Here is a 114,109-nt window from a genome sequence, read left to right as displayed (position 1 = left end):
CACCGTCGACCGCGTCCTCAACGATCGCGGCAACGTGACGGAGAGCACCATCAGGGAGGTGCACGAAGCCATCAAGGACCTGGACCGCCAGCAGAGCCAGGTCCGGCTCGGGGGCCGCACCTTCATGGTCGACATCGTGATGCAGGCCCCGGAGCGGTTCTCCACCGCGGTGCGGGACGCACTCGAAGCCGAACTCCCCTCCCTGCATCCCGCCCTCGTACGCTCGCGCTTCCACTTCCGGGAGGCCTGCCCACCCGAGGAGCTGGCCGGAACCCTGGACAGGATCGCCAAGCGCGGCACGCAGGGTGTGATCCTCAAGGCCCCCGACGAGCCGGAGATCGCGGCCGCGGTCGGCCGGCTGGTCGCGGCCGGCATCCCCGTCGTCACCCTGGTGACCGACCTGCCGCACAGCCCGCGCCTGGCGTACGTCGGCATCGACAACCGCGCGGCCGGCGCCACCGCCGCCTACCTCCTCGGACAGTGGCTGGGCAGGCGGTCGGGCAATGTGCTCACCACCATCAGCCGGGGCTCCTTCCGCGGCGAGGAGGAACGCGAGATGGGCTTCCGCAGCGCCATGCGCCTCGCCGACCCCCGGCGATCCCTGGTGGAGGTCACCGACAGCGACGGCATCGACGCCACCCAGCACGATCTCGTCCTGGACGCGCTCGAACGGGACGAGGACATCATCGCCGTCTACTCCGCGGGCGGGGGCAACCTCGCCACCCTCGACGCCTTCGACGCGCTCGGGCGGGAGTGCGCGGTGTTCATCGCGCACGACCTGGACCACGACAACACCCGTCTGCTGCGCGAGCGCCGCCTGTCCGCGGTCCTCCACCACGACCTGCGCCAGGACATGCGACGTGCCTGCCAGATCGTCATGCGCGCCCACAAGGCCCTCCCCGACGACGGCCCCTCGCTGCCCTCGGCGATCCAGGTGGTCACGCCGTTCAACATGCCACCGGATGCTCCGACCGTGCCCATCGTCGACTGATCCCCCCGTCCCCCCCGGGATCCCAGGGGGGACGGGGGGACGGGGGGACGGGGGATGCGGGTCGGGGGCTGTGAAGGAGGGGGCTGTGGAGGAGGAGGACTGTGCAGGCGGGGGGGCTGTGCAGGCGGGGGGCTGTGCAGGCGGGGTGTTCAGACAGCCGGGGTGTTCAGCACGTACTCGCGCGAGGCGTGCACCTCGGCCCGCAGGGCGGCCAGGTCGACGTCGAGGACGCGTCCGTCCCACTTGCGGGGTTCGCCGTCGATGAGGACGGCGCTGATGTTGCGGGCGTCGGAGCCGAGCACGACGGTGCCGATCGGGTCGTTGAGCGGCATGTTGTTGAGGTCCTCGGCCTGGATGACCAGCAGGTCGGCCTTCTTGCCCGGGGTGAGCGAGCCGGTGACGGCGGCCAGGCCGTTGGTGCGGGCGCCCTGGAGGGTGGCGAAGTCGAGGACGTCGTGGGTGGTGATGCGGGAGGGCTGCTCGTCGGTGCCGTGGGCGGCGTTGACGGCGCGCATCCGCTGGATGGCGTGCAGGGCCCGCATCTGCGTGAACATGTCGCTCGCCAGGGCGACTTCGACGTCGATGCTCAGTCCGGGACGGATACCGACGGCGAGTGCCTCGTCGACGGCGGGGACGGCGGTCTCCAGACCGATCTGCGCGTCGGAGGTGGGGGCGAGCGCCACGGTGGTGCCCGTCTCCCCCATCGCCTTCCAGGCCTCGGAGGTCAGTCCGGTGCAGTGGATGAGCGTGACGTCGGGGCCGAGGACGCCGTCCTTGGCCCAGCGCAGCGCCGCCTCGGAGCCGGACGCGCCGAACACGGCGTCCACGCTCACCCCGATACCCAACTCTGCTGCGGCTCGCGCGAGTTCAGGACCGTAAGCGAGCGCCGGTCCGGCGATCTCGTCGGTGGCCAGGGCCGCCAGGCGCAGCGTCAGCAACTGGTCGTCGCTGCTGAAGTACCGGTCCTTGAGGCGCGCCAGGTCGCCGGGCCACTGGCGGTCCCACGCGCCGAAGTGCGGGCCCATGGAGGCGTGCACGCCGCGGATGCGGGTGTCGACGAGGGCCTCTACGGCGGCGTCGGAGTGCTCGCGGGTACGGGAGTTGTGGGAGAAGTCGAGCATCGTCGTGATGCCGCTGTCGATCGCGGTCAGGGCGGCCAGTCTGGTGCCGATGTACATGTCCTCGGGCCGGTAGACCGTCGCGTAGCCGGCCAGGGTGGCCGTGACGTACCCGCCGAGGTCGTCGACGTCCGGCATGATCCTGCGCAACTGGGTTTCCCAGGCGTGCCGGTGGGTGTCGACGAAGCCGGGGGCGAGGATCGTGCCGGCGGCGTCGACGACCACGGCGTCGCCCGCGTCGAGGTCGCGGCCGACGGCCTTGATCGTGTCGCCCTCGACGAGCAGGTCGCCGGCGACGACGCCGAGGTCGGGGTCCATGGTGACGACGGTCGCGCCGGTGAACAGGATGCGCCGCCGGTCGGCGGGCCGACGCCGGAGCTCTTCGAGGACGGCGGCGCCGGTGGTGTCGTTGACAGAACGCCCCGCGTCGTTCGCGAGGATCTGGTCGGGGGCTTCGGCGTTCCAGCCCACGGTGCCGGTGATTCCGGTAGTGCGGGCGGTTCCTGTGGTGCGGGCAGTACCTGTGGTGCGGGCAGTACCTGTGGTGCCGGTGGTATCGATGGTGCAGGGAGTGCCGAGAGTGCCGGTGGTGCAGGGAGTGCCGGTGGTGCTCATGCGCATGCTCCTCGATGGAGTCGCCGGTCGCCTCATCCGTGTCCCCCTGCGTGACATCAGCGCAGGTGCGGGTCCGAGGCGAGGGTTCGGTGGCTTCGGCAGCCACGACGGCTGCCCGACCACCAGGCTCGTCGTACGGCGAAGCCGGAACCAGGCCGCCTTGTCCCCAGGTGTCGGGCACCCACCTGTCGCTCGCCAGGCTGGGTGCGCGGCACCCAGGAAGACGGCGGCCTGGCCGGCACCGGTCGCCGGGGCGATCGTAGAGCCATGACCAGCAACGACACGCCCCGCGATCCTCACCCGTACGTCGGGATGTGGGTGACCGCGGACGGCTTCATCCGTCAGGAGCTGCTGCCGAACGGCCGCTACGACGAAGCCCGCGGCAGCCGCCGCAGCGCCTACACCGGCCGCTACACCGTCACCGGCGACCACCTCGACTACGTCGACGACACCGGCTTCACCGCCACCGGCGACGTCCGCGACGGCGTCCTCTTCCACGAGCACCTGGTCCTCCACCGCGAGGGCGACGAGCCCACCCGGCGGTGAGTCCGGGGGGCGGCCTTCCCGTGCCCGGCCGCGCGCTCGACGACCGCCTACCGGCCCTGGCGGTGAACGTGCTCCCCCGGGACCGCTGTACTCGACACGTCGGCGGGCGAGGGCGATGACGAGGAGTCGGACTCGACGCGCTGCCGCGGGCGGCCGATGGCCACGGCGCCGCGGAAGTCGTCCGTCGCGTCCGACGACATGGTCGACATGGTCGACATCGTGTCGAGCGACAGGTCGGGGACGGGCAGCAGGTGGGCGTCGACCCAGGTGTCCCCCGCGACCGCGTGGGCCCACGGGTCCTCGATGACGACGGCGCCGGGTACGGCGCCGTGGCAGAGCACCCAGTGCGGTACGTCGAAGCCCTGCATCCCGGCGAGCGAGATGAGGAGCAGCACGTGCTCCTGCCGGCCGATCGCGCTCCGGATCGCGGTCAGGGAGAGACGGTCCGGGTCGATCGGGACGCCGATCCGTCCGGCCTCCGTACGGGACGCGCGTTGGAGCAGGGCACGCCACTCCTGCTCGTTCTCCGGGTGGTGGTCGAGCAGGACGGGCCGGTCCGCGTCGAGGTGGACAGTAACGGGGGACGACGGCCACGCTCGGCGTACGGCGACGCCCAGTCCGACCGGCTCGCACGCCGGGAAGTTGGTCGCGTCGCGCCACAGCGTCAGTTCCGCCTGGCGGTCGAGTGTCTCCGGCGGCAGCGTCCCCGCGTGTGCCTGCGCGAGCAGGGCGGTGACGGCACCGCACGTGAAGTGCGTGGTCTGTCCGTAGTACGGGGGCTCGGAGACCGATGCGTCGTGCAGCCAGCGAACGTAACCGGTGTCTGGCCCTGCCGCGTGCTGCGTCGGCGTGAGCGGAGGACGCAGCGGGGTGAAGCCCGCGGCGGCGGCGTCCTCCGGACTCGCCGTCCATCCTTCCCACTTGACCTGCGCGAGCCCCCGGCGGCGCGCATGGGCGACGACGGCCCGGACGGCTGCCGGTACGTCGCCGACGGCGTCGACGATCTTCAGGTAGGCCGTGTCGGGGCGGGCGGTCACGAGCGCGGCGGCGATCCGGTCCGTGCCGTCGTCACCCGGAACGGCCACGATGTGGGGGGCGTGGGCGGAGCGGTCGACCGTGTGCCAGCGCTCCGGCACCTGGAGGTGTCCGAGCTTCCTCAGCGTGGTCGGCGCCGCCTCGGGCTCGAACGGGACGACGACGCTCCGCACAGGCGTCTCCTGCTGTTGCTGTTGCTGTTGCTGTTCCTGTTCGTGTTGCTGCTGAGGCGGCATTCCGGTGTTCCTGGTGTTCGGAGGGGCGAGGGATCAGGACGGGGCTTCGCCCGCAGGCCCTGGCTGCGCTGCGCTGCGCGGCCCCGGGGCCGGTGGTGCGCCGGGCGGCGCGGGCGCGGCGCCGTGCGGCGGCGTCATGCGCGGGACTGCCGGAGCACCCAGATGAAGTACGGGCCGCCGACCAGGGCGATCATGAGGCCCGCGGGCACCTGGGCGGGGGCGACGAGTGTGCGGCCGAGGGCGTCGGCCACACAGACCAGCAGTCCGCCGAGCAGCATCGAGACCGGGATCGCGCGGCCGTGCCGGGCGCCCACCAGCGACCGGGCGAGGTGCGGGGCGACAAGCCCCACGAACCCGACGACGCCCACGGCGATCACGCTGAGCGCGGCGAGCACCGCGGCGATCGTCAGTGCGGCGAAGCGTGCGCGTACCGGCCTGACGCCGACTGTGCGCGGGGTGTCCTCGTCGACGGCCAGCAGGTCGAGTTGGCCGCGCATGGCGAGCAGCACGGGGAGCGCGAGCGCCAGGGCCACCGCGACCGGTACGACGTCGGGCAGCGTGCGCCCGTAGGTCGTGCCGGACAGCCAGGTGAAGATCCGGGGCGTGTTGTACGGGTCGGCACGCAGCAGCAGGAAGGTGGTGACGGAGCTGAGGCCGTACCCGCAGCCGATGCCGATCAGTACGAACCGGTCGGGCAGGAAGCCGCCGCGCCAGGACAGCAGGGCGATCACCGCGAACGTGGCGAGCCCCGTCGCGACCGCGGCCGCGATGAGCAGCGGCCGTCCGCCGGACAGGCCCGACGTGACGACGCCCGCCGCACCCAGCCCCGCGCCCGCCGTGATGCCGAGTACACCCGGCTCGGCCAGCGGGTTGCGTACCGCGCTCTGCACGACGCATCCGGCCAGTCCCAGGGCCGCGCCGGCGAGAATCGCGGCGATGACGCGCGGGACCCGGTCGTCGAGCGCCTGACCGATCAGGTCGGGGGCGGCGCCCCGGGCCCAGAGCGCGAGGTCTCCCGTCCGCAGCCAGAGGCTGCCCGCCAGGACCGCCACGAGAGCCGCCCCGGCCAGGAGTGTCACCGCGCCGAGCACGACGAGGAGGAACGCGCGGCGCGACCGTACCGCGACCCGTGCGTGCGGTGGTTGCCGGAGCCCGCCCGTGTCGCGGAGGCGGAGCGCGAGCACCACGATCACGACGGAGCCGAGCAGCGCGGTCGGCACCCCGGTGGGAATGGAGGCGGCCCCGTCCGCGCCCTGCACCGCACGCAGCGACGCGTCCGCGAGCAGGATGAGCAGCGCGCCGAACAGCCCGGCCGCGGGCACCAGGAGGAGGTGCCGGCGCAGTGCCCGGACCCGTCCCGCGACCAGGCGTGCCAGGACGGGGGCGCCGAGGCCGACGAAGCCGATCGGGCCCGCGAGTGTCAGCGCCGTGCCGGTCAGGAGCACCGCGCAGATCACGGCGGCCACGCGGGTGCTCCGGATCGGCACGCCGAGGGTGGACGCGGCGTCGTCGCCGAGGCTCATCACGTCCAGCCTCCGGGACAGCGCCAGGGCGACACACAGCACCACGGCCACCAGGGGGAAGGCGCGGATCGACGCGTCGATGTTCAGTTGTGCGAGTGAACCGCTCCCCCAGGCGAAGAGCCCGGTCGTGTTCTGCTTGAACAGGATGAGGAGCATCGCGGTCGCCGCGTCCAGGGCCATCGCCGTCGCCGATCCGGCGAGGATGAGACGGGTGCCCGTGGTGCCCGCGGCCCGGCCTGCGAGAAGCAGCACGAGCGCCGCCGCCGCGAGGCCGCCGGCGAAGGCGACCGCGCCCGACGCCCAGAACGGGACGGAGAGACCGAAGGCCGCGACGAGCGAGAGCGTGAAGTAGGCCCCGGACGTGACCGCGAGGGTGTCGGGGGAGGCGAGTGCGTTGTGCGTGACGGACTGGAGCAGCGCGCCGGCGGAGCCGAGGGCGAAGCCCACCGCCACGCCCGCGAGCAGGCGCGGCAGGCGCGAGCCGGTGAGGATCTCGCCGACCGGTGCCCCGCCGGTGTTCTCCCGCTCCCCGGCGAGGTACCGCACCAGGTCGCCGAAGCCGACGCCCGACGTCCCCTGCGTCAGGTGCCACATGCCCACGAGGACGGTCACGACGAGAAGGAGCCCGAGGACGGCCACCCCGGTGGGAGCGCCGCCGTGTTCGGTGCGCGGCAGCGCTTCCCCTCGGGGCGCCGATGTCTGCGCTGTGCTCACTTCTTGTCGAGTACGTCGACGTAGGCGTCGATCGCCTGCGCGCAGGAGCGCGGACCGCCGGCGCCCCACACCCGCGCCGGGAACGCGTGCGCACGGCCTTCCTTCACGGCCGGCATGCTCTTCCAGAGCGGGTTCTTCTCCAGTGCGGCGACGTACCCGCCGGCCCCTTCGTCGTTGGCGTAGAAGAGATTGGCGTTGCCCACCGAGGTGAGTCCCTCGACGTCGGTCTGCGCGAGACCGTAGGAGGGATCGACGCCCCCGTCGCCGTGGGCCTTGTTGACGTCGTCGGTCCACACGGGGTTCATGCCGAGCTCCTCGCCTATCTCGGTGAACAGGGCGCCCTTGCTGTAGGGGCGGACGGTGAGGTTGCCGCCCTCCAGCCATCCGTCGAAGAACAGGAAGTCCTTCGTCGGCAGATCGGCGTCGGTGACCTGCTTCTTCGCCGTCGCGAGGTGCGCGTCGAACTCCTTGAGCACCTGGTCGGCGCGCTCGGTGCGCCCCGTCGCCTCCCCGATCATGCTGAACACCTCTCGCATGTTCCCGATCGGGTCCTTCGGGTTCGCCCCCCGCGTGGCCATCACGGGGACGCCCCGCTTCTCCAGCTTCACGAGCGTCTCGTCGTCGGCGTCGAACGCCTCCACGACGATGAGGTCGGGCTTCGCCGCGTAGAGGGTGTCGAGGTCGGGCTCCTCACGGGTACCGATGTCGGTCACCCCGCCGGGCAGCTTCTCGGCGCTGACCCAGGTGCTGTATCCCTTCGCGTCGGAGACCGCGGTGGGGGTGACGCACAGGGTCAGCGCGTCCTCGACCTGCTGCCATTCCAGGACCGCGATCCGTTGGGCGGGCTTGTCGAGCTTCACCTGCCGGCCGACACCGTCCTTGAAGGAGACGGGCTTCGTCGAGGTGGTCGTGGTGTCCTGGGCGCAGCTCTCCGAGGCGGGCGACGCGGCGGCACTGCTGCCGGCCGCGGCCTTGTCGACGTCGGTCGTGCCGCAGGCCGTTGCGGCGAGGGCGATGAGCCCCGCGGAGGCTGACGCCGCCAGGCGACGGGCACGGTTCATGAACGATCCTCTTTCTTGCGATGTGTTGCGATGCGATGGATGTGTTGTGACGCGTTGCCGCGGCGGATGTGCCGCTTCAGGGGGTGCCGCCCGAGCCGTCGGGCGGGGTGTCTCCCGAGCGGTCAGGGGGTGCCGCCCGAGCCGTCGGGCGGGATGTCTCTCGACCGGTCAGGGGTGCCGCCCTAGCGGTCAGGCGGGGTGTCGCCCGAGCGGGTCGATTCGGAGACGGCCCGAGCGCGGGTCGACCCCGACCTCGACGCGGATGTCGTAGACCTCGCCGATGTTCTGCGCGGTGAGGACGTCGGCCGGTCTGCCCGCCGCGTGCACGCGGCCGGAGCGCATCAGGACCAGCGTGTCCGCGACGCGGGACGCCTGGTCGAGGTCGTGCAGCACGATCCCGACCGCGACGCCGTGCTCCTCGACGAGATCGCGCACCAGGTCGAGCGTCTCGATCTGGTAGCGCAGGTCCAGATGGTTGGTCGGTTCGTCCAGCAGTACGACGCCGGTGTCCTGGGCCAGGCAGGCCGCGAGCCAGACTCGCTGCATCTCCCCGCCGGAGAGTTCCCCGACCGGCCGGCCGGCCATGTCCCGTACGCCGGTGACGCCCATGGCGTGGTCGACGGCGCTGCGGTCCTCGGCGGTCGGTCCGGCGAAGCCGCGCCGGTACGGGTGGCGTCCGAACGCGACGACCTCCGCGACCGTCAGCCCTTGGGGCGCGGGCCTCGACTGGGAGAACAGTGTGACCTCGCGGGCGAACCGACGGGCGCTGAGCAGGGCCGCGTCCCGCTCGTGCGGTCCGCCGGGGGCGCCGAGCGTCACCCGGCCGCCGTCCACCCGGTGCAGCCTCGAGAGAGCGCGCAGCAGCGTGGACTTCCCGCTGCCGTTCGGTCCCACCAGGGCGGTCGCGCGGCCGGGTTGCAGGGTCAGCGAGACGCCGTGGACGACCGGCGTGCCGCCGTACCGCAGGAGCAGGTCGTGCCCGTTGAGGGCGGCCACCGGCTCGGCGTGGCCGGTGGCCGGGTCGGTGGCGGTGGCGGTGGCGGGGTCGGACGAGGGGGGACCGGCGCGCCGGAAGGGGCTTGTGAACATGGGTGGGTCCGGACGCTCGGAGGGGCAGGGGCTGCGGCACCCTCCGCCCGCCTTGCGCCGGCCGGGCAGCGGACTCTCCCACGCACGGAAGGCTCCGCTCGCGGCGAGCAACAACTAAGGGTTGCCTAACTCCGAGAAGCGTATGTTCCGCTTGTCATGTCGGCAATCAGGAGTTCCGGACAGGCGATACGGGATTCCGGACACCCTCGGGGGCGCTGTCGGCGGCGTCGAAGAAGGCGCCCGGCGTGGTTCCCATGACGCGCCGGAAGGCGGCGATGAAGGTGCTGGGCTGCGTGTAGCCGAGCGTCTCGGAGACGGTCGCCACGTCGGCACCCTCGGAGAGGAGCGTCAGCGCCCGATGCGCGCGCAGCACCTGCCGCCACTGCGCGAAGGACAGGCCCGTCGCCCGGCGGAACGCGCGGGTGATCGTGCGGTCGCTGATCCCCAGCCACCGCGCCCAGTCCTCCAGCGAGCGGCAGTCGGCGGGATCGTCCAGCAGGGCCTCGGCGATCGCGTCGATCCGGGCGTCTCCGGGCAGCTGCAACGCGAGTTCGCGTTGCGACGGCTCGAGCACGTCGAACACGACCGACTCCGCCCGCGCCCTGGCCGCCGCGTCGAGATCCGTGCGGGACAGATGGGTCAGCAGCGACTCCAGCAACGGTGTCATCGCGATCGCCCTGGGCCCCTCGAAGGCGAACGGCGCGCGGTCGGGGGCGAAGAAGGCCTCGTAGAACTTCGCGCCCGCCGTCGCCCGGCCGCCGTGCACCACTCCGGCGGGCATCCACAGCCCGTGCCCCTCGGACACCGTGAAGACGCGGTCCTCCACCCGGGACGTCAGCGTCCCCCCGCGCACCCAGACGAGCTCGTGCAGGGGATGTGCGTGCGGCGTCCACTCCGTGGGGACGCGGGGGATCTGCAACCCGGCGATGATGGCGAAAGGGCCTGTCACCTGCTCCGGGAACGGCGCGACCCGGCGCACCACGGTGCCCGGCTCGCGCCGCCACATCCCGGGGCTCGCATCGCGACGGGACGATCGGACCATGCGCGGGAGTCTATCCGGGGCCCGCACCGGCCCCGGGAGGGGTGTGCCGACCGGGCTGCCCACGCCGTACCCGAAAGAGCCACCTCGAACCATGGCCCGGGAGGGAGGGAGGAGGGGAGGGCACGAGGGTGGGCAGGTGGGCGGGCAGGAGGGCGGGCGGGCCTCAGACCTGCAACTCGCGCTCGATGCCCCTGAGGGCGTGCCGCGCGAGGGCGAGGTTGGCCCGTTCCCGGTCGAGGGCGAGGTACAGGAAAAGAGATCCGGCGTTGTCGGCCATGGGCCTGATCAGGTGATACTGCTTGCCGAGAGTGATGAGGATGTCCTCGACGGTGTCGTCCATGCCCAGTGTCGCGAGCGCGCGCTTCTTGGCCCGCACGACGTCGGTGTTGCTGGCGGCGGCGATCTCCAGGTCGAGCCCGTGCCCTCCGCCGAGCATGCCGAGCGGCATTCCGCTCTCGTAGTCGACGAGGGCTACACCGATGGCGCCGTCGATGGCCATGGCTTCCTTGAGTGCGGTCTCGATGTTCATGCCTCAGCCCTTCGCGCCACACACGGTCGCCACCGATGACTGATCAGAACTCGTCAAAGTAGACGCCCTGTTGCTCATGTTGACCACTAAAATACTGTGATTCCATAAACTACTGTGCTTCTTGTCGCCTTGTGAAGACTTGATCGAAGGGGTGCGGGTGTCCGAGCTGCATGCTTCTCTGTCCCAATTGCGTGAAGGGCCAGGAGTCTCCGGCGTCGCCTTGGTCGACGCGGTCACCGGGCTGGTCTACGACCAGGTCGGTACCCCGCGGACCGACGGCGTCGAATGCAGCGAACTGGCCGATCTCGTCGGCACCGGACTGCATGCGGCCGGCGGCCAGGGCGAGCTGGAGAGCATCGTCGTCACCACGGCGAGCCACCACCTCGTCACACGAGTTCTTCCGGAACGGACGGACCCGCTTCTGCTGTGCGTCACACTCGATCGCGAGCGGGCCAACCTCGCCCTGGTGTCGCACCGGTTGAATGCCTTCACCACAGGAGCGTCCGCATGAGCGCGGGTTCCGCCGAGCCCCGCAACCTGTCGGCGTTCCTGACCCGCCTTCAGAGCGAGGCGTACACGGGCTCGGTGCTGGTGTCGGGCTCACCCGGCGGCACCATCCATGTACGGAAGGGCCTGGTCGTCGCCGTCGAGACGCCGGGGTCACCCTCCCCCGAACAGATGCTGCTCAAGTCCGGCCGGCTCGACGAAGCGTCCTGGACCGCTGCCGCCGCCGCATCCGCGGCGCAAGCGCCGTTCGACCCGTCGGCGGCCACGCCCGAGGACTCCCTCGCGCAAGAGCTGGTCCGTCGCGGCCTGGTGGGCGCCATAGAACTCCAGGTCCTCTGCACGGCAGCGTTGTTCGACGGCGCGTTCGCCCTGTCGGTGAACACTCCCGACACCTGGGAGAAGTCGGAGGCCAGGCCGATCGCTCTCACCGCCATCGCGACGGAACCCGCTCGTCTCGCCGCGGAAACGAGCCGCCGGATCGCCCAGCTGACCCGGATGTGGCGCACCCCCCGCGAGATCAGCCGGGCGAGGATCCGGCCGGGGAACACCGCTGTCGGAAGGATCCGCCCCCGGCACACCGCACTGCTGAAGGCCGTCAACGGCCGCCGCACGGCACGCGACATGGCCTTCGCCCTGGGGCGTGGGCTCTACCCGGTCATGGTCGATCTGGCGAGCCTGCACGCGCTCGGCCTCGTGGACCACGACACCGTCGCCGTGCCGGCCCGGCCGAGCACCGCACCACGCACACCTGAGGCGAAGAAACACATGCCCGCACAGCCGACCGCCACCGCACTGCCCAAGCGTGCCCCCGGCACACATCGTCCGCAGACCTCGAACACGCCTTGAACCGGCGCAAGCGGAGAAGATCCCGCCGACGGCTCCTCGCACTGGCCCGCTCGATGAGAACGATCCCGCGGACAGCGCCGACGCCCGCCCCACGGACGGCACCGGATCCCGCCCCGCTCCCCACGCGGCGGCGGGGAGCCTCGTCCCTTCTGCGCCCGCCGCCCGACCTCCGCGCGGACCAGCCCGGCATCGACGTCCTGCGCCGTGTCCGCAGTGAGCTGAGGAAACTCGACTGACCGACCGGCAGACCGCGCTCAGCCATCCCGTTCTCCGAGGAATTCAAGGAACCCATGCACGACACACGGACATCCGAACCCATCGTCAAGGTCCTGAACTCGCTGCGCAACCAGGTCACGGGCGTGAGTGAGAGCGTCGTCTCGACCGCGGACGGCCTACTGGTCGCCTCGGACACGGAGGCCGCCCAGCCCGAGTCCATCGCCGCTCTGGCGGCAGCCGCCCTCAGTCTCGGCAGGCGCATGGCGCAGGAGACCGACACCGGCGTACTCCGCGAGGTCGTCACCCGTTCCGCCGAGGGGCACGTGGTGCTGCTGGCTGTGGGCGACCGCGCCATCTTGACGATCATCGGCGACAGCGGCCTGGACTTCACCGCTCTGCACCGCGACGTGCCCGCGACGCTCGACCGACTGGCCAGGATCCTCGCCGAAGACGGCGCGGAGAACGCCACGGAGTAGCCGCCGGTCACGGGACGGCCTTCACCGAACCGGTCCGGACGCTGGGCAGGGACGCGCCACGCACCACGTCACCGCCCCGCGCCCGGGCCCCGGGCCGTCAGATCTCCTCCGGGCTGCCGGTCAGCACGACGCGGCCGGTGATGGACTGCGGGTTGATCAGGAGGTTGTAGATCGGGCACTTCTGCTCGACCGTCTCGTGCAGCTCACGGATGCGGTCCTTGTCCGCCGGCGAGGTGACGTGCACGGTGTAGCTGATGTTGTGCGGGTAGATCGGCACCTGCTCGAAGCCCGGCTGTCCGGCTCGCGGGTCCTGGTCGGCCTGGACCTCGACCTCCAGGGAGTCCAGCGGGATCCGCAGGTCGGCGGCCTGGATGAGGAAGATGTGGGTGAGGCAGCTGGACAGCACGCCGAGCTGGATCTCCGGGGAGGCGGGCCCGAGGTCGTAGCCGGCGAAGTCGAGCGGCGAGTCGCTGATGATCTGGTGCCGGCGGATGCTGATGCGTCGTACGCCGCTGCGTTCCTCGGCCGTGGTGCGGGCCCGCAACCGGTGCGGCTCGGTGAGCGGGGCGGTGCGCTGGGCCTCCCGTTTGGCGAGCAGGGCGGCCCGTTTGACCTCCAGGTACTCGCGCAGCCCCGGCTGCGGGTCGGGGGCGGTGCCGAGCAACGGCTGCTCCGGCTCTCCGGTGTCGGTACCGGTCGCTGCCGTGGTGTTCCTGCGCGCGGCTGTGGTGGTGGCCATGTCGATGACTCCTGTGGTTCAGGTTCAGGTTCCGGGGTGCGGGGTCGGGCGGTTCTCAGCCGTGCCGTGGCGGCCGTGGCAGGCCGAGGTGGTCGCGCAGGGTGGTGCCCGTGTAGTGGGTGCGGAAGAGGCCTCGGCGGCGCAGTTCGGGCACGACCAGCTCGGCGAAGTCGGTGAGGGTGCCGGGCAGATACGGGAAGACCACGTTGAAGCCGTCGGCGGCGCGGCCGTGGAACCACTCCTCGATGTGGTCGGCGATCTGCTGCGGGGTGCCCGTGATGGTCCGGTCGTCGTTCGCGAAGCGCCGGACGAGGTCGCGGATGGTGAGGTTGTCGCGGCGCGCCTCCGCGTAGATCTGCCGCTGGGCGGTGTGCGACTGGTTGGAGACCGGGAGGTCGGGCAGCGGACCGTCCAGGGGATGGGCGCTGAGGTCGAAACCGCCGAGCCAGTACGAGAGGTCGGCGAGGGCGACCTGCGGAGGCAGGAGCCGGGTGAGGCGGGCAAGCTTGTCGCGGGCCTCGGATTCGGTGGGGGCGGTGATGACGGACAGGGCGGGCAGCACCTTGAGATGGTCCGGGTCGCGGCCGTGGGCGGCGGCCCGTTCCTTGATGTCGGCGTAGAACTCCTGTGCCTGGGTCAGGTCCTTGATGCCGGAGAAGATCACCTCGGCGATCCGTGACGCCAGGTTCCTGCCCGCCTCGGAGGCGCCCGCCTGCACGATGACCGGGCGTCCCTGCGGAGGGCGGGCGATGTTGAGGGGTCCGGCGACCTTGAGGTGCTTGCCCTCGTGGTGGAGCGCGTGCAGCTTGGCCGGGTCGAAGTAGACGCCGCTCGTCTTGTCGTGGCGGAACGCGTCGTCCTCGAAGGAGTCCCACAGGCCCGCCACCACGTCGTAGAACTCCTCGGCGCGGTCGTAGCGGGTGGCGTGGTCGAGGTGGGCGTCCAGACCGAAGTTCCGCGCCTCGCCGTCGTTGAGGGAGGTGACGACGTTCCAGCCGGCCCGGCCGGCGGAGATGTGGTCGATCGAGGCGAAGGAACGGGCCACGTGGTAGGGCTCGTTGTAGCTGGTCGAGGCGGTGGCGATCAGACCGATCCGGGAGGTGCCGGCGGCCAGGGCGGCCAGCAGTGTGGTCGGTTCGAAGGAGTCGTTGACGACGCTGACCCTGCTGAGCACGTCCTGGCTCGCGAACGGCACGCCGACGAGGTCCGCGAGGAACACCGCGTCGAAGGTGGCGCGTTCGGCGATCCGGGCGAAGGAGAGCACCTCCCGGATGTTCACGCCCGCGTCGGCGGCGGTGTCCGGGTGGCGCCAGGCGGCCAGGTACTCCCCCGGCGGCTTGAGGAAGGCGTTCAGGTGGAGCTGGTCGGTGCGGCGAGAGCTCATCGTCCGGTCTCCTGGAGGTGTCGCGCGGAGACGGCCGGGCGCGGCAGGCCGAGGTTCTCGCGCAGGGTGGCGCCCTCGTACTCGGTGCGCAGCAGGCCGCGTCGCTGGAGCAGCGGCACGACGTGGTCCACGAAGTCCTCGGCCGGGCCGGGCAGATAGGGGAAGGAGATGTTGAAGCCGTCGGCGGCGCGCTCGTGGAACCAGGTCTCGATGTGGTCGGCGATCTGTTCGGGCGTTCCCGCGACGGCGGAGTCCACGGCGAAGCGCCGGGCCAGTTGACGGATCGTCAGCTCGTCGTCGTGGGCGAGCTTCAGGAGCAGGTCGCGCCGGGACTTGCTGCGGTTGCTGTCGGGGATGTCGGGCAGCGGGCCGTCCAACGGGTGGTCGCTCAGGTCGAGATCGCCGATGTTGTCCTGGACGAGACGGCGGGCGACGTCGTCGTGGATGAGGTCCTGGAGTTCGGCGAGCCGCCGCCGCGCGTCCGCCTCGGTGGCCGCGACGAGCGGGGTGAGGCCCGGCCAGACCAGGACGTGGGCCGGGTCTCGGCCGTGCCCGGCGGCGCGCGCCTTGATGTCCGCGTAGAACTCCTGGGCGGCGCCCAGCTCGTACTGCGTGGTGAACAGGACCTCCCCGTGCCGGGCGGCGAACTCCCGTCCCGTCGCCGAGGATCCCGCCTGGAAGACGACGGGATGGCCCTGCGGCGGCCGCGAGATGTTCAGCGGTCCCCGTACGGTGAAGTGCTCGCCCTCGTGGTGCGCGGGGCGCAGGCCAGCGGGGTCGTAGTAGCGGCCCGTCGCCTTGTCCCGGACCGGCGCGTCGTCGTCGAAGCTGTCCCAGAGCGCCTTGACGACCTGGACGAACTCGTCGGCGCGGCGGTAGCGCAGCTCGTGCTCGAGGTGGCTGTCACGGCCGAAGTTGGCCGCCTCCAGCGGGACGACGGAGGTGACGACGTTCCAGCCGGCGCGGCCGGACGAGATGTGGTCGAGGGAGGCGAACTTGCGGGCGATGTGGAACGGGTGGTTGTAGGTGGTGGTCGCCGTCGCCGCGAGGCCGATGTGGTCGGTGACCAGGGCCAGCGCGGCCAGCAGCGTGAGCGGCTCGAAGTGCTCGGCGCGTCCCGTACGGGACAGGGAGTCGAGCTGATGGCCCCGGACGGCGACGACGTCGGCGACGAACAGCGCGTCGAAGCGCCCGCGTTCGAGGGTGCGGGCGAGGTCGGCGTGGAAGGAGAAGTCCAGTTGGCCGTCGGGGCGCGCGTCCGGGTGGCGCCATCCGGCGATATGGCCGCCGGAGCCCTGCACCAGGGCCCCCAGGGTGAGTCGGCGTGCGGTCTCGGCGGTCTGTGCGGTCCGTTCGGTCTGTGCGGTCTGTGCGGTCTGTGCGGTCCGTGCGGTCTGTGCGGTCATGTGAGTCTCCCGGTCATGCGGGCAGTCGGGGTACGGCGGCCAACAGGCGTCGCGTGTACGGGTGTTGCGGGTCGGTCAGCAGGGAGTCGGCCGACCCCTGCTCGACGGCCAGGCCGTCCTTCATCACCAGCACGTCGGTACACAGATGCCGTACGACGCCGATGTCGTGCGAGACGAGCAACAGCGTCAGTCCGTACGCGTCGGCGAGGTCGTCGAGGAGGGCGAGGATCTGGGCGCGTACGGAGACGTCGAGGGCGCTCAGCGGTTCGTCGCCGACGAGGACCTTCGGCCCGGGGGCGAGCGCCCGGGCGATGGCGACGCGCTGCCGCTGCCCGCCGGAAAACTCGTGCGGGTGGCGACCGCGTACGGACGGGTCCAGGCCCACGGCGCGCAGCAGTTCGTCCACCCGGTCGTCGTGGTCGCCGGGCAGCCGCAGGCACTCCAGCGGCTCGGCGACGATGTCGCGCACGGTGGCGCGCGGGTCGAGCGAGCCCATGGGGTCCTGGAGGACGATCTGCACCTCGCGGCGGAACCAGGTCAGCCGGCGCGGCGCACCGGGCCGCACCTCGCGGTCCCGGTAGTGCACGGTGCCGGAGTCGGGCCGGTCCAGCGCGAGGAGCAGCCGGGCGAGCGTCGACTTCCCGGAGCCGGACTCCCCCACGACGCCGAGGCTTCTGCCTTCCGTCAGTTCCAGCGACACGTCCTGGACCGCGGGGCGCCGGAGGGCCGGTGCGAGCAGCGAGGCGCGCGGCAGCCGGAAGGCGCGGTTCAGGCCGGCCGCCCTGAGCAGCGATGTCATCGGGCGACCTCCGGGGTGTCCCAGCCCGTCGCCCGCGCGGCCTCCACGAGCCGCCGCGTGTACGGGTGCCGGGGAGTGCGTACGAGGGTGTCGGTGGGGCCTTCCTCGACGAGCCGGCCCTCCTTGAGGACGGCGGCGCGTGGGCAGAGCCGGGCGACCACGGCGAGGTCGTGGCTGATGAACAGCAGTGACGTGCCGTGCTGTTCGACGAGGTCGTCCAGCAGCCCGAGCATGTCGGCCTGGACGGTGACGTCGAGCGCGGTGGTGGGTTCGTCGGCGATCAGCAGCGCCGGGCGGGTCGCGAGCGCCATGGCCAGTCCGACGCGCTGCCGTTGGCCGCCGGAGAGCTGGTGCGGCCAGGCCCGGACGACGAGTTCGGGGTCGGGCAGGCCGACCCGGTCGGCGAGATCGACGGCGGCCGCCGCGGCCCGGCGCCGGTTCAGTCCGCGGTGCAGCCGCAAGGGCTCGGCGAGTTGCCGTCCGATGCGCATCAGGGGGTTGAGCGCGCTCATCGGCTCCTGGAAGGCCATCGCCATGCTTTCGCCGCGCAGCCGGGACAGCTCCCGGTCGCCGAGGCCGAGAATCTCCCGCCCGCCGAGACGGACGCTGCCGGTGGCCTCGGCGCCGTCCGGCAGCAGCCCCAGGACGGCGAGGGCGGTGAGCGACTTCCCGGAACCGGACTCGCCGATCAGCGCGAGCCGTTCGCCGGGAGCCACCGACAGGCTCACCTCGTCGACGACGGTCGTGCCGGCGATCCGCACGCTCAGGTCGGTGATCGTCAGCGGGCTCATGCCGCCTCCCGAACCCGCAGGCGGGCGTCGGTCGCCTCGCGCAGACCGTCGCCGAGCAGGTTGAAGCCGAGCACGGAGGCGGCCACGGCGAGGCCGGGCCAGACGGCGAGGAGCGGGCGCGCGGCGATGTAGGCCTGCTGCTCGTGCAGCATGCGCCCCCAGGAGACCGCGGGCGCCGGAGCGCCGAACCCGAGGAACGACAGCGCGGCCTCGGCGAGGACCGCCACGGACAGCACGAGCGAGAGCTGCACGATGAGCGTGGGCGCGATGTTCGGCAGCAGGTGCTTGCGGACGGTGCGCCAGGTTCCGGATCCGGCGGCCTGGGCGGCCAGGACGTAGTCGGTGCCCAGCACCCGTCCCGCCTCGGCGCGGGCGACCCTCGCCAGGTTGACGCCCGCGCCGACGCCGATCGCGACGACCACGGTCCAGGTGGAGCCGCCGTACACGGCGGTCAGGATCATCGCGATCAACAGGACGGGGAACGCGATCAGCACATCCGTGAGCTGGACCACGAGGGCACCGATCCAGCGCGGGACGAGGACCGCCGTGAGTGCCAGGGCGAGCCCGACGAGAGCCGCCACGGCCGCCGCGAGCAGCGCGGTCCGCAAGGTGCCGCGGGCACCGGCGAGCAGCTGGCTGAGTTCGTCGCGGCCCAGCTTGTCGGTGCCGAGGAGGTGACCGCCGGAAAACGGCAGCAGCCAGCCCTCCTGCGGCCGCACGAGCGTGGGATCGTACGGCGTCCGGACGAGGGAGACCAGCGCGGACAGCACGAGCAGACCGACGAGGACGGAGCCGACGAGGCCGCTGCGGTTCCCGAGCAGTGCCCGGACGGCGAGGGGGACCTTCAGCGAAGCCTTCACGCGGCGCTCCGGAGCCTCGGGTCGATCAGCCGGTGGACGAGGTCCACCAGGAACCCGATGACGAGCACCGCGCCGGTGAGCAGCAGGATCTCGCCCTGCACCTTGTCCAGGTCCCGGTTGCCGACGTCCGTGATCAGCATCTGGCCGACCCCGGGAAGCACGAAGACCTGTTCCACGACGACCGCGCCGGCGATCAGCGCGGCGATCTGCAGTCCGAGCACCGACACCACCGGCACGGCCGCGTTGCGCAGCCCGTGCCGTACCAGGGCGCCGGTGCGGGTGTGCCCCTTGGCCCGGGCGGTGCGCAGCCAGTCCTGGTGCAGGACGTCCAGGACGGCGGACCGCACGAAGCGCAGCAGTACGGCGCCCTCGGCGAGGGCCAGGGTCAGCCAGGGCAGGACGAGGCTGCGCAGCGCCTCCCCCGGCTCGTCCCAGCCGTCCACGGGGAACCCCTGCGCGGGCAGCCACCGCACCTGGACCGCGAACACCAGGACGAGCAGCAGTCCCACCCACAGCGTCGGCAGCGCGATGCCGAGCTGCCCGAGGGCGTTGACCGCGCTGCCGAGCCGTGAGTCCCGGCGCACGGCGGCGAGGATGCCCAGGGGCACGGCGAAGGCGAGGGCGAACACGACGGCCCCCGCGGTCAGCGGCCCGGTCACGGCGAGCTTCTCGGCGAGCTGCCCGGACACCGACGTGCCGTCGAGGACCGACCGCCCGAAGTCGCCGGTCACCACGTTGCCGGTCCAGCTCGCGTACTGCGCGACGAGCGGCCGGTCCAGTCCCAGGTCGTGGCGTACGGCCGCGACCTGGGCCGGTGTGGCCTTGATGCCGCCGATGGTCTGGGCGACATCGCCGGGCAGCAGCCGCAGCACCAGGAAGATCAGCACACTGGCCGCGAACAGGGACGCCAGCAGCAGTCCGGCCCGGCGCAGCAGATACAGGGTCACGCGGGCCTCACTTCTTCGCCACGGCGAGGTTCGCGAGGTCGTAGCGGTTGCTGGTGAAGCCGACCGGGACGCCGGTGACCCCGCTGCGGACGACGGTGAGGGTCTGGCTGACGAACAGCCAGTCGGCGGCGGCGTCCTCGGAGATCTTGCGGGCCGCCTGCTTCAGGAGGGCGTCCCGCTCGGAGTCGTCGGCGGCCGTCTGCGCGGCGGCGTACCACTTCTGGACGTCCGCGTCGTCGTAGCCGAAGTAGTAGGCGGGATTGGCGAAGTTGTACAGATCGCGTGCCTCGGCGTGGTCCACGATGCTGAGCTGGTAGGCGTGCTTGGTGTAGACGGTGTCGAGCCAGGTCTGGAACTCCACCTGTCGCACGGTGAGTTGGATGCCGACCTGCTTCAGCTGGGAGGCGAGGTAGTCGCCGATCTCGGTCGGGTAGATGTTGGGGATCTGCACGGTGAGCTTCAGACCGCCGCCGTGACCGGCCTGCCGCAGGAGCTTCTTCGCGCCTGCCGGGTCGTAGGCGTCGATCGAGGTCAGGTCCTCGTAGCCGGGGTCGGACCGCGGAACGGGGCCGCCCACCGGGTCGGCGGCGCCCCCGAGGGCCTTGATGAGGCCCTCGTTGTCGATGGCCCGGCGGATGGCTCGTCGCACCCGGACGTCCTTCGTGGGGCCCGAGGCGTTGTTCAGCGCGAGCGTGAACTTGTCGGTGGTGTCACCGCGCAGCACGGTGTACTCGCTCTTGTCGGAGAACGGCTGGAGGAGGTCCGCCTGCGCCCCCGTCTCGATGTCGGTCTGGCCCGTCCGCTGCGCGTTGTTGGCAGCGTTGTCGTCCTTGATGTAGTGGAAGACGACCTTGGCGACCTTGGCCTTCTTCCCCCAGTAGGCGTCGTCGCGCACGAAGGTGATGGTGGAGCCGCGCTTCCAGCCGCTCAGCCGGAACGGCCCGGTGCCGTTCTCCGCGCCCGCGAGCGTGGAGAAGTCGGTGCCCTTCTTGAAGACGATGCCCGCCCGCCCGGTCAGCCCCCAGGTGAAGCCCGTGTCGCGGTGCTTGAGCTTGACGGTGACGGTGTGGTCGTCGGCGGCGGACACGCTCTGCACCGAGGCGAGCGCGGCGGCGTCGGGGTTCTTCGAGCCCTCGGCGGTGACCTGCTGCAACGACCAGACGGCGTCGGCCGCGGTGACCTCGGCTCCGTCGTGGAACCTGGCGCCCTTCGCGAGCCGGAAGGTGTAGGTGAGTCCGTCGGACGACTCGTCGAACGAGGTCGCCAGGGCGGGCTTGACGGTGTTGTCCTCGTCGCGGGTCAACAGGCCCTGGTAGACGTTGTCGAGCAGGATCTGGTCGAGCGCCGCGCCCGCGGTCGAGGCGATGTCGAGGCTCGTCGGCTCCAGCACGAGGCGTACGTCGACGGTGGCGCCGGTGTCGATCGAGGCCGGCTCGGCGGCCTGGCCGGTCTGACCGGCGTTCGCGGGGTCGTCGGCGGAGCCGGTACCGCAGGCGGTCGCGGCCAGGACGACGAGTGCGGCGGTGGCGGCGAGCCGGACGGCGGTGCTGCGGCGCATGACGGATCGTGCTCCTTGGCTGTGGGCGGGACGTGGATCACGAAGGCTGTCGCTGGTGGGGGGCACGCGGAGGCTGTCGGTGCTCATCCGGCGGCCGCTCTCAGGCCGGTCTCGAGGTCGGCGATCAGATCGCCGACGCCTTCGAGGCCTACGGAGAGCCGCACCAGGCCCGGGGTCACACCGGCCGCCGCCTGCTGACCGGCGTCGAGCTGGGCGTGGGTGGTGGAGGCGGGATGGATGACCAGGCTGCGGACGTCGCCGATGTTCGCGAGATGGCTGAACAGCCGTACTCCCTCGACGAAGCGGCGGCCGGCCTCCAGTCCGTCCGTGAGCTCGAAGGCGAGGACCGCTCCGGCGCCGCGCGGCAGATACCGCTTGGCCGGGGTCGCCCAGGGACTGGACGGCAGACCCGCGTAGTGGACCCGGCCGACCTGCGGCTGTGCCTCCAGCCATGTGGCCAGGGTCTGGGCGTTCTCGACGTGCCGCTCGATGCGCAGGCTGAGCGTCTCCAGCCCCTGGAGAAGCAGAAAGCTGTTGAAGGGTGAGACGGCCGGTCCCAGATCCCGGACCAGCCGGGTGCGCAGGCGCAGCGCGTAGGCGAGACCGAGGCCGCCGAAGGAGTCCCAGAAGGACAGTCCGTCGTACGTCGGGTCGGGGCGGGTCAGGCCCGGCCACCGGTCGGGGTCCGCGCCGAAGTCGAAGCGGCCGCTGTCGACGACGACCCCGCCGATGCCGGTGCCGTGTCCGGCCAGGAACTTGGTGGTGGAGTGCACGACGATGTCGGCGCCGTGCTCGAAGGGGCGCAACAGGTAGGGCGTGAGCACGGTGTTGTCGACGACCAACGGGACACCGACCTCGTGGGCGATGCGGGCGACGGCCTCGATGTCGAGGACGTTGCCGCGCGGGTTGCCGATGCTCTCGCCGAAGAAGGCCCGGGTGGTCGGGCGTACGGCGGAGTACCAGGCGCCCAGGTCGTCGGGGTCGTCGACGAAGGTGACCTCGATGCCGAAGTCGGCGAACGTGTGCTCGAGAAGGGTGCGGGTGCCGCCGTAGAGGGAGGACGAGGCGACGATGTGGGGGCCGGCGGGGGTCCCCCCGCTCGGGCGCGGCCGAGCGGGAGGGAGGGCCAGGTTCAGCAGGGCCAGGGCTGTCGCGGCCTGTCCGCTGGCCACCGCCACGGCCGCCGAACCGCCTTCCAGAGCCGCGATGCGTTCCTCGGCCACGGCGGTGGTCGGATTCGACAGCCGGGTGTACGCGTGCGTGGTGAGGTCGGCGAGTGCGAAGGCCGCGGCGGCGTGCGCGGTGTCGCGGTAGACGTAGCCGACGGTCTGGTGGATCGGCACGGCGCGTGCGCCGGTGGTGGGGTCCGGTACGGCGCCCGCGTGGACCTGACGTGTCTCGAAGGCCCAGTCGCTCATCGGCCTGCCCTCTTCGCCAGGACGTCCGGCCACCAGCGTTCGGCGACCCGTGGATGTGAGCGGAGCCAGCCGACCACGGCGTTGGCCCCGAAGGCCGCCAGGAGCGGGTTGTCCGGGTCGTCGGTGACACCGCGGCTGCGTGCCGCCAGTTCCGGCGGCAGCCGGAGGGGCTTGACGACCGCGTCGAGGCGCGGGCCGAGGAAGAAGGGGATGGAGTAGCGGTCGACGCCCGACCGCGGGCTGACGACGCGGTGGCGCGTGGCCTTCAGATAGCCCTGGGTGGCGATCTCCAGCATCTCGCCGATGTTGAACACGAAGGCGTCCGGCACGGGTACGGCGTCGATCCAGCCGCCGTCGTCGCGCTGGACCTGGAGTCCGCCGACCTCGTCCTGCTGAAGCAGGGCGAGATAGCCGTAGTCCTTGTGCGCGCCCACTCCCTGGTCGGCGTCGGCCGTGGGGCGCGGCGGATAGTGCACGATCTTCACGTGCACGGCCGCCTCGTCGTCGAACCACTGGTCGAAGTAGCCCTCGTCCTGTCCCAGCGCGGCCGCCAGCGCCCGCAGCACCTCCCGGCTCACGCGCAGCGCCTCGGCCTGCCAGCGCAGCACGATGTCCCGCAACTCCGGCAGCGCGGACGGCCATTGGTTCGGCCCGACCAGGCGGAGGTAGTCGGGATCGTCCGGGCCGAGGTCCACCGCCGCGCGCTCCGGACCGATGTCGATCTGCTCGCGCCAGTCGGCGCTGCCGGCCGTGTACTCGGTTCCGGTGCGCGTGTAGCCGCGGAACTGGGGCGAGTTGAGGTTCTCGATCTCCAGCCGGCGCTCTTCCGGAAGCGCGAAGAAGGCGCGGGCCGCGTCCAGCGCCTCGTCCCGCACGGTCGGGGGAACGCCGTGTCCGGTGACGTAGAAGAACCCCACTTCGTGTGCGGCGGCGCGGAGTTCGGCGAGAAAGGCGTCGCGGTCGGTGCCGGGGTCCCGGAACCGGGAGATGTCGATGACGGGAAGGGCGGTGGGCTGTGCCATGGGATTCCTTCGCGGCGGCAGCGGACCCGGACGCGGCGGCGCACGTGACGACGGCCGTACGGCCACGGCCGCGCGGGTCGACGGCCTTACGGCAGGGGCCTGTTGGCGGCAGAGCTGTGCGGGCGCCGAGAGACGGGTCGGGGAAGGGAAGGACGAGATCGCGGGCCGTTACACGGCGGTCAACGACAGATCTGGTCGAACTGGTCGGCGCGGCGGCTCACCCAGAACGGGTCGAGCAGCACCGTGTGTGCCTGGCCAGTGGTCTCCATGGCCGGGATCAAAGCACACGCTCGCGGGTGCGTCCACCAAGCGTCCCGACGGGTGAGACGACGACCGGGACGACAGCCGGGACGACAGCCGGGACAGCGGCCTGGACTGCGACCGGGACGACGGCCGGACGAGGCGCGCCGAGGCGTCACCGCCCTCCCCGTCATGCTGGTGCGCTGTCACCATCTGTGGTTATCTGGCGTCATGACCGTGCTTGTGACCCGCCGCCACGTGGACTACGTGCGTGTCACCACCACGGGTTGTTCCACCGCGAGCTGACGCCCCGCCGCGGTATCCGATCCACCCTTCCCACCCTCGCACCGCACCGCCTTCCGCTCTGCCCGCTTCCGGTCCGGGCAGCGGCCGCGCGGTCGCTCCAGGCACCCCGCACGCCCCGCACAAGGGAGAACCATGAGCCAGCCGATCGACTCCGTCACCGCCGGCCACACCCCCGAGGACGAACCAACCGGCCCCGACACCTCGGCCTGGTCGTTCGAGACCAAGCAAATCCACGCCGGCGCCGCGCCGGATCCGACGACCGGGGCGCGGGCGGTGCCGATCTACCAGACGACCTCGTTCGTCTTCCGCGACACCCAGCACGCCGCCGACCTGTTCTCGCTGGCCGAGCCGGGCAACATCTACACCCGGATCCACAACCCGACCCAGGACGTCTTCGAGCAGCGGATCGCCGCGCTGGAAGGCGGGGTCGCCGCGGTGGCCCTGGCCTCCGGGCAGGCCGCGGAGACCCTCGCCATTCTGACGCTGGCGAGCGCGGGCGACCACATCGTCTCCAGCACGTCCCTGTACGGCGGCACCTACAACCTGTTCCGGCACACCCTGCCCAGGTTCGGCATCGAAGTGTCCTTCGTCGACGACCCGGACGACGCCGAAGCCTGGCGAGCGGCGATCCGGCCGAACACGAAGGCCCTGTTCGCCGAGACGCTCGGCAATCCGCGCGGCAACGTGCTCGACGTGCGGGCCGTGGCCGACGTGGCGCACGGGGCGGGTGTGCCGCTGATCGTGGACAACACCGTGCCGACCCCGTATCTGCTGCGGCCCCTCGAGCACGGCGCCGACATCGTCGTCCACTCCGCGACCAAGTTCCTCGGCGGCCACGGCACGACCATCGCCGGCGTGGTCGTCGACGGCGGCACCTTCGACTTCGGCGCGCACGCCGACCGCTTCCCCGACTTCAGCGAGCCGGACCCCAGTTACCACGGTCTGCGGTACTGGCCCGCGCTCGGGCCGGGCGCCTTCGCGATCAAGCTGCGCGTCCAGTTGCTCCGGGACATCGGCCCCGCCCTGTCCCCGCACTCCGCCTTCCTCCTCCTCCAGGGCGTGGAGACGCTCAGCCTGCGCATCGAACGGCACTCCGCCAACGCCCAGGCCCTGGCCGAGTGGCTGGAACAGCGCGACGAGGTCGCCGCCGTCCACTATCCGGGCCTGGAGTCCAACCGCTGGTACGAGGCGGGGCAGCGCTATCTGCCGCGCGGCGCGGGCGCGGTCCTGGCCTTCGAACTGCGGGACGGGGTCGAGGCCGGCAAGCGGTTCGTCGACGGCGTCGAACTGTTCAGCCATCTCGCCAACATCGGCGACGTACGCAGCCTCATCATCCATCCGGCGTCCACCACCCACAGCCAGCTGGACGAAGGCCAGTTGGCGGCGACCGGCACCTCCCCCGGTCTGGTCCGCCTGTCGGTCGGCATCGAGAACCTCGCCGACCTCAAGGCGGACCTGGAAGCCGGCTTCCGCGCCGCGAAGGGCGCGTCCTGAACGCCGTACCGACGACCTCCCAGGTCCCCCTCCCGCCGGCCTCCGGGGCCTGGCGGGAGGGGGACCCTGCGGGCCGCCGCCGATGGCAGGTGCGGGAGGGACCGCTGCCGTTGGAGGCGGGCGGTGAACTGCCCGGTGCGCGGCTGGCGTTCGAGACCTGGGGGCGGCTCGCGCCGGACCGCTCCAATGCCGTGCTGGTGCTCCACGCGCTCACCGGCGACAGCCATGTCGCCGGGCCCGCCGAACCCGGTCACCCCACCCCCGGCTGGTGGGACGGGCTCATCGGGCCGGGTCTGGCCCTGGACACGGAGCGCTGGTTCGTCGTCGCTCCCAATGTGCTGGGGGGCTGTCAGGGCAGCACCGGACCGTCGTCGACCCGTCCCGACGGACGGTACTGGGGCGGCGCCTTCCCCGCTCTGACACAGCGCGACCAGGTCGCCGCGGAAGCCGGTCTGGCCGACGCGCTCGGCATCGACCGGTGGGCCCTGGTGGTCGGCGGCTCCATGGGCGGGATGCGCGCCGTGGAGTGGGCCGTGTCGTATCCGGAGCGCACCGGAGCACTGTTCCTGCTCGCCACCACGGCGGCGGCGAGCGCGGAGCAGATCGCCTGGGCCGACATCCAGCTCCATGCCGTCCGCGACGACCCGCACTGGCGTGGCGGCGACTACCACGGCACGGGCCAGGGCCCGGACGCGGGGCTGGGTCTGGCCCGCCGCATCGCCCATGTCACCTACCGCAGCGAGCCGGAGCTGCAGGTCCGCTTCGGCCGCGCGCCGCAGGGTGCGGAGGACCCGTGGAACGGCGGCCGGTACCAGGTCGGGTCCTATCTCGACCACCACGCCGCCAAGCTGGTGCGCCGCTTCGACGCGGGCAGCTATGTCGTGCTGGCGGACGCCATGAACAGGCACGACATCGGCCGCGGCCGCGGCGGTACGCGCGCCGCCCTGCGCCGCGTGACCGCCAGGACGCTGGTCGCCGGAGTGAGCTCGGACCGCCTCTATCCCCTCGCCCAGCAGGCGGAGCTGGCCGCGGGGATCCCGGCGGCGGATCGGCTCCGGGTGATCGAATCCCCCTACGGCCACGACGGTTTCCTCGTCGAAGTGGAGCAGGTCGCCGCGCTCGTGCGCGAACTCATGGGCTAGCGCGGGCCGTTCGGGTTCATCGGCGCCGACCCTGTCCCGCGTCCGTCGCGGAGCGGCACGTCTTGCCCTTGACGCGTACGTCAGGGGTTAGCGTCTGCGCGCCGACAGCGGGACCGGTCCGGCTGTCACCGTCCGCGCGCTTGCCCTCGAACCCGTTCAGGAGCCCCGCCATGCCCGCTGCCCCGCCCGCCACGACCCGCGAGATCCTGCTGGCCGAGCTGCCCGGCGGACTGCCGGGTCCCGAGCACTTCACGATCACGCGGAAGCCGTTGCCCGTCCCCGGACCGGGACAGGTCGTCGTCCGCAACCGGTACTTCCTCGTCTTCCCGGGCCTGCGCACGCTGATCGGCGGCCAGGCCGACGGCGTACCGCTGCCCCGCATCCACGTCGGTGACGCGCTGTTCGGTCCCGCGGTCGGTGAGGTGGTCGCGGCGGCGCCCGGTGGTCCGCTGCGCCCGGGGGACACGGTCACGCATCTGCTCGGGTGGCGTGAGCACGCGCTGGTGGCGGCGGCCGACTGCGCTCCGCTGGGCGAGGCGCTGCCCGACCCGGTGGCCCATCTGTCGTCCGGGTCGGCCGCCTACGGAGCGCTGACCCGGCTCGCCGAAGTCCGCCCCGGCGACACCGTGTTCGTCACCGGCGCGGCGGGTGCCGTGGGAACGCTGGCGGGCCCCGTGGCACGGCTGCTGGGCGCGGGGCGGGTCATCGGGAGCACCCGGTCGCCCGACAAGGCCGAGCGGCTGCGGGCCGAACTGGGCTACGACGCGGTCGTGGTCCCCGGGCCTCGGCCGATCGACGAGCAACTGGCCTCGGCGGCGCCGGACGGCATCGACGTGCTGGTCGACAACGTCGGCGGTGACCAACTGGCCGCGGCGGTGCGGGCCGGGCGGCGGGGTGCCCGCTTCGCGCTGGTCGGCGCGCTGTCGGGACAGTTGTCGCCGCGCCGGGACGGGGGCAGCGCACCCGCGGAGATCGACACCTTCCGACTCGTCAACCAGGGCATCTCGCTGCGCGGTTACAGCGGCCAGGACCATCCCGAGGTGGCGAAGGAATGGACCGGGCGCTTCGGGGACTGGCTGCGCTCCGGCGAGATCGCCTTCCCGCAGGTACGGATCCCGGGCATGGATGACGCGCCGCGGGCGTTGCAGGAACTGTTCGAGGGGCGGCACTTCGGGACGGTCGTCGTGGAGTTGCCGCCGACGTGAGGCGTCGTCGCGCGCGGTCGCGGCGACCGGGACCGAGGGCGCGAGGTCGGACATGCGGATCGGAGACGCGGCGGCAGCCGCGGGGACCACCCCGCGGGCACTGCGGTTCTACGAGGAACGGGGCCTGCTGCCACCACCGCGGCGCACCGCCACCGGGCAACGGGACTACGGACCGGACGAGGTGGCGAGGGTCCGCGTCGTCCGGGAGCTGCTGGCGCTCGGGCTCACCGTCGAGGACCTGCGCAGTGTCGGCGACCGGATCGACCTGCTGGTGGAGAATCCTCGGCGGCGGTGCGGGCCCCCCGACTCCGACGTGCCCGGCTCCGGGGTGGTCGACCGCAGGCTCGCGGCCCTCGACGCCGAGATCGACCGCCTGAGCCGGCTGCGCGCGGGCCTGGCCCTGCGCTCGTACGAACAGCCATGACGACACGTCCCGCGAGGTGAACGCCTCCTCACCGGGGTCGATGACGGCGGAACCGGCTCACCCCGATGGTCCGGGGGGAGCCGGACGAGGTCTCGGGGCGAGCCGGGGTTCGGTGTGCGGACCCGGTCCGGGCGGGGAGCGGTGCGGGGGCGGCGGCCCGGTACGCGTCCCGGACCCGGCGGTCGCTGACGCGCAGGGCGAGGAGCGCCGCGCCCAGGCTCAGCGCGGCCAGGGTGAGGATGCCGACACGACAGGAAGCGGCGGCCGCCGTGCCGCCGCCGAGGCCAGCCGACAGGGTGCCGGCCAGGGCGACCCCGAAGGCGCCGGCCGTCTGCCGCTGCATGCTGAGAACCGTGGTGGCGTCGGCCGTCCGGTCGGGCGGGACGGTCACGAACGCGGCGTTCTGGCCGCTCATGAACACCGTGCCGACACAGCAGCCGAGCAGGTACATCGAGACACGGACCACCAGGGGGCCCGTGCCGTGGGAGAGAGTCGCCGCGGAGGTCAGGAAAGCCATGAAGGCCATGAGCAGCGCGGCGCCGGTGGCGCCCGCGGCCATGAGCCTGCGGGGGCCGATCCGCTCGTCCAGGCGGGACACGAGCTGGGAGGCGGTCAGCATCCCGAGCGCCTCCGGGAAGGTGGCCAGCCCCGAGCCGAGGGCGTCGTAGCCCAGGCCCGTCTGGAGGAACTGGGGGTACAGATAGAGCACGCCCATGAAGGCGGCGCCCGTCGGGAGAAGCACCAGCTGGGTGGTGCGGAACAACCGGTCCTCCATGACCCGCAGATCGATCATGGGGTGCCGGGCCCGCAGCTCCCACGGCACCATCGCCCCCAGCAGCACGATCCCGCCCACCAGCGGCACGAGGACGTCCGCGCTTCCCCAGCCCCGGCGCGGTGCCTCGGTGAGCGCGTACAGGACCGCCGCCAGTCCGCCGCCGGCCAGGACGAAGCCGAGGAGGTCGAAGCGGGGCGCGCCCGGTCCGGGGAAGTCGGGCAGGAAGTACGCGCCGAAGAGCAGGGCGAGCGCTCCGACGGGCAGGTTGACCAGGAAGACCCAGTGCCAGGAGACCGTGTCGACCAGCCAGCCGCCCAGGACCGGACCGAGGGCGGGGGCGACGGCCGTCGGCAGCATGACGTACTTCTGCGCGCGCAGCCGTTCGGTCACGGGAAAGGCGCGCAGCATCATCGTCATGCCGACGGGGGCGAGCAGGCCGCCGCCGGCGCCCTGGAGCACGCGGTAGCCGGTGAGCGCTCCGAGCGAGCTCGCGGTCGCGCACAGCCCGGAGGCCAGGGTGAACAGCAGCAGAGCGGCCAGCGCCGTGCGCCGGGTGCCGAGGCGGTTGCCCAGCCACCCGGACAGGGGGATGAAGACCGCGAGCGCCACGAGGTAGCCGACGTTGACGGAGCTCAGCCCGGAGGTGTCCACGCCGAAGTCGTGGCCGATGGCCGGGAGCGCCACGTTGACGATGGTGGTGTCCATGATCGCCATGAAGTTCGCGGCGACGAACACCCCGCAGACGGCGACCTTGACGGAGACGCGGCGGCGCGGTGGCGGAGGGGCGGATCCGGTCGCCGCGGCCTGCCCGGGGCTCACCGGCCGTGCCGGAGCCGGCGGACCTGCTCGTCGGTGAGCGTCAGCCGGCGCGCTTCGAGCGAGCGGTCGAGCTGCTCGGTGGTCCGCGGGCCGATGGAGGGCCAGACCCCGGGGTGGTGCAGGGTCCAGGCCAGGGCCACCGTCTCGGGCCGGGCGCCGAGTTGTTCGGCGAGTTCCCGGCAGCGACGCCGGCGGGCACGGTTGTCCTCGGTGTCGTACGGGTCCGGCTTGCCGTTGACCTCCCGTGTGCCGGTGTGCGCGAAGAATCCGCGGGCCTGCGAGGACCAGCCGAAGAGCGGCAGCCGGTGCTCGCGGACGACGTCGAGTACGGCGCCGTCGGCGTGCAGGCTGCCCTCCAGCCGGGCCGGGTCGGGCTCGGCGAGGCTGAACTGGTAGCTGGCGACGGGTGTGTGTCCGCGCCGGGCGAGTTCACCGGCGAGCGCCGACAGCCGCTCCGCCCGCCAGTTGGAGGCGCCGACGCGGCGGACGTATCCGGCCTCGACGAGGCCGACGAGGGTGTCCGCGAGTTCGGCGACCGGCCGGGAAGGGTCGTCGCAGTGGTAGAGGAGGACGTCGATGGCCTCGACGCCGAGGTGGTCGAGCGCGGCCCGGACGTGCTCGCGCACGGTGGCGGGGCTCAGCGGTATGTCGCCCCCGGTCGTGTCGTGGCCGATCTTGGTGGCCACCCCGAGGGTGCCGGGGTTCTTGCGCAGCCAGGCGCCGACCGCCACCTCGGCCCGGCCGCGGGCGTAGCTGTGCGAGGTCTCGACCAGCAGGCCGCCGACGTCGGCGAAGTGGGCGAGCCGCTCGGCGGAGACCTCGGCGGGTTCCGAGCCGAACGGGCCGCCGAGGACGAAGCGGTGCGCCGCGGTCCGGATGCCTTCCTGGTCGAGGAGTCCGTCGAGCAATTGCAGCGGGGAATGCGGCATCGGCCACACCCTTTCGGTTCGAGCCGGGAGTTCGTCGCGGTGCGCGCGAGGGGAACGCCCCGGGAGTTCGTCGCGGTGCGTGCGGTGGGAACGGTCAGCCGTCGGCGGGGACCCGGGGGAGGCCGTCGATCTCCGGGAAGGGGTCGGGCAGGTAGTCCCTGAGCGGGATCCGGAAGGTGTTGAGCATCAGCGCGGACATGCTGAAGCTGCCGATGCAGCCGATCAGGTCCAGCACGCCTTCCTCGCCGAAGAGGACGACGGCGGCGGCGTAGGTGTCGTCGCTGACGAAGTGGTCGTAGAGCATCTCGTGCGCGAAGGCGTGGAAGACGCGTTCGTCCTCGGCCCTGAAGCCGGGGTCCTCGCCGCGCGCCAGCCGGTCCAGGCACTCGGCCGGGACGCCCGCGTCGACGGCCTGCTCGTAGTGGGCGTTCCAGGCGGACCGGCTGTCGAAGTGGCGGCCGGCGATCAACACGCTCAGCTCGCGCAGCCGTTGGGGGAAGCGGGACTCGTTACGGCAGTAGGCGCCGAGGTTCTCGACCCACCGGGCGAGTTCCATGTTGCGCGCCCAGGCGAGGAAGGGCGGCGGCGGTTCGACTCCGGGGCCGACGATGGTCTCCAGGAGTGCGGTCTGCTCGGCGGTCAGGCTGGTCAACGGGGTCAGTCGCATGCTCGCGGTGCCTTTCGGAAAGGGGGTTCACCAAGTGGTGGTCTCGGCCCGTGTCTCGGGAGCGCGCGGGTGTCACCTCGGGCGCGTTCCCTCGCCGGCCGCGCGCAGGGGGCGGCGCGGCCGGGAGCGGGGCGGGGTGCGGGAGGTGTGCCCGGGGCCGTGGGCGGGGCGGGGACGGGCCGGGCGTCCGCCGTGCCCCGACGGGCGCCCCGCGGGTCGGCGCCCACGGGTGATCGCACCGCCGTGGACGGGCGGGCGGAGCGCACGGGAACGGGCGGTCGGCCTCGGCGGGCGCGGGCGTGACGCGGCGGCCGGGGCGCTCAGGTCGAGCGGGTGCGGGGCGGGTGCGGGACGAGGGGCCCCGGTGCCGGCGGAGCGCCGTCGGGTGACCGGGCGGCGGCGGGTGATCGGGCGCGGCGGGCGCGGAGCCCGTCGTCGGGCGAGGGGTGGCCCGTCCGCGGGGAGGATGGCCCGTCCACGGGGGGTGCGGACGGTCCGGAAGCCCGTCAGGCGGTACGCCACCAGGCGTAGTACTTGTCGCCGTAGCCGTCCATGATGTCCGGGTACTCGTGGTCGGCGTCCGGGAACTCGAAGAAGTCGTGCGCCACGTCGAGGTCGGTGAAGCGGGCGTCCAGGTCGCGGATGGTGGGCGCCAGACGGGTGTCGAGCCGGCCGGACAGCAGCCGTACCCGGCTGGTGCGGCGCAGTTCGGGCGCGTTGGCCAGGACCAGGCTCCACGGGTGGCAGAGGTCGTAGTACTCCTGGTCGCCGAAGTACGTGTTGTTGACCCGGTCCTCGGGCTCGTCCTTGAGGTCGCGCAGGATCGCGGGGGCGACCGCCGACACCTTGCCGAAGACCTTCGGGTACTTCAGGCCGAGGTGCAGCGCGCCGAAGCCTCCCATGGAGAAGCCCTCGACGGTGCGGGCCTGGGCCTCCGGAATCGTCCGGTAGGTGGCGTCGACGTGGTCGACCAGGTCGAACGCGGTGATCTGGGCGAGGGGGCGGGCGCCGTCCTTGGAGTCGACGTACCAGCCGATCGGCAGGATCTGCGGGACGACGACGATCGTCGGGGGTATCACCTCGCCCCGGACGGCCTTGTCGATCCGCGCCACCATTTCAGAGCCCTGGCGGGCGTCGCCGAACCCGCCGTGCAGCCAGTAGATGACGGGGAACCGTCGTTCCGGCTCGGTCTCGTACTGGGGCGGCAGATAGAGCTGGTAGCTGCCTCGGGCGTCGGCGCTGCCGCGCGAGGGCTGCGGGTAGAGACGGAACGTGGTGAGCTCCTGGTCCTCCTGGACCGGGTCGATCCACTGCTGTTCGATCTCTGCCATTTGATCCGCGGTCGTGCTTACCTTGTGAACCTTCTGCACCACGGCGCTTGTCCTCTCGGTGGTCTCTCACTAGCGGCCCGGGATTCCTCCGAGGCGGGCACCGGCAGCCCTCCGGCTCCCGCCCTTCCGGGTGGTGTTCCGTTACGTGGAATGACGTATCCTGTAGTGGAACGCTCATCAGTGAAACCGTGCGACGGGAGCCTGTCAATGGCCGGGATCGAACCTTCAGAGGACTCTCAGCCGAGCGGTCGCGGAGGACGCAGCTCTCTCGCGGGCAACGCCACCGACAAGGCGCTCAACCTCCTGGAGGCCGCGGTGGCCCCCGGATACCCGCACCGGCTGGGCGATGTCGCCGCTGCCGCCGGGGTGCCCAAGGCCAGTGCGCACCGCATCCTCAACAACCTGGTGGCGAACTCGTTCCTGGCCGCCGACGGCACCGGCGGCTACGGCCCGGGACCCCGGCTGCGGGCCCTCGCCACCCGGGTCACCCAGGGCTGCGAGGAGGACCAGATCATGCGGGCCGAGCTGGAGGTGCTCAGCCGGCGCGTCGGCAACACCGTGCACCTGGGGGTCCGCACCGGGGACGCCGCCACCTGCCTGATCAAGGTGGCCGGCCCGAAGCCGGTGCAGACCGCGTCCCGCGTGGGCATGCATCTCCCGCTGCACGCCACGTCGATCGGCAAGTGCATCCTGTCCGGCCTGGACGACGACGAGCTGACCGCGCTGGTGGAGCGGGTCGGGCTGCCGGCCCGCACCCGGTACACGATCACCGACCCGGAAGCCCTGCGCACGGAACTCGACCAGGTGCGCGCCCGGGGCTTCGCCCTCGACGAGGAGGAGAACGAGCTCGGCGTACGCTGCCTCGGCGCCCCGGTCCGTGACGCCAAGGGCGCCGTCATCGGCGGCGTCAGCATCTCGGTCATCACGTACGTCGACTCCCAGGAGACACTCCTGGAGTGGACCGGGCTGGTCCGCACCGCGGCCGACGCGCTGCACGGGCTGCTCGGTTGAGCCGCAGTCGAACGATCGTCGCCCGCCGGTCCAGCGCACCAGCAGCTCACCGAGCCACCCGGTCGCCGTCCGGCGGTCGTCGCCGTACCGCCGGACGAGGGCGCACCCCCTGACCGGGTGCGCGTTACCCCGGGGACGGCCCGTCGTACCCACGTGATCCACGTTTCCTTCGCACACTTATCTTGCGAATCCATCGCCCATTCGGTCTTGTACGACCCGTAGACACCAACGCCCCGTTTCAGCAGGGTTACACCACCGGGCCGATCGCGTCCCGTCCGCTGTCGCGTACGTGACGTCCCACCCCCGGTTCACCGGCCAGCCCCCGGTGAGGCAGTACCCGAGCACGACTCGCGAGCAGCGGGAGCACCTCCGGTTCGTCGCCGCTCATCCGTCACCGCCCGCCCGACCCGGCCCCGGCCGGCTCGCGCGGCGGTCCCCCCGCGACGTACTCCTCCCCCTTTTCCCTTCAGGCCCCCGGGCCGCTCGCCCACCCGGCAACGGGCGCGGGTGGCGCCCCTCCGGATCCGCGATCCCCGTCGGTTCCGGACCTCGGGCGCACCCGGCCGTGTCGCTGCCCCGGCCTCGCCTCCGTGACGGATCCGCCGTGCTGTGCGGTACCGCCCGGCAGGCAGGCCCTGCGCCCCGGCAGTGCATCCGCGCGAGCCCACGGCCACGCCCCGCAGAGCTCCGAGCAAGGAGAGACCATGACGTCCCACGAAGCCGCATCGCGTCCGTCCCCCAGAGCCCGCCGGACTTCCCGCGCCTCCCGGGGAAGCCTCGCCGTCCTGTGCACGGCCCTCACCCTCACGCTGGCCGCGTGCGGCGGCGGCACCGGCACCACCGCCGACGGCAAGAGCACCGGCGGCACCAAGGTGGCCGGCGACACGCTCACCTGCGCCGAGCAGCAGGCCCCGGCGTCGATGAACCCCGCGACCGCCGACCTCGGTTTCGTCGACTTCACGATGCTGTCCTACGAGTCGCTCTTCTACCTCTCCCCCGAGGGCAAGGTGGAGCCGGCGCTCGCGAAGTCCTGGGAGTACGTCGGCACGGGCAACCAGGAGCTGTCGGTCACCCTCCGGCCGGGGGTGAGGTTCGCGGACGGCACCGCGGTGACCGCCGCGGCGGTGAAGGCCTCCCTGGAGTACGCGAAGACGGCTCAGGGCAACCAGGCGCACTACCTGACCGACTCGACCATCACGACGACCGGCGACCTGGCGCTGACCATCAAGCTGGCCAAACCCAACCCGATCCTGCCCACCCTGCTGACCCAGTCCTACGGCATCGGGCAGATCATCAGCCCCAAGGGCCTGGCCGACGCGGCGAGTCTGACGCCGACGAAGACGAGCCAGGGCGCCGGGCCCTACGTCTACGCGCCCTCGGACAGCGTGGCGGGCGACCACTACACGTACACCGCCAACCCGAACTACTACGACAAGTCCAAGCAGAACTACAAGAAGATCGTGATCCGGATCGTGCAGAACGGTCAGACCGCGGTCAACGCCATGAAGACCGGCCAGGTCGACGTCTACAAGGGCGACTACACCTCCGCGGCCTCGGCGAAGGCGGCCGGCATGTCGACCGTCGGCCTCCCCGTGATCCTCCAGGGGCTGAGCCTCATCGACCGGAAGGGCGAGGTGTCCGAGCCGCTCGGTGACGTCCGGGTGCGGCAGGCGATCAACTACGCCATCGACCGGAAGGCGGTCACCGAGGCACTGCTCGGCGACCAGGGCACGCCCACGGTGCAGACCGTGATCAAGGGCGGCGACGGCTACTCCGAGGAGCTCGCCGACCACTACGCCTACGACCCGGCGAAGGCCAAGCAGCTGCTGGCGGAGGCCGGCTACGCGGACGGGTTCGAACTCCCCGTGCTCGCGGCCACGTTCGTCGGCTTCGACACGATGGCCGAGGCGATCGCGGGCCAGCTGTCCAAGGTGGGCATCAAGGTGAAGGTCGACGCGATGACCAGCATCACCTCGTTCGTGGAGAACCAGACCAACAAGAAGTACCCGGCGGTCTCCGGCGGTTTCACCGAGGAGCCGATGTACCTCGAGGGCCTGGACCTGTTCATGCCCGGCTCGAAGGTGTTCAACGGCTTCGGGAGCACCGCGCCGGAACTGACCGAGCTCTTCGACAAGGCCGCCGCGGCCGAACCCGCGCAGCAGGCCGAGCTGGACCGGCAGATGCAGGAGTACCTGGTGAAGAACGCCTGGTACGCGCCCGTCGCGTTCACCCCGGTCAACTACTACGTCCGGCCCGGCATCGGCGGGGTCGAGGTCAGCGCGGGAGCCCCGTTCGCCAGCCCGCTGGCCTTCTACGCCACCAAGTAAGGCCCCGGGCGGCCCCCCTGCCTGACGAGGGAGGGCCGCCCGGCCCCGGAAAGCAGTGAGGTGCGATGCACAGGATCCTCTTCCGCTGGCTCGTCGGCGCCGTCCCCGTCGTGTTCGGCGTCTCCGCCCTGACGTTCGTCCTGACCAGCCTGGTCCCGGGCGACCCGGGCCGTACCATCCTCGGCGCGAACGCGAGCCCCGCCCAGGTCGAAGCCGTCGACAGGCAGCTCGGCCTCGACCAGCCCCTGCCCGTCCGCTACGGGGACTGGCTGACCGGGGTCTTCCACGGCGATCTGGGCGACTCCGTCACCTCGGGCGTGCCGGTGAGCGACCAGCTCTCCTCCCGCGTCGGCGTCACCCTGTCGCTCATCGGCGGCGCGATCCTGGTGGCCGCGGTGGCGGGCGTGGCACTCGGTGTCCTCAGCGCGCTCAAGGGGGGCCGGCTCGGCCGGGCCGTGGACGGCATCGCCCTGGTAGGGCTCGCCGTGCCGAACTTCTGGTTCGGCCTGGTGCTGATGACGGCGTTCGCCGTCCAGCTGCCGGTCTTCCCGGCGACCGGCTACGTCCCGTTCGCCGACTCCCCCGTGCAGTGGTTCCAGTCGCTGGTGCTGCCGGTGCTCACCCTGGGCGTGCCGGCCACCGCCCCCGTGGCCAAACAGACCCGCGACGGCGTGCTCACCCAGCTCGGCCGCGACTACGTCCGGGTCCTGCGGGCGCGGGGCATCCCCGAACGGTCCGTCCTGTTCCGGCATGTCCTGCGCAACGCGGCCGCGCCCATCGTGACCGTCATCGGTGTGGTCGTGGTGACCCTGTTCGGCGGGACCGTCCTCGCCGAGACCCTGTTCGTCATGCCGGGTCTGGGCGGTCTGGCCGTGACCGCCGCCTCCACCCAGGACATCCCCATGGTCCAGGGCGTCGCCCTGGTCTTCACGGTGACCGTGATGCTGATCAACCTGCTGATCGAAGTGGTGTACACGATGCTCGACCCGAAGGTGCGGACATGAAGAGCCTCATCCGGAGCTTCGTCCGCCGACGCGCCGCGCTGGTCTGCGCCTGCTACCTGCTCCTCGTCCTGCTGGTCACCCTGGGCGCCGACCGGCTCGCCCCCTACGACCCCGACGAACAGGACCTCACCGCCGCGCTGGGCGGCCCCAGCCGCGCTCACTGGCTCGGCACCGGCGAATTGGGCCGGGACGTGCTCAGCCGGCTGATGCACGGCGGGCAGGTGACGCTCCTCGGTGTGGTGATCACCCTGGCGGTGTATCTGACGCTCGGGGTCCCGGCGGGCATGATCGCGGGCTACCGGGGCGGCTGGTTCGACCGGCTCGTCCTCAAGAGCGCCGACCTGATCTCCGCCGTGCCCGTCATCATCGTGCTCCTGGTCGTCCTGTCGGTCTTCACGGGCGACGAGAGCGCCGCCATGGCCGCCAACGGCCTCCTCGGCGCCCCCCTGCTGGCCCGGGTCGTGCGCTCGGCCACGCTCGGCGTCAAGAACGAGCTGTACGTCCGCGCGGCGGTCGCCGCCGGTCTCCGCGACCGGGTCATCGTCCGCCGGCACGTGCTGCCCCGGGTCACCGGAGTCGTCCTCGTCCAGGCCTCGGTGTACGGCGCGTACGCCGTGCTCCTCGAAACCGGCCTCGGCTTCCTCGGACTGGGCACCACCCGGGCGAGCTGGGGCAACATGATCGCCGAGGCGTCGAAGAACATCGGCACCGATCCCTGGCTGCTCGTGCCCTCCGGCACGATGATCATCAGCTTCGTCCTGGCGCTGGGCCTGCTGAGCGACGGCCTGCGCGACACCCTCGCCGCGCGGTACTCGCCCCCGGCCGACACACCCCCCTCCCGGCGCCGTGCCGCCCGCGAGGCCCTGCTCAGGACACCCAGGACGGTCACCCCGGTCGCCGCACCCGCCGAGGACGCGCTGCTCTCGGTCCGCGGGCTGACCGTCGCGCTGCCCATCGACGGCACGCCGACCGACGTCATCCGTGATGTGTCCTTCGACCTGCGGGCCGGTGAGGTGCTCGGCATCGTCGGCGAGTCGGGCTGCGGCAAGACCGTCACCGCGACCGCCCTGCTGGGCATGCTGCCCCCGGGCGGCGAGATCGCGGCGGGCACCGTCCGCTTCGAGGGCGCCGACCTCGCCCGCGCCGACGCGGACACCCTGCGCCGGGTGCGCGGCCGCCGCATCGGGTGGATCTCCCAGGACCCGGTCTCCAGCCTCGACCCGTCCTTCACCGCGGGCGCCCAGGTGGCGGAGGCCGTCCGGGTGCACACCGGATGCACCCGCAAGGAGGCCCGCGAGCGCACCCTCGAACTCTTCGCCCTGGTACGGCTGCCCGACCCGGCCCGCGTCGCCGCGAGCCACCCGCACCAGCTGTCGGGAGGGATGGCCCAACGGGTCGGCATCGCCGCCGCGTTGGCCGCCGACCCCGCCCTGGTCATCGCCGACGAGCCCACCACCGCGCTCGACGTGACCGTGCAGGCCGAGATCCTCGACCTGCTGCGCGAACTCCGGCAGGGCGGCACCGCCGTCATCCTCATCACCCACGACTGGGGCGTGCTCGCCGACCTGTGCGACCGGGCCGTGGTGATGTACGCGGGCGAGGTCGTCGAGGAGGCCGAGGTCACCGCGCTGGTCACGGCGCCCGCCCACCCCTACACGGCCGGACTGCTCGGCTCCGACCCGCACCACGCCGTACCGGGCCGACCGCTGCCCGCCGTGGAGGGCGCCGTACCGCCGCCGCCCGAGTGGCCGGTCGGCTGTCACTTCCAGAACCGCTGCCCGCGGGTGACCGACGCCTGCCGCGAGAAGCCGGTCGTCATCTCCTACCTCACGTCCCTGGAGCGCTCCACGCGCTGCATCCGGCCCGCCGAGCCGATCGGAGAAGCGGCCCATGACTGACCTCACCACCGGCCCCACGCCCCTTGCCCAGGACACGGCACTGCTGCGACTGCGCGATCTGAACGTCTCCTACCGGCGGTCGGGCCGCCGGGGCGGCACGGTGCACGCCGTGCGCGGCGTCGACCTCACGGTGCGCCGCGGCGAGACCGTCGGACTCGTGGGCGAGTCCGGCTCCGGAAAGTCCAGCATCGGCTCGGCCGTGCTCGGGCTCGTCCCCGCGACGGGCGGGACCGTCGAGTTCGACGGCGCGGACATCACCCACGGCTCCCGAGCGGACCGCCGGCTGCTGGCCCGCCGGATGCAGGTGGTCTTCCAGGATCCCTACGGCTCGATGAACCCGGCGCACACCGTGGGCGACACGCTCGGCGAGGCCCTGCGGTACAACCTGGGCCTGCCCGCGGACGAGATCCGCGCCCGCGTGCTGCGCGCCCTGGACGACGTGGGGCTGCCGCCCGGCGCCGCCCGGCGTCACCCCGCGTCCTTCTCCGGCGGCCAGCGCCAGCGCATCGCCATCGCCCGGGCGCTGGTCATGGACCCCGACTTCGTCGTGTGCGACGAGGCCGTCAGCGCGCTGGACCTGTCCGTGCAGGCCCAGGTGCTCAACCTGCTGGCCCGGCTGAAGCGCACCCGGGGCCTCAGTTACCTGTTCATCTCGCACGACCTGGCGGTGGTGCGCCACCTCAGCGACACCATCGTCGTCCTGTACGCCGGCCGGGTCGTCGAGCGCGGTCCGGCGGCGCTGGTCGCCGACCGTCCCTCCCACCCCTACACCCGTGCGCTGCTGGCGGCCGCGCCGGTCCCTGACCCGGCGGTCCAGAGCCGCCGCCAGGCCGAGCGGCGCCGGACGGCCGTGGCCACCCCCGCCTCCGACCGCACCAGCACGGGATGCGCGTTCGCCCCCCGCTGTCCCTTCGCCCAGGAGACCTGCTGGACGGCCCGGCCCGCACTCGTCGAACGCGACGGGGTCGCCGTCGCCTGCCACCGCCACGACGAGATAGCCGCGGACCAGGTCTGACGCGCCTGTGCCCGACACCCCTGCCCCCGCCGCTCCCACGTCTGACGCGCCTACGTCTGCCGCGCCCACATCTGCCGCGCCTTCTCCCGAACCCTTGAGCATCTTGAGGACATTGATGACCACCACCGCCACCGCCCCCCTCGACATCCGCGCCCTGCTCCCCGACGGCCTTCATCTCATCGCCGGTGAATGGGTGCCCGCGCGTTCACGGGCCACTCTCGACGTCGTCGACCCGGCCACCGGCGCGGTGCTCGCCCGCGTACCGCGCGGGACCGCCGAGGACATCGACGACGCCGTGCGCGCCGCCGAGGCCGCGCTGCCCGCCTGGCGCGACACCAGCCCCGCCGTACGCGGTGAACTCCTCTACCGCTGGGCCGAGTCGGTGCGCGAACACGACGACGACATCAACCGGCTGGAGGCGATGGAGGTCGGCCACCCGGTAGGCCCCTCCCCCATCGCCGCGCGGCTCACCTACCTCGCCGGCAAGGCGGACAAGGTCTTCGGCGACACCCTGCCGACCCGCTCCCCGGACGTCCTGGGACTGACCCTGCGCGAGCCGTACGGCGTGGTCGGCGCGATCATCCCGTGGAACGCGCCCGGCCCGATGACCGTCTTCAACACCGCCGCGCCGATCGCCGCCGGGAACACCGTCGTCCTCAAGCCCGCCGAGGACGCCCCGCTCACCGCCCTCTATCTGGCCCGGCTGGCCCAGGAGGCGGGCATCCCGCCCGGCGTGTTCAACGTCGTCACCGGATACGGCGGTGAAGCCGGCGCCGCCCTGCCCGCGCACCCCGGCATCCGCAAGATGAGCTTCACCGGCTCGCCCGCCACCGGCACCGCCGTGATGGAGGCCTGCGCCCGCAATCTGATCCCGCTGCAGCTCGAACTCGGCGGCAAGTCCCCGCAGATCGTGCTGCCCGACGCGGATCTCGACAAGGCCGTCCCGGCGATCGTGCGCAGCATCGTCATGAACAGCGGTCAGGTCTGCGCCGCCGGCTCCCGCGTCCTGGTCCACTCCTCGCTGCACGACCGGCTCGTCGACGCGCTCGCCGAGAGCTTCCGCGCGGTCCGCGTCGGGCTGTGGGACCAGCCCGTCGACATGGGCCCGCTGATCAACGCCCGGCAGGAGAGGCGGGTGCTGGACTATCTGACGATCGGCCGCGAGGAGGGCGCCGAAGTCGTCGTGGGCGGCGGCAAGTTGACGGGCGAACCGTACGACGGCGGCTTCTTCGTCGAGCCGACCCTGTTCGACCGGGTCAAGCCCGGCATGCGCATCGCCCAGGAGGAGATCTTCGGCCCGGTGCTCTCCGTGCTCACCTACGAGGACGAGGAGGAGGCCGTCGCCGTCGCCAACGGCACCCGCTACGGACTGACCGCCACCGTGTGGACCCGGGACGTCGGGCGCGCCGTACGGCTGGCCCGCCGGGTCCAGGCCGGCCAGGTCGCCGTCAACACCCTCGGCGACGGCGGTCCGGCCGGGGCGATCGGCGCGCCCTTCGGCGGCTACAGGCACAGCGGCTTCGGCCGCTCCATGGGCCCCGACTACCTGGAGGACTGGACCCAGGTGAAGTGCGTCGTCATCAACTCGGCCTGAAGCGACGGCAAGGGGCAGGAGACGGGGGCACGGGAGTCACCTCGTGCCCCCGCCGCCCTGACCTCGCGCCGCGCGGTCCCCGGCCTGCCGCACGGGACCACCACCTCGGTCGTTCGACGTCGGTCAGACGGACGCGCGGTCCACGATCCGGCCGGGCGCCGGGGCCAGGCCCTCCGTGTCGATGCCCAGGGCATGCCGCGCGGCGATCCGTCCGAGGATCTCGGCGTCGATGTGCACGGTGGTGAGCGCGGGTGTGGACAGGGAGCCGTACTCGGTGTCGTCGAAGCCGATCACGGCCACGTCCTCGGGCACCCGCAGCCCGAGGTCACGCAGGGCCGTGAGGCTGCGCAGCGCGATGTCGTCGTCGAAGGCGGCCAGGGCGGTCACCTCCGCGTGCGCCGCCAGGAACGTCTTCACCGCGGCCGCGCCGGCCTCCCTCGGCCGTGGCACGACCAGGCGTTCCAGGGGCGCGAGTCCGCGTCGCCCCGCCGCCTCCCGGGCGAAGCCGAGCCGGGCCTCGGTCAGCGGGAACTCGTGGTCGGGCAGAGCCATCGCGATCCGGGTGTGCCCGCGTTCGGCGAGGAAGCCGATCTGCAGCGCGGCGTTGGCGGCGAAGCCGCTCTCCCGGTCCTGCACGTCCGACTCGTCCGGCCCGTGTCCGCGCATGTAGGCCTCGCCGAGCCTGAGCACCGCCCGCGGCACGATCGCGTCGAGGATCTTCTGCGTGGCCTCGGGCGCCGCGTGTCCGTACCGGACGAGGAGGACGTGGTCGTGCTCGGCCAGTTCCTCGTCGAGGCCCCGGACGTAACTCCGGGAGAAGTTGCCCTCGATGCCCCGGTCGACATTGAGCACGACGATGCGCGAGGACCCCTCGCGCAGGGCGCGGGCGATGCCGTGCGGGACGTACCCCAGCTCTCGGGCGGCCTCCGTGACCCGCTCCCGGGTGGCCGCCGAGATCGTCTGCCGGGGGTCGTCGTTCAGCACGAAGCTCACCGTCGCCCGTGACACCCCGGACGCCTCGGCGACGTCGCTCAGCGTCACCCGACCGGAACGGCCCATGCCGACCCACTCCCTCGCAGCCGGACCACGCGCCCCCGACGAGGCGCACCACCGCGGTGTCCCACCTGCGTCGCACCCGTAGAACGATTGAGTCCCGGGCGTCAGCCTACGCGACGGGACGGTGGCCGAGCAGCGACGGGCTCGCGTTCGGCGCCCCACTGGGCGGCACGCAGCGTGTTGACCATGAGCATGGCGATGGTCATGGGTCCCACGCCGCCCGGCACGGGGGTGATCCGGCCGGCGATCCCGTCGAGTTCGGCGGAACGGACGTCACCGGTCAGGCCCTGCGGCGTCCGGTGGATCCCGGCGTCGATGACGACGGCACCGGGCGCCACGTGTTCGGAGCCGACGAGACCGGGGACGCCGGTGGCGACCACGACGATGCCGGCGGCCCGGGTGACGGCCGCGAGGTCGGTGGTGTGTTCGTGCGCGATCGACACGGTCGCGCCGCGCCGCAGGAGCAGTTGGGCCAGCGGCCGCCCGACGAGTGCGCCCCAGCCGACCACGGCGACACGGGCGCCCTTGAGCACGATGCCCTCGGCGTCGAGGAGTTCGACGACGCCGCTGGGTGTGCAGGGCCGCAGTCCGCGTTCCCCGCGGGCGAGCAGACCGGCGCTGGCGGTGGTGAGGCCGTCGACGTCCTTGGTGACGGGGATGCGGTCGATCAGGGGGCCGGCGTCCAGCTGCCGGGGCAGCGGGAGTTGCAGCAGGATGCCGGAGACCCGCGGGTCGGCCGCGAGCTCGTCGATCACCGCGGCCACCTCGTCCTGGGTGGCCTGTCCTGGCAGATGCCGGTGGACGTCGCGCATGCCGGCCGCCCGCACGGCGCGGCGCTTGGCGGCGACGTACACGGCGCTCGCCGGATCGTCGCCGACGAGGACGGTCGCCAGTCCGGGAACCGTCCCCGTACCCGCGGCCGAGGCGACCTCCTCGGCGACGCGGGTCCGGATCAGCCGGGCGATCCGGCTGCCGTCGATCGTGGTGGTCATGGTGGCGAACCGCCTTCTGGTGATGGGGAACGCTCCCCCGGGAGAGCCGCGCGGCGCCACGGCCGACGCGGCGGGGACCGGCGCGCCGGCCGTGGCCGACGCGGACCGCGACGGCGAGGCGCCGGACCGGAGCGGCCCGGCGCCAGGCCGTCGCCGCGTACCGCGCGCGGTACCGCACTGTGCCGTCAGGCGAAGACGATGGTGTGGTTGCCGTCGCGGATCACGCGGTCCTCGGCATGCCACAGGACGGCACGGGAGAGCACCGCGCGTTCCACGTCGGCGCCGCGGCGGGTGAGGTCGCCGGCAGTGTGGGCGTGGGTGACGCGCACGACGTCCTGTTCGATGATCGGGCCCTCGTCGAGGTTCTCGGTGACGTAGTGGGCGGTGGCTCCGACCAGCTTCACGCCGCGTTCCTTGGCCTTGGCGTACGGTCCGGCGCCGATGAAGGCGGGCAGGAAGGAGTGGTGGATGTTGATGATCGGGACGCCGACCCGGTCGATGAAGTCCGCCGACAGGATCTGCATGTAGCGGGCCAGGACGACGAAGTCGACGTTGCCCTGGAGCAGCCGGAGGTGTTCCGCCTCCGCACCGGACTTGTCGGCGCCCTGGCAGGGGACATGGAAGAAGGGCACGCCGAAACTCCGTACCTCCTCGGCCACATCGGGATGGTTGGAGATCACCATGGCGACGGTGACGGGGAGTTGGCCCTGCCGGTGACGCCAGAGCAGGTCGAGCAGACAGTGGTCGGACTTCGAGGCGAAGATCGCGACCCGCTTGGGCACGGACAGGTCGCGGAGGGTGTAGCGGAGCCCGAACCCGTCCACCAGGTACCGGTCGAGGTCGGCCCGCAGGGCGGGCAGCGCGGCCCGCAGGCCGTCGAGCCCGAACACGGTCCGCTGGAAGAAGGCGCCGCCCTGCGGATTGTCCGAGTACTGGTCCAGGGAGACGATGTTCGCGCCGTGGCCGCTCAGGGCGGAGGTCACGGCGGCGACGATGCCGGTGGCGTCGGCGCCCTGCACGATGAGCGAGGCCTGCGGGGCGGGCGGGCCGCTCTCGGCGGTGCGGCCCGGGGCGTCCTGGGTGAGGGTCATGCCAGGCTGTCCTTCCGGAAGCGGGCGGCCCAGTCGGAGGTGGCCTTGAGCCCGCCGAACGTATAGAAGTGGATCTTCAGCTCGCCGTGCCGGGCGGGATCGTGGGCCGCCGCGAGGGCGCGCAGGAAGCGGTCCGGTCCCGCCGTGCCCATGAGGTTGGTCAGGGAGAAGCCGTACTTCTTGACGACGGAGGCGCTGGTGCCGACACCGAAGCGGCCCGCGTACGCCAGGAGCCGGCGCACTCCGGCGGGCCCGGGCACACCGATCCTGATCGGCAGGCCGACGCCCCTGCGGCGGGCCTCCTCCACCCAGGCGAGCACCGGGTGGACGTCGAACCCGAACTGGGTGATGACGCCGCCCTCCAGCGGCTGGGCGGCGAGGGCCGCGTGCTTGTCCCCCAGCGCGGACCACAGGGCGGTGCCGTCGATCGCGGGGTGGCCCTCGGGATAGCCGGCGATGCCGACGTGCCGGACGCCGTACTCGCGCAGCAGCCCCGTGTCGATCAGGGACAGCGCGTCCGCGTAGGGGCCCTCGGGGTGTGCCGGGTCCCCTCCGACGAGGAACACGTTGTCGGAGGTGCCGTCCGCGCGCAGTCCGGCCAGGAACCGTTCGAGGTCGGCGCGGGATCCGAGCCGGCGGGCGGATATGTGCGGTACGGGCACGAAGCCGAGCCGTTTGACCGCCCGGGCCGCGTCCAGCCGCAGCTGGAGGTCCTCGTTGCCGAGGAAGGTGACGTTGATCCGGGTGCCCCGGGGGATGGTGTCGCGGGCCTCCTCCAGCTTGGGGACGTCCTTCCCGGTCATCTCCAAGGAGAAGTCGTCCAGCAGCGAGGTGCCGACCGCTGTGCTTACCGTGCTCGCGGGTTGCATCGTGACGTCTCTCGTTTCGCTTCTCGGCCGACCCGCGTCAGCGGTTGTGGCGGTACAGGGTGCGTGCGTGCTCGTTGAACGGGGACGGCCGGACGGTGGCGCGGATGCGGGGGAAGCCGAGGTCGGCCTCGGGGTCGGTGCCGTAACCGGGGTGCTCGCCCCAGACGACCGTCACCTCGGTGCCCGGCGTGGCGTGCTCGGGGTCGATCAGGGTCTGGCTGAGGACCGTGCCCACCGGGTCGATCGACGCGCTCTGCATCGTCATGCCGACCGGACCGGCCGCCGCTCCGGCCGCGCCCTCCACCCGGTGACGGGCGTAGGTGAGGACAAAGCCCGGGTCCTCACCCCCTCCGATGACGGAGCGGACGTCGTCCGGGTCCAGGACGAGGGTGACCTTGGTGCGCAGCGGCTCGTCCTTCGCCTTCAGCAGGGCGTCCCGGCCCACGAAGTCGTGGTTGAAGGAGATCATCTTCCCGTAGCCGAGCTCGTACGGGGACACGTAGTAGTCCTCGATGTCCTCCGAGTAGTAGCTGCCGTTGAGCGGACGCTTGCCCTCGATACCGAACAGGGGCAGGTACCTGCGGTATTCCAGCAGGTCCGGGTCGGTGTAGACACCGGGCACCGGCGAGGGGATCCAGCCGCTCTCCACGCTCGGCGTGGCGTAGGCGCGGGCGCCGACCTGGACCAGCCCGAGCGGCTCGCCGACCTCGAGGAACGTCTCGTGGACGTACGCGGCGTGCTCCCAGGGGCCGATGAACTCGAAGCCGGCCTGACCGGCCATGCCGTGGCGCAGGGCACGCAGGGGGCGCCCGCCCAGCGTGACCGGGCTGGAGTGGAAGAACTTCGTCTCCGGCAGCGGTCCGCCGAACGCCCGCTCGACGAGTTCCGTCGCCAACGGCCCCTGGATCTGGTAGCGGAACAACTTCGGGTCGCCGCCGGGCCGGAAGGCGGAGGACGGGTCGGTGGCGAAGCCGACGTCGTACCCGCCCTTCTCGGCGTGGTACTGCACCCAGTGCTGCGCGGCCGGGATCCCGCTGAGCAGGTACGCGTTCTCGCCCTCGCGGGCCAGGATGCCGTCGGTCACGAGGTGGCCGTGCCGGGTGACGGGCACGTACTGCTTGGCCTGCCCGATCGCGAACTTCTCGAAGTTGTTGGCGCCGTGGTCGGCCAGCACCCGGGTGGCGTCCGGGCCTTCGATCCACATGTCGTACATGTGGTGGGAGAGGTTGAGGAGCGCCACGCCCTGGTGCCAGGCGGCCTGCTCCCGACGCCAGCCGGCGTACTCGCGGTCGACGACCTCGGGCAGCCACGGCTCCGCGTCCGGCCGCCACAGCAGCTTCATCGGAGACCCGGCCTCGTCGATGCCGTGCTGGAGGGAGGGGATGGTCATGTGCGGCTCCTTTGCCGAGCGGGCGTCCCGTCACGTCATACTTAATCGATTTAGTGACGGACAGCCGGAGACCCTCGCGCCGAGGTCCGAGCGGCGGTCCCGGGTTCACTTAATCGATCTAGCGCACGGTAACAAAGCGAGTATCTCCGCACGAGGCGCCGGACGCGGAATCTTTGTGTGCGGTCTCCGTACGCGAGGCACCGGCGCGCCGGCGTACCTTCGCGCCTTCGCGCCTTCGCGCCTTCGCGCCTTCGCGCCTTCGCGCCTACGCAGCAGGGCCTCGGCGACCGCCGTCCCCGCTGCTGCCTGCCGCCGCTGCCGCCGCCGCGCCGGAACTCCTCGTCGGCTCAGGGTGTCGCCTCGCGCAGGGCGTCGGAGACGGACTTGACGCCACCGTGCGCCGTGAGGCCGCCGTCGACGGGGATCTCGGCGCCGGTGATGAAGGAGGCCTCGTCGGACAGCAGGAACACCACGAGCGGGGCGACCTCGTGCGCCGTGCCGGTGCGGCCGAGCGGTGTCTCGCGGACGTTCGCGTCACGGAAGACGGGCGCGGCGGAGGCGGTCATCTCGGTCTCGATGAAGCCGGGGTGGATCGTGTTCACGCGGATGCCGCGCGGGCCGAGCTCGGTCGCGGCGCTCTTCGACAGGCCGCGCAGGGCCCACTTGCTCGCCGTGTAGGCGACCGGATAGTGCCCGGTGAGGGCGGCGGAGGAGCCGACGTTGACGATGGAGGAACCCGGCGGCATCAGCGGGGTCAGGTGCTGGATGCCGAGCAGCGGGCCGGTGACGTTGACGGCGTGGACCCGGGCGAAGTCCTCGGGCCGTACGTCGCCGACGCGGGCGCGCCAGGTGACGCCCGCGTTGTTGACCAGGCCGTGCACCTCGCCGTACGACTCCCGCAGGGACGCGGCCAGTTCGGCCCAGTCGTCCTCGCTGGTGACGTCGAGGCGCCGGCACTCGCCCGTCGGCCGGGCGTCGGTGGCGACGACCCGGGCGCCCTCGCGGGCCAGGGCGTCGGCCTCTGCGGCGCCCTGGCCGCGGGCCGCGCCGGTGACGACCACGACCCTGCCCAGGAGCCTTCCCCGATGCGGCTCGGTCACGGCCGCTCCCGGGTCCGGCGGCGGGCGGCGGGGAGCGGCACGGGATCGACGCCCGCCACCACCGTGTTGGACACCGTGCCGATGCCCTCCACGGTGAGCGTGACCGTGTCACCGGGCTCCAGCGGCGGCGGCGACCGGTATCCGCGCACCCCCCACAGCTCCGCCAGGCAGCCGCCGTTGCCGCAGGTGCCCGAGCCGAGCACGTCGCCGGGGCGCACGACCGTGCCCCGGGAGGCGTAGGCGACCATCTCCTCGAAGGTCCAGCTCATGTTCGACAGGAGATCCTCGCCGACGACCTCGCCGTTCACGGCGGCGGTCAGTGCCAGGCGCAGGAAGCCGTCGGCGTCCCGGTACGGCTCCAGCTCGTCCGAGGTGACCAGGTACGGCCCGAGGGTGGCGGCCGTGTCCTTGCCCTTGCACGGGCCGAGGCGGACCTGCATCTCACGGGACTGGAGGTCCCGGGCCGACCAGTCGTTGAGGATCGTGTAGCCGACGATGTGGTCGCGGGCCTCCTCCGGCGTGAGATCCCGGCCCTCGCGCCCGATCACGGCGGCGACCTCCAGTTCGAAGTCGAGGACCTTCGAGCCGGGAGGCACGGGCACGTCGTCGTACGGCCCGAGCACCGCGTAGGGGTTGGTGAAGTAGAACGTCGGCGCGTCGTACCAGGCCTCCGGCACCCCGCCGGAGCCGTCGACGGAGCGCCGTACGCCCTCGACGTGCTCCTCGAAGGTGACGAAGTCCCGGAGCGTCGCCGGCTCCAGGGGGGCCAGCAGCCGGACGTCGGCGAGCGGGACGGCCGGTCCGACGGGGCGCACCCCGAGGGGCGCATCCAGCGGCGAGGTGCCGTCCGGCAGATGGTGTACGACGGTGTCCTCGACGATCCCGCAGCGGCGGCGGCCCGCATGGACGTAGGTGGCTATGCGCACGGGTCGTCGCTCCTCACACCGGCGGGGCGACGAACACACCGCGGTCGACGTCGTTGAAGGACTCCTTGGCGACGAGTTCGTTCATGGGATTGGCGGTGCCCCACTGGTCGGCGATCTCGGGCCGGGAGAAGTCGTAGACGTGCGGGTGCCAGGTGTCCTCGTCCAGCAGTTCCAGCTCCGTCGTGTACTCGACGGTGTTGCCCTGCGGGTCCAGGAAGTAGGTGAAGGTGTTGTCGCCGGCCGTGTGCCGGCCCGGACCCCAGAGCTTGCGGGCCCCCGAACGCATCACCCGGCCGGAGCCGCGCAGGTACTCGTCGATACCGCGCATCTCGAAGGACACATGGTGCAGGGACGTGTGCGGGCCCTTGGCGATCGCCATGGAGTGGTGCTGGTTGCTGATCCGCATGAAGTGCATGGCCTCGCCCATGCGCGGGTGCATGAGGGTGTCGGAGAGCCGGAAGCCCAGGTGGCGCTCGTACCACTCCCGGGTGCGGTTCAGGTCCGGGGAGTTGAGGACGACGTGCGAGAGCTTGACCGGGACGGCCTCCTTCTCCTCGATCCTGCGGTGCTGTCGTACCTCGACGTCCGCCGAGACCTCGACGGTGCGGCCGTCGACGTCGAAGAAGCGGAAGCCGTAGCCGCCGCCGGGGGTCTCGACCTTGCCCGGCCGCGAGACCAGCCGGACGCCCCCGGCGAGGAGGCCCTCGGCGAGGGTGTCCACGTCCGCCGCGCTCGCCGCGCCGTAGGAGACCAGGTCGAGACGCTTCTCGTCGGCCTTGCGCAGCCGTACGACGTAGCTCTCGGGGCTGCCCTCGGCGGCCAGGAAGGAGATCCCGGAGTCCTCGGCGACCTTGGTCAGGCCCCAGACACCGGCGTAGAAGTCGAGTTGCCTGTCGTAGTCGGGCACGGCGAGGTCGACGTGCCGCAGATGGGTGAGCAGACGCATGGGGGTCAGTCCTTCCGGAGGAGGGCGGCGGCGTTGCCGCCTCGTACGGCGTGGAAGTCGGCGTCGGGCAGCCGGGCCGCGCGCAGCGCGCCGACGGGGTCCTCGGTGCCCATGTCGAAGGGGTAGTCCGAGCCGAGGAGTACGCGGTCGGCGCCGACGGCGCGGACCAGCTCCCGCAGTACGTGCGGGTCGTGGACCAGTGAGTCGAAGTACAGCCGTCCGAGGTAGCTGCTGGGCGGGTGGGCGCAGCCCGCTCCGGCGTCGGCGCGCGTCGACCAGGCGTGGTCGGAGCGGCCGATGTGGGTGGGCAGATAGCCGCCGCCGTGCGCGGCGATCAGCTTCAGCCCGGGGTGCCGGTCCAGTACCCCGGAGAAAACGAGGTGGGAGAGGGCGACGGCGTTCTCGGTGGGCTGGCCCACGGTGTTGGACAGGTACCAGCGGTCCAGGCGCTCGTCGAGCGTGCAGCCGAAGGGGTGCAGGAAGAGGATCGCCCCGGTCGCCTCGGCCCGTGCCCAGAAGGGCTCGTACGCCGGGTCGGACAGTTCCCGGCCCGGGGCGTGGGAGGAGATCTCGACCCCCGACAGGCCTTGTTCCAGGGCGTGTTCGAGAGCGTCCACGGCCTGGGCCGGGTGCTGGAGCGGAACGAGCCCGAGCCCCTTCAGCCGGTCGGGTGCCCGGGCGCAGTGCGCGGCCGTCGCCTCGTTCGCGAGCCGGTACACCTTCTCGGCGCTCTCCTCGTCCGCCCAGTAGTGGTAGTGCGAGGGTGACGGGCTGACCAGCTGCACGTCCACGCCCTGCGCGTCCATGGCGGCCAGCCGCACGGTGACATCGGTGAGCCTCGGGACGCGCTCGCGGACCATGGGGCCGCTGACGGCCAGGGCGGCGGGGCCGTTGCGCCGGGCGTCCAGCTCCCTGGCCGCGGTCAGACCGGGGAGGCCCGCGACGAGGGCGTCGACCTCGGGGAGCAGGACATGGGCGTGGACGTCGACGGTCGGCGACGGGTGATCGGTCACGGCAGTTCCTTGAGCATCGTCATGGTCCGGCCGATCAGGCCGGGGACGTCGGCGTCGCGGACGCCGTCCAGCTGCCACTGCCCGAGCCGCACGGACGCCTCGACGACGGCCCGCACCCGGGGGATGCGGCGCTCGTAGTACCGCTGGAGCAGGTCGTCGTCCCAGTCCCGGCCACCGGTGAGGAGTTCCGCGAGGACGGAGGCGTCCTCCAGGGACATGGCCGCGCCCTGCGCGAGGGTGGGCGGGCAGCAGTGCGCGGCGTCGCCGACCAGTACCACCCGGCCGCGGTGCCAGGAGCCCTCGACCAGCAGCCGGTCGAACCAGGTGTAGTTGACCTTCGCCGGGTCGGTGATGTGCGGGGTGATCTCGGCCCAGTGGCCGCCGTACCCCCGGGTGAGCCGGCGCATCTCGTCGGCGTGGTCGGCCGGGTCGATGGAGGCCCGGTCGCGGCAGGCCTCGACGACATAGGCGTAGAGGGTCTGTTCGCCGGTCGGACAGTAGCCCGCGATGTACGCGGGTCCGCCGTAGGCGAGGTCGGTGCGGACCAGGCCCGTGGGACGCGGGGCGGTGGTGCGCCAGATGGCCATGCCGGTCGGCTCGGGTTTCGCGGTGATGCCGATGGCGGCCCGGGTCGCGGAGTTGAGTCCGTCGGCGGCGATCACCAGGTCGTACCGGGCGGTGCCGCCGTCGCTGAAGCGCACCGAGACGCCCTCGGCGTCCTGGTCCAGGGTCTCGGCGGTGACGCCCAGGCGGACGCCGGCGCCGCCGGCGCGGACCGTGTCGATGAGGATCTGCTGCAACCGGGGCCGCTGCATGCCCAGGGTGGCGGGCAGGTCGTCGCCGCCGGTCCGCAGGTCCTCGGCCTCGTGGAGGAGGGTGCCGTCGGGGGCGATGACGCCGAGCGAGCCGAAGGCCCAGCCGGAGGATTCGACCTGCTCCCGGACACCGAGTTCGCGCAGCACGCGCAGCGCGTTGCCCTGGAGGGTGATGCCGGAGCCGGTCGTGGCGTTCCAGTCGGGCCTGGCCTCGATCAGGTCCACGGTGACGCCGGCGCGGCACAGCAGGACGGTGACGGCGCAGCCTGCGGCGCCGCCGCCGATGACGAGGACCGTGCGGGGTGTGGTCATGGGAAGCTCCCTTGTCGCGCGGGCTACTTGACCGCGACCGGGTTGACGGGTGAGCCGACGGCTCCGGTGATGGGCAGGGGTGCGGCGGTGAGCCAGAACTCGTACCGGCCGTCGGCCGCGCAGTCGGCGGCGAGCGCGTCGAGGTCCCACATCTCCCCGATGAGCAGGCCCATGTTGGGGATGGCGACCTGGTGCAGGGGCTGGAAGGCCGCGTCGAACTCGTTCGGCCGGACCTCGAAGCCCCAGGTGTCGGTGGCGATGGCGGCGATCTCGGTACGGTGCAGCCAGCCCGCCGTGGTGAACGACAGGCCGGGCGAGTCGCCGCCCGCGTAGTCGCCCCAGCCCTCGCGCCGGGCCCGGGCCAGCCGGCCGGTCCGTACGACGACGATGTCACCGCGGCCGACCGCCACGCCGTGCGCGCCGGCGGTCGCGGTCAGGTGCTCCTCGGTGATGGCGAACCCGTCGGGCAACTCGCCTTCGCTTCCCGTGACTCGGCCGACGTCCAGGAGGACTCCGCGCCCCGCGACGTACGGCGCCATGTGCTCGATGCCGGTGACGAGGTCGCCGTCCGAGGTGACGACCCGCTCGGCCGGGCGGCCGTTCCAGGCCTTGCCGTGGTCGAAGATATGGCCGAGCCCGTCCCACTGGGTGGAGCATTGGAGCGGCATCGCGATCACGTCGTCGGCGCCGCCGATGCCGTGCGGGAAACCCTGGTTGCCGAGGGCGGCGTCGGTACCGGTGTCGAGCATGGTGTGCACCGGGTTGGTGCGCCGCCGCCAGCCCTTCTGCGGGCCGTTCATGTCGAAGGACTGCGCGAGCGAGAAACTGACTCCCCGGCGGACCAGTGCGGCGCCTTCGCGGCGCTTCGCCCCGTCGAGGAAGTTCAGGGTGCCCAGCACATCGTCCTCACCCCAACGGCCCCAGTTGGAGTAGGACTTGGCCGCCTCGGCGATCGCGCCCTCGGGGTCGTCGCGGTCCGGACTCACGACGCCGCCCGCGCGATACAGCGGGTGCGCTGGGCGCCGAGCCCGGTGATCGAGCCGTCCATGACGTCGCCGTCGCGCAGCAGCCGTCCCCAGTGCATGCCGTTGCCGGCCGGGCTGCCGGTCAACACGAGGTCTCCGGGCAGGAGCCGGGATGTCTGCGAGGCGTACGACACCAGCCGGGCGATGCCGAAGAGCATGTCCTCGGTGGACTCGTCCTGCATGGTCTCGCCGTTCAGCTTGAGGGTGACCCGCAGATCGCCCGGGTCGGCGACGGACGCGGCCGGCACGATCCAGGGGCCGAGCGGGGTGAAACCGGGTGCGTTCTTGCTGCGCAGCCAGTCCGTGCCGATGGCCTTCATGTCCCGGCGGAAGACGGTGGCGCGGTCGGTGAGGTCGTTGGCGATCGTGTACCCGGCGACGTGCGCCAGGGCCTCCGACACGGGCACCTGGTAGGCCGGCCGACCGATGACGACCGCCAACTCCAGCTCCCAGTCGGGCTGTTCGGCCCAGGAAGGCAGGACCACATCGTCATAGGGCCCGGTGATCGCGCTCGGCAGACCGATGAACACGTACGGCAGGTCCTCCGCCGCCCGCCGGTCCATGACCTCGGCGATCTCCGCCCGGGCCGCCTCCGGTGTGCGGGGGTCGTCGGGCGCGCGGTGGGCGACCTCCAGGTCGATCACATGCTGCCGGTAGTTGGCGCCGGACTGGAAGACCTGGCGGGGCTCCACCGGGGCGTGCACCCGCAGCCCGTCGAGCGGCTGCCAGGCGTCGGCGCCGTCCGGGGCGTCGGTGTCGTCTGGGGCGTCGGCGGTATCCGTGGCGTCGGCGGCGTCCGCCGCGAGGGCGGCCAGGCGCGGCAGCGCCTCGTCCCAGCGCTCGAGGAGCCGCCGGATCGTCAGAGCGGGATCGGCGAAGGCGGTGCGAAGGTCCAGGACCCGCCCTTCGGGGACCACGAGACCGGGGAAAGGCGCCTGGTCAGGGGCGGAAAGGGTGCCGAGGGCGAAGGGTCCGGAGAAGGACGCGGACGGGGCTGCGGGTTTCACTGACATGTCCTCCTGATGGCGATGCGACTAATCTGACCCTCCTCCCGTAATCTGGGAAATCGATTCTTTGGATATCGATCATCCATCGGGTGAATAGCGCGCCGCCTGGGGCGGCCTCGGTAGGGAGGCGTTGTGTACCTGTCCGGCCTCGACCTCAATCTCGTCCTGTCCCTGCGGGCGCTGCTGGAGGAACGCAACGTCACCCGCGCCGGACAGCGCATCGGGCTCAGCCAGCCCGCGATGAGCGCGGCCCTGGCCCGACTTCGCCGCCACTTCGACGACGAACTGCTCTCCCGCGTCGGCGGACAGTACGAGCTCACCGCTCTCGGGCGCGCACTCCTCGACCGCACCGCCACCGCCTGTGACCTGCTGGAAAGGGTGTTCAGCAGCAGGGCCGAGTTCGTTCCCGGCAGCGAGGAGCACGAGTTCACCCTGCTCTCCTCCGACTACGCCGTCGCCGTGTTCGGCGCCGAGCTCGCCCGGACCGTGCACGCCGAGGCTCCCGGCGTACGGCTGCGCTTCCAGCGGCCCCCGACCGACGTGACGGAGGAGACGGCGACGCTGCTCAGCACGGCGGACGGGCTGCTAATGCCGCACGGCGTCATCAGCGGCTTCCCGGCCGTCGAGCTGTTCACCGACGGCTGGGCCTTCCTCGTCGCCGAGACCAACGACGAGGTCGGCGACCGGCTGACCATGGACGATCTGGCACGGCTGCCCTGGGTCACCTACCAGCGCACCTACGACGCCCCCGCCGCCCGCCAGTTGAGCATGCTCGGCATCGAACCCCGCGTCGAGGTCTCGGTCGACAGCTTCCAGGTGCTGCCGTTCCTGGTGGCCGGCACCCGGCGGATCGCCCTGGTGCAGCAGCGCCTCGCCGAGCAGCTGAACGGGGTGGCCGCCGTACGCGTCATGGCGGCGCCGTACGAGGTGGTCCCCCTCCAGGAAGCCCTGTGGTGGCACCCGGTCCACACCCACGACGCGGCCCATATCTGGCTGCGCGAGACCGCCGCCCGGGTGGGAGCGGAGCTGAGCGCGCCCGCATCCGGATCCCGGGCCGCATCCAGGGCATGAATGATCCACATCCTCGATCCGGATCGGCCGGGGGGTAGGCAGGTCCTCCCCGGTACCTCATAGTCGTCTCCACCCGACGCCGGAGCCGCCCCACTCACCGGTGCCGGGGCGGCGCGGAGCCCGGTGAGCCGACCGGCTTTCGTGATCGTCGTCGCAACGCCCGGAACCGGTGCCCCACCCTCCGGTCCCACCCACCCCCGTGCCCCGCCCGCGCTCCGGACCCGCCCTGCGCTCCGGACCTGCCTTGCACCCCGGTTCCGTGCCGTGTCCCGGCTTCTTGCCGCGTCCCGGTTCCGTGCCGCGTCCCGGACCTGCCGTGCGTTCCGGTTCCGTCCCGTGTTCCGGATCAGCTCCGCGTTCCGGTTCCGTCCCGTGTCCCGGATCAGCTCCGCGTTCCGGTTCCGTCCCGTGTTCCGGGTGGCCTCACCGAGACGGCCGCACCCCGTTCCCCCTCCGATACGCCAGGTGGAGTTCCCGCATGCCCGCTCCCGTGCCCCCGCTCCCGTCCCCGCCGCTCGCCGCCGGCGAGGACGCGCCGGCCGAACAGTCCGCGTCCGGTGCCGCCCACCGGCTTCGCATCACGCTGCTGATGGCCGGCAGCTGTCTGCCCGTCCTGGGCGCCGTGCTCATCGCTCCCGTCCTGCCGCGGATGCGGGACCACTTCGCCGGGACGCCCGGCGCCGAAGCGCTGGTCCCCATGGCCCTGACGATCCCGGCCCTGTCCCTGGCGCTGCTGGCCCCCTTCGCCGGCATCCTCGTCGACCGGCTCGGCCGCGAACGTCTCCTCGTGATCGCCACCGTGCTCTACGCGATCGTCGGCACCGCCCCGCTGTGGCTGGACTCCCTCGGCGCCATCGTCGCCAGCCGCGCCCTCGTCGGGGTGGTCGAGGCCGCCATCATGACCTGCTGCACCACGCTGATCGGCGACTACTACTCCGGCCGGCAACGCGACCGCTACCTGGCCATGCAGACGATGTGCGCCTCGGTCTCCGCGACGGCCTTCTTCGCCCTGGGCGGCGCGGCAGGATCGGCCGGCTGGCGCACGCCGTTCTGGGCCTACGCCGTCAGCCTGCTCCTCGCCCCCGCCATGGCCGCCTTCCTGCCCCGGCCCCGGCGCCTGCCCCTGCCCCTGCCCCTGCCCCTGCCGGCCGACGGGACCGGCGCCGTCTCCTCCCGCACCCCGACCGACGACAGGGCCCCCGCCTCCTCGCCCACCATGTCCCCTGAGCGGGCCGGGCGTTCCTTCCCCTGGCGGCCGCTGGCCGGGACATGCGCGCTCACCGTCTTCGGCGCCGTCCTCTTCTACGCCGTCCAGGTCGAGATGGCCTTCCTCCTCGACGACATGGGCGTGACCGACCCCGGCACGATCGGGCTCGCCATCGCGGCCTCCAGCGTCGCGACCGTGATCGGTGCGGTCGTCTTCACCAGGCTCGGCCGCACCCCGGACGCCTGGCTGCCCGCCGTCTTCGCCCTGTGCGCCCTGGGTTTCGCCGTGATCTGGCTCGCCGCCGACCCCGTCGCACTGACCGTCGGCGCCATGATCAACTGCTTCGGCGGCGGCATCATGCTGCCGAGCCTGCTCACCCTGGCCCTGTCCAAGCTCGACCACGCCGATCGCGGCCGCGGCACCGGTCTGTGGACGGGGTCCTTCTTCATCGGCCAGTTCATCTGCCCGCTCGTGGTCCTCGCGCTCACCTCGGCCGTCGGCAGCCTGACAGGAGCGCTGGGCGTGCTCGCCCTCGCCGGATCCGTCGGCGCGGCCGGTCTCGGCCTCGCCGCCCGCCGGCACGCGCCCCCCACCGCGAGGTGACGATCCTCCGGCACCCCTGAGCGGCGGGCAGCAGGTCGTCCCGGTCTCAGCTGCCGGCCGGGCTCAGCCAGGCGCCGATGCCGGCGAGGGCGCCGTTCCCGTAGTCCGACTCGACGCCGGCGGCCAGGTCGGCGATGGTGACGGACCCCAGGGACGCGCGCCACGCCGACTCGGCGGAGGCCATGGCACGGGAGATCGCGCACGGGGCGGTGCAGGCCTCGGGCGGACTCGCCATCGGGCCGCGCCGGCGGATCTCCGTGCACACGAACGCCGGGCCCGGTCCGTCGATCGCCTCGACGACGTCGAGCACCGTGATCAACGCGGGCGACCGGGTCAGCACGTACCCCCCGGACTTCCCCTGCACCGCCTGTACGAGCCCGGCGCGAGAAAGGGCCTGGAGCTGCTTGGCGAGATAGGTGGGCGGGACGTCGTGCAGCTGTGCGAGCCGCGCCGCCGGCACCGGTTCCTCCACCGAGGTCAGCACGACGCAGCAGTGCAGAGCCCACTCCACGCCACCGGACATTTTCACCCCCTCACCCTACCCGCGCGCCATTGACACGGACACAAGATGTCCGAGTATTATCCCGGATATAAAGTGTCCGAGTTAAGGCGCGGCACGGCGGCACCGCCACGGCAGTGGTTACATGAGCCGCACAAGACTCATAGACCACATAGACCACATGTACCGCGTAACGGGCACAGTCATCCAGGGAAGGGCAGATCATGAAGTTCGCAGTCATCGGCGGCACCGGGCTGATCGGGTCGCAGGTCGTGAAGAACCTCGACGCGGCCGGACACCAGGCCGTCCCGCACTCACCGTCCACGGGAGTGGACATCATCACCGGCCAGGGCCTCGAGGCGGCCCTCGCGGGCGCGGACGTCGTCGTCAACCTGTCGAACTCCCCGACCTTCGACGAGGCTTCGCTCGCCTTCTTCCGGACCTCGATGGACAACCTGCTCGCCGCGAGCGAGAAGGCCGGAGTCGGCCACTTCGTGATCCTCTCCATCGTCGGCGTGGACCAGGTTCCCGACCTGGACTACTACCGCGCGAAGGTCCTCCAGGAGGACATCCTCAAAGCCGGGGCCGTCCCCTACTCCATCGTCCGCGCCACCCAGTTCATGGAGTTCATGGACGCGGTCCTGTCCTGGACCGCCGACGGTGACACCGTCCGCCTGCCCGCCACGCCGATCCAGCCGATCGCCGCCGCGGACGTGGCCCGCTTCGTCGCCGAGACGGCGGCGGGCGCACCCCTGAACGGCGTCCTCGACATCGCGGGCCCCGACCGCTACCCCCTCGACGAACTCGGCCGGCTCACCCTCGCCGCCAGGAGCGACACGCGGACCGTCGTCACCGACGCCGGCGCCGGTATGTTCGCCGCCGTGGACGGTGACGTCCTCGCCGCCCCGGACGGCGCCCGCATCGCCCCCACCCACTACACCGACTGGCTCTCCTGACCGCCGGCTCCCCCGGGCCGCGCGGCACGCCATCAGCCCTTCGCCACCAGGGCCTTGAGCGCGATGTTGAGCTCCAGGACGTTCACCCGGGGCTCACCGAGGAAGCCCAGGGTGCGGCCGTCGGTGTGCTCGTCGACCAGTTTCCGCACCCGGGCGACGGACAGGCCGTTCCTCTCGGCCACCCGGTACACCTGGAGGTCCGCGTACTGCGGGGAGATGTCCGGGTCCAGTCCGGAGCCCGATGAGGTGACCGCGTCCGCGGGCACGTCCGAAGGGCTGACCCGGTGACCGGCTGTCGAGTTGTCCTTCACGACCGCCGCCTTCGCGGCCGTCACCCAGTCGATCAGGTCCTGGTTGTCGGCGGACCGGTTGGTGGCGCCGGACAGGATCAGCTTGTACCGGGTGTTGACGCTGTTGGCGCCGAGGCCGTTCTGCGGACGGCCCTGGAACCACTTCAGATCGGGCTCCGGGGTCTCCTGGCCCTTCCGCAACGGCAGGTCGTAGGCCTGGCCGATGAGTGAGGAGCCGACGACCCTGCCGTCCGCCCTGATCTCGGAGCCGTTCGCCTCGCCGGGGAAGACCCCCTGGGCGATCCCGGTGACCGCGAGCGGGTAGGCGACACCCGTCACCAGGGTCAGCACGAGCAGGGCGCGCAGGCCCGCCCACAGCAACCGGGCCGTGTTCGTAACCGAGTTGTTCATAGCCTTCAGCACGCTTTCGAGGAGTTACAGCCCGGGGACGAGGGAGATCAGCAGGTCGATGAGCTTGATGCCGACGAAGGGCGCGACCAGGCCGCCGATGCCGTAGACCGTCAGATTGCGGCGGAGCATCCTGTCCGCGCTGACCGGCCGGTACCGCACGCCCCTCAGGGACAGCGGGACGAGGGCGATGATGATCAGCGCGTTGAAGACGACGGCCGACAGGATCGCGGAGTCCGGTGAGGACAGTCCCATGATGTTGAGCCGGTCCAGGCCCGGGTAGACCGCCGCGAACAGCGCCGGGATGATCGCGAAGTACTTGGCGACGTCGTTGGCGATGGAGAACGTCGTCAACGCGCCCCGGGTGATGAGGAGTTGCTTGCCGATCTCGACGATCTCGATGAGCTTGGTCGGGTCGGAGTCGAGGTCGACCATGTTGCCGGCCTCCTTCGCGGCCGACGTGCCCGTGTTCATCGCCACCCCGACGTCCGCCTGGGCCAGCGCGGGTGCGTCGTTGGTGCCGTCGCCGGTCATCGCGACGAGCTTGCCGCCCGCCTGCTCCCGCTTGATGAGCGCCATCTTGTCCTCGGGGGTGGCCTCCGCGAGGAAGTCGTCGACACCGGCCTCCTCGGCGATCGCCTTCGCCGTCAGCGGGTTGTCGCCGGTGATCATGACGGTCCTGATGCCCATCCGGCGCAGTTCGTCGAACCGCTCGCGCATGCCGTCCTTGACGACGTCCTTGAGGTGAACGACGCCCAGCACCCGGGCGCCGTCCGTGTCTTCGACGGCCACGAGCAGCGGTGTGCCGCCCGCCTCGGCTATCCGGTCGGTGAGCGCGCCGGCGTCCGGGGACACCTCGCCGCCCCGCTCCCGGACCCAGGCGACGACCGAGCCGGCCGCGCCCTTGCGGATCCTGCGCCCGTCGACGTCCACACCCGACATCCGGGTCTGGGCGGTGAAGGCGATCCACTCGGCGCCGGACAGTTCGCCCTGATGGCGCTCGCGCAGCGCGTACCTCTCCTTCGCCAGGACGACGACGGAGCGGCCCTCCGGCGTCTCGTCGGCCAGCGACGAGAGCTGGGCCGCGTCCGCGAGTTCGGCCTCGGTCGTCCCGCGCACCGGCACGAACCCGGCGGCCCGGCGGTTGCCGAGGGTGATGGTGCCGGTCTTGTCGAGGAGCAGGGTCGAGACGTCACCGGCGGCCTCGACGGCCCGGCCGGACATGGCCAGCACGTTGCGCTGCACCAGCCTGTCCATGCCCGCGATGCCGATCGCCGACAGCAGCGCGCCGATCGTGGTGGGGATGAGGCAGACCAGCAGCGCCACCAGCACGACCATCGTGAGGTGGGTGCCCGCGTAGTCCGCGAACGCCGGCAGCGTCGCCACCGCGAGCAGGAAGGCGATCGTGAGCGAGGCGAGCAGGATGTTCAGCGCGATCTCGTTCGGCGTCTTCTGCCGGGCCGCGCCCTCGACCAGGTTGATCATCCGGTCGATGAAGGTCTCGCCCGGCTTCGTCGTGATCCTGACGACGATCCGGTCGGAGAGGACCTTCGTGCCGCCGGTGACCGCGCTCCGGTCACCGCCCGACTCACGGATGACCGGCGCCGACTCGCCGGTGATCGCCGACTCGTCGACGGACGCGACGCCCTCGACGACGTCACCGTCCCCCGGGACGATGTCACCGGCCTCGCACACGACGAGGTCGCCGATGCGCAGTTCGGTGCCGGGTACCTGCTCCTCGCGGTCCCCGGCGAGCCGTCGGGCGACGGTGTCGGTCTTGGCCCTGCGCAGGGTGTCGGCCTGCGCCTTGCCCCGGCCCTCGGCGACCGCTTCCGCCAGGTTGGCGAAGATCACGGTCAGCCACAGCCAGGCGCTGATGGTCCAGCCGAACCAGTCGCCCGGGTCCTTGACGGAGAAGACGGTGGTGAGCAGGGAGCCGATCCACACCACGAACATCACGGGCGACTTGACCATCACCCGCGGATCGAGCTTGCGGAGGGCGTCCGGCAGCGCCTTCACGAGTTGCCTGGGGTCGAAGAATCCCGCACCGACACGGCTCGGGTCCCGGTGACCGGTACGGACGTCCTGGTGGGGTGCGCGGGTGGGAGTGACTGTGGACATCGAGTCCTCTTGCTTCGTTACGTCGGTCGTCATGACGCCAGCCCTTCGGCGAGCGGTCCCAGCGCGAGCGCCGGAAAGTACGTCAGCCCGGTGATGATCAGGATCGCGCCCACCAACAAGCCCGTGAACAGCGGCTTTTCGGTGCGCAGCGTGCCGGCCGAGACCGGTACCGGCCTCTGTTCGGCGAGCGAGCCGGCCAGCGCCAGCACGAACACCATCGGCAGGAAACGGCCGAGGAGCATCGCCAGGCCCAGGGTGCTGTTGAACCACTGCGTGTCCGCGTTCAGACCGGCGAAGGCCGAGCCGTTGTTGTTGGACGCCGAGGTGTAGGCGTAGAGGATCTCGGAGAAGCCGTGCGCGCCCGAGTTGGTCATCGAGTTGCCCGGGGTGGGCAGCGCCATCGCCGCGGCGGTGAAGACGAGTACCAGCGCCGGGGTGATGAGGATGTAGCAGGCCGCGAACTTGATCTCGCGGGTGCCGATCTTCTTGCCCAGGTACTCGGGCGTACGGCCGACCATCAGGCCCGCGACGAACACCGCGATGACCGCCATGATCAGCATGCCGTACAGGCCGGAGCCGGTGCCGCCGGGCGCGATCTCGCCCAGCATCATGCCGAGCATGGTGATACCGCCGCCGAGACCGGTGAAGGAGGAGTGGAAGGAGTCCACGGCGCCGGTCGAGGTGAGCGTCGTCGACACCGCGAAGATGGACGAGGAGCCGATCCCGAAGCGGACCTCCTTCCCCTCCATCGCGCCCCCGGCGATCTGGAGCGCCGGACCGTGATGGGCGAACTCGGTCCACATCATCAGGGCGACGAAGCCGACCCAGATGCCGGCCATCGTCGTGAGGATCGCGTAGCCCTGCCTGACGGAGCCGACCATGATGCCGAAGGTGCGGGTCAGCGCGACCGGGATCACCAGCAGCAGGAAGATCTCGAAGAGGTTGGTGAACGGGGTCGGGTTCTCGAACGGGTGGGCGGAGTTGGCGTTGAAGTAGCCCCCGCCGTTGGTGCCCAGCTCCTTGATGGCCTCCTGCGAGGCGACCGCACCGCCGTTCCACTGCTGCGAGCCGCCGAAGAACTGGCCGACCTCGTGAATGCCGGAGAAGTTCTGGATGGCGCCGCAGGCGACCAGGACGATCGCGGCGACGAAGGCGAGCGGCAGCAGGATACGGACGGTGCCGCGCACCAGGTCCGACCAGAAGTTGCCCAGCTCACCGGTGCGGGACCGCGCGAACCCCCGTACGAGAGCCACCGCCACCGCGATGCCGACGGCCGCGGAGACGAAGTTCTGCACGGCCAGACCCGCGGTCTGCACGACGTGCCCCATGGCCTGCTCGCCGTAGTACGACTGCCAGTTGGTGTTCGTGACGAAGGAGGCGGCGGTGTTGAACGCCTGGTCCGGGTCGATCGCCCGGAAGCCGAGCGAGCCGGGCAGGTGGCCCTGGAGCCGCTGGAGCAGGTAGAGGAAGAGGACGCCGGCCGCCGAGAAGGCCAGCACACCGCGCAGGTAGGCGGGCCAGCGCATCTCGGTGTCCGGGTCGGCGCCGATGCCCTTGTAGATCCACTTCTCGACGCGCCAGTGCCGGCCGGAGGAGTAGACCCTGGACATGTAGGTGCCGAGGGGGATGTGGGCGAGCGCCAGCGCCGCCACGAGAGCCAGCAGTTGGAGCACGCCGGCGAGTACGGGACCCATGCCGCTCAGAACCTCTCCGGGAAGATCAGGGCGAGGACCAGATAGCCCAGCAGGGCGACGGCCACGACGAGGCCGACGATGTTCTCGGCGGTCACAGCTTGGTCACCCCCTTGGCGACGAGGGCCACCAGCGCGAAGACCGCGAGCGTGGTGACGACGAAGGCCAGATCGGCCATCGCGAACTCCTTGAAGAGGTGCGGAAGAGGTACGGACAGATCGAGAGAACACCGTCCGTGGCCGGAAACGACCGTCGTTGACACGTTCCTGACGGGGGCGCCCGCGGCTTTGACGCGGCCCTTACGACCGGCGGTCAGCTGTGGGGTCCGCGAGGGTCGCGGACCGGGTCACGGGATCTCCTGCTCGGCCCAGATGATCTTTCCGTCGGCCGTGTACCTGGAACCCCACCGGTGGGCGAGCTGGGCCACCAGAAAGAGGCCGCGGCCCCCCTCGTCCATGATCCGGGCATGCCTCAGCCGTGGGGCCGTGCTGCTGGCGTCGGAGACCTCGCAGGTCAGGCGGGCGTCGAGGATCAGCCGCAGCCGTATGGGCGGTGTGGCATAGCACACGGCGTTGGTGACCAGCTCACTCACGATGAGCTCGGACGTCATGGCCAGGTCGCCGAGCCCCCAGGCCTCCACCTGCCGGGTGGCCCGGGCCCGGACGTCGGCGACGGCGGCCGGGTCCGCCGGCACCTCCCAGGAGACGACGTGGTCGGCGCCGAGGGCGTGCGTGCGCGCCAGGAGCAGGGCGATGTCGTCGGGCTGGGGCACGGGCACGAGCTGCCGCACCGCCGAGGTGCACAGGGCCGCCAGATCGGCGTCGGACCGGGCCAGCACCTCGCCGAGCCGGAACATGCCCTCTTCGATGTCCCGGTCGGCTCCCTCCACGAGTCCGTCGGTGTAGAGACCGATCAGGCTGTTCTCGGCGAGCTCGATCTCGGTCGATTCGAACGCCATCCCGCCGAGCCCCAGCGGAGGCCCGGCCGGGGGCTCCGGGAAGGACACCTGCCCGTCGTGGGTGACGACGACGGGCGGCGGATGTCCCGCCCGGGCCATCGTGCACCGCCGGGTGACCGGGTCGTAGACGGCGTACAGGCAGGTCGCCCCCAGGAAGGCGGTGGCGGCCTGGTGGCCGGCCGGGTCGTCGGTCCGTTCCACGCTCAGCCGGAGCACGAGATCGTCGAGGTGGGCCAGCAGCTCGTCGGGGGGCATCTCCATGTCGGCGAGGGTCTGCACCGCGGTGCGCAGCCGGCCCATGGTCGCCGCGGCGGCGATGCCGTGCCCCACCACGTCGCCGACGACGAGGCCCACCCGGGCCCCGGACAGGGGGATCACGTCGAACCAGTCGCCGCCCACCCCGTCGGTGGGGTCCGCCGGCAGGTAGGAGGAGGCCAGCTCCAGCGCCGTTCCGCCCGCCAGGGCGTGCGGCAGCAGGCTGCGCTGGAGGGTGACCGCGGCCGTGTGTTCGCGGGTGTACCGGCGGGCGTTGTCGACGCACAGCGCCGCCCGCGCCACCAGTTCCCGGGCCAGCAGGACGTCGTCGGACCGGAACGAGACGGGGTTGAGGGACCGGACGAAGGTGGCGAGGCCCAGGGCGGTGTTGCGCGCCCGCATCGGCACGGAGATGAGGGAGTGCAGGCCGAACTCGCGGATGCTCACCGCCCGTTCGGGCTGTTCGGTGGTCCACAGTTCGTCGGAGGGATCGAGGACGGGGATGAGGATCGGCTCGCCGTCGATGAGCAGGTTGGCGTCGTGCGGCGGCGGCAGGAAGTCCACCCGGTCCCCGATGCGTGCCACGGCCTCCGGGCAGCCCTCGCGCACCGAGCACATCCCGGCGCGGCGCATCACCGGCCGTGCGGGCGCCGGTCCCGCGTCGGTCAGCCACGCGCCGTGCCCTTCGGTGCTGAGCACCGGCTCCAGGAGGTCGACGATGACGAAGTCCGCGAATCCGGGAACGGCGAAGTCGGCGAGCTCCTGGGCCGTGACCATCACGTCCAGGGTCGTGCCCACGCGGGTGCCCGCCTCGTTGACCAGCGAGAGCAGCCGGCGGGCGTTCCACCGCTCGGTGACGTCCTGGACCATATAGCAGACCCCGGTGACGGAGTCGTCGTCACCCACCAGGGGGAAGAACGATGTGGAGTAGGCGTGCCGGCGGTGCGGGTCGGCCCAGCTCCACCCCAGGTACTCGTAGTCGGTGATCGGGTCCCCGGTCTCGAGTACCTTGCTCATCAGCCCCTCGATGGCGACCGCCTGGAGGCCGGGCAGCAGATCGCTCAGCCGGCGCCCCAGGCGCTGTTCGCGGGGCACACCGCCGAACCGTTCCAGCGTGTCGTTCAGCCACACATAGCGCAGCTGCAGATCCATCACGGCCATGCCGACCGGGGACCGGGTCAGGAACCCGTCGAGGACGGACTGGCCCAGCGCCCACTGCTCGCTCGGCCTGCGCGCCGAGAGCAGGAAGCACTCGTCGTCGCCGATCCGGAAGGAGGCGGAGACCCGCAGGGCGACGTCGACGGGGCGGCCGTCATGGTGCCGTACGGAGATGACGCCGCTCCACCCCATGCCGGCGCGGCACCGCGCCGCGACACCGGCCACCCGTGCCGGGTCCCGGTCCATCGCCACCAGCTCCGCCGCCGAGCGGCCGACGACCTCCGCGGCCGGACGGCCGAGCAGCGCTTCCGCACCTCGCGTCCAGCCGACCACGAGGCCGTCCGCGGACACGATCGCCGCCGCGTCGGTCGACGCGTCGAGGAGATCGCGCGGTCCCGCGGGCGTCGGAGCCTCGAAAGCTTCTCGCGCAGAATCCATGGGTTCCGTCCTTTACACGAACCATGGTCCTGCTTGTCCGCCCGATGCGCACGGCGCCGTCGGCCTCCCCTCCGACGCCTCCGGTTTCCGGACACGCCGAACCAGAGCAGCATGGAGGTACAGGAGGAGGCTCCGCGATGACAGCCGAACCCATACGGTCGAGCGGGGACGCGTACGGCCCCGACACGTCCGCGCCCACCGGACTGCTGGACGTGCTGAGCGTGTCCGCCATGGTCGTCGACATCGACGGACGCATCGTGTTCTGGACCCCCCAGGCGGAGGACCTCTTCGGCTACACCGCGCAGGAGGCCCTCGGCAAGTACGCGGCGCGGCTGCTGATCCACCCCGAGCACCTCCAGTCCGTGGTGAGGCTGTTCGCGGATGTGCTGGAGACCGGCCGGAGCTGGGCCGGCGCCTTCCCCGTCCGGCACAAGGACGGCAGCAGCCGCCTGATGGAGTTCCGCAACATGCGGCTGCAGGACGATCTCGGGGACGTCTACGCCCTGGGCATCGCCGCCGACCACAATCTGCTCCAGCGCGTCGAGACCGATCTGGCGCTGTGCGAACGGCTGATCAACCAGTCACCGATCGGTCTGGCCCTCCTGGACCCCGACCTGTGCTACCTGCTGGTCAACCCGGCGCTCGAACGCATCGACGGCATCCCCGCCGAGGACCATGTCGGCCGTCGGCTGCGGGACGCGATGCCCCTTCCCGACGTCGACACCATCGAGTCCGCCCTGCGGCAGGTGCTCACCACCGGCACGCCGCTGCTCGACCAGTACCACGTGGGCCGCCCGCCGACCGATCCCGATCACGAGCACGCCTGGTCCCTCTCGTTCTACCGCCTGGAGGACCCCGGCGGGCGGGTGCTGGGCGCGGCCGCCTCGGTCGTCGACGTCACCGAACGGCACCGCGCCGCCGCGGAGGCCGACCGGGCCCGGCGGCGCCTCGCCCTCATCGCCGAGGCCTCCACCCGGGTCGGCACCACGCTGGAGGTGGACCGGACCGCCCACGAACTGGCCGAGATCGCCGTCCCCCAGCTCGCCGACGTGGTCGCCGTGGACATCCTGGACTCCGCCCTGGCCCTGCGCCGCTCACGCCGGCCGGACAACGGCCCCGAGCTCTTCCGCGCGCTCGCGCTGAAGGCGGCCCACCCCACCGTGGCGCTGCGCGCCGCCGATGCGCCGGGCGACGTCGCGGCCTATGACGGTGACCGTCTGGTCACCCTGTGCGTGCACACGGGCCGGCCGGTCCTGGTGCGGCACGTCGGCGAGAAGGACATCCCGCGGATCGCCCGGGACGCCGAGGCCGGTGCGCTGCTGGCCCGGGCCGGGGTCCACTCGTACCTCGCCGTGCCGCTGATCGCCCACGGCGAGGTCCTCGGCGCCCTCGATCTCAAGCGCACCCGCAACCCGCTGCCGTTCGACGAGGACGACGTCATCCTGGCCACCGAGCTGGCCGGCCGGGCCGCCGTGGCCATCGACAACGCACGCTGGTTCCAGAGCGTGCGCAACACCGCCCTCACCCTCCAGCGCAGTCTGCTGCCCGACCACGCGCCGCATCAGACCGGCCTGGAACTGGCCTCCCGCTACCAGCCCGCCCAGGCGACCAGCGAGGTCGGCGGCGACTGGTACGACGTCATCCCGCTGACCGACGACAAGACCGCGCTGGTCGTCGGGGACGTCATGGGCAACGGCATCGACGCCGCCGCCACCATGGGCCGGCTGCGCACCGCGACCTGCGCATACGCGGATCTCGACCTCGAGCCCGGCGACGTACTGCGGCACCTGGACAAGATCACCTGCGATCTGGAGCACTACATCGTGACCTGCCTGTACGCGGTGTACGACCCCCGGACCCGGCAGTGCCGCATCGCCAACGCGGGCCATATGCCGCCCGCGCTGGCCGGCCCCGGCCATCCGCCCACCCTGCTGGATCTGCCCACCGGAGCCCCGCTCGGCGTCGGCGGGATCCCCTTCGAGACCACCACGGCCGAACTCGCCCCCGGCGACCTGCTGGTCCTGTACACGGACGGCCTCGTGGAGACCCGCCTGCACTCCATCGACGACCGCCTGGCGGTCCTCCTCACCTTCCTGGACGAGCCCGGCCGTCCGCTCGAGGAGATCTGCGACCTGCTGCTGTACGGTCTGCGCCATCCCGACGACCACGACGACGTCGCCCTGCTCATCGCCCGGACTCTGTAGCGGGCGCGTCGGCCATGACCAGCCCCGCGATGTGGGAGGTGACCGTGTCGAGGATGTCGGTCCAGGCGGCCGCGTCGCCGAGCACGAGGTAGTTGAGGGTCAGGCCGTCGGTCATGGCGGCCAGATAGCGGGCCAGGACCGGGACGGGGACGCGCAGCCGGAGGTCCATGCCGCTGCGCAGCTGTTCGATGAGTTCGGTGTACGCGTCGCCGTACATCTCGTACTGCCGCCGGGCCAGTTGCTCGAACCCCGGCTCGCGCAGGGCGTACTGGGTGAGTTCGTAGGTCAGCATGTGCTCGTCGGGATGGGCGCGGACGTGGTCCCAGTACGCCTGGAAGCCCGCCCGGACGGTCTCCTCGAGGGTGGCCCTGGGCCGTAGGGCGTCCTTCACGACGCTCACCGAGTGGTCGGTGAGCGTCGTGATGACGGACTCGACGAGGGCCTGCTTGGAGTCGAAGCAGTAGTGGAAGACGCTCAGGGACACCCCGGCCTCGGCGGCGATGGACCGGGTGGTCGTCTTGGGGACGCCGTCCCGGGCCATCGCTCTGATCGCCGCCTCCGTCAGCTGCCGGCGCCGCTGCGCCGACGGCATCCGTGCCATGTGTGTCCCCCCGTGCCGGCCCGCTAGGCGCTGTGGACGCCCACCTCGTACAGCGAGTATCCCCAATCCGTGCCCCGGTCCAGGCCGTGCACCCGGACGTAGCGGGCGGGGGTGCCGGTGAACCGGGCCGTGTCCAGGCCGCCGTCGCCGGAGGTGGTGGACCAGGCGGTCGTCCAGGTGGTGCCGTCGGTGGAGAGTTCCACGCGGTACGACTTCCCGTACGCGCGCTCCCAGTCGAGGGTGACGCGGGAGACCAGGTTGGTGGAGCCCAGGTCGACCTGCCACCACTGGTCGTCGCTCCAGTCACTGGCCCAGCGGCTGGCGTCGTCGCCGTCCACGGCCCGGCCGGGCTGGTAGCTGGTGAACGGGTTGGACTCGGACGAACTCGCGTTGGCGGTACGGCCCTTGGCGAGGTTCACCGATGCCTGGTGCTGCTCGGTCGAGCCCCAGGTGCCGAGGTAGGACTCGGCGCCCCGGAAGAGGTCGTCCACCACGTCCTGGCCCGCGACGAGCCGGATGTCCTCGATCCAGTCGGGGATCAGGCCGACGTCGGCGCCGCCGTCGGTGTTGTAGTCGAAGGTGCGGATGCCGACGGTCTGCCGGTCGATGACGGAGCCGCCGTCGACGCTCTTGAAGGGGTACGTGACCTTGTTCGCGGCGTCGGCCCCGCGCGGGGCGGGGTGGTCGCCGATGCCGTTGAAGTCGGTGCCGTAGCCGTAGCCGACGCCGTACTTGTCACGCAGCGCGTCGGTGCGCGCGGCTTCCGCGCCGAACGCCTCGGAGCCGTGCATGTACTGGGCGACGAAGCCGCCGAGGGAGTAGACCCGCTCGGTCCAGTTGAGGTCCATCCAGCTGTGCGAGGACAGCACGCCGGGGTAGTTCGCGGCCTCGAAGATGTCGAGCGCCTGCCCGGTGGCCTTGACGCTCATGTGGTCGATCTCGAGCATCATCTTGCGCTTCATCATGCCGCGTACCGCGTACTCGCCCAGGGCGGTGAGCCCACGGGTGTTGCACTGGGCGTCCTCGTCGTAAGAGGGGACCTCCGTGCCCGCCGGCAGGTCCGCCTCCGCCGTGGAGGCGGCGGTGCCGATGGGGTTGTCGTGCTGCGGTCCGGTGCACTTCTCGGTCTGCCAGAAGGTGCCGGTCGACAGGAACTGGCCGACGTTGATGGCCGTGCCGAGGCCGCCCTCGTCGAACCGGACGCCGCACAGCGCGTTGTCGAACTTGTGGCACAGGAACATGCTGCGCACGCCCAGCGCGTACAGCTCGTCCAGCCCCTTGTCGACGTCGGCCTGGCTGCACTGCGCGATGTCGAAGATCTGCTTGCAGCCGAACGGCTCGGAGGTCTCGACGCCGAGGACGACCGCCAGCTTGCCCTGCTTGATGACCTCACGCGCCTGTGCGCTGTCGAGGACGATCCGGAACCAGCCCTTGCCGGTGCCGCCGTACATCTTGTCGATGTAGGCCTGGAGGTCGTACGTCAGCTTCGCCTGGAGGCGGATCGACGTCATCTCGTCACAACTGCGGTCCTTGAACGGGTAGACGGAGCAGATCATGCCGTTGGTGACGAGGTCGTTGACGAGCACCCGCTGTCCGCCGCGCCAGGCCCGCTCCACCCAGGCGTAGTAATTCGCCTGATGGGTCATCGAGTCGTAGGCCGGCCAGTCCTTGAAGGTCGGCCAGCCGGCCGGGTCGTGCTTGCCGTCACCGCCGTGGGTGATGTAGTCGAAGAGCGCGAGCGTGCCGTCGGGGTAGTGCTCGGGACAGTCCTTGAGCGCGTCGGCGACCCCGGCTTCGGAGAACACCTTGCCGCAGATGAGCCGCCCGCCGAACGCCTCGTTGGAGAACAGGTGGTTGTGCGCGTCGACGAACCCGCGCACGTCGCCCGCCGAGTCGGTGCCGGTGAACGGCTCGCCGGTCACGTTGACCTGGGAGTCGGGGGCCGGTCTGGCCGTCGGCGTCCACCAGTCCGCGCCGGCCGCCGAGCTCGGGGTGGGGCCGAGGACCGTGGCGAGCACGAGAAGGAGCAGCGAGACGACGGTGACATCTCGGCGTCTGCGGTACGGGCGTCCGGTCATGGTCACAGCCCACGTCCCTCGGTCGGCGGGAAGGCGCGGTCGACGAGGGCTTTTTGACTGCCCATGAGATTGTCATGACCGACGCAAGATAGTGCGACGAGGATCGCGACAGATCCCCTACCGAGTCAAGAGTCCGGGACGCTTGACCTGATGAGTGAGGGCCCGCGAGAGTTCGGCGCGGGGCGCAAACTTCCCCCACTCGCCTTTCCGTTGCGTCGGAAGCACCCCGGGAGCACTTCCCCGGAGGTGCGCTTACACGTTCAGGTGATGATCCACAGGAGCGCGTCTCCGCACCGGCGCCCTGCCCCTATCCAGGGCACATGGACAATTCTTCCGCTTCTGTCGACCCCGGCCGGATCTCCCGGCGGCGGTTCACGGCGGCCACCGCGGCCACCGCGACGACCGCCGCCGCGCTCACCGCCGCCGCACCGGCCGCGGCCCTCCCCCAGCAGCCCGTCCGTCCGCCCAGGCCGACGGCGGACCGGGCCACGTGTCTCACCGTCGCGCGAGCGCTGCTGGTGGTGGACGAGCACGACCGGCCGCTCGTGCCCCGGTACGAGAAGGTCCTCGCCGGCGGACTGCCCCGCGCCGGGACCGGGACCGGGAAGAAGGTCCTCGTGATCGGCGCCGGGCCCGCCGGGCTGGTGGCCGCCTGGCTGCTGAAGCGGGCCGGGCACCACGTCACGCTCGTGGAGGCCAACGGCAACCGGGTCGGCGGCCGCATCAAGACGTTCCGCACCGGCGGCCACGAGCACGCCGCGCAGGCCTTCGCCGACCCGAAGCAGTACGCGGAGGCGGGCGCCATGCGGATCCCCGGCAGCCATCCGCTGGTGATGAACCTGATCCGTCAACTGGGCGTCGAGAAACGCCGGTTCCACCTCGTGGACGTCGACGCGGAGGGCAGGCCCGTCAACAACGCCTGGCTGCACGTCAACGGCGTGCGGGTGCGCCGCTCCGCGTACGCGCGGTCGCCGCGCAAGGTCAACCGGTCCTTCGGGGTGCCCCGGAAGTACTGGGACACCCCGTCCGCGACCATCCTGCGGGAGGCCCTGGACCCGGTGCGCGACGAGTTCAGCACCCGCGGCGCCGACGGCAAACGGGTGGACAAGCCGCTGCCGGAGCGGGTGCAGGGCTGGGCTCGGGTGGTGCAGCGGTTCGGGGACTGGTCGATGTACCGGTTCCTGACCGAGGAGGCGGGCCTCGACGAGCGGACCGTCGACCTGGTCGGCACGCTGGAGAACCTCACCTCCCGGCTGCCGCTGTCCTTCATCCACAGCTTCATCAGCGCCTCGCTCATCAGCCCGGACACCGAGTTCTGGGAGCTGGTCGGCGGTACGGCGACGCTCCCGGACGCCCTGCTGAAGCAGGTCTCCGACGTCACCCGGCTCGACCGGCGCGTGACGCACATCGAGTACTGGGCGCCGGACCGGCAGGGCGACGACAGCACCTCGCACGTACGGGCCGACGGGCCGCACGTGTGGATCGACACCGTCTGCGAGGGGCGCGACGGCAAGGTGGTGCGCGAGCAGTTCACCGCCGACCTCGCGATCGTCACGGTGCCCTTCTCGGGGCTGCGCCAGGTGCAGATCAGCCCGCTGATGTCGTACAAGAAGCGGCGTTCCGTCGCCGAGCTGCACTACGACAGCGCGACCAAGGTGCTGCTGGAGTTCAGCCGCCGCTGGTGGGAGTTCGACGAGGCGGACTGGAAGCGGGAACTCGACGCCGTGCGGCCGGGGCTGTACGAGGACTACCGGTCGGGCAGGGCTCCGGACGACGGGAGTCTGCTCGGCGGGCATCCGTCCGTGCCGCCCGGGCACATCAGCGCCGGGCAGCGCGTGCACTACGCGGCCCACCGGTGGGCGGGCCGCGAACAGCCCGAGGCGGCGCACATCGTCGGCGGGGGCTCGGTCTCCGACAACTCCAACCGGTTCATGATCAACCCGTCCCACCCGGTCGCCGGCAGCGCCGGCGGTGTCGTCCTCGCCTCCTACAGCTGGGCCGACGACGCCTCCCGCTGGGACTCCCTGGACGACGAAGCGCGCTACCCGCACGCGCTGCGCGGGCTCCAGCAGGTCTACGGCCGGCGCCTCGAGGTCTTCTACACGGGCGCGGGCCGCACCCAGAGCTGGCTGCGCGATCCGTACGCCTACGGGGAGGCGTCCGTCCTGCTCCCCGGTCAGCACACCGAGCTGCTGAGCGCCATCCGCTCCGCCGAGGGCCCGCTGCTCTTCGCGGGCGACCACACCTCGGTCAAGCCGTCGTGGATCGAGGGCGCGCTGGAGTCGGGGGTCCGGGCCGCGCTGGAGGCGCACGAGGCGTAAGCACACCCCGGAAAGGTTTTGAACGCGTTCAAAATAGTAGTAGGGTCCCCTTCGGACAAGGAGGGGGCCCTACTCATGAAGATCGTGCTACCCGGCGGGACCGGGCAGGTGGGAACCGTCCTGCGCCGCGCGCTGACCGCGGCCGGACACGAGGTCACGGTGCTGAGCAGACGGCCCACGGACCACGGCGAGATCCTGTGGGACGGCCGCACGCTCGGCCCCTGGGCCGAGGTGATCGACGGCAGCGACGTCGTGGTCAACCTGGCCGGCCGCAGCGTCAGCTGCCGCTACACACCGGACAACCTGCGGGCGATGATGGACTCCCGGGTGGACTCGGCCCGGGTCGTCGGCGAGGCGATCGCCGCCGCCGCGCGGCCCCCGCGGGTCTGGCTCCAGATGAGCACCGCCACCGTCTACGCCCACCGGTTCGACGCCCCCAACGACGAGGCCACCGGCGTGATCGGCGGAGCCGAACCCGGCGTCCCGGACTACTGGGGCTACAGCGTGGACATCGCGACCGCCTGGGAGCGGGAACAGGAGACGGCCGACACCCCGCACACCCGCAAGGTGGCGCTGCGGGCCGCGATGGTGATGAGCCCGGACCGGGGCGGGGTGTTCGACGTCCTGTCCCGGCTCGCCCGGCTCGGCCTCGGCGGCCCGGTCGCGGGCGGCCGTCAGTACGTGTCCTGGATCCACGACGAAGACTTCGTCCGCGCGGTCGGGTTCCTCGTCGGACGGGACGACCTCGCGGGGCCGGTGAACCTGGCCGCCCCGGCCCCGCTCCCCCACCGCGCGTTCATGGGCGCGCTGCGCGGCGCGTGGCGGGTCCCGGTGGGCCTGCCCGCGACGAAGTGGATGGCGGAACTCGGCGCCTTCGCCCTGCGCTCGGACACCGAACTGCTGCTCAAGAGCCGGCGGGTGGTCCCCGGCCGGCTGCTCGACGCGGGCTTCGCCTTCGACCACCCCGAGTGGCCGGGGGCCGCCGCCGACCTCGTACGACGGGTGCGAGGCCGTTGACGGGCCGCGCGGACGTGCACAGGGGTCACGTCCGCGCGGCTGTTCTCGGTGGGCGTCAGCTCGTCGCGCGGACCGCTTCGAGGATCAGGTCCGCGACCGCCTTCGGCTGCGACACCGCGACGGCGTGCGAGGCGCCGTCGAGCTCGACGATCGTCGCCCCGGCCCGCTTGGCGCCGAAGCGCTCGACCTCGGGGTTGATGGCCTCGTCCGCACCGGCGACCAGCGCCCAGGACGGCTTGGTCTGCCAGGCGGCCGCGGCGGCGGTCTCCTCAAACGCGGCGGCCGCCAGCGGGCGCTGGGACGCCGCCAGGATCTTGGTGACGCTCTCGGGCAGATCGGCGGCGAACACCGACGGGAAGGCGTCCTCGGCGATGGTGACCTCGACGGCCGGGTCGCCGCCCGGAACCGGGTACGTCCACTGCTTGAGGTTGCTGACCAGGGTGGAGAGCGGGAAGCGGCCCTGGAGCTCGCCGAGGCTCTCGCCCTCCGCCAGGGCGTAGGCGGCGACGTAGACGAGGCCGACGACGTTCTCCGCGGTGCCGGCCACCGTGATGAGGGCGCCGCCGTAGGAGTGACCGACGAGGATCACGGGGCCGTCGATCTGAGCGGCGAACGAGGCGATGTACGCGGCGTCGGAGGCGAGGCCGCGCAGCGGGTTCGGCGGGGCGATCACGGGGACGCCGTGGCCCTGGAGTTCGGCGATGACGCCGGACCAGCCGGCCGCGTCCGCGAACGCTCCGTGGACCAGGACGACAGTGGGGGTGGTCATGGGAAAAGCCTCCTGAGGAAGGTCAGACGTGCAGGGCGTCGCGCAGGGTGCCGACGGCCAGCGTGATGGCGGCCTCGGCGGCGTAGGTCGGGCGCAGCGCGTTCAGCATCACGAAGTCGTGGATGATGCCCTGGAAACGCACCGCGGTGACCGGGACACCGGCCGCGCGCAGCTTGTTCGCGTACGCCTCGCCCTCGTCGCGCAGCACGTCGGCCTCGCCGGTGATGACCAGGGCCGGGGGCAGACCCTCGAGCTGCTCGGTGGTGGCGCGCAGCGGGGACGCGGTGATCTGGGCGCGCTCGGCCTCGTCGGTCGTGTACTGGTCCCAGAACCACTGCATGCCGTCGCGGCGCAGGAAGTAGCCCTCCGCGAACTGGTGGTAGGAGCCGGTGTCGAAGCTCGCGTCGGTGACCGGGTAGAAGAGCACCTGCTGGACCAGCGGGACGCCGCCGCGCTCCTTGGCCATCAGGGTGAGAGCGGCGGTCATGTTGCCGCCGACGGAGTCGCCGGCGACGGCCAGCCGGCCGCCGTCCAGGCCCTTGGACGCGCCCTCCTCGACGATCCACCGGGCGACCGCGAAGTTCTGCTCGATGGCGACCGGGTAGCGGGCCTCGGGCGAGAGATCGTACTCGGGGAAGACGACCGCGGCCTCGGCGCCGACGGCGAGCTCGCGCACCAGCCGGTCATGGGTGTGCGCGTTGCCGAACACCCAGCCCGCGCCGTGGATGTAGAGAATCACCGGCAGGGTGCCCTCGGCGCCGGCCGGCTTGACGATCCGGGCCCGGACACTGCCCGTGGGACCGCCGGAGACGGTGATCCACTCCTCGTCGACCGCGGGCTTGTGGATCTCACCCGACTGGACCTCGTCGACGGCCTTGCGCCCCTCCGCCGGCGGCAGGTCGAAGAGGTACGGCGGGTTGGCGGTCGCCTCGGCGAACGCCGCGGCCTCGGGTTCGAGCACCGGCGTGACCGGCTCGACGACGTCGGACATGACATCTCCTGCTGTATTCGATGTGCGTTGTCTTGCCCTGTCACGCTAAATCCGCCGGGCGGAGGAAATGTGTCCACCCGCGCACCGACGCTGTGCTCACAGTGCACAGAAGCCGGTCGAGCGGCGGGCACGGCATTCCCGCGGCCACTAAGGGGAATTCGAGAACACGGTTCCGCTCCCCATGGTGAACGGCCCGGGATCCAGGACGCTTTCAGCGCCGGCCGCTCCGCGCGGCACGTCCCGCGGTGTCCCGCCATTCGCGCGGGGACATGCCGTAGGCCGACCGGAAGACCCGGCTGAAGTGCGTGGCGCTCAGGAAACCCCACCGGGCGGCCACGGCCGCGATGGTCCGGCTCCCGCGGCCGTGGCGCATCAGGTCGCGTCGGCACTCCTCCAGTCGGCGGCGCAGGATCCACCGGCCCACGGTGGTGCCCTCGTCCTTGAACAGCTTGTGCAGATAGCGCACGGAGATGTGGTGGGCGCGCGCGATGACCTCCGGGGACAGGTCCGGGTCGGTCAGCTGCAGTTCGACGTACTCCAGGACCCGCCCCAGCACCGGGGAGTGCGCGCCGGATGTGCCCGGGGCCCCGGCCGCACCCGGGGTGTCGCGCGTCCCGGAGGTGTCGCGTGTTCCCGGTGCCGCTGTGCCCAACTGCTCGGCGGCGAGGGTCGCCAGCAGGTTCACCGCGTTCCAGGCGAGCATCTCGCCGACCGGAGGGCGGGCCTCGGCCGTGGCGCGGGCCAGGTCGGACAGCAGCGGCGACAGCAGGGTGCCGAGCCGGGAGGCGCGGGCGACCGGCCTGCGCTCGATCCGCCGCACGTCGGAGTCCACCAGGCCTAGCAGGTCGGCCGGGACGAGGAACGTCGTCGCCCTGAAGGGCTCGCGGAAGTCGAGCGCGGGCGCGCGGTGGACGTCGTAGAAGCAGACGTCCCCGGGCGCCAGCCGCAGGCCGGCGGCATCGAGCGGCTCGCGGGCGGCGGGGGCGGCGACGGCCGTGTCGGGCCGAGCGCCGGTCCGCAGACCGACGAAGAGGTACTCGCCGCCGTCACGGGCGAGCAGCCGGTGCGCAGGGTGCGCGGACGCCTCGCCCGGCAGCCGGGCCGGCGTCTCCTCGCCGGTCGTGATCTCGACGCCCAGGCGGGTCCGGCACACGGGCGGGTCGAGAGCGCGGGAGCTGTCACAGGTACTGCTGCTGGTAGTGGGCATCTTCCGCCGTAGCCTCCGGGGACCGTCCGTCACGTCGTCCGGACGGTAGTTCGGCGCATGTGCAAAAAGAGTGACAACGAAGTGACAGCGCCTTCACGAGCCGTGCGGGCGGCCCTCCGCGGCGGCGCGTTCCGTGGCGAAGACCCGCAGCAGGTCGTGGAGGGTGTAGCGGCCCGGCGCGGGTTCGGCCAGCAGGTGGGCGTCGGCGAGCACGCCGAGCAGCAGCCGGGCCCGGCGAACCGGGAGCCCGGCGAGCACGGCGGCCCCGGCCGGGGTGATGTCGGGTCCTTCGTGCCGGGGCAGGAGCCGCAGCAGCCGAGCGCTGTCCGGCGTGAGGAGCCGGTAGGACCCCAGAAAGGCCTCGCGGGTGGCGGCGAGGGCGTCGAGGGTGCCGTGCGCCTCGCGCAGTCCGGCGGCCACCTCGGCGAGCGGGAGGTCCCGTCGGCCGACGGCACGCGCGGCGACGGCGGCCAGCGCCAGGGGCAGCCGGCCGCACCGGGCGACGATCTCGTCGGCGGCCCGCGGTTCGGCCGCCACCCGCTCGGCGCCGATCCGCCCGGCCAGCAGCGCGTACGCGTCCTCGGCGGACGGCGGCGCGAGGCGGAGCGGCCGCGCTCCCGAGGCGACCAGTCCGGGCAGAGTGTGACGGCTGGTGACCAGCGCCAGACAGCCCGGCCCGGTGGGCAGCAGCGGGCTCAGCTGTCCGGTGCCGGCGGCGTCGTCGAGGACCACGAGGACGCGCCGGCGGGCGAGCAGGGTGCGGTACTCGCCGGTCAGGGCGTCCACCCCGTCCGGCATACGGGGTGCGGGCACGCCGAGCGCGGCGAGCATCCCGCGCAGCGCGTCGGCCGGCTCCACGGCGGGCCGGGCCGGATCGGAGCCGCGCAGCGCCACGTACAACTGCCCGTCCGGGAAGCGGTCGGTGGCCCGGTGTGCCCAGTGCAGCGCGAGGGTGCTCTTGCCGGTCCCGGCCATCCCGCCCACCAGCACGACCCCCGCCGCCGAGCCGGCCGCCCCCTCCAGCCGCTCCAGCTCGACGACCCGCCCCACGAAGGAGGGCGGTGCCGACGGCAGCTGAGCGGGCCGCCCGGCCCCCACGACACCCCGGCCGACGGGGGCCGGGGTGGCGGAGGCCGGGGTGGCAGGGGCCGGGGTGGCGGAGGCCGGGGTGGCAGGGGCCGGAGTGGCAGGGGCCGGGGTGGCAGGGGCCGGAGTGGCGGGGGCCGGAGTGGCGGAGGCCGGGGTGGCAGGGGCCGGAGTGGCGGAGGCCGGGGTGGCGGAGGCCGGGGTGGTGTCGATCGGGCGGGCGAGGTGTGCGACCGGCCCGCTCTTCAGCCGGTGTCCGACGTCCTGGCGCAGTACGCGGGTGTGGGCCGCCGCCAGTTCGGTGCCCGGAGTGAGACCCAGTTCGCGGGTGAGGCGTCGGCGGACGTCCTCGTACGCCCCCAACGCCTCCGCCTGGAGTCCGCAGGCGGCCAGGACCAGCACCAGCCTGGCGTGCAGCGGCTCGTCGAGGGGGTCGTGCGCGGTGGCCCGGCGCAGGGCGGGCAGCGCCTGCTCGGCCCGGCCGCACAGCAGCGCCGCGTCGGCCGCCAGCCGGGCCGTCTCGAGGAGTTCCCGTTGCACGGCCGTGAACTGGACGTGTTCGCGCGCGGACGCCGGGATCCCCATCGCCACCGGCCCACGCCACTCCCCCAGCGCCAGGACGAACTGCCGGGCCGCCGTCCCGGACCGTCCGGTGGCCGCCGCCCGCTTGCCCTGCCGGGTCAGTTCACGGAAGCGCAGCAGGTCGACCTCGTCGGTCGCCGCCTCCAGGAGGTAGCCGCCGGTCCGGCGCAGCAGACGCCGGCCCGGAGCGCGGGGCGGCAACCCCGGTTCGAGCAGCCGCCGCAACGCGCCGACGTAGCGCCGCACCACGTTCAGCGCGCTGGCGGGCGGCCGCTCGGCCCACAGCACGTCGACGATCTCGCTCGTCGGCACGGGCCGGCCCGCGTGCGTCAGGAGCAGGGCGAGCAGGGCGCGTTGCTGGGGGAAGCCGGGATCGAGCTCCCCTTCCGCCCGTTCCTCCCGCCACACCCGTACCGGCCCCAGTACCTCGAAGCGCATCACTGCGCCCCAGGGTGTCGTCCGGCGGCGGGTGCGAGCCGGCGCCGGGTGTCAGACGGCACCGGCGTGACCGTCCCGTGCGTTCAGCAGTGCCTCGACCCGCTCGGCGTCGGGGTGGTTCAGGCCCCTGAGGAGGACGAGGGCCTCCTCCCACGCGGTACGGGCGCCCTCGTGGTCGCCGGTGGCCAGGTGGGTGTCGCCGACCCGGACGAGGATGTCGGCCTCGACGTAGGGCACGCCCAGGTCGCGCAGCAGGGCGAGGGCGTTGCGGTAGCCGAGGAGCGCGTGCGGGTGGCGGCCGAGGTGGTGGTGGGCGTAGGCGATGCTGTCCCAGGTGGCGGCCTGTCCGTAGCGGTCGCCGAGTTGCTGGAGCATGGTGAGCGCCTCGAAGCAGTGCGTCAGGGCCTGCCGGTGGTCCCCGAGCAGAGCGTGGTACCAGCCGACCGAGTTGAGCACGCTGGCCTGCGCGGCGCGGTCGCCGAGCGTACGGAACAGGCCGAGGGCGAACCGGTTGTGCCGCAGCGCGCCTGGCAGGTCGCCCTGCTGGTCGCACTCCCAGCCGAGACTGCGGTGGGTGTGGGCGCGGCCCGTGTCGTCGCCCAGCCCGGTGAAGAGGTCCAGGGCCCGCTCCAGTCGGGGAACGGACCGGGCGTGCAGACCGAGCCGGCCCTCCACGCGGGCCAGTCCGCGCAGGCCGCGGGCCTCCAGGGCGGGGTCGGCGAGCCGTCGGGCGGCGTCGAGCGCGGTGCGCTGCACGGTGAGCCCGTCGTGCCAGTGACCGCGCCGGTCGAAGAACGGCTCCAGGGACCAGGCCAGTTGGCAGGCGAGACGTTCCTGCACGGGCTGCCCCGACGCGGCGGCCGTCTCGACCACGGCGAGCAGCACCGCGTGTTCGGCGGTGAGCCAGGCCAGCGCGCGGTCGTCGTCGGCGAGGGGTTCGGGATGGACGCCCTCGGGCGCGGGCGGCGGGGGCAGCGGGTCGGCGTTGGGGGCCAGCAGCCGGTCGGCGCTGTGGGCGGTGTGCAGGTAGTGGTGGTACAGCCGGTGCAGGGCCGCCCGGCGGTCGGCCTCGGTGTCGCGCTCGTGGACGAGTTCGCCGGCGTGGGCGCGGAGAAGGTCGTGGAAGGCGTAGCGGCCGGGGCTGTGTTCGGTGACGAGATGCAGACCGGTCAGCTCGGCCAGCAGCGGCCGGGCCCGGCGTACGGGCAGGCCCGCCAGCGCGGCCGCGGCCGGCAGGGCGAGGTCGGGGCCGGGGTGCAGCGCGAGCAACCGGAACAGCCGGGCGGCCGCGGCCGAGACCGCGCGCGAGGACCAGGAGAACACCGTGCCGACGTCCACGGAGGCGTCGGAGCGGGCGAAGGCGTCGAGGCTGCCGTGGGCCTCGCGCAGTTCGGCGGCGACGGCGGCGAGCGGGAAGCCGGGGTGAGCGGCGGCGCGGGCGGCGACGCAGGCGAGGGCGAGCGGGAGTCCGGCGCACAGTTCGCCGATCTCGTCGGCCGCCCGGGGTTCGGCCGCGACCCGCTCCGCGCCCAGTCTGCGGACCAGGAAGTCCCGCGCCCGGACTCCGTCGAACGGGCGCAGGACCAGGGAGTGGGCGCCGTGGGCGGCGACGAGCCCCGGCAGTTCGTCGCGGCTGGTGACGATGGTGAGGCAGCCGGGCGAGCCGGGCAGCAGCGGCCGCACCTGCTCGGTGTCACGCGCGTTGTCCAGCACGACCAGGACCCGACGGCCGGCGAGCACACTGCGGTAGAGGGCGGCCTGCGCGTCCACCCCGTGCGGGACGCGTTCCGGCGGCACACCGAGCGCGCCGAGGAACCCCCGGACGGCCTCCCCCGGGTCCAGGACGGCGCCGGACGGATCGAAGCCGCGCAGGTTGACGTAGAGCTGCCCGTCGGGGAACCGGTCGGCGATCCGGTGGGCCCAGTGCACCGCGAGCGTGGTCTTGCCGACGCCCGCCATACCGCCGATGGCACTGATCACCACGGCCCCGGGCCGCGACCCGTCGACGCCGGACAGCGCGAACGCCTCGTCGAGCTCGACGTCTCGACCGGTGAACGCCGTTGTGCCGTGGGGCAGTTGGGCAGGCAGCGGAAAGGAGGACGCAGAAGCGGGCGCGGGCGCGGGTGCGGGTACGGGTGCGGGTACGGGCGCGGGAGGGGTGGAACCGTCCGGCCCCGGCTCCTCGGACACGCCACTCGGCTCACCGGACGACTCGGCGTCCTCCGCCGTCCGTACCCCGTGCAGCACCGCGTCGCGCGCGTCGCGCAGTTCCGCTCCGGGGTCGATCCCGAGTTCCTCGGCCAGCCGCATCCGTACGGCCTCGTAGGCGGCCAGCGCCTCCGAGCGGTGGCCGGCCGCCGCCAGGGCGAGGAGCAGTCCCGCCTGGAGGGGCTCGTCCAACGGGTGCCGCGCCGCGGCCTGTCGCAGCTCGGGCAGGACCGCTTCCGGCCTCCCGGCGCGCAGCGCGGCGTCCGCCGCCTGCCGCACGGCGGCCGGCCGCTCACGGTCCACCACGTCGAACGCCGGGTGCGCCAGGGCCTGCGCGGGAAGGCCGGCGGCGAGCGGTCCGCGCCACAGCGACAGCGCCTCGGTGAGGAGTTCGAGCGCCTGCGCGGGTGACCGCTCCGCGATCCGGCGCCCTTCCTCGCGCAGCGCGCGAAACCTCAGCAGGTCCGAGGAGTCACCGTCGGTCACCAGCCGGTATCCACCGGCGTCCCGCACCAGCCAGCGGCCCTCCGCGCGGGCGGCGAGGCCGGGCTCGAGCAGCCGGCGCAGCGAACCCACATGGCGCCGGACGACATTGACCGCGCTGCGCGGCGGATCCGCTCCCCACAGGACGTCGACGATCTCGCCCACGGCGACCGGCCGTCCCGCTCCGACCAGCAGCAGGGCCAGGAAGGCACGTTCCTGCGGTCCTCCGAGCTCCAGTTCCGCGTCCCCCCGAAACACCCGGACGGTCCCCAGGACCGCGAACCGCACCGGCTCCAGCGGCACGCCATCCCCTCTCTCCGGTCTTCCTCCCCCGGCTTCGACTGTACGACAGGAGAAAGGTTACCCAGAGTTACACATGGCGCGTTCCGGCTGTTCAGAGACGGCGGCCGCATCAAAAACCTAGTTGAGCCAGGTAAAAACCTAGGGATACTAGGCACACCTTGTCGAGGGCACGAGAGCCCTCGCCCCGTACGGACAACCGACTGGAGCAAGCCATGAACCCGCCCCGGACCGGCGCGCTGGCAGTGCCCGGCGCCACCCTCCACTACGAGACGCTCGGCAGCGGACCGGTCCTGCTGCTCATCCCCGGCGGCGCCGGGGACGCCGGACTGTACGCGGGCATGGCGCCGGAGCTGGCCACCCGCCATACGGTCGTCTCGTACGACCCGCGAGGTCTGTCCCGCAGTCGGCTCGACGGCCCCGCGGACACTCCCCGCGCCGACGAACAGGTGTCGGTCTGGAGTGACGACGCCCACCGGCTGCTGGAACTGCTCTCCCCCGACGAGGAGGCGGTCGTGTTCGGCTGCAGCTCCGGTGCCGTCGTCGCGGTGGATCTGCTCGCCCGGCACCCGCAGCGGCTGCGCCGGGTCGTCGCGCACGAACCGCCGCTGCTGGGACTTCTGGAGGATCCCGCCCCGCATCGAGCGCTGTTCGCCGAAGTGCGCGAGATCTTCCGCGCCGAGGGCGTCGACGCCGCCATGACCCGGTTCGGCGAGGGCCTGGCGGACGGGTCGGGCCGGCAGGCGCCCGCGCGGCCGACGGAACTGCCGCCCGAGATCCGGGAGATGTCCGTCCGGATGCACGCCAACCTGCCCGTCTTCCTGGGCCGTGTCCTTTGTCCGTTCTCCTCGGCCGTGCCCGACCTCGTCGCGCTCCGGCCCGTGGCCCACAAGCTGGTGCCGGCCGCCGGGCGCGACTCCAGGCGCCAACTCCCGTTGTACGGACCGGCAGCGCGCCTCGCGCAGCTGCTGGGATCCGCACTCGTCGAGTTCCCGGGCGGCCACCTCGGCGCCGTCGAGTCCCCGAAGGAGTTCGCCGACCGGCTGCTGACCGTCCTGGACCGACCGGCCCGCTGACGGCACGCCGGCCCGCACCGAGCCGGCGGACGGACGTCCGGGGTCCGGGGCGACTTCGCCCCGGACCCCGGACATCTGGCACCGTGCGGTGAGCGCCTGTCAGCAGGTGCGGCCGGTGTAGTGGGCGCCCTGGATCTTCGCGGCGGAGCCCAGCCACGACGTGCCGGGACCGACACACCGCTCGTAGTCGGCCGCCCAGGCCACGTCGACCTTGATGACCACGCGTGAGCCGTCCGACGTGCAGTGGTTGTAGAAGGCGTCGGAACCGGTCTCGTAGAAGCCGCACGGATCCGCGGCCGCGGGGCCCGCGGTGGCGGCCGTCAGCGCACCCAGAGAGGTGAGGACGAGAGCGACGGAACCGAGGGTGCTGAGCACCGTACGACGAACACGCACAGCGGAACTCCTTGCCGAAATGAGGGGCGGTAGCGGGAAAAGCCCAGGTCCACCGAGGGACCGAGGCCTGCAACAGGATCGTGTGAGCCCCTCGGAGATGACCGGACGACGGGCCCCGTTCACCCCGCGAATCGTTTCGCCGCTGCTCCGTCGGAGTGATCGTCACCGGAAAGGCGACTAGGCGGGGCGGGGTCCCCGGGATGGCGGGCCGTTTCACCCGGGTGAGCGCCTTGAGTGGTGGAGCCGGGCTCGCTGACTGACGGTGGATCACGTCGGGCCGGGTCGTGTCAGCTGACGGAGCGTCGGCTGCCCGGTCGTGACGGAAGGACCATCAGATGCGTTCAGCTCGCATGATCCTGGCCACCGCGGCGGCCTCGGCCGCCCTCGCCATCGGCGCCCCCGGCGCCTACGCCGCCGGTGACACGGACCACGACGACTCCTCGTACAGCAAGGAGGACAGCTCCTCGTACAGCAAGGAGCACGACAAGGAGGACGGCTCCTCGTACACCAAGGAGGAGGACTCCTCGTACGGCAAGGAGCACGGCAAGGAAGACCACGGCAAGGAGCACGGCAAGGAGGAGCACGACTCCCCGCACGGCGGCGTGCACACCGGCGGCGGCGCCCTCGCCTCGGTGAACGACAGCAGCGACCGCGGCGCGGCCAAGGACCCCAAGTACGACCCCGAGACGTACAAGGACAAGGACACCTGGAACAGCGGTGAGCACGACAAGGGCTCCTGGAACGGCGGGAAGGAAGAGGAGTCCGGCGGCTGGAGCAAGGAGCACGACAAGCCCAGCGGCGGCGTCCACACCGGCGGCGGCGGTCTCGCCACCCCCTCGGCGACCGCGGCCGGACTCGGCGTCCTCGCCGTCGCCGGCACCGGCCTCTACGCCCTGCGCCGCAAGAAGACGGTGGGGGGTGTGGCCTGACCCATGCCTGACGCGATAGCGAAGCCGCGGCCGCCACACATGCCCCCCTGTGGCGGCCCGGCCTGCTGTGCGTGGACCCGGCTCTCTCGGCCTCGCGTCTCCCGGCGGCCGGGATCGTACGCAGGAACCACTACGCCCCTGTCGGCCCGTCCTCTTCGACCGTACACTGACAAATCGTAGACGTGCGGACGCAGTTGACCGGGGGGAGCCGCCATGTCGGGGGACCAGTACGGCAGATTCGACGACACCGACCACAACACCTTCGCCTACGTTCCACCCATGCCGTCGGCCCCGCCGCCGGCGCCGGCGGACGGCGCTCGGGCCGTCGCGGTGGCCGTGCTCAACCTCAGCGGTCTGGGCCTGGGCTACGCGCTGGTGCGCCGCTGGGCCCTGATGGCGCTGTGCTGGATCGCCACCGCCGTCCTGCTGTTCGTGGCGCTGCCGGCCGACCCGGACGGTGTCCCGGGATTCGCCCTCGTCCTGTACGTCCTGTTCCTCGTCGCGGTGGCGGCGGACGGCGCGCGCGTGGGTCTGCGCACCCGGCTTTCGGGACTCCGGGGGGCGCCGCTCGCCCTCGGGCTCGGACTGCTCCTGCTCGTCGTGCCGGCCGGGGGGGTCGTGCTGTACGACGACGCACGGGACGAAGCCACCCAGCAGATGCTGCTCGACCGGCTCGACGAGGCCGACCAGCTGGTGCAGGCCGCCGGTGACAAGCCCTTCGACTCGGCCCGGGCCGACTACCGCGAGGCGCTGGGCGTCTACGCGGACCTCACGTCCGACCACCCCGGCTCCCGGGCGGCCGAGCGGGTGCCCGCACGGATGAAGACCTACTACACGACGGTCGGAGCCGCGTACGCGCAGGACGACTACTGCGAAGCGGTGGAACCGCTGAAGTATCTGCGCACGGTCCCCAAGAGCCTGCCCGACACGGACCTCGGCGCGCTGAAGACCTGGCCCGACGACCGGCTGGCCACCTCGCTGTACGAATGCGCGTCGACGGCGCTCACGGCGGGCGAGGCCGACTGGGGGACGCAGTACGGGGAACTGCTGGCCACCTTCCCCGAGTCGGAGCAGGCCTCGAGGGTCGAACCCGCCGTGGCCGCCGCCGTCGTGCGCACCGAGAAGGACCTGCATGGGGCCGAGCCCTGCGCCGCGGTCCAGCGGCTGCGCACCCTCGGCTCCCAGATCGACGGTCTGGAGGCCGGGCCGGCCGACATCGGCGCCGCACTCGACAAGGACAGCCGGCGGGCCACGACCAGCGCCGACACCGGCACGTACACCTGCGGCGTGGACCAGTACCGGGACGGCGACTTCGAGTCGGCGCAGACGACCATGACCGAGTACGCCTCCGCCCACAAGACCGCCAAGAACGCCGGCCTGGCGAAGAAGATCGCCATAGCGGCGGAGATCGCCCAGACCGTGCCGGCCGCGGGCAAGAAGCTGCCGACGACCCGTACCGGCGGCAGCATCTCGGTCACCGTGCAGAACGACAGTCCCGACGCGGTCACGGTCCTCTTCACGGGTCCGGTCACCGGCAGCTTCACCCTGAAGGCCTGCGGCAGCTGCAAGGCGTACTCCTTCGGCAGCACCATCAACCCGTCGTTCGAGCCGTGCAACGACAGCGGCAAGAACTATCCGCAGCGCACCATCAGCCTGCCGGTCGGCACCACGTTCTTCCTGCACAAGCCGAACGGCGACAGCTCCGCCACGCCCGCCTCGGACACGGCCAAGCTCGAGTCGGGCTACATCTACACGGAGTGCGCCTACACGACACAGAGCCTGGGGACGGGCCTCTGAATTCCGTGTGAAAAAGCAGAGGATTTCCGCTCGCTGAAAGGATGTCAGCCGCGCACCGTGTTACCTGTGGGCCGTATGTGACGGGTGATAAGGTGCGCCGGAATTCTCTCGCGCAGGGCCCCCACACGAAAGCCTTGAGATACTCCATGAACGACATAACGGCGGAAACACCCGTGCATTCCTATGTCCCGGGCGGTCGACGCCGGCACCGCAAGGCCAAGCAGAGCAGTACCGGCGTCCGGCGGGCGATCGTGCTCGCGCTCGCCCTGCCCGTCACGTCGGCGGCCCTGGCCGGCCCCTCGGCGTTCGCCGCCGAGAAGGGCGTCGGCACGACGGCCAAGGACACGGCGGCGGGTCGGACGCTCACCGCGGACGACCAGCAGATGGCCGCCAACCTGGAAGCCCGTGTCCTCGACCGGCGTCTGGGGTCCGAGGTCAGCGGTGTGGTGCTCGACTCCGCGTCGGACACCACCTTGTGGGACCACAACGGGGCGACCGCGCTGATGCCGGCGTCCAACACCAAGCTCGCCACGGCGACCGCCGCCCTGACCGTGCTCGGCCCGGACCACACGTTCACCACGAAGGTCGTCTACGGCAACGGCACGCTGACCGTGGTCGGGGGCGGCGACCGTACGCTGACCAGCGCCGACCTCGCCGAACTGGCCAGGACCGCGGTCGCGGGTCTCAAGGCGGCGGGGCTGACGTCGGTGAAGGTCGCCGTGGACGACAGCCTCTTCGGCGAACCGACCCTGGCCGACGGCTGGAACACCGGTTACTACCCCGACTCCGTCGCGCCGGTGCGCGCGCTGGTCGTCGACGGACACGGAGTCCAGGACACCTCGATCGACGCCGGGCAGGTCTTCGCCCAGCAGCTCACGGCGGCCGGCGTCACCGTCGACGGCGCCGTCACCCGCGCCGAGGCGAGCCCGGGCGACGTCCCGGTGGCACGGCACAGGTCGGCACCGCTGTCGGAGATCGTCCACAAGATGATCAAGGTCAGCGACAACAACATCGCCGAGACCCTGCTGCGGATGACCGCGCTCGGCGCGGGCCGCCCGGCCACCTTCGAGGGCGGCACGGAGGTCGTGCGCCAGGTGCTGAGCCTTCGGTACGGCGTTTCCCTCGACAACTTCCAGATCCATGACGGAAGCGGCCTTTCGCGGGCCAATCGCATTCCGGCCGCCACGCTCACGGAAATCCTCGAACTGCTGACGGAATCCCGTTACTCCAAGACCCTGGGCTCCATTCTCGACGGGCTGCCCGTCTCCGGCGAGGCCGGCAGCACGCTCGGTCCCGAATGGGGCCGCTTCGACGACGCGAACTCCAAGTGCGCGGTCGGCAAGGTACACGCCAAGACCGGCACCCTCACCGGAGCCATCGCCCTGAGCGGCCTGACGCAGGGCAAGGACGGCAAGTGGAAGGTGTTCTCCTTCATCGAGAACAACTCCACGGCCAACCCGAACGACATCAAGGACGCGATGGACGGCCTCGCGGCCACCGTCAACGGCTGCTGGGCATAGCGAACCCGCGGGGACAGCGAACCCGCAGGCGCGGCGAACCCGCGGGCGCGGCGAACCCGTACGCGCGAGGAGAGGGCCGGCACCTTCGGGGCCGGCCCTTTTCGCGGCACGGCGCGGCCATCCGCCGGCATGTGACCCACACCACAAGAAAACGCTGCCGTTTCGATGACCTCGGGGGCTACCCTGGCGAGCAAGTGAACGAAACAGTTTCGTTCATGAGAGGCGTACGCCCCCACTCGCTCGCATGGAGAACACAGCCATGGCCTCCGTACTCATCGTCAACGACCAGTCCCTCCAACGCGTCGGCCTGCGGATGCTGCTGACCGCCGAGCCCGATCTGACCGTCGTGGGCGACACGGCGAGCGGGGCCGAAGCGGTCCGGCTGAGCTCCGCGCTCCGTCCCGACGTCGTCCTGCTCGGCGGCCACCGTCCCGAGACGGACGCCATCGAGACCATCCGCCGCATCGCCCACCCGCCGCGCCTCACCGCGGTCCCCGGCCCCGCCGCACCGGACGGGCGGCCGCCCCGGATCCTGGTACTGACCTCCACCGGTCACGAGGGACACGCCTACGCCGCCCTGCGCGCGGGCGCCGGCGGGTTCCTCCCGAAGGACGCCACACCCCACGAACTGACCGCGGCCGTCCGCGTCGTGGCCGCCGGAGACGCCGTCATCACTCCCGAGCTGACCCGCGCGCTCATCGACACCGTCCGCCATGAGCGCACCCCGCGCCCCGGTGGGCGGGCGGTCGGACCCGACGCCTTCACCGAGCGCGAACGCGACGTCCTCGTCGCCGTCGCCTCCGGCTGGTCCAACGCGGAGATCGCCGCCCGGCTGTCCATCGCCCCGACCACCGTGAAGTCCCACGTCAGTCATATCCTCGCCAAGCTCGGCGCCCGCGCCAGGGTCCAAGCGGTCGCCTTCGCCTACGAGTACGGCCTGGTGCACCCGGCGGCCTGACGACGGCACCTGCCCGGCGCCGCGTCCACGGTCCGATCCCGCCCCGCCTCTCCCCTCTCCCCTCTCCCCCGCCGCCCCGTACCCGACCTGCCGGGTACGGGGCCGACGGTCGTCTAGCCGCGGTCGCGCTGGTGCACGCGGGCCAGGAGCAGGTTCGGGTCGGGCTGCTTGAAGTAGGCGGCGCTCGGGACGTAGGCGGTCCGGCCGCGTACGGCGACCGAGGTGGGGTTGGAGAGGCCGTCCGTCTTGGTGAGGACGACCCGGTGGGTACCGTCCGGACGGACTTGGACGACCTCGCTGCCGCCGATCAGGGCGGCGAGCACCGTGTCACGGTGCCGGTCCACGAACGCGAAGTCGTCGATCGCGAAAAGGCCCTTCGCACGGGTCTCGATCGCACCGGCGCAGCCGCTCTCGCGTACGGGGATGCGCAGCAGCGTTCCGGCGTTGGTGTTGGACACCCACACCGCGTCGCGGTGGATCCGCAGGCCGTTGACTCCGACGCGGGCCGCCGGCGGTGCGTTGCGCGGCTCGAGCACGGCTCCCATGGCCCACGCCGTGGGCCTGCCGCCCGAGCGCGGGACGCGCCAGACGGTGCCCAGCACCGAGTCCGCGACGTAGAACACGCCCCGGCGCTCGTCGAGGGCGAGGCCGTTGGGGAACCCGTTCGTCGGCAACTGCGCGATCTGCCGGGGCTTGCCGCCGCCGGACGGGATGCGCCAGATACCGGTCGCACTGGTTCCGGTGGCGTAGCTGACGTACAGGGTGCCGTCCTGCGCGCGGGCGATGCCGAGGACGACGGCCCTGCCGACGACGGGTGTCTGCGGGTTCGCCACGGCGGGCAGCGTCGCGAGGAGCCGGGTCCGGCCCTGCCGGGTGACGTTGACGACCTGCCGGGCGGTGGAGAACGTCAGGTCGGCCGAGCCGTCGGGTTCGAGCGCGATGTTCTCCGGTGACTGGCCCTTGGCGAGGTCGAAGTGGGCGACGACGTGTGGAGCGGAGACGGCCGGTTCGTCTCCGGTCGCGGGAGCCGTGGCGAGCAGGCCGAGGGCTAGGGCGGCGGCGGTGACGCCCGCCGAACGGGGGACTCGGGGCATGGGACCTTCCCTGTGGGGTAGCCGAAAACGCCGCCTTGCGGCGGCCAGACGACCATCGCGCCGGGCGGGCGACGGCCGCCGCAGTCGTGGCCGCGGTTTCGCCCGCGTGGCCCAGGGCATGGACCCGCCTGCCGCTCACCCGGGTGATCCGGCGATGCAGCAGACTGTCCGGTGCGGACAGCGGTCCGGACAGCCGTCCTGACGGCGGCCCACCCGGACGGGCGCGCACCCGGACACTCACCCAGAAGGAAGCACAGCGTGATCATCTTCGGCACCAAGGGATACCTCTACCAGCTGGCGATACTGACGCTCGTGTGCGGCCGCTGCGGCAACCCCGCCGCGCACACGCTGCGCAAGCGGGTCACGAAGTTCACCCTGTTCTTCGTACCGCTGTTCCCGATCTCCACGAAGTACGGGACCCAGTGCACCTTCTGCGGCACCGAGCAGAAGCTGACCAAGGAGCAGGCGGATCAGTTGACGGCGCAGGCCGTGGGCGGCGCGGGCGGCCCGGCGTACGGGCAGCCGCACCAGCAGCCGTACCAGCACTGACGGCCGCGCGGCCGGATCACCGGGTGAGCCCCGCCCGCGCGCAGGCGGCCAGGAGCTCACGGGTGCAGATCTGGCCCTTGGTGTACAGGCCGCCCTTGATCAGGGTCCGCTCGATGTCGCCGGCCCGCACCGCGTGCGGCTGGAGCAGGACGGCCGGGATGCGTTTCGTGGTGGGGCTGTCGACGGTCGTGGTGGCGCTGTCGCGGGGATCCTCGCCCCGTCCGACGCCGACGGCCATGGCGGCGACCGCGGCGGCTTCCTTCGCGAACGGCTTGTACACCGTCATGTACTGCTCGCCCTTGACGACGCGGCGCACGGCGTCGAGGTCGGCGTCCTGGCCGGTGACGGGCGGGAGGTCGGTGACGCCGGCGCTCTTGAGGGCGGCGACGACGCCCGCGGCGATGTTGTCGTTGGCCGCGAGGACTCCGTCGATCCGGTCCGGCCCGAGGGCCGCGATGGCGGCGGACATGTTGGCGTGCGCGTTCTGCGTGCTCCAGTCCGGGGTGTTGTAGGACCGGGCGATCCGCACCTCGCCGGTGAGGACGGACAGTGCGCCCTTGCGGTACGACTCCGCGTTCGGGCTGGTCGGATCGCCGTTCATCATGACGACGTTGTCGCTCCCGGCCCTCTGCCCCGCTTTCAGCCCCAGGGCCTTCAGGATCGCCTCGCCCTGGAGTCGGCCGACCTGGAGGCCGTCGAAACCGACGTAGCCGGTGATCGGGCCTTCGGCGAGGCGGTCGTAGGCGATCACCGGGACACCCGCCTGCTCCGCTTCCTGGATGGAGGAGCGCAGTGCCCGGGTGTCGGCGGCGTCCAGGATCAGGACCCTGGCCCCCTTGGTGATCATGGAGATCATCTGCTGCCGCTGCCGGGTGACGTCGTTCTCGGCGTTGGCGTACTCCGTGCGGCAGCCGGGGCAGAGCTTCTTCACCTGGGCCTCGATCAGCGGCCGGTCCGCGTGTTCCCAGCGCGGGACCGCGCGGCTCGGCAGCAGCAGGCCGACGGTGAAGCCTTCGCCGGCCGCCTTCTCCTCTCCCCCGCAGGAGGCCAGGGGCGTCATCAGGAGCGCCGCGGCGAGCACCGCGACGGCGGCCCCGCGACGCGTCCTCACGGCACTCCCTCCGGCACGGCGATCTCGCTCCACACCTGTTTGCCGCCGGCCACCGGGACCGACCCGAAGGCGTCGGACATCGCCTCGACCAGCAGCAGACCCCGGCCGCCGGTCGCCTCCCAGTCGACGATCACCGGTTTGGCGGGCGCGCGCGGCGAGGAGTCGCTGACGGAGACGCGCACCCGGTCCCCGCGCAGTACCAGGTCGAGCCGGACCGGTCCCTGGGTGTGCACCAGGGCGTTGGTGACGAGTTCGGAGACGACCAGCAGCACCGCGTCCGCGGCCTCCTGGACCTTCCAGCGGCGCAGGGTGCGCGCGGTGAAGCGGCGGGCGTGCATGACGGCGTCGGGCAGCCGCCACACCATCCAGCCGGCCCGGATCGGCCGGGTCTTCATGCCGTCGTAGCGCAGGAGCAGCAGCGCCACGTCGTCCTCCCGGCGGCCGGCGTCGCCGAGGAGTGCGTCGGCCATCTTCCCCGGGTCGGCGGGGTCGGCCGCGGCGAGCGCGACGCGGGTGCGGCGCATGCCCTCGTCCAGGGGCAGGTCGGCGGCCTCGACCAGACCGTCGGTGACCAGGGCGAGGACCGTGCCGGGGGCCAGTTCGACGGCCGTCATGGGGAAGTCGGCCTCGGCCAGGATGCCGAGCGGGGGTCCGCCCGCCACCTCGACCTCCTCGGTGGCGCCGTCGGGAAGGCGCAGCAGGGGTGCGAGGTGCCCGGCCCGGACGAAGAGGACGTTGCCCTCCTCCAGGTCCAGTTCGGCGTAGCAGCAGGTGGCGAAGAGGTCGGTCTCCATGCCGACGAGGAGCCGGTTGGCGTGGGAGACGACCACGTCGGGCGGGTGGCCCTCGATGGCGTAGGCCCGGACGGCCGTACGCATCTGGCCCATGATCGTCGCGGCGCCGGCGCTGTGTCCCTGGACGTCGCCGATGACCAGGGCCACCCGGTCCTCGGAGAGGGCGATGACGTCGTACCAGTCGCCGCCCACCTGCAGCCCGCGTCGGGCGGGCAGATAGCGGGCGACGGCGATGCCGCCGGGCAGTTCGGGCAGGCGCCGGGGCAGCAGGCTGCGCTGGAGCATCGTCGCGAGTTCCTGCTCGGCGTCGTGCGCGTGGGCGCGCTTGAGGGCCTGGCCGACCAGGGCGGCGGTGGCGGTGAGCAGGGACCGCTCCTCGGGCACGAACTCGTGCGGCCGGTCCCAGCCGACCAGGCACACCCCGGCGACCTGGCCCTTGGCGGGAAGCGGCAGGACGGCCAGTCCGCCGGCGCCGACACCGGCAAGACCGGCTTCGAGGGGGGTGCCCGCGGGCCAGAGGTCCATCCGGCCGTCCCGCAGGGCGGCCTGGAGGGTGGGCAGGGCGCGCAGCGGTGCGTCGGGCCATTCCGTGCGCCACTCGGTACGCCACACGTCCGGCCAGGCGCTGGGCCGGGGCGGGTCAAGGGCGGTGACCATGACCCGGTCGTCCTGGACCGCGGCGAGGGCCACGTGGTCGGCGGCCAGCGGCTCGCGCAGGGCGGCGACCACCACGCGGCCGACGTCGCGGACCGTCGCGGCGTCGTCGAGGGCGGCCGTCAGCCACTGGATCCTGGAGACGTCGTCGCTGCCGCGGCGCAGCACCGGGGTGGCCGTCACCACGCCCAGGACCTGTTGCGGCCCGTCGCCCGCGCCCGGCTCCGCCCGGCAGCTCAGGCTCAGCCAGCGCATCTCGCCGGTGGGGCCGCGGACCCGGAACTCCAGGTCGCGTCGGCCGAAGGCGTCGGTGGTCGGCTCCAGGACCGACATCAGGGCGTGCATGTCCTCCGGGAGGGCGTGCGCGAGCAGGGTGTCGACCTTGCCGTCGAAGTCGTCCGGTGTGATGCCGACCAGGTCGAGCAGGGTGTCGTCGGCCTCGATCAGGCCGGTGTCCGGGGAGAGGACGAAGGAGCCGACGCGCAGGCTGCGCAGGGCGGGGCCCAGCAGCGGGGTCGGTACCGGCGGGTCCGCGCCCGGCCGCAGCAGCGCGGCGACCGCGTCGGCGTACCGCTCCAGGAAGCGGCGCTGCTCGGCCTCGAAGCCGTCCGCCGGGTCCCCCAGGACGAGGAGGCAGCCCAGCCGGGCGCCCTGGACGCCGAGGGGCAGCGCGCCGAGCGGGGTGCCGGCGGTCAGCCACAGGGGGTGGTCGGTGCGGAAGGCGCGCGCCGCGGGCGAGTCACCGGACAGGGGCAGGCGCTCCGGCGGGGGCGATCCGGAAGAGACGCTTCCGGACGTGTCCACCAGCCGAAGTTCGCGTGTGCCGGCCCCGGGCGCGTAGACCGCCGCCAGTGTCGCTCCGGCGAAGGTCAGAGCCCGGTCGAGGCATGTCCGCAACGTACCTCCCATCCTGCCGCAGGTGCCGACAGGTTGAGATCAGGGCACCCACCCACCAGAATCGCATATAAGGATCAACCGAACATATCCACCGCTCACCACCCTATTGTCGTCTACGGCAGGTATCACTCATGAAGGCCTGCATCAGGGACACGGCCGCCGCGGTGACCGCGGTCTCCGCCGCGCTCGTGCTGGCGGCCTGCGGTGCGAGCACCGACGACGAACCCGGCCGGGCGGACGGGCCGCTCATCGGCCTGCTGCTGCCGGACGTCACCACGGCCCGCTGGGAGACCCAGGACCGGCCCCTGCTGGAGAAGAGGATCGGCGAACTGTGCCCCGAGTGCGCGGTCGACCACGCCAACGCCAAGGGCGATGTGGCCCTCCAGCAGGAACAGATGGACTCGATGATCACCAAGGGGGTCGATGCCATCGTGCTCGTGCCCGTGGACTCCCGCTCGCTCGGCCCCGCGGTCACCAAGGCCCACAAGGCGGACATCCCCGTCATCTCCTACGACCGGCTCGCCGAGGGCCCCATCTCGGGTTACGTCTCCTTCGACGGCGTCGAGGTCGGCAGGCTCCAGGGACGGGCGCTGCTGAAGGCGATGGGCGACAAGGTGCCCGGCGCCCAGATCGTCATGATGAACGGCGATCCCAGCGACCCGAACACGAAGTCGTTCGAGGAGGGCGCCCGGTCCGTGCTCGCCGGGAAGGTGAAGATCGGCAAGGCCTACGACACCCTCCAGTGGCGTACGGAGACGGCGCACATGAACATGTCCGGAGCCATCGCGGCCCTCGGCGTCGAGTCCATCGACGGGGTCTACGCGGCCAACGACGGCCTCGCCGCGGGGAGCATCTCCGCCCTCAAGGCCAACAAGGTCGACCCGCTGCCCCCGGTCACCGGGCAGGACGCCGAGCTCTCGGCCCTGCGGCGCATCGTCGGCGGCGACCAGTACATGACCGTCTTCAAGCCGTTCGGGCCCGAGGCCGCCGCCGCCGGCGCCATGGCCGTCGCCGCGGCCCGCGGGGAGAGCCTCGAGCAGGTGGCCACGGGCGAGGTGCCGACGCGCGGCGGGGAGGCGGTCGCCTCGGTGCTGCTCACCCCGGTGTCGGTGACCGCCGACAACATCGAGGACACGGTGGTGAAGGACGGCCTGCACACCGTCCGGCAGATCTGCACTCCCGAGCTCCGGGCCGCCTGCGAGCGCGCCGGACTGACCTGACCCGCGTCGAGCGGCCACCGTGCCGACAGGACGCACATCGACCTGACACAGCCGGACCTGACACCGCCGGACCTGACGCCCTCGGGAAGGAGATGGTTTCCGTGCCGGAGATCCGCTCCGGACGGGCCGCCGCTCTCCTCGGGGACGACGGGCCCGTCACGGGCGCCGCGCAGGACCCGCCCCGACGGCCGGCCGCGCGGGAGGCGAGGTGGTGACCCGCATGCGGGCCGTCGCCCGTGCCGTGCGGAGCGGGCCGGCGGTCGTCCGGCGCAGGCTGAGCGCCGGCGAGCTGGGCTCGCTGCCCGTCGTCCTCGTCCTCGCCGTCGTCTGGATCACCTTCCAGTCCCTCAACGAGAACTTCCTCTCGCCCCGGAACCTGTCCAACCTCAGCGTGGACATCGTGGGCACGGGGATGATCGCGGTCGGCATCGTCTTCGTGCTGCTGCTCGGTGAGCTCGATCTGTCCGTCGGCTCGATCAGCGGGCTCGCGGCGGCCGTCTTCGCCGTGCTGAACGTGAACAACGGGGTGCCGGAGTGGCTCGCGCTCGTCATCGCGGTGCTGGCGGGGACCGCGGCGGGCACCGTCCAGGGCTACTCCATCGCCAGGACCCGGGTGCCGGCCTTCGTGATCACCCTTGCCGGGCTGCTCACCTGGAACGGCCTGATGCTGTCCGTCCTCGGGGACAGCGGCACCGTCAACCTCGACGAGAACGGGCTGGTCGCCAAGCTGACCAGCTACTACTTCACCGACGACGCCGTGGCCTACGGTCTCGCGGCGGTCGCCGCGGCAGCGGTCTTCCTCGTCTCCGACCGCGACCGGCGCCGCCGCAGAGCCATGGACATGCCGCACCGGTCGCTGCGCGGCATCGCCGTGCGCACCGGAGCGCTCGCCGTGGTCGCGTTCGGCGTCGCGTACCTGCTGAACCGGTTCCAGGGGATGCCGCTCGCCCTGCTGATCTTCCTCGTGGTGGTGGCCGGTCTCGACGTCCTGCTCCGCCGCACGCGCCACGGACGGCAGGTCTACGCGCTCGGCGGCAGCATCGAGGCGGCCCGCCGCGCCAGCCTCAGCGTGACGTGGGTGCAGACCGCGGTGCTCGCGGCCTCGGGGACGATGGCCGCCGTCGGCGGCCTGTTCCTGGCCTCGCGCATCACCTCGGTGAGCCAGAGCTCGGGGTCGGGCGTCCTGCTCATCAACGCCATCGCGGCGGCCGTCATCGGCGGCACCAGCCTGTTCGGCGGTCGCGGTACGACCTGGTCGGCGGTGCTCGGCATGCTGGTCATCCAGTCGATCGCGTCGGGCATGGCGATCACGGACACTCCCCCGGCCGTGCAGTTCGTCATCACGGGCGGGGTGCTCTTCGCCGCGGTGATCATCGACTCGTTGTCGCGCCACTCCCAGGCGGCCCGCAGACGGGATTGAGACCACGTGCGTGGAACGGCCACGACGACCGTTCCACGCACGGAGGTCACGGGGTCTGGTCGTCGTCGGTGAACGCCGTGATCAGGCTGTGGGGTGCGCCCTCGCCGAACATGAGCTCGTGGAGCCGGGTGCCGTCGGCCGCGGCTTCGGTGGCCCGGGGGAACATGGCCCGCTCGTACTCGGTGAGCGCGGCCTCGACGTCGTCGGGGTGCGCGGCGAGGGCCTTGCCGAGTTCGGCGCCGTCGTACATGGCCAGGTTGGCGCCCTCGCCGTTCGGGACCGAGAGATGGGCGGCGTCGCCGAGCAGGGTCACCCCCGGCACCCGGTCCCACCGGTGCCCGGTCGGCAGCGCGTGCAGGGGCCGCAGGACCGGCGCGGTGTCGCCGTCGGTGATCAGCGCGGTGAGCTCGGGCGCCCAGCCGTCGAACTCCCGCGCGATCCGATCGCCGGCCTCGGCCGCGTCGGTGAAATCGACGGCGGCGAACCAGTCCCGCGTCCCGGCGAGCATCACGTAGGTGTGCAGGGTGTCGCCCTTCTCCCGGTGCGCCACGACTCCCCTGCCCGGGGCGAGCGCGAGCAGGGACCCGCCGCCGACCGCCTTCGCACTGGCGGGATGCCGTGTGTCGCTGTCCAGCAGATAGGTCTCGACGACCGACATGCCGGTGTACTCGGGCGGGGTGGCGGAGAGCAGCGGCCGGACCCGCGACCACGCGCCGTCCGCGCCGACGAGCAGGCTCGTGGTGACGGTGGCGCCGTCCGCGAAGGTCACCTCGTGGCGGCCGTCGCCGAGGGCACGGGTACCGCTGACCTTGTGGCCCCACCGGACGGTGCCGGCCGGGAGCGAGTCGAGCAGGACCTGCCGCAGCTCACCGCGCTGCACCTCGGGGCGTCCACCCGTGCCGTCGTCGGCTTCCTCGAACAGGACGGCCCCGTCCCGGTCGAGGATCCGCATCGCCTGGCGGCCCTCCAGGACGAGGCTGCGGAACTCGTCCATCAGGCCCGCCGCCCGGAGTGCCGGTTGGCCGTTGTCCTCGTGGATGTCGAGCATCCCACCCTGGGCGCGGGCCGTCGGTGAGGCCTCCGCCTCGTAGACCGTGGCCGCTATGCCGTGGACGTGGAGGACACGGGCGAGAGTCAGTCCGCCGAGCCCGGCGCCGATGATCGTGATGTCAGTGGTCATGGTGCTTCCTTGTGTGTCGCGCGTCTGCCGGACGGTCACCCGGCAGGTTCCCCGGAAAAAGTCCCAGGCCGGGCCGACAGGCCGCCGACACCGGACCGACAGCCCCCGACAGCCCCCGACAGCCGACCGACACCGCGGCCCGGCTGCCCGATCGCCCCGGGTCGCCCGACGTGGTCCGCGCGGGCCGGGCCGGATGCGCGGCTGCCGCGACGAGTTCCGTGCCCGGTAGCGGGCGACGTCCCGCGACGGTCGGCGACGTCCGGCGACGGTCGGCGACGTCCGGCGACGGTCGGCGGAACGGAAGCGGGGCCGGTGCCGGTCTCGGCGGCGGGGATCAGCGCCGCCGGCCCCGGTCGCGGCGGCTCCCGCCGGGGCCGGGGCCGGAACGGGGGGGGTACTGCCGGGGCCGGGCCGGAACCGGGGGGACTGCCGGGGCCGGGGCCGGGCCGGAACGGGGGGGGTACTGCCGGGGCCGGGGCGGGCCGGAACGGGGGGGTACTGCCGGGGCCAAGGCCGGGCCGGAACGGGGGGTGCTGCCGACCGGTCGCGGGGCCGACCGTAATACGGTTGACCCGGCCGCGGGGCGACGCTGCACTGTGGCGGGGCACCACGGGTCGTGGTCCCGTATGCCAGGGAGGCAGCAGCAGCGATGGAGATACGTTCCACGACCGACCAGGACCTCGACGTCTTCGTCGACACACTCCACGGCGCGTTCGGCCGCTTCCCGGAGACCCCGGCCGAGGACGGCGGCGGGGTCTGGTGGTCGGCGCTCGAGACGGACCGCAACCTGCTCGCCGAGACGGCGGACGGACGGCCCGTCGGCACCGCCGGCGCGTACTCCTTCGAGCTCACCCTGCCCGGCGAGATCCTCGTCCCGGCCGCCGGGGTGACCGCCGTCGGCGTCCTGCCCTCGCACCGACGCCAGGGCGTCCTGAGCGCGATGATGCGGCATCAGCTCACCGAGCTGCGCGCCCGTGGGGAGTTCCTCTCCGTGCTGCTGGCCTCCGAGGCCCTGATCTACCGCAGGTTCGGCTACGGACCGGCGACCTACACCCGGCGGCTGACGGTCCCGCGCCACAAGGCCGCCCTCGCCCTCCCCCGGGCGCGCGCAACGGCCGACGCCCCGGCGACCGGCACCGGCACCGGCACCGACGGCGGCACGATCGAGCTGCTGCGGCGTGCCGAGTGCGGCGAGATCCTGGAAGAGGTCTACGACCGGTACCGCCGCGCACAGCCCGGCGCGCTGTCGCGGCCGCATCGCTGGTGGGCCCTGCGCGCGGGGCAGCCCCCGGTCTCTCCGGCGCCGCGCCACGTCGCCGTCCACCGGGACGCCGACGGCGTCCCGGACGGGTACGCCTGCTACTCGATCGGCGAGCGCGACACCTTGACGGTCGACGAGACCATCGCCGCCGACGACGCCGTCTTCGCGGCCCTGGCCCGGTTCGTGCTCGGACACGACCTGGTCACCCAGGTCGTGTTCAGGCACTTCCCGCCCGAGCACCCGCTGCGCTGGCAGTTCGCGGACTTCCGCGCCGGCCAGGTGAGCGACGACACCGACTGGCTCTGGGTGCGGCTGCTCGACATCCCGCGCGCGCTGACCGCGCGCGGCTGGTTCGTGGACGGCGAGCTCGTCCTCGACGTCGACGACCCGTTCCTCGGCGAGCACGGCCGCTACCTGCTGACCGTCCGGGACGGCAAGGCCGAGTGCGTCCCGACGGACCGGGAGCCCGATCTCTCCCTGGACGTGAGCGACCTGGGCTCGGTCTATCTCGGCGGCACCGCCCCGAGCACGCTCGTACGTGCCGGACACATCCGGGCCCACCGTCCGGGCGCGGCCGCTCTCGCCGACGCCCTCTTCCGCGCCGAACGCCCCCCGCACTGTCTGCACTGGTTCTGACCGCGCGCCGACCGATCCTGATCGCGTCCCGCCGAAGCATGAATGAGCCATGTCGTAGGTGAAAGTTGCACCACTTTTGAACACAGTGCCGTCGACGCGTCGTAGTGAGGAGTACCCGGCGCGTCACGCGCGAGGCGCTCCCAGAGGCGATAGGTCGATCGTGCCGAAGAACTCACCCGCGGTCGAGGGACGAAGAAAGCCCCTCACCCGCAACTGGCCCCTGGCCAGACGGCTTCGGGCCGTGCTGCTGATCCCCGTGCTCGTCGCCCTCGTGCTCGGGGGTGTACGGGTGAAACGCTCGGTCGACACCTGGCAGGACGCCGACGACGCGGTCCGCGTGGCGGAGCTGATCCAGACGGCGAACAAGTATGCGAGCGACGCGATCAACGAGCGCGATCTGTCGGTCATCCCCCTGCTGACGGGCGACAAGGAATCCGACACCGTCATGCAGGCCCGGCAGATCACGGACGCGGACGCACGGGCGTTCGACGCGGCGGTCGCCCGGATGCCGAAGACCGGCGGGCTCGTCCGGCGCGTCCAACTGGTCCGCGCCGGTGAGGCGCAGCTCGCCGGTGTGCGGGCCAACGCGTTCACCTCCCGGATGTCCGGAGTGCAGACGGAGGAGAGCTACCACACCGTCCAGCACCCCCTGATGGAGATCTCGAACGAACTGGGCTTCGGCAGCAGCAGCCAGGCGAGCATCGGCCGGACGCTCTACGCCGTGTCCCTGACCCAGGCGGCCGAGTCGCTGATCCGCTCCATCGGCACGCATCTGCTGGTGGAGGACCGCGACCGGCTCGCCCCGGGCGAACTGGCGTCCCAGCTCGCCTCGTTCCGCTCGTACGCCTACCTCGAACAGGTGGGGCTCCAGGAGTACGCGGGCGCCGGCACCGCCGAGGACGTGACCAGGCTCCAGCAGGCGCTGACCGCCGCCGAGGAGCGGGGCAGGCAGCAGACCGCGGCGGCGGCCGCACAGGCCGCGGCGGCGGGGCGGACGTTCGTCACCCCGCCCGGCATCGACGTGATGATCGCCGAGATCGCCGACGGGAAGCCGGCCGAGGAACTGGCCGAACGGGGCATCACGCCCGAGTCGTTCTTCGCCGCGTCCACGCTGGGCTTCGACGCCTACCGGGGCATCCAGGTGAACCTCACCGACGACGCGCTCGCGAGCGCCCACGCCATCGCCGACGACGCGCGCCGGGACGCCGTCACCAACGCGGCGCTCGTGCTCGCCTCGGTGCTCGTGGCCTTCCTGCTGGCTTCCTGGGTGGCCCGCACGATGAGCACCGGGATGCGCCGCCTCAGCGCCTCCGCCATCGAGATCGCGGGCCGGCGGCTGCCGGCTCTCGTCGAGCAGATGTCCCGGCCCGACGCCGGCGAAGTGGACACCCGGGTCGTCCCGATCCCGATCCACACCACCGACGAGATCGGCGAGGTGGCCCGGGCCTTCGACCTCGTCCATCGCGAGGCGGTCCGGCTTGCCGCCGAGCAGGCTCTCCTGCGGGGCAACATCAACACGCTCTTCACCAACCTCTCGCACCGCGGCCAGTCCCTGATCGAACGTCAACTGGCCCTCATCACCAGCCTGGAGGACAACGAGACCGACCCGGAGCAGCTGGCGAACCTCTTCCGGCTGGACCATCTCGCCACCCGGGTCCGCCGCAACGGCGAGAACCTCCTGGTCCTCGGCGGCGAGCGGCCGGCCGAGCAGTGGGACCGGCCGCTGCCGCTGGTCGACGTGGTCCGCGCGGCCTGTTCGGAGGTGGAGCAGTACGAGCGGATCCGGCTCTTCGGGCTGCCGGAGTCCCAGATCGACGGCCGGGCCGTGCCCGACCTGGTTCATCTGCTCGCCGAACTGCTGGAGAACGCCACGGTGTTCTCGTCCCCGCACTCGGAGGTCCGGGTGACCGCCGTGCGGCTCCCCGACGGCCGGATCACGGTCGAGATCCACGACGAGGGCATCGGGCTGGAGGCGGAGGACTTCGCGGTGATCAACCGCAAGTTGGCCGACCCGCCGACCGTCGACGTCGACATCTCCCAGCACATGGGGCTGTTCGTGGTCGGCAGGCTCGCCGAACGGCACGGCATCCGCGTCCAGTTGCGCCCCTCCGGCGAGGAGTCGGGCACCACGTCCCTCGTCATGCTGCCCGACACGGTCACCCAGCCCCTGCCGGGCGCCCTGCCCGACTCCGACACCCTGGCGCTGGCCCTGCTCAAGACCGTCCCGGAGCCCGAGTACGCGGGCGCCGCGCTCTCTCCCGGCGGGCAGGACTCCGGTGACGCGTTCACGGACTACGAGTCATGGCAGGACGAGCCGGCCGGGGCGCGGCCCGCCGAGGAGCCGCCGACGGCCGACGCCCGCCCGCGACGACTCTCCCGGCGCGCGCCCCGCAGCAACCGCCGCCCGCGCACCGACTGAGGCCCCGCCCGGAGCCGGGTGGGGTGCGGTCGCGGGACACGCCGCCGGATGGCCCATCGCGCCGGTTCCGGGCCCATATGGTCATAGCGTGCACAATATGAATAAATGCCATATCGCGTACCTGGCGTGCACGGCGGCGCTGCTCGGGACGGGGCTCGGCGCGGCCCCACCGGTCGCCGACCACACGGTGCATGTGGTCCACCCGGGAGAATCGATCCAGAAGGCGGTGGACGCCGCCCGGCCGGGCGACACCGTTCTGCTGACGTACGGCACCTATCACGAGAGCGTCGACGTGAGGACCTCCGGGCTCACCCTGCGTGGCGTGGGCCGCGGCACGGTGCTCGAGCCGGCCGCCGGCGCGAGCACCGGCAGCACCGCCCCGAGCACCGGATCGGGCGCCGCGAAGGGCTCGAAGGACTCGAAGGGAACCAAGGGACCGAAGGCCGCGAGCAGCTGTGCCGCGAGCGGCAACGGCATCTGCGTCGTGGGCACGAAGGACCACAACGTCGACGACGTCACCATCGCCGCCCTGACGGTGTCCGGCTTCGCCAAGACCGGCGTCTACGCCACGGAGGCCGACGGGCTGACCGTGCGGCGCGTCACCGCGGAGAAGAACGGCGTGTGGGGCATCGCCACGGAGCACTCGGTGCACGGCCTGTTCCGCGGCAACACCGCCCGGGACAACGGCGACGCGGGCCTGTTCCTGGCCAACACGGTCAAGGAGGAGCTGGGCGCCACGGACACCGAGGGAACCGTGGTCGAGCACAACCGGCTGGAGGGCAACCGGATCGGCGTCACCGTCCGCCGGCTGCGCAACCTGACCCTCTCGGACAACCACCTCACGGGCAACTGCGCGGGCGTGTTCGTCGTCGGCGACGAGAACAAGCCGAAGGCCGGGTTCGTGACGGTGCGCGACAACCGCATCGAGCGCAACAACAAGTCCTGCCCGAAGACCGCGCGGCTGGACGCCCTCCAGGGCACCGGCATCGTCCTGACCGGCGCCGAGGACAGCCTGGTCACCCGGAACGTGATCAAGGACAACGTCGGCAAGTCCCCGCTGTCCGGCGGCATCGTCCTGTTCAAGAGTTTCGTGGGCACGACCAGCGACCGGAACCGGATCAGCGACAACCTGCTGCGGGGCAACTCCCCAGACCTCGTCAACACGGACACCGGCAAGGGCAACACCTTCGAAGGCAACTCCTGCCGCTCCTCCAAGCCCGCCGGCCTGTGCTGACTCCACGCACTCCCCCGGCTCCCCCGACTTCACGCACTCCCCGAACTCCCCGAACTACAAGAAGGAAGGAAGGCGGCACATGACGACGACCGCTCAGTCCGCCCCTCCGCCGTCGATGCGGCTGCGGGAACTCGCGTTCGGGGCGGCATGCGCCGCCGCCCTCCGCGCGGCCGCCCGGCTGGGCGTCGCCGACGCCCTCGGCGACAGCCCCATGGCCGTGGAGGACCTCGCGGCCGCGGTGAAGACCGAACCCCGCCCGCTGCGACGGCTCCTGCGGGCGCTGTCCTGCTACGGCGTCTTCACCGAGGGGCCGAACGGGACGTTCGCGCACACCGACGTCTCCCGGCTGCTGCGCGAGGACGACCCCAACAGCCTGCGTGCCATCACGCTGTGGTGCACCGAGCCGTGGACCTGGGACGCCTGGCCGATGCTGGACGAGGCGATGCGCACCGGCCGCAACGTGGTGGAGGACCTCTACGGCAAGGAGTTCTTCCCCTACCTCAACGAGGACGCCCCGGAGTCGGCCGACGTCTTCAACCGCGCCATGACGACCTCCAGCGTGCAGTCCGCGCGGGACGTCGCGAAGTTCCTCGACCTGACGGGGAGCTCGTCGGTCGCCGACATCGGCGGCGGCCAGGGGCACGTGGTGGCGAGCCTGCTGGACAAGTACCCCGCGATGCGCGGAGCGCTGCTCGACCTCCCCCGGGTGGTGGAGAACGCGGTGCCGCGCCTGCTCGCGGGCGGCGACCTCGCGGACCGTGCGCGCGTGGTGCCCGGCGACGTCCGTACGGCCGTCCCGGTGAAGGCCGACGTCTACGTCATCAAGAACATCCTGGAGTGGGACGACGAGAGCACGGCCCGCACGCTGCGCAACGTCCGGGAGGCGGGCGGCCCCGGGACACGGGTCGTGGTCATCGAGAACCTCGTCGACGACTCGCCGTCGATGCGGTTCAGCACCGCGATGGACCTGCTGCTGCTCCTCAACGTCGGCGGGGCCAAGCACACCACCCAGAGCATGGTGGACCGGCTGACCGAGGCGGGTCTCGTCATCGACGACATCAGCCCGGTCAACCCCTACCTGCACGCGTTCGACTGCCACGTCCCCGGCTGATCCGACCGCGTCGCCGTCCAGAGGTCCCCGTCCGGGGACACACGGACCACCGGTCGCCGGGCCCGCAGCGTCGCGGGCCCGGCGACCGGTGAGAGTCGGCGGGGGTCAGCCGGCCGGCTCGCGCTCCCAGAGGTAGAAGCGCTGCGCCATGGCGTCCTTCGGGGAACGCCAGGTCTCGGGGTCGTACGCGCTGACGTACGCGGCCAGCCGCTCGCTGACGCCCCGGAACTCGGGATGCCCGGTGATCTTGGCGATGGCGGGCCCGGGCTCACGCTCGGACTCGATCAGGTGCATGTACACGTCGCCGAACTGGAACAGGCTGCGCCGGGTCACACCGACGAGCTGCGGCAGCTCCCCCCGGTCGGACTCCTCGAACACCTTGGCGATGTCGGGCGCCGATCCCGGGGCCATCCGGGCGACGATCAGAGCTTGGTGCATGGTGCTGTTCTCCGTCCGGTTCAGTCGGTCAGACCGGGGGTGACACCGCGCTCGGCGGCGGTCTTCTCGATGCGGTCCCGGATCAGCCCCAGCTGGACCTTGGAGTTCCGGTTGATGTTGTCGGTCATCCACTCGTCGTCGACCGGCGCTTCCGGCTTCATCGCGAAGTCCTGCGTCCAGACCATCCGCGTACCGGTCGGTACCTCCTCGTACCGCCAGTGGATGTCCATGTGGGCGAAGGGCCCCGTCTCGACCCGGCGGGCCTTGACGGTGAGCGTGTCGCGGTCCGGCTCGCGCTCCGAGACCCAGCTCCACACGGTGCCCTTCTCGTCCGGGTGCATGGTCAGCCGGAACGTCGTCCTGCGTCCCTCCCGGGAGAGGATCTCGACGGAGGCGTACTCGCTGAACAGCCGCGGCCAGTTCTCCAGGTCGTTGGTCACCTCCCAGACCAGGTCGAGAGGCGCCGCGATGGTGATCTCGTTCTGCGTGTGTCCGGTCATCTCAGGCTCCTGTCAGGAGGGCGCTGTTGACGAGGTCGAGGAACTGCCGGGGCGACTTGGAGCGTTCGGCGTCGGGAGGCATCGGCGTGCCGTACCGGTTCTCCAGCTCGCCCACGATCCCCAGCAGGCCGAGCGAGTCGACGCCCAGGCGGTCGAAGCCCGTGTCGTCGCTACGGAGGACCTCCGGGGCGACGGTGACGCCGGCGGACTTCTTCATGAGTTCGGCCAGCTCTTCCACTGTGATGCGGTCAGTCATGCCATTCCCTTCCTCTGCTGCTCCACGGCGCCTCGCTACGAGGCGTCGGTGGCGCCGTGCCGCAGCACCAGCGCCGAGTTCGACCCCATGAGTCCCCGGCTCAGGACCAGCGCCGTGCGTACCTCGGCGGTACGCGCCCGGCCGGTCACCAGGTCGAGGTCGTGGCAGATGTCGAAGACGTTGGGGGTGGGCGGGACCACGCCGTGCTCCATCGCGAGCACCGCCGCCGCGGCGTCCATCAGCGGCGCCGCGCAGTAGCCCCGGCCGATCCCGGTCTTCGGCGCCGTGACGGGCACGCGGGTGCCGTGCGCCCCGAGGGCGTCGACGATCGCCAGGGCCTCGGCCCTGTCCGCCTCCGGCACGCCGAGGGCGTCGGCGAAGACCACGTCGATCTCCTCGGGAGCGCAGTCGGCCTCCTCCAGGGCTTGCCGGACGGCCTGGGCGAGCCCCTCCCGGGACTCCTCCCAGCGGGAGGCCCCGGTGAAGGTCGCCGCGTGTCCGGCCAGGTAGGCCTGCACCCGCGCGCCCCGTGCCCGGGCCGCGGCCTCCGCCTCCACCACCAGCATGGCGCCGCCCTCGGCGGGCACGAACCCGCAGGCCGCGGAGGTGAACGGACGGTAGGCGCGGGTCGGGTCGTCGACCGTGCTGAGTTCCTCGTAGCCGAGTTGGCAGACCACCGAGTAGGGCGCGATCGGCGCCTCGGTCGCCCCGGCCACGATCACGTCGGTGCCGCGGCGCACCGCCCGTGCGGCATGGGCGAGGGCGTCCAGGCCACCGGCCTCGTCCGCGGCGACGACCGAGCAGGGGCCCTTGAAGCCGCGGCGGATGGAGATCTGGCCGGTGCTGGCGGCGTAGAACCAGGCGATGGACTGGTAGGGGCCGACGAAGCGGCTGCCCTTGCCCCACAGCTGCTGGAGCTCCCGCTGGCCGAACTCGCCGCCGCCGGAACCGGCCGCGGTGACCACGCCCACGGAGAAGGGCGCGCCGTCGGTCTCCGGCCGGCCGAGCTGGGCGTCGTCCAGCGCGAAGTCGGCCGCGGCCATCGCGAAGTGCGTGAACCGGTCGGTCTGGACGAGGAAGCGCTCCTCGATCACGGCCGACGGGTCGAAGTCGCGGACCTGACCCGCCACCCGCAGCGGCAGATCCTCACAGCCCTCGCGGCTCACCCGGTCCAGGACGCTGATGCCCTCCCTGGTGGACTTCCAGAAGGTCTCGGTACTGGCTCCGTTGGGCGCGATCACACCGATTCCCGTGACGGCCGCGCGCCGTGGAAGGGGTTCTCTCATCGTGTCTTCTCCCTCGGCCGGTTCATGACCACCGCGGACTGGAAGCCGCCGAAGCCGCTGCCCACCGAGAGCACACTGGCGAGCTTGCGCTCGCGGGCCACGCGCGGGACGTAGTCCAGGTCGCACTCGGGGTCGGGCGTCTCGTAGTTCGCGGTCGGCGGTACGACCTGGTTGGCCAGGGCCAGCACACAGGCGACGAGTTCGATCGCCCCGATCGCGCCGAGGGAGTGGCCCACCATCGACTTGATGGAGCTCATGGGCGTGTCGTAGGCGTGCGTGCCCAGGACCCGCTTCACCGCGGCGGTCTCGTGACGGTCGTTCTGCTTGGTGCCCGACCCGTGCGCGTTGACGTAGTCGATCGCGGTGGCGTCGATCCGGGCGTGGTCGAGGGCTTCCTCGATGGCCCGGGCCATCTCCAGGCCTTCGCTGGTCAGGCCGGTCATGTGGTAGGCGTTGCCGAACGTGGCGTACCCGCCGAGCTCGCAGTAGACGTGCGCGCCGCGGGCCCTGGCGTGTTCGAGCTCCTCCAGGACGAGTACGGCGCCGCCCTCGCCCATGACGAACCCGTCACGGTCGGCGTCGAAGGGACGCGAGGCGTGGGCCGGGTCGTCGTTGTTCGAGGAGGTGGCCTTGATCGCGTCGAAGCACGCCATGGTGATCGGCGAGATCGGCGAGTCCGAGGCGCCGGCTATGCATATGTCGGCCCGGCCCTCCTCCACGGTGTGGAAGGCGTACCCGACCGCGTCGAGTCCGGAGGTGCAGCCCGTGGAGACGGTCTGCACCGGACCACGCGCCCCGAACCGCTCCGCCACCGTCGAGGCGAGCGTGCTGGGCGTGAACGCGCGGTGCAGGTGCGGGGCCGCCTCCTGGTGGTCCACGTCCCAGCGCTGCCCGCCGTGGCTGACCTTGACGTAGTCGCTCTCCAGCCGGGTGGTGCCGCCGACCGCGGTGCCCAGGGAGACGCCGACCCGCCAGGGGTTCTCGGCGGCGAGGTCGAGACCCGCGTCCCGTACCGCCTCGTCCCCAGCGACCAGGGCGAACTGGATGTAGCGGTCGCACCGCTCCACGTCCCGTGCGTCCAGACCGTGGGCCGCCGGGTCGAAGTCGCACTCGGCGGCGATCCGCGACCGCAGACCGGACGGGTCGAAGAACGTGATGGCGCGCGTCGCCGTGCGCCCGTCCGCCAGCAGGTTCCAGAACGCCGGTACACCTATGCCGCCCGGGGCGACGATGCCTATCCCGGTGACCGCCACTCGTCTCGTCATGAGCGCACCTGACGTCGTTCGGCCGACTCCGCCCCGACCATCGCGGACTCGGCTTCGGTGCCCTCGGTGTCGACGTGGCCGAGCGGCGGGCTCGGGGCCAGCGGTCCGAGGTGGAAGACCATGCGGGCCTCGACCTTGCCGACGTTGCGGAAGCGGTGGCGCACGTTGAGGGGGATCAGGAGCCCCTGCTCGGGCTGGAGCGGGTGCGGCACACCGTCCAGGTCCACTTCCAGCTGCCCGCACACGACGTACACGAACTCCTCGGAGTACGGGTGGTAGTGCTCGCCGATGCGGTCGCCCGGCTGGATGAGGGCCATGCCCATGAAACCGCTGGTGGCGCCCACCGTGGCCGGGGTGAGCATGGCGCGCAGGTCGCCGCCTCGCCGGGTGTTGGGCTCGACCTCGCTGAGATCCACGATTCTGTGACGCGAAGTGATCACGACGTTCCTCCGATGGTGTACTGCACCGACGTGGCAGGGGCGGGGCACCGCCCCCGCCACGTGATGACGAATCAGGCGTCCGGCGACCGGCGGTCGGTGACGAGATCCATGCGCGCCAGTTCGAGGAAGCGCGCGAGACGGCCGTCCTTCGACGCGGACGCGCCGGCGGCGTCGTCCTGGAGCGTCGTCAGCTCGGCCACCTGTCCGGGGTCGGACAGACCGAGGGCCTGTACGGGGTCGGCGGCCTCGAGTCCGCCGCGCACGTCGATCAGCCGGACGACGACGTCGTCGCGCTGGAAGATCGTGCTGCGCAGGACCGGGCTGCGCGGGTCGTCCGCCGCCGCCTCGTCCTGCCGGGCGAGCAGCTCGGCCAGCTTCATGCCGCGGTCGGGCCGGGTCGGGTAGTGCAGGGCGTACCGCTCGGCCTGCGCGTCCTGCCGCTCCGCCGTCACGTGGTGGACGGCCGGCAGCGCGGCGCGGGTGAAGAAGACCCGGGCGGACTCGGGGTCGTTGAGGTCCCGGTCCTGCTCCAGATGGGGGTTGATGGCCTCCTCGACGGCCCGCACCTCGGGCTGCCGGGAGACGTGGCGCAGCGCGGAGAGCAGGTCGCCCCGCACCTCGATGGCCCGCACCACGCGGTTTCCGTGCATGAACAGCGAGGTGCGGCACAGCCGGGTGGTGTCGTCGACCTGCGGCTCGGGTGAGGCGTAGTCCGCGAGGATCTTGGCGACGATCTCCTCGCTGCCCGGCTTGACGGTGAAGGTGAGCGCGTGGCGGATCACGCCGTCGCCGATCCTGGGCGAGGTCTGCAGCCGGCGCTTGGCCTGGTCGGCGGCCGCCGCCGGGCCGCCGGTCTCGCGGACGACGTGGAAGCGCAGCGAGCGGGTGTCGCGCACGCAGCTGTGCAGCGGCTCCACCATCGCCACGTGCTCCTCGCTGTTGACCCAGGCGAGGAACGGCGGGGCACTCTCCCACTCGCTGGTGATGAGCCACTGCGAGGGGTTCTCGATGGACTGGCACAGCTGGTCGCTGACGTGCCCGGGGACGGACGCGACCTGGTTGCAGAGCTGCTCGTACGCCTCGAGGAACTGCTGCTGGGCCCCGTCGTAGACGTCGACCAGAAGGACGACGCGGAGCCGGGAGCCGTCGAACACGGACTGGGAGACACGTTGTGACGCCTGTCGCGCCCGCGAACCTGCAACACGTTCGGACGTGGTGGTCATCCTGCGCACATCTCCTTCGCGGAGGGGATAGGTGAACGTCGGCCGCGGTGATGCGACGTCAGCGTGCCTCGATCCTGTGCCCGTCCCCACGAGCGCGCGACTCGGATGAACTACGTGGGTGACTGGGCGTCCGGTCGTCAGACCAGATGAGCGAAGACGACCAGGTTGTCCGTGTAGTCCTTGACCCGCCGGTCGTAGGCCCCCGCGCAGGTGATGAGCCGCACCTGCGCCTGCGCGGTGTCGCCGTACACCCGCTCGCTGGGGAAGTCGGCCTTGTCGAAGGTCTCCACGCTGTCGACCCGGAAGGACGCCTTGCTGCCGTCGGCCCGCAGGACCTGGAAACCGTCGCCCTTCGCCAGTTCGCTCAGCCCCGCGAAGACGGCCGGGGAGGTCTTGGTGTCGACGTGCCCGGCGATGATCGCGGTGCCCGTCTCGCCGGGCGAGGCTCCCTTGGCGTGCCAGCCGACGAGGTTGACGTCGTTCGCGGGGGGCGGCTCCAGCTGACCGGTGTCGCCGATGGCGAGGTCGACGAAGGGGGCGTCGACCGCGATCTTCGGGATGAACAACCGCACGGGCCGGGAGCGCGGCAGATGCTTGCCCGTCGAGTCTCCGGCGTCCGCTTCGCCCGCGGCCGGGGTCGGCGCGCCCGGTGCGCGGGCCGCGGGCACCGACCCGGCGGCGGGCGGGGCGTGCGGCGGGCCGGCGATGCCGGACGAGGTGTCGTCGCCGCCGCCGAACAGGTTCAGCGCCAGGAGCACGGCGACCGCGGCGCAGATCATCATCAGGCCGGCGCGGGATGTTCCCTCTTCGGCGGACGCCGGCTCGTCGCCGGAGGGTTCGGCGGGGTCGGAAGGAGAAGGGGAGGGGGAAGGGGGAACTGCCATCGGGGACCACCTCATTCGGGCACGGCAGCGGGGCGGACAGAGCACGGGGAGCGAGCCGGGCCGCCACACGGAGGTACCGGTGGCGGCCGCGGCTCCGCTATCGCGTCCGGCATGGGTCAGGCCACGCTTCCGGCGGTCTTCCTGCGGCGCAGGGCGTAGAGGCCGGTGCCGGCGACGGCGAGGACGCCGAGTCCGGCCGCGGTCGCCGAGGGGGTGGCGAGACCGCCGCCGCCGGTGTGGACGCCGCCGCTGGGCTTGTCGTGCTCCTTGCTCCAGCCGCCGGACTCCTCTTCCTTCCCGCCGTTCCAGGACTCCTTGTCCTTGTCCTTGTCCTTGTCCTTGTCCTTGTCCGTCTCCGGGTCGTAGGCGAGGGCGCCGCCGCCGGTGTGGACGCCGCCGTGCGGGGAGTCGTGCTCCTCCTTGCCGTGCTCCTTGCCGTGGTCCTCCTTGTCGTGCTCCTTGCTGTACGAGGAGCTGTCCTCCTTGCTGTACGAGGAGTCGTCGTGGTCCGTGTCACCGGCGGCGTAGGCGCCGGGGGCGCCGATGGCGAGGGCGGCCGAGGCCGCCGCGGTGGCCAGGATCATGCGAGCTGAACGCATCTGATGGTCCTTCCGTCACGACCGGGCAGCCGACGCTCCGTCAGCTCACGTGACCCGACCGGGACGTGATCCACCGTCAGCCGCCCGTCGCCGCGGCACCACTCGGGGCGTTCACACGGGTGAAGCCCGCGGGGTCAGGCGATCCCCAGCCCGGTCTTCAGGACCCGGCGCAGCACCGCCTCGGCGGCCGCGTCCGGACCCGGCGACCGCCAGGCGACGAACCCGTCGGGCCGGACGAGCACGGCGCCCCCGGGTGCCGTGCCGTGGCGCTCCGCCCAGTCGGCGTCGCCCTCCGGCACCAGGTCCGCGTCGGCTCCCGTGCCCACCCGGTACGACGTGAGCGGGAGGACCAGTTCCTCGGCGAGGCGGACGGCGGCCTCGTGCCATCCGCCCGGCTCACCGGCGTCGCTGAGCAGGACGAGGGACCGCTCGTAGAGGTCGAGGGTCGAAAGCCGTTCGTTCCCGCGGCGCACCCACAGATGGGGTGCCCTGCTGCCGGGTCCGCCGGACAGGTCGAGGCCCTCCGGCACGACCGGCACCGCGGGGTCGGCGCCCACGACGGCGCCCTGCGGGTAGCGGTAGCCGAGGGCCACGTTGAGGATGCCTCGCTGGGGACCGCCGCCACCCGCTCCGGGCGGCGCGGCGAACCCGGGGTGGCTGTGCTCGGCCGACCGGGCGGCGGCCCGGGCGCTGGTGGCCTCGGCCACCGGGCGGCGCTCGGCGTCGTAGGTGTCCAGCAGCGCCTCTCCCGCCCAGCCGTCGATCACGGCGGCCAGTTTCCAGGCGAGGTTGTGCGCGTCCTGGATACCGGTGTTGGAACCGAACGCCCCGGTCGGGGACATCTCGTGGGCCGAGTCGCCGGCCAGGAACACGCGCCCCGACCGGTAGCTGCGGGCCACCCGCTGAGCCGCGTGCCACGGCGCCTTGCCGGTGATCTCCACGTCGAGGTCGGCGACCCCGACCGCCCGGCGGATGTGCTCGGCACACCGCTCGTCGGTGAACTCCTCCAGCGTTTCGCCGTGTTCGGGGTGCCAGGGCGCGTGGAAGACCCAGTTCTCGCGGTTGTCCACCGGCAGCAGGGCGCCGTCGGCCTCCGGGCTGGTCAGGTAGCAGACGATGAACTGACGGTCGCCCACGACGTCGGCGAGGCGGCGGGAGCGGAAGGTGAGGCTGACGTTGTGGAACAGGTCGCCGGGTCCGCTCTGGCCGATGCCGAGCTGCTCGCGGACGGGGCTGCGGGGGCCGTCGGCGGCGACGAGGTAGTCCGCGCGGATGGTGGTGTGCTCACCCGTCTCACGGCTCTTGACCACCGCGGTGACACCGGTGGCGTCGCTGTCGAACGACATCATCTCGGTGTGGAAGCGCAGGTCGCCGCCGTGCCTGCGGGCGTGGTCGAGGAGGACCGGTTCGAGGTCGTTCTGGCTGCACAGGCACCAGGCGCTGGGGCTGAAGCGGGCCAGGCCGCCGCCCGGGTCGATGTCCCGGAACAGCCACTCGCCCGCGTCGCCCACCAGGGTGGGCGCCTGGAGGATGCCGTGGTTGCCGGCCAGGGTGGCGGCGGCCTCCTGGATCGCCTGCTCGACACCCGCCACCCGGAACAGCTCCATCGTGCGGACGTTGTTGCCGCGGCCGCGCGGGTGGATGGAGGTGCCCGCGTGGCGCTCCACCAGTACGTGCGGCACTCCCAGCCGTCCCAGGAACAACGAGGTCGCCAGGCCGACCAGGGAGCCGCCGACGATGAGGACCGGGACCCTGATGATGTGGGGGCCGATCTCCTCGGCTTGTTCTTTCGTCACTCTCGCCTCCAGCGCGTCGATTCCGCCGACCCGGCCGGATGCGGCGGAGATCCTCATGCATGCCCCGTGGAGGTGACGGCGGCTCAGGCTTCACCCGCCTGCGTCGCGGCGCCGGGCGGGCCCGCCCGGGGCCCGTGGAACGGCGGACCCCGCACACCTTCGGGTGTGCGGGGAACGGTTCGGACCGGGCGGGTTCCCGGGCGGGGCCGGGGCGGGTTCCCGGACGGACTCTCAGCGGGCGAGGTAGAAGCGGACGGTCGTGCCCTCGTCGGAGGTGTGCAGACGGACCAGGTCCGCCACGTAGTGGACCAGCATCAGGCCGCGGCCGCCGATCTGACCGCGTACGGCCGGTCTGCGGCCGGCCAGCGGGTCGGACAGCCGGCCCGCGTCCCGGACCTCGCACACGACCTGCCCCGCCTGGGCCCAGACGGCGAGCGTTCCCCGTCCGGCGCCGTGCACCACGCTGTTGGTCGTCAGCTCCGCCACGGCCAGCTCGGTGTCGTCCAGCCGCTGCCCGGAGAGGCCCAGCCGTTCGGCCTCGCCGACCGCGAAGGCGCGCGCCGCGTAGAGCTCTTCGGCGCCGAACGCGAACACGGCCGCGTCCGGCGCGGGCACCAGCACCTCGTTGTAGCGGTCGACGACGGAACGCCAGTCGTAGGCCTCGCTGACCCCCTCCTTGTCGCGGGTCACGATCGTCGGGTGGGTGAGCCGCGCGTCGGCCAGGATCTCCTCGTCGAGGCGTGCCTCGTCGTAGGGGCAGAGGATGGTCACCGGACGGCCTTCGAAGGCCGCGTTGATCAAGGCCTCGTGCTGCGCGCACGCCGGGTACTCGACCGGACTGCGGCCCGCCCAGATCGGCTCGCCGATGATCCGCACCCGTCCCCGCTCATGGGCGTCGGCGAACGCGCGGAGCACTCCGGGAATGATCCGGCCCGGGTTGCGGCCCGCCACCGTCATGTCCAGCAGGCGGACGGCCCCGGCGTCCGGGCCCAGTCCGGCTCTGATCAGCTCCAGGTTGGGGCCGGGCACCGCCACCGC

The 114,109-nt window shown here is 72.3% G+C and carries 96 protein-coding genes (2 of these 96 only partly in view); 33 read left to right on the top strand and 63 right to left on the bottom strand.

What is annotated here, in order from left to right:
* On the top strand, positions 1 to 991 hold the 3' portion of the coding sequence (locus ABT070_RS05660; protein WP_351755114.1) for a LacI family DNA-binding transcriptional regulator. Its footprint begins 56 nt before the window's first position; the window shows 991 of its 1,047 coding nt (coding positions 57–1,047); the start codon falls outside the window, past its left edge; its stop codon occupies positions 989 to 991.
* Between the two features lie 149 nt (positions 992 to 1,140).
* Here the strand turns inward: ABT070_RS05660 and ABT070_RS05655 are convergent, their stop codons facing one another.
* Positions 1,141 to 2,724 (bottom strand): amidohydrolase family protein, encoded by a 1,584-nt coding sequence (locus ABT070_RS05655; RefSeq protein WP_351755111.1) that lies wholly within the window; start codon positions 2,722 to 2,724, stop codon positions 1,141 to 1,143.
* Positions 2,725 to 2,991: 267 nt separating this feature from the next.
* Between ABT070_RS05655 and ABT070_RS05650 the strand changes: the two genes are divergently transcribed.
* Positions 2,992 to 3,270 carry an Atu4866 domain-containing protein gene (locus tag ABT070_RS05650; protein WP_351755109.1) on the top strand — a complete coding sequence of 93 codons (279 nt, stop codon included), beginning with the start codon at positions 2,992 to 2,994 and terminating at the stop codon, positions 3,268 to 3,270.
* Positions 3,271 to 3,317: 47 nt separating this feature from the next.
* Here ABT070_RS05650 and ABT070_RS05645 read toward each other — a convergent pair whose 3' ends face one another.
* From ABT070_RS05645 to ABT070_RS05620, 6 genes are all read right to left on the bottom strand, one after another.
* A complete protein-coding gene (locus tag ABT070_RS05645; RefSeq protein WP_351755106.1) occupies positions 3,318 to 4,541 on the bottom strand; it encodes a peptidase C39 family protein in 1,224 nt (407 codons plus the stop codon).
* 134 nt (positions 4,542 to 4,675) lie between these two features.
* Positions 4,676 to 6,778: an iron ABC transporter permease gene (locus tag ABT070_RS05640; protein WP_351755103.1), complete on the bottom strand. Its 2,103-nt coding sequence runs from the start codon at positions 6,776 to 6,778 to the stop codon at positions 4,676 to 4,678.
* Complete coding sequence (locus tag ABT070_RS05635; protein WP_351755100.1) at positions 6,775 to 7,839, bottom strand: iron-siderophore ABC transporter substrate-binding protein; 1,065 nt, start codon at positions 7,837 to 7,839, stop codon at positions 6,775 to 6,777. Before ABT070_RS05635 ends, ABT070_RS05640 begins: the two co-directional genes overlap by 4 nt.
* 189 nt (positions 7,840 to 8,028) lie before the next feature.
* Complete coding sequence (locus ABT070_RS05630) at positions 8,029 to 8,928, bottom strand: ABC transporter ATP-binding protein (protein WP_351755098.1); 900 nt, start codon at positions 8,926 to 8,928, stop codon at positions 8,029 to 8,031.
* A 166-nt stretch (positions 8,929 to 9,094) separates the two neighbouring features.
* Positions 9,095 to 9,970: a helix-turn-helix domain-containing protein gene (locus ABT070_RS05625; RefSeq protein WP_451099681.1), complete on the bottom strand. Its 876-nt coding sequence runs from the start codon at positions 9,968 to 9,970 to the stop codon at positions 9,095 to 9,097.
* Positions 9,971 to 10,133: 163 nt separating this feature from the next.
* Positions 10,134 to 10,499 (bottom strand): hypothetical protein, encoded by a 366-nt coding sequence (locus ABT070_RS05620; RefSeq protein WP_351755095.1) that lies wholly within the window; start codon positions 10,497 to 10,499, stop codon positions 10,134 to 10,136.
* A gap of 157 nt (positions 10,500 to 10,656) precedes the next feature.
* Here ABT070_RS05620 and ABT070_RS05615 point away from each other — a divergent pair, with 157 nt between their 5' ends.
* The 3 genes from ABT070_RS05615 (at position 10,657) to ABT070_RS05605 (ending at position 12,544) form a co-directional block, all read left to right on the top strand.
* Positions 10,657 to 11,010 carry a roadblock/LC7 domain-containing protein gene (locus tag ABT070_RS05615; RefSeq protein ID WP_351755092.1) on the top strand — a complete coding sequence of 118 codons (354 nt, stop codon included), beginning with the start codon at positions 10,657 to 10,659 and terminating at the stop codon, positions 11,008 to 11,010.
* Complete coding sequence (locus tag ABT070_RS05610) at positions 11,007 to 11,852, top strand: hypothetical protein (RefSeq protein ID WP_351755089.1); 846 nt, start codon at positions 11,007 to 11,009, stop codon at positions 11,850 to 11,852. The genes ABT070_RS05615 and ABT070_RS05610 overlap by 4 nt, the downstream gene beginning before the upstream one ends.
* A 290-nt stretch (positions 11,853 to 12,142) precedes the next feature.
* Positions 12,143 to 12,544 carry a roadblock/LC7 domain-containing protein gene (locus ABT070_RS05605; protein WP_351755087.1) on the top strand — a complete coding sequence of 134 codons (402 nt, stop codon included), beginning with the start codon at positions 12,143 to 12,145 and terminating at the stop codon, positions 12,542 to 12,544.
* 97 nt (positions 12,545 to 12,641) lie between these two features.
* On the opposite strand, the gene ABT070_RS05600 is transcribed toward ABT070_RS05605, so the two are convergent.
* The 10 genes from ABT070_RS05600 to ABT070_RS05555 all read right to left on the bottom strand — a co-directional run bounded on the left by ABT070_RS05600 (position 12,642) and on the right by ABT070_RS05555 (position 23,468).
* Positions 12,642 to 13,283, bottom strand: coding sequence for an OsmC family protein (locus tag ABT070_RS05600; RefSeq protein WP_351755085.1), 642 nt, complete (start codon positions 13,281 to 13,283; stop codon positions 12,642 to 12,644).
* 55 nt (positions 13,284 to 13,338) lie between these two features.
* On the bottom strand, positions 13,339 to 14,667 hold the full coding sequence (locus ABT070_RS05595) for an LLM class flavin-dependent oxidoreductase (protein ID WP_351755082.1): 1,329 nt from the start codon (positions 14,665 to 14,667) through the stop codon (positions 13,339 to 13,341).
* The gene (locus ABT070_RS05590) at positions 14,664 to 16,073 is read right to left on the bottom strand and encodes an LLM class flavin-dependent oxidoreductase (protein WP_351755079.1); all 1,410 of its coding nucleotides are present in this window, start codon (positions 16,071 to 16,073) and stop codon (positions 14,664 to 14,666) included. The genes ABT070_RS05595 and ABT070_RS05590 overlap by 4 nt, the downstream gene beginning before the upstream one ends.
* A 13-nt stretch (positions 16,074 to 16,086) precedes the next feature.
* Positions 16,087 to 16,872, bottom strand: a complete 786-nt coding sequence (locus ABT070_RS05585) for an ABC transporter ATP-binding protein (RefSeq protein ID WP_351755076.1) — start codon at positions 16,870 to 16,872, stop codon at positions 16,087 to 16,089.
* Complete coding sequence (locus ABT070_RS05580) at positions 16,869 to 17,663, bottom strand: ATP-binding cassette domain-containing protein (protein WP_351755073.1); 795 nt, start codon at positions 17,661 to 17,663, stop codon at positions 16,869 to 16,871. The genes ABT070_RS05585 and ABT070_RS05580 overlap by 4 nt, the downstream gene beginning before the upstream one ends.
* Positions 17,660 to 18,523, bottom strand: a complete 864-nt coding sequence (locus ABT070_RS05575) for an ABC transporter permease (RefSeq protein WP_351755070.1) — start codon at positions 18,521 to 18,523, stop codon at positions 17,660 to 17,662. The genes ABT070_RS05580 and ABT070_RS05575 overlap by 4 nt, the downstream gene beginning before the upstream one ends.
* Entirely contained in the window at positions 18,520 to 19,470 is a 951-nt protein-coding gene (locus ABT070_RS05570; protein ID WP_351755067.1) for an ABC transporter permease, read from the bottom strand. The genes ABT070_RS05575 and ABT070_RS05570 overlap by 4 nt, the downstream gene beginning before the upstream one ends.
* Positions 19,471 to 19,477: 7 nt before the next feature.
* On the bottom strand, positions 19,478 to 21,028 hold the full coding sequence (locus tag ABT070_RS05565; protein ID WP_351755064.1) for an ABC transporter substrate-binding protein: 1,551 nt from the start codon (positions 21,026 to 21,028) through the stop codon (positions 19,478 to 19,480).
* Between the two features lie 83 nt (positions 21,029 to 21,111).
* Entirely contained in the window at positions 21,112 to 22,446 is a 1,335-nt protein-coding gene (locus ABT070_RS05560; RefSeq protein WP_351755062.1) for an O-acetylhomoserine aminocarboxypropyltransferase/cysteine synthase family protein, read from the bottom strand.
* Positions 22,443 to 23,468 carry an isopenicillin N synthase family dioxygenase gene (locus ABT070_RS05555; protein WP_351755060.1) on the bottom strand — a complete coding sequence of 342 codons (1,026 nt, stop codon included), beginning with the start codon at positions 23,466 to 23,468 and terminating at the stop codon, positions 22,443 to 22,445. Before ABT070_RS05555 ends, ABT070_RS05560 begins: the two co-directional genes overlap by 4 nt.
* 678 nt (positions 23,469 to 24,146) lie before the next feature.
* Between ABT070_RS05555 and ABT070_RS05550 the strand changes: the two genes are divergently transcribed.
* The 4 genes from ABT070_RS05550 (at position 24,147) to ABT070_RS05535 (ending at position 28,279) form a co-directional block, all read left to right on the top strand.
* Positions 24,147 to 25,508 carry a bifunctional o-acetylhomoserine/o-acetylserine sulfhydrylase gene (locus tag ABT070_RS05550; protein ID WP_351755057.1) on the top strand — a complete coding sequence of 454 codons (1,362 nt, stop codon included), beginning with the start codon at positions 24,147 to 24,149 and terminating at the stop codon, positions 25,506 to 25,508.
* Entirely contained in the window at positions 25,505 to 26,650 is a 1,146-nt protein-coding gene (gene metX, locus ABT070_RS05545) for a homoserine O-acetyltransferase MetX (protein WP_351755969.1), read from the top strand. The genes ABT070_RS05550 and metX overlap by 4 nt, the downstream gene beginning before the upstream one ends.
* A gap of 170 nt (positions 26,651 to 26,820) precedes the next feature.
* On the top strand, positions 26,821 to 27,855 hold the full coding sequence (locus ABT070_RS05540) for an MDR family NADP-dependent oxidoreductase (RefSeq protein WP_351755054.1): 1,035 nt from the start codon (positions 26,821 to 26,823) through the stop codon (positions 27,853 to 27,855).
* 52 nt (positions 27,856 to 27,907) lie between these two features.
* Positions 27,908 to 28,279, top strand: coding sequence for a MerR family transcriptional regulator (locus ABT070_RS05535; protein WP_351755052.1), 372 nt, complete (start codon positions 27,908 to 27,910; stop codon positions 28,277 to 28,279).
* A gap of 28 nt (positions 28,280 to 28,307) precedes the next feature.
* Here ABT070_RS05535 and ABT070_RS05530 read toward each other — a convergent pair whose 3' ends face one another.
* The 4 genes from ABT070_RS05530 to ABT070_RS05515 form a co-directional block, all read right to left on the bottom strand.
* The gene (locus tag ABT070_RS05530) at positions 28,308 to 29,873 is read right to left on the bottom strand and encodes a DHA2 family efflux MFS transporter permease subunit (RefSeq protein WP_351755050.1); all 1,566 of its coding nucleotides are present in this window, start codon (positions 29,871 to 29,873) and stop codon (positions 28,308 to 28,310) included.
* Positions 29,870 to 30,802: an aldo/keto reductase gene (locus ABT070_RS05525; RefSeq protein ID WP_351755048.1), complete on the bottom strand. Its 933-nt coding sequence runs from the start codon at positions 30,800 to 30,802 to the stop codon at positions 29,870 to 29,872. The genes ABT070_RS05530 and ABT070_RS05525 overlap by 4 nt, the downstream gene beginning before the upstream one ends.
* 94 nt (positions 30,803 to 30,896) lie before the next feature.
* Positions 30,897 to 31,469, bottom strand: a complete 573-nt coding sequence (locus ABT070_RS05520; protein ID WP_351755046.1) for a carboxymuconolactone decarboxylase family protein — start codon at positions 31,467 to 31,469, stop codon at positions 30,897 to 30,899.
* A gap of 506 nt (positions 31,470 to 31,975) precedes the next feature.
* On the bottom strand, positions 31,976 to 32,800 hold the full coding sequence (locus ABT070_RS05515) for an alpha/beta hydrolase (RefSeq protein ID WP_351755044.1): 825 nt from the start codon (positions 32,798 to 32,800) through the stop codon (positions 31,976 to 31,978).
* 207 nt (positions 32,801 to 33,007) lie between these two features.
* Here ABT070_RS05515 and ABT070_RS05510 point away from each other — a divergent pair, with 207 nt between their 5' ends.
* From ABT070_RS05510 to ABT070_RS05485, 6 genes are all read left to right on the top strand, one after another.
* Positions 33,008 to 33,811 (top strand): IclR family transcriptional regulator, encoded by an 804-nt coding sequence (locus tag ABT070_RS05510; protein ID WP_351755042.1) that lies wholly within the window; start codon positions 33,008 to 33,010, stop codon positions 33,809 to 33,811.
* 704 nt (positions 33,812 to 34,515) lie between these two features.
* Entirely contained in the window at positions 34,516 to 36,138 is a 1,623-nt protein-coding gene (locus ABT070_RS05505; RefSeq protein WP_351755039.1) for an ABC transporter substrate-binding protein, read from the top strand.
* Between the two features lie 65 nt (positions 36,139 to 36,203).
* Entirely contained in the window at positions 36,204 to 37,142 is a 939-nt protein-coding gene (locus tag ABT070_RS05500; protein ID WP_351755036.1) for an ABC transporter permease, read from the top strand.
* Positions 37,139 to 39,040 (top strand): dipeptide/oligopeptide/nickel ABC transporter permease/ATP-binding protein, encoded by a 1,902-nt coding sequence (locus ABT070_RS05495; protein ID WP_351755034.1) that lies wholly within the window; start codon positions 37,139 to 37,141, stop codon positions 39,038 to 39,040. The genes ABT070_RS05500 and ABT070_RS05495 overlap by 4 nt, the downstream gene beginning before the upstream one ends.
* Positions 39,033 to 40,055, top strand: coding sequence for an oligopeptide/dipeptide ABC transporter ATP-binding protein (locus ABT070_RS05490; protein WP_351755031.1), 1,023 nt, complete (start codon positions 39,033 to 39,035; stop codon positions 40,053 to 40,055). The genes ABT070_RS05495 and ABT070_RS05490 overlap by 8 nt, the downstream gene beginning before the upstream one ends.
* 115 nt (positions 40,056 to 40,170) lie before the next feature.
* A complete protein-coding gene (locus tag ABT070_RS05485; protein ID WP_351755028.1) occupies positions 40,171 to 41,649 on the top strand; it encodes an aldehyde dehydrogenase family protein in 1,479 nt (492 codons plus the stop codon).
* 123 nt (positions 41,650 to 41,772) lie between these two features.
* Here ABT070_RS05485 and ABT070_RS05480 read toward each other — a convergent pair whose 3' ends face one another.
* From ABT070_RS05480 to ABT070_RS05425, 12 genes are all read right to left on the bottom strand, one after another.
* Positions 41,773 to 42,708, bottom strand: a complete 936-nt coding sequence (locus tag ABT070_RS05480; protein ID WP_351755025.1) for a LacI family DNA-binding transcriptional regulator — start codon at positions 42,706 to 42,708, stop codon at positions 41,773 to 41,775.
* A gap of 101 nt (positions 42,709 to 42,809) precedes the next feature.
* A complete protein-coding gene (locus ABT070_RS05475; RefSeq protein ID WP_351755023.1) occupies positions 42,810 to 43,697 on the bottom strand; it encodes a bifunctional 5,10-methylenetetrahydrofolate dehydrogenase/5,10-methenyltetrahydrofolate cyclohydrolase in 888 nt (295 codons plus the stop codon).
* A gap of 185 nt (positions 43,698 to 43,882) precedes the next feature.
* On the bottom strand, positions 43,883 to 44,788 hold the full coding sequence (purU, locus tag ABT070_RS05470) for a formyltetrahydrofolate deformylase (RefSeq protein ID WP_351755020.1): 906 nt from the start codon (positions 44,786 to 44,788) through the stop codon (positions 43,883 to 43,885).
* Entirely contained in the window at positions 44,785 to 45,657 is an 873-nt protein-coding gene (locus ABT070_RS05465) for a methylenetetrahydrofolate reductase (protein WP_351755018.1), read from the bottom strand. The genes purU and ABT070_RS05465 overlap by 4 nt, the downstream gene beginning before the upstream one ends.
* Before the next feature lie 37 nt (positions 45,658 to 45,694).
* Positions 45,695 to 47,047: an aminomethyl transferase family protein gene (locus ABT070_RS05460; protein ID WP_351755015.1), complete on the bottom strand. Its 1,353-nt coding sequence runs from the start codon at positions 47,045 to 47,047 to the stop codon at positions 45,695 to 45,697.
* Between the two features lie 347 nt (positions 47,048 to 47,394).
* A complete protein-coding gene (locus tag ABT070_RS05455; protein ID WP_351755012.1) occupies positions 47,395 to 48,147 on the bottom strand; it encodes an SDR family NAD(P)-dependent oxidoreductase in 753 nt (250 codons plus the stop codon).
* Positions 48,144 to 49,073 carry a fumarylacetoacetate hydrolase family protein gene (locus ABT070_RS05450; RefSeq protein WP_351755009.1) on the bottom strand — a complete coding sequence of 310 codons (930 nt, stop codon included), beginning with the start codon at positions 49,071 to 49,073 and terminating at the stop codon, positions 48,144 to 48,146. The genes ABT070_RS05455 and ABT070_RS05450 overlap by 4 nt, the downstream gene beginning before the upstream one ends.
* A gap of 13 nt (positions 49,074 to 49,086) precedes the next feature.
* Complete coding sequence (locus ABT070_RS05445) at positions 49,087 to 50,019, bottom strand: VOC family protein (RefSeq protein WP_351755006.1); 933 nt, start codon at positions 50,017 to 50,019, stop codon at positions 49,087 to 49,089.
* Between the two features lie 5 nt (positions 50,020 to 50,024).
* Positions 50,025 to 51,032: an amidohydrolase family protein gene (locus ABT070_RS05440; protein WP_351755003.1), complete on the bottom strand. Its 1,008-nt coding sequence runs from the start codon at positions 51,030 to 51,032 to the stop codon at positions 50,025 to 50,027.
* Positions 51,029 to 52,159, bottom strand: a complete 1,131-nt coding sequence (locus ABT070_RS05435; protein WP_351755000.1) for an FAD-dependent oxidoreductase — start codon at positions 52,157 to 52,159, stop codon at positions 51,029 to 51,031. The genes ABT070_RS05440 and ABT070_RS05435 overlap by 4 nt, the downstream gene beginning before the upstream one ends.
* Before the next feature lie 23 nt (positions 52,160 to 52,182).
* A complete protein-coding gene (locus ABT070_RS05430) occupies positions 52,183 to 53,145 on the bottom strand; it encodes a cyclase family protein (protein WP_351754997.1) in 963 nt (320 codons plus the stop codon).
* Positions 53,142 to 54,197, bottom strand: a complete 1,056-nt coding sequence (locus ABT070_RS05425; RefSeq protein WP_351754994.1) for a fumarylacetoacetate hydrolase family protein — start codon at positions 54,195 to 54,197, stop codon at positions 53,142 to 53,144. The genes ABT070_RS05430 and ABT070_RS05425 overlap by 4 nt, the downstream gene beginning before the upstream one ends.
* Before the next feature lie 126 nt (positions 54,198 to 54,323).
* Between ABT070_RS05425 and ABT070_RS05420 the strand changes: the two genes are divergently transcribed.
* Positions 54,324 to 55,262, top strand: a complete 939-nt coding sequence (locus ABT070_RS05420; RefSeq protein WP_351754991.1) for a LysR family transcriptional regulator — start codon at positions 54,324 to 54,326, stop codon at positions 55,260 to 55,262.
* A 478-nt stretch (positions 55,263 to 55,740) separates the two neighbouring features.
* Positions 55,741 to 57,072: an MFS transporter gene (locus tag ABT070_RS05415; protein WP_351754989.1), complete on the top strand. Its 1,332-nt coding sequence runs from the start codon at positions 55,741 to 55,743 to the stop codon at positions 57,070 to 57,072.
* Positions 57,073 to 57,118: 46 nt separating this feature from the next.
* Here ABT070_RS05415 and ABT070_RS05410 read toward each other — a convergent pair whose 3' ends face one another.
* Positions 57,119 to 57,595, bottom strand: coding sequence for an RrF2 family transcriptional regulator (locus ABT070_RS05410; protein WP_351754986.1), 477 nt, complete (start codon positions 57,593 to 57,595; stop codon positions 57,119 to 57,121).
* 200 nt (positions 57,596 to 57,795) lie between these two features.
* On the opposite strand from ABT070_RS05410, the gene ABT070_RS05405 reads away from it, so the two are divergent.
* Positions 57,796 to 58,527, top strand: a complete 732-nt coding sequence (locus ABT070_RS05405) for an SDR family oxidoreductase (protein WP_351754983.1) — start codon at positions 57,796 to 57,798, stop codon at positions 58,525 to 58,527.
* Between the two features lie 32 nt (positions 58,528 to 58,559).
* Here ABT070_RS05405 and ABT070_RS05400 read toward each other — a convergent pair whose 3' ends face one another.
* From ABT070_RS05400 to ABT070_RS05375, 6 genes are all read right to left on the bottom strand, one after another.
* Positions 58,560 to 59,228, bottom strand: a complete 669-nt coding sequence (locus ABT070_RS05400; RefSeq protein WP_351754980.1) for a potassium-transporting ATPase subunit C — start codon at positions 59,226 to 59,228, stop codon at positions 58,560 to 58,562.
* 24 nt (positions 59,229 to 59,252) lie between these two features.
* Positions 59,253 to 61,346 carry a potassium-transporting ATPase subunit KdpB gene (gene kdpB / locus ABT070_RS05395; RefSeq protein WP_351754977.1) on the bottom strand — a complete coding sequence of 698 codons (2,094 nt, stop codon included), beginning with the start codon at positions 61,344 to 61,346 and terminating at the stop codon, positions 59,253 to 59,255.
* A 29-nt stretch (positions 61,347 to 61,375) separates the two neighbouring features.
* Complete coding sequence (gene kdpA, locus ABT070_RS05390; protein WP_351754974.1) at positions 61,376 to 63,040, bottom strand: potassium-transporting ATPase subunit KdpA; 1,665 nt, start codon at positions 63,038 to 63,040, stop codon at positions 61,376 to 61,378.
* Positions 63,041 to 63,045: 5 nt separating this feature from the next.
* A complete protein-coding gene (gene kdpF / locus ABT070_RS05385; RefSeq protein WP_016434100.1) occupies positions 63,046 to 63,135 on the bottom strand; it encodes a K(+)-transporting ATPase subunit F in 90 nt (29 codons plus the stop codon).
* Positions 63,132 to 63,299: a hypothetical protein gene (locus ABT070_RS05380; protein ID WP_351754972.1), complete on the bottom strand. Its 168-nt coding sequence runs from the start codon at positions 63,297 to 63,299 to the stop codon at positions 63,132 to 63,134. The genes kdpF and ABT070_RS05380 overlap by 4 nt, the downstream gene beginning before the upstream one ends.
* An 84-nt stretch (positions 63,300 to 63,383) precedes the next feature.
* Entirely contained in the window at positions 63,384 to 65,846 is a 2,463-nt protein-coding gene (locus tag ABT070_RS05375) for a SpoIIE family protein phosphatase (RefSeq protein WP_351754970.1), read from the bottom strand.
* Positions 65,847 to 65,983: 137 nt separating this feature from the next.
* On the opposite strand from ABT070_RS05375, the gene ABT070_RS05370 reads away from it, so the two are divergent.
* A complete protein-coding gene (locus ABT070_RS05370) occupies positions 65,984 to 68,050 on the top strand; it encodes a SpoIIE family protein phosphatase (protein WP_351754968.1) in 2,067 nt (688 codons plus the stop codon).
* Here the strand turns inward: ABT070_RS05370 and ABT070_RS05365 are convergent.
* Together ABT070_RS05365 and ABT070_RS05360 are read right to left on the bottom strand one after the other, a co-directional pair.
* On the bottom strand, positions 68,031 to 68,651 hold the full coding sequence (locus tag ABT070_RS05365) for a TetR/AcrR family transcriptional regulator (protein WP_351754966.1): 621 nt from the start codon (positions 68,649 to 68,651) through the stop codon (positions 68,031 to 68,033). The two genes, ABT070_RS05370 and ABT070_RS05365, sit on opposite strands and share 20 nt — an antisense overlap.
* Positions 68,652 to 68,674: 23 nt before the next feature.
* The gene (locus ABT070_RS05360; protein ID WP_351754963.1) at positions 68,675 to 70,729 is read right to left on the bottom strand and encodes a galactose-binding domain-containing protein; all 2,055 of its coding nucleotides are present in this window, start codon (positions 70,727 to 70,729) and stop codon (positions 68,675 to 68,677) included.
* 320 nt (positions 70,730 to 71,049) lie between these two features.
* Between ABT070_RS05360 and lgoX the strand changes: the two genes are divergently transcribed.
* Both lgoX and ABT070_RS05350 read left to right on the top strand, forming a co-directional pair.
* A complete protein-coding gene (gene lgoX, locus ABT070_RS05355) occupies positions 71,050 to 73,050 on the top strand; it encodes an L-glutamate oxidase LgoX (RefSeq protein ID WP_351754961.1) in 2,001 nt (666 codons plus the stop codon).
* Positions 73,051 to 73,125: 75 nt separating this feature from the next.
* Positions 73,126 to 74,067: a DUF1731 domain-containing protein gene (locus tag ABT070_RS05350; protein ID WP_351754958.1), complete on the top strand. Its 942-nt coding sequence runs from the start codon at positions 73,126 to 73,128 to the stop codon at positions 74,065 to 74,067.
* Between the two features lie 55 nt (positions 74,068 to 74,122).
* Here the strand turns inward: ABT070_RS05350 and ABT070_RS05345 are convergent, their stop codons facing one another.
* The 5 genes from ABT070_RS05345 to ABT070_RS05325 all read right to left on the bottom strand — a co-directional run bounded on the left by ABT070_RS05345 (position 74,123) and on the right by ABT070_RS05325 (position 82,134).
* A complete protein-coding gene (locus ABT070_RS05345) occupies positions 74,123 to 74,836 on the bottom strand; it encodes an alpha/beta fold hydrolase (protein WP_351754956.1) in 714 nt (237 codons plus the stop codon).
* Positions 74,837 to 74,858: 22 nt separating this feature from the next.
* The gene (locus tag ABT070_RS05340; RefSeq protein WP_351754954.1) at positions 74,859 to 75,827 is read right to left on the bottom strand and encodes an alpha/beta hydrolase; all 969 of its coding nucleotides are present in this window, start codon (positions 75,825 to 75,827) and stop codon (positions 74,859 to 74,861) included.
* 211 nt (positions 75,828 to 76,038) lie between these two features.
* A complete protein-coding gene (locus ABT070_RS05335) occupies positions 76,039 to 77,034 on the bottom strand; it encodes an AraC family transcriptional regulator (protein WP_351754952.1) in 996 nt (331 codons plus the stop codon).
* Positions 77,035 to 77,127: 93 nt separating this feature from the next.
* Entirely contained in the window at positions 77,128 to 79,140 is a 2,013-nt protein-coding gene (locus ABT070_RS05330) for an AfsR/SARP family transcriptional regulator (RefSeq protein ID WP_351754949.1), read from the bottom strand.
* Between the two features lie 51 nt (positions 79,141 to 79,191).
* Positions 79,192 to 82,134 (bottom strand): AfsR/SARP family transcriptional regulator, encoded by a 2,943-nt coding sequence (locus ABT070_RS05325; protein ID WP_351754946.1) that lies wholly within the window; start codon positions 82,132 to 82,134, stop codon positions 79,192 to 79,194.
* Between the two features lie 212 nt (positions 82,135 to 82,346).
* Between ABT070_RS05325 and ABT070_RS05320 the strand changes: the two genes are divergently transcribed.
* Entirely contained in the window at positions 82,347 to 83,207 is an 861-nt protein-coding gene (locus ABT070_RS05320) for an alpha/beta fold hydrolase (protein ID WP_351754943.1), read from the top strand.
* Between the two features lie 99 nt (positions 83,208 to 83,306).
* Here the strand turns inward: ABT070_RS05320 and ABT070_RS05315 are convergent, their stop codons facing one another.
* Positions 83,307 to 83,600 (bottom strand): DUF6355 family natural product biosynthesis protein, encoded by a 294-nt coding sequence (locus ABT070_RS05315; protein WP_037733872.1) that lies wholly within the window; start codon positions 83,598 to 83,600, stop codon positions 83,307 to 83,309.
* Between the two features lie 335 nt (positions 83,601 to 83,935).
* Here ABT070_RS05315 and ABT070_RS05310 point away from each other — a divergent pair, with 335 nt between their 5' ends.
* The 4 genes from ABT070_RS05310 to ABT070_RS05295 all read left to right on the top strand — a co-directional run bounded on the left by ABT070_RS05310 (position 83,936) and on the right by ABT070_RS05295 (position 88,804).
* On the top strand, positions 83,936 to 84,529 hold the full coding sequence (locus ABT070_RS05310; protein ID WP_351754939.1) for a hypothetical protein: 594 nt from the start codon (positions 83,936 to 83,938) through the stop codon (positions 84,527 to 84,529).
* A gap of 213 nt (positions 84,530 to 84,742) precedes the next feature.
* The gene (locus tag ABT070_RS05305; RefSeq protein WP_351754937.1) at positions 84,743 to 86,326 is read left to right on the top strand and encodes a hypothetical protein; all 1,584 of its coding nucleotides are present in this window, start codon (positions 84,743 to 84,745) and stop codon (positions 86,324 to 86,326) included.
* A 146-nt stretch (positions 86,327 to 86,472) separates the two neighbouring features.
* Entirely contained in the window at positions 86,473 to 87,846 is a 1,374-nt protein-coding gene (gene dacB / locus ABT070_RS05300; RefSeq protein WP_351754934.1) for a D-alanyl-D-alanine carboxypeptidase/D-alanyl-D-alanine endopeptidase, read from the top strand.
* Between the two features lie 259 nt (positions 87,847 to 88,105).
* Entirely contained in the window at positions 88,106 to 88,804 is a 699-nt protein-coding gene (locus tag ABT070_RS05295) for a LuxR C-terminal-related transcriptional regulator (protein WP_351755966.1), read from the top strand.
* 113 nt (positions 88,805 to 88,917) lie between these two features.
* Here ABT070_RS05295 and ABT070_RS05290 read toward each other — a convergent pair whose 3' ends face one another.
* Positions 88,918 to 89,898 carry an SMP-30/gluconolactonase/LRE family protein gene (locus tag ABT070_RS05290; RefSeq protein ID WP_351754931.1) on the bottom strand — a complete coding sequence of 327 codons (981 nt, stop codon included), beginning with the start codon at positions 89,896 to 89,898 and terminating at the stop codon, positions 88,918 to 88,920.
* Between the two features lie 258 nt (positions 89,899 to 90,156).
* Here ABT070_RS05290 and ABT070_RS05285 point away from each other — a divergent pair, with 258 nt between their 5' ends.
* Positions 90,157 to 90,447 carry a zinc-ribbon domain-containing protein gene (locus tag ABT070_RS05285; protein ID WP_351754928.1) on the top strand — a complete coding sequence of 97 codons (291 nt, stop codon included), beginning with the start codon at positions 90,157 to 90,159 and terminating at the stop codon, positions 90,445 to 90,447.
* 16 nt (positions 90,448 to 90,463) lie between these two features.
* Here ABT070_RS05285 and ABT070_RS05280 read toward each other — a convergent pair whose 3' ends face one another.
* Together ABT070_RS05280 and ABT070_RS05275 are read right to left on the bottom strand one after the other, a co-directional pair.
* On the bottom strand, positions 90,464 to 91,558 hold the full coding sequence (locus ABT070_RS05280; RefSeq protein WP_351754925.1) for a substrate-binding domain-containing protein: 1,095 nt from the start codon (positions 91,556 to 91,558) through the stop codon (positions 90,464 to 90,466).
* A complete protein-coding gene (locus ABT070_RS05275; protein WP_351754922.1) occupies positions 91,555 to 93,915 on the bottom strand; it encodes a SpoIIE family protein phosphatase in 2,361 nt (786 codons plus the stop codon). Before ABT070_RS05275 ends, ABT070_RS05280 begins: the two co-directional genes overlap by 4 nt.
* A gap of 119 nt (positions 93,916 to 94,034) precedes the next feature.
* On the opposite strand from ABT070_RS05275, the gene ABT070_RS05270 reads away from it, so the two are divergent.
* Positions 94,035 to 95,123, top strand: coding sequence for a sugar ABC transporter substrate-binding protein (locus ABT070_RS05270; RefSeq protein ID WP_351754921.1), 1,089 nt, complete (start codon positions 94,035 to 94,037; stop codon positions 95,121 to 95,123).
* Between the two features lie 220 nt (positions 95,124 to 95,343).
* Positions 95,344 to 96,543 carry a sugar ABC transporter permease gene (locus ABT070_RS05265; protein ID WP_351755964.1) on the top strand — a complete coding sequence of 400 codons (1,200 nt, stop codon included), beginning with the start codon at positions 95,344 to 95,346 and terminating at the stop codon, positions 96,541 to 96,543.
* A gap of 46 nt (positions 96,544 to 96,589) precedes the next feature.
* Here ABT070_RS05265 and ABT070_RS05260 read toward each other — a convergent pair whose 3' ends face one another.
* The gene (locus ABT070_RS05260; RefSeq protein ID WP_351754919.1) at positions 96,590 to 97,723 is read right to left on the bottom strand and encodes an FAD-dependent oxidoreductase; all 1,134 of its coding nucleotides are present in this window, start codon (positions 97,721 to 97,723) and stop codon (positions 96,590 to 96,592) included.
* Between the two features lie 649 nt (positions 97,724 to 98,372).
* Between ABT070_RS05260 and ABT070_RS05255 the strand changes: the two genes are divergently transcribed.
* The 4 genes from ABT070_RS05255 to ABT070_RS05240 all read left to right on the top strand — a co-directional run bounded on the left by ABT070_RS05255 (position 98,373) and on the right by ABT070_RS05240 (position 104,384).
* Positions 98,373 to 99,620, top strand: coding sequence for a GNAT family N-acetyltransferase (locus ABT070_RS05255; RefSeq protein ID WP_351754916.1), 1,248 nt, complete (start codon positions 98,373 to 98,375; stop codon positions 99,618 to 99,620).
* Positions 99,621 to 99,780: 160 nt separating this feature from the next.
* Positions 99,781 to 102,039, top strand: a complete 2,259-nt coding sequence (locus tag ABT070_RS05250) for a sensor histidine kinase (protein WP_351754913.1) — start codon at positions 99,781 to 99,783, stop codon at positions 102,037 to 102,039.
* 97 nt (positions 102,040 to 102,136) lie between these two features.
* The gene (locus ABT070_RS05245; protein WP_351754910.1) at positions 102,137 to 103,273 is read left to right on the top strand and encodes a right-handed parallel beta-helix repeat-containing protein; all 1,137 of its coding nucleotides are present in this window, start codon (positions 102,137 to 102,139) and stop codon (positions 103,271 to 103,273) included.
* Positions 103,274 to 103,352: 79 nt separating this feature from the next.
* Complete coding sequence (locus ABT070_RS05240) at positions 103,353 to 104,384, top strand: methyltransferase (protein ID WP_351754908.1); 1,032 nt, start codon at positions 103,353 to 103,355, stop codon at positions 104,382 to 104,384.
* Between the two features lie 105 nt (positions 104,385 to 104,489).
* On the opposite strand, the gene ABT070_RS05235 is transcribed toward ABT070_RS05240, so the two are convergent.
* The 11 genes from ABT070_RS05235 to ABT070_RS05185 all read right to left on the bottom strand — a co-directional run.
* A complete protein-coding gene (locus ABT070_RS05235; protein ID WP_351754905.1) occupies positions 104,490 to 104,822 on the bottom strand; it encodes a TcmI family type II polyketide cyclase in 333 nt (110 codons plus the stop codon).
* A 20-nt stretch (positions 104,823 to 104,842) separates the two neighbouring features.
* A complete protein-coding gene (locus tag ABT070_RS05230; protein WP_351754902.1) occupies positions 104,843 to 105,322 on the bottom strand; it encodes an SRPBCC family protein in 480 nt (159 codons plus the stop codon).
* Position 105,323: 1 nt separating this feature from the next.
* Positions 105,324 to 105,578, bottom strand: a complete 255-nt coding sequence (locus ABT070_RS05225; protein WP_351754899.1) for an acyl carrier protein — start codon at positions 105,576 to 105,578, stop codon at positions 105,324 to 105,326.
* 35 nt (positions 105,579 to 105,613) lie between these two features.
* Entirely contained in the window at positions 105,614 to 106,864 is a 1,251-nt protein-coding gene (locus tag ABT070_RS05220) for a beta-ketoacyl synthase N-terminal-like domain-containing protein (RefSeq protein ID WP_351754896.1), read from the bottom strand.
* On the bottom strand, positions 106,861 to 108,129 hold the full coding sequence (locus ABT070_RS05215) for a beta-ketoacyl-[acyl-carrier-protein] synthase family protein (protein ID WP_351754893.1): 1,269 nt from the start codon (positions 108,127 to 108,129) through the stop codon (positions 106,861 to 106,863). Before ABT070_RS05215 ends, ABT070_RS05220 begins: the two co-directional genes overlap by 4 nt.
* Entirely contained in the window at positions 108,126 to 108,545 is a 420-nt protein-coding gene (locus ABT070_RS05210; RefSeq protein ID WP_451102962.1) for a cupin domain-containing protein, read from the bottom strand. Before ABT070_RS05210 ends, ABT070_RS05215 begins: the two co-directional genes overlap by 4 nt.
* A gap of 95 nt (positions 108,546 to 108,640) precedes the next feature.
* The gene (locus ABT070_RS05205) at positions 108,641 to 109,792 is read right to left on the bottom strand and encodes a SchA/CurD-like domain-containing protein (RefSeq protein WP_351754888.1); all 1,152 of its coding nucleotides are present in this window, start codon (positions 109,790 to 109,792) and stop codon (positions 108,641 to 108,643) included.
* Positions 109,793 to 109,929: 137 nt separating this feature from the next.
* Positions 109,930 to 110,676 (bottom strand): class F sortase, encoded by a 747-nt coding sequence (locus ABT070_RS05200; protein ID WP_351754885.1) that lies wholly within the window; start codon positions 110,674 to 110,676, stop codon positions 109,930 to 109,932.
* A gap of 116 nt (positions 110,677 to 110,792) precedes the next feature.
* Complete coding sequence (locus tag ABT070_RS05195; RefSeq protein WP_351754882.1) at positions 110,793 to 111,275, bottom strand: hypothetical protein; 483 nt, start codon at positions 111,273 to 111,275, stop codon at positions 110,793 to 110,795.
* A 134-nt stretch (positions 111,276 to 111,409) separates the two neighbouring features.
* Entirely contained in the window at positions 111,410 to 113,128 is a 1,719-nt protein-coding gene (locus tag ABT070_RS05190) for an FAD-dependent oxidoreductase (protein WP_351754880.1), read from the bottom strand.
* A gap of 174 nt (positions 113,129 to 113,302) precedes the next feature.
* Positions 113,303 to 114,109, bottom strand: partial view of an anti-sigma factor RsbA family regulatory protein gene (locus ABT070_RS05185; protein ID WP_351754878.1) — the 3' portion only. 123 nt of this gene lie beyond the right edge of the window; the window shows 807 of its 930 coding nt (coding positions 124–930); the start codon falls outside the window, past its right edge; its stop codon occupies positions 113,303 to 113,305.

The organism is Streptomyces sp. NPDC002884 (assembly GCF_040295245.1).
Taxonomy (GTDB): domain Bacteria; phylum Actinomycetota; class Actinomycetes; order Streptomycetales; family Streptomycetaceae; genus Streptomyces.
This window is presented reverse-complemented; position numbering and strand designations above follow the sequence as displayed.

What these genes read in the sequence shown, in the direction of transcription:
- ABT070_RS05295 (WP_351755966.1), top strand. Translation starts at nt 88,106, where the DNA reads ATGGCCTCCGTACTCATCGTCAACGACCAGTCCCTCCAACGCGTCGGC.
- ABT070_RS05490 (WP_351755031.1), top strand. Translation starts at nt 39,033, where the DNA reads ATGACTGACCTCACCACCGGCCCCACGCCCCTTGCCCAGGACACGGCA.
- ABT070_RS05590 (WP_351755079.1), bottom strand. Translation starts at nt 16,073, where the DNA reads ATGACCGCACAGACCGCACGGACCGCACAGACCGCACAGACCGCACAG.
- kdpB (WP_351754977.1), bottom strand. Translation starts at nt 61,346, where the DNA reads ATGTCCACAGTCACTCCCACCCGCGCACCCCACCAGGACGTCCGTACC.
- ABT070_RS05260 (WP_351754919.1), bottom strand. Translation starts at nt 97,723, where the DNA reads ATGACCACTGACATCACGATCATCGGCGCCGGGCTCGGCGGACTGACT.
- ABT070_RS05215 (WP_351754893.1), bottom strand. Translation starts at nt 108,129, where the DNA reads ATGACGAGACGAGTGGCGGTCACCGGGATAGGCATCGTCGCCCCGGGC.
- ABT070_RS05415 (WP_351754989.1), top strand. Translation starts at nt 55,741, where the DNA reads ATGCCCGCTCCCGTGCCCCCGCTCCCGTCCCCGCCGCTCGCCGCCGGC.
- ABT070_RS05595 (WP_351755082.1), bottom strand. Translation starts at nt 14,667, where the DNA reads ATGAGCTCTCGCCGCACCGACCAGCTCCACCTGAACGCCTTCCTCAAG.
- ABT070_RS05435 (WP_351755000.1), bottom strand. Translation starts at nt 52,159, where the DNA reads ATGACCACACCCCGCACGGTCCTCGTCATCGGCGGCGGCGCCGCAGGC.
- purU (WP_351755020.1), bottom strand. Translation starts at nt 44,788, where the DNA reads ATGACCCTCACCCAGGACGCCCCGGGCCGCACCGCCGAGAGCGGCCCG.
- ABT070_RS05650 (WP_351755109.1), top strand. Translation starts at nt 2,992, where the DNA reads ATGACCAGCAACGACACGCCCCGCGATCCTCACCCGTACGTCGGGATG.
- ABT070_RS05645 (WP_351755106.1), bottom strand. Translation starts at nt 4,541, where the DNA reads ATGCCGCCTCAGCAGCAACACGAACAGGAACAGCAACAGCAACAGCAA.
- ABT070_RS05425 (WP_351754994.1), bottom strand. Translation starts at nt 54,197, where the DNA reads ATGTCAGTGAAACCCGCAGCCCCGTCCGCGTCCTTCTCCGGACCCTTC.
- ABT070_RS05565 (WP_351755064.1), bottom strand. Translation starts at nt 21,028, where the DNA reads ATGCGCCGCAGCACCGCCGTCCGGCTCGCCGCCACCGCCGCACTCGTC.
- ABT070_RS05535 (WP_351755052.1), top strand. Translation starts at nt 27,908, where the DNA reads ATGCGGATCGGAGACGCGGCGGCAGCCGCGGGGACCACCCCGCGGGCA.
- ABT070_RS05525 (WP_351755048.1), bottom strand. Translation starts at nt 30,802, where the DNA reads ATGCCGCATTCCCCGCTGCAATTGCTCGACGGACTCCTCGACCAGGAA.
- ABT070_RS05560 (WP_351755062.1), bottom strand. Translation starts at nt 22,446, where the DNA reads ATGAGCGACTGGGCCTTCGAGACACGTCAGGTCCACGCGGGCGCCGTA.
- ABT070_RS05245 (WP_351754910.1), top strand. Translation starts at nt 102,137, where the DNA reads ATGAATAAATGCCATATCGCGTACCTGGCGTGCACGGCGGCGCTGCTC.
- ABT070_RS05400 (WP_351754980.1), bottom strand. Translation starts at nt 59,228, where the DNA reads ATGAACAACTCGGTTACGAACACGGCCCGGTTGCTGTGGGCGGGCCTG.
- ABT070_RS05330 (WP_351754949.1), bottom strand. Translation starts at nt 79,140, where the DNA reads ATGCGCTTCGAGGTACTGGGGCCGGTACGGGTGTGGCGGGAGGAACGG.
- ABT070_RS05405 (WP_351754983.1), top strand. Translation starts at nt 57,796, where the DNA reads ATGAAGTTCGCAGTCATCGGCGGCACCGGGCTGATCGGGTCGCAGGTC.
- ABT070_RS05540 (WP_351755054.1), top strand. Translation starts at nt 26,821, where the DNA reads ATGCCCGCTGCCCCGCCCGCCACGACCCGCGAGATCCTGCTGGCCGAG.
- ABT070_RS05465 (WP_351755018.1), bottom strand. Translation starts at nt 45,657, where the DNA reads ATGCAACCCGCGAGCACGGTAAGCACAGCGGTCGGCACCTCGCTGCTG.
- ABT070_RS05635 (WP_351755100.1), bottom strand. Translation starts at nt 7,839, where the DNA reads ATGAACCGTGCCCGTCGCCTGGCGGCGTCAGCCTCCGCGGGGCTCATC.
- ABT070_RS05520 (WP_351755046.1), bottom strand. Translation starts at nt 31,469, where the DNA reads ATGCGACTGACCCCGTTGACCAGCCTGACCGCCGAGCAGACCGCACTC.
- dacB (WP_351754934.1), top strand. Translation starts at nt 86,473, where the DNA reads ATGAACGACATAACGGCGGAAACACCCGTGCATTCCTATGTCCCGGGC.
- ABT070_RS05555 (WP_351755060.1), bottom strand. Translation starts at nt 23,468, where the DNA reads ATGGCACAGCCCACCGCCCTTCCCGTCATCGACATCTCCCGGTTCCGG.
- ABT070_RS05510 (WP_351755042.1), top strand. Translation starts at nt 33,008, where the DNA reads ATGGCCGGGATCGAACCTTCAGAGGACTCTCAGCCGAGCGGTCGCGGA.
- ABT070_RS05340 (WP_351754954.1), bottom strand. Translation starts at nt 75,827, where the DNA reads ATGTCCGACGTCGTCGAGCCGGTCACGCCGGTGCTCGAACCCGAGGCC.
- ABT070_RS05505 (WP_351755039.1), top strand. Translation starts at nt 34,516, where the DNA reads ATGACGTCCCACGAAGCCGCATCGCGTCCGTCCCCCAGAGCCCGCCGG.
- ABT070_RS05580 (WP_351755073.1), bottom strand. Translation starts at nt 17,663, where the DNA reads ATGAGCCCGCTGACGATCACCGACCTGAGCGTGCGGATCGCCGGCACG.
- ABT070_RS05495 (WP_351755034.1), top strand. Translation starts at nt 37,139, where the DNA reads ATGAAGAGCCTCATCCGGAGCTTCGTCCGCCGACGCGCCGCGCTGGTC.
- ABT070_RS05230 (WP_351754902.1), bottom strand. Translation starts at nt 105,322, where the DNA reads ATGACCGGACACACGCAGAACGAGATCACCATCGCGGCGCCTCTCGAC.
- ABT070_RS05290 (WP_351754931.1), bottom strand. Translation starts at nt 89,898, where the DNA reads ATGCCCCGAGTCCCCCGTTCGGCGGGCGTCACCGCCGCCGCCCTAGCC.
- ABT070_RS05200 (WP_351754885.1), bottom strand. Translation starts at nt 110,676, where the DNA reads ATGGCAGTTCCCCCTTCCCCCTCCCCTTCTCCTTCCGACCCCGCCGAA.
- ABT070_RS05190 (WP_351754880.1), bottom strand. Translation starts at nt 113,128, where the DNA reads ATGAGGATCTCCGCCGCATCCGGCCGGGTCGGCGGAATCGACGCGCTG.
- ABT070_RS05655 (WP_351755111.1), bottom strand. Translation starts at nt 2,724, where the DNA reads ATGAGCACCACCGGCACTCCCTGCACCACCGGCACTCTCGGCACTCCC.
- ABT070_RS05270 (WP_351754921.1), top strand. Translation starts at nt 94,035, where the DNA reads ATGAAGGCCTGCATCAGGGACACGGCCGCCGCGGTGACCGCGGTCTCC.
- ABT070_RS05365 (WP_351754966.1), bottom strand. Translation starts at nt 68,651, where the DNA reads ATGGCACGGATGCCGTCGGCGCAGCGGCGCCGGCAGCTGACGGAGGCG.
- ABT070_RS05375 (WP_351754970.1), bottom strand. Translation starts at nt 65,846, where the DNA reads ATGGATTCTGCGCGAGAAGCTTTCGAGGCTCCGACGCCCGCGGGACCG.
- ABT070_RS05480 (WP_351755025.1), bottom strand. Translation starts at nt 42,708, where the DNA reads ATGGGCCGTTCCGGTCGGGTGACGCTGAGCGACGTCGCCGAGGCGTCC.
- ABT070_RS05360 (WP_351754963.1), bottom strand. Translation starts at nt 70,729, where the DNA reads ATGACCGGACGCCCGTACCGCAGACGCCGAGATGTCACCGTCGTCTCG.
- ABT070_RS05475 (WP_351755023.1), bottom strand. Translation starts at nt 43,697, where the DNA reads ATGACCACCACGATCGACGGCAGCCGGATCGCCCGGCTGATCCGGACC.
- ABT070_RS05485 (WP_351755028.1), top strand. Translation starts at nt 40,171, where the DNA reads ATGACCACCACCGCCACCGCCCCCCTCGACATCCGCGCCCTGCTCCCC.
- ABT070_RS05310 (WP_351754939.1), top strand. Translation starts at nt 83,936, where the DNA reads ATGCGTTCAGCTCGCATGATCCTGGCCACCGCGGCGGCCTCGGCCGCC.
- ABT070_RS05460 (WP_351755015.1), bottom strand. Translation starts at nt 47,047, where the DNA reads ATGACCATCCCCTCCCTCCAGCACGGCATCGACGAGGCCGGGTCTCCG.
- lgoX (WP_351754961.1), top strand. Translation starts at nt 71,050, where the DNA reads ATGGACAATTCTTCCGCTTCTGTCGACCCCGGCCGGATCTCCCGGCGG.
- ABT070_RS05225 (WP_351754899.1), bottom strand. Translation starts at nt 105,578, where the DNA reads ATGACTGACCGCATCACAGTGGAAGAGCTGGCCGAACTCATGAAGAAG.
- ABT070_RS05625 (WP_451099681.1), bottom strand. Translation starts at nt 9,970, where the DNA reads ATGGTCCGATCGTCCCGTCGCGATGCGAGCCCCGGGATGTGGCGGCGC.
- ABT070_RS05370 (WP_351754968.1), top strand. Translation starts at nt 65,984, where the DNA reads ATGACAGCCGAACCCATACGGTCGAGCGGGGACGCGTACGGCCCCGAC.
- ABT070_RS05205 (WP_351754888.1), bottom strand. Translation starts at nt 109,792, where the DNA reads ATGACCACCACGTCCGAACGTGTTGCAGGTTCGCGGGCGCGACAGGCG.
- ABT070_RS05630 (WP_351755098.1), bottom strand. Translation starts at nt 8,928, where the DNA reads ATGTTCACAAGCCCCTTCCGGCGCGCCGGTCCCCCCTCGTCCGACCCC.
- ABT070_RS05410 (WP_351754986.1), bottom strand. Translation starts at nt 57,595, where the DNA reads ATGTCCGGTGGCGTGGAGTGGGCTCTGCACTGCTGCGTCGTGCTGACC.
- ABT070_RS05235 (WP_351754905.1), bottom strand. Translation starts at nt 104,822, where the DNA reads ATGCACCAAGCTCTGATCGTCGCCCGGATGGCCCCGGGATCGGCGCCC.
- ABT070_RS05550 (WP_351755057.1), top strand. Translation starts at nt 24,147, where the DNA reads ATGAGCCAGCCGATCGACTCCGTCACCGCCGGCCACACCCCCGAGGAC.
- ABT070_RS05240 (WP_351754908.1), top strand. Translation starts at nt 103,353, where the DNA reads ATGACGACGACCGCTCAGTCCGCCCCTCCGCCGTCGATGCGGCTGCGG.
- ABT070_RS05275 (WP_351754922.1), bottom strand. Translation starts at nt 93,915, where the DNA reads ATGGGAGGTACGTTGCGGACATGCCTCGACCGGGCTCTGACCTTCGCC.
- ABT070_RS05620 (WP_351755095.1), bottom strand. Translation starts at nt 10,499, where the DNA reads ATGAACATCGAGACCGCACTCAAGGAAGCCATGGCCATCGACGGCGCC.
- ABT070_RS05600 (WP_351755085.1), bottom strand. Translation starts at nt 13,283, where the DNA reads ATGGCCACCACCACAGCCGCGCGCAGGAACACCACGGCAGCGACCGGT.
- ABT070_RS05350 (WP_351754958.1), top strand. Translation starts at nt 73,126, where the DNA reads ATGAAGATCGTGCTACCCGGCGGGACCGGGCAGGTGGGAACCGTCCTG.
- ABT070_RS05335 (WP_351754952.1), bottom strand. Translation starts at nt 77,034, where the DNA reads ATGCCCACTACCAGCAGCAGTACCTGTGACAGCTCCCGCGCTCTCGAC.
- ABT070_RS05500 (WP_351755036.1), top strand. Translation starts at nt 36,204, where the DNA reads ATGCACAGGATCCTCTTCCGCTGGCTCGTCGGCGCCGTCCCCGTCGTG.
- ABT070_RS05605 (WP_351755087.1), top strand. Translation starts at nt 12,143, where the DNA reads ATGCACGACACACGGACATCCGAACCCATCGTCAAGGTCCTGAACTCG.
- ABT070_RS05320 (WP_351754943.1), top strand. Translation starts at nt 82,347, where the DNA reads ATGAACCCGCCCCGGACCGGCGCGCTGGCAGTGCCCGGCGCCACCCTC.
- ABT070_RS05585 (WP_351755076.1), bottom strand. Translation starts at nt 16,872, where the DNA reads ATGACATCGCTGCTCAGGGCGGCCGGCCTGAACCGCGCCTTCCGGCTG.
- kdpA (WP_351754974.1), bottom strand. Translation starts at nt 63,040, where the DNA reads ATGGGTCCCGTACTCGCCGGCGTGCTCCAACTGCTGGCTCTCGTGGCG.
- ABT070_RS05345 (WP_351754956.1), bottom strand. Translation starts at nt 74,836, where the DNA reads ATGACCACCCCCACTGTCGTCCTGGTCCACGGAGCGTTCGCGGACGCG.
- ABT070_RS05610 (WP_351755089.1), top strand. Translation starts at nt 11,007, where the DNA reads ATGAGCGCGGGTTCCGCCGAGCCCCGCAACCTGTCGGCGTTCCTGACC.
- ABT070_RS05195 (WP_351754882.1), bottom strand. Translation starts at nt 111,275, where the DNA reads ATGCGTTCAGCTCGCATGATCCTGGCCACCGCGGCGGCCTCGGCCGCC.
- ABT070_RS05265 (WP_351755964.1), top strand. Translation starts at nt 95,344, where the DNA reads ATGCGGGCCGTCGCCCGTGCCGTGCGGAGCGGGCCGGCGGTCGTCCGG.
- ABT070_RS05515 (WP_351755044.1), bottom strand. Translation starts at nt 32,800, where the DNA reads ATGGCAGAGATCGAACAGCAGTGGATCGACCCGGTCCAGGAGGACCAG.
- ABT070_RS05305 (WP_351754937.1), top strand. Translation starts at nt 84,743, where the DNA reads ATGTCGGGGGACCAGTACGGCAGATTCGACGACACCGACCACAACACC.
- ABT070_RS05255 (WP_351754916.1), top strand. Translation starts at nt 98,373, where the DNA reads ATGGAGATACGTTCCACGACCGACCAGGACCTCGACGTCTTCGTCGAC.
- ABT070_RS05220 (WP_351754896.1), bottom strand. Translation starts at nt 106,864, where the DNA reads ATGAGAGAACCCCTTCCACGGCGCGCGGCCGTCACGGGAATCGGTGTG.
- ABT070_RS05445 (WP_351755006.1), bottom strand. Translation starts at nt 50,019, where the DNA reads ATGCGTCTGCTCACCCATCTGCGGCACGTCGACCTCGCCGTGCCCGAC.